Below are 115343 nucleotides of genomic sequence, written 5' to 3' on the forward strand. Positions count from 1 at the left end.
TCTCATATTGGTTCCATCCAAACTGATAGCTTGCAGATAACCAATCTGTAAAATCATATGCAGCATTCACAGTGCTGACCGTACGATCCATAACAGTATTAATTGTATTGTATTTCCATGACCATAAGGGGTTATCAACACCTCCAAACGCCATTAGATTACGTCCGTCGGCGGTTTCAAAAGGTAATCCTGCCATGTCTACATTTCGGGGAATCAACATTGCACGGGCAAATGAGCTAACTGATCCACCATAGTTACCCGCACCAAAAAAGGGACCATTTTGCACAGTCCTCGAATAAGTCAGTGTCCCTCCAACTACTAAATTATTATCAAGCTTCTGAGTTCCTCCAATACTAAAAGAAGTACGCTCAAATTCAGAATGAGGGATATACCCATCTTGATCAAGATGCGAAATAGTGGTACTGAAACTACCCTTATTGTTATAACTCATAATATTCACAGAATTATCAAATATCCCCCCTTTTCGAAACAAATCTTTTACATTGTTTGGATATGCCTGATAAGGAATTGTTGTTTCCCAGTCAGGGAATGCAGCTTTGTAATTTGGATACAATGGTATTGTTGCATAACCCTCTGATCCGAATGCAGGTCCCCACGATCCATTAGCATTAGAATATAGGAAATTGGACCCTTGTCCATAACTATTTTGATAATCAGGCAGAGATGCAATTGTTTCTGTTGTGTAGGAAGATGTCAAAGTTACTTCAAATCCTTTTTGAGAAGTTCTTATGCCCTTTCTTCCTGCTTTTGTGGTAATTAGCACAACACCATTAGCAGCACGGCTCCCATATAGAGCTGCAGCTGCAGCACCTTTTAGAACGTTCATACTTTCAATATCATTGGGATCCAATGTCGAAATTCCAGATCCGTATGCACCTGCAGTTGTTAATCTATTCCCAGTTGTTACTTCAGGATTACTGTAAGGAATCCCATCAACTACATACAACGGATCATTATTTCCCAGAAATGAAGAATTTCCTCTGATCAACACTTTAGTTGCACTACCTGCAGTTGCTGAAGAGGCACTTACTTGAACACCTGGAATCTTTCCTTCTAGAGAGCGAAACAAGTCTGGTTCAGCTTTTTGAATCGCATCATCTGGATCTACTACAGATTGTCCATACCCAGTTGCTCGAGGTGGGCGGGTAATACCCATTGCACCGACAACTATCACTTCTTGCAGCAATTCACTATCAGTAATCAAAATAACTCTTACATTTGCACTTACAGGCACTTCTTGTGTTTTATAACCCACATATGAAATTACCAGTGTCCCGTCTGCGGGTGCCGATAAACGGAAGTGTCCGTCAATATCGGTTACCGTTCCCTGTGTAGTTCCCTTAATCTGAATTGTGGCACCTATCACAGGATCTCCGGCTTCATCCACCACTGTCCCTCTCACTTGAGTTTGGGCAGCGACAATCCCTATTCCTATAAAGAACAGGGCCAAAAACATAGTTAGTTTTCTTTTCATAAACTCTACTTTTAAATTAAACACTTTCCTAATATCTTTTTATTATAAACTTTAATTTAATGAATGTGGTTTTAACTTAACATCCCTTGTTTTTCAGCTCTCAGCTGCACACACGTTTTATAATTTATATAATTTCGATTCCAATTAACATTTATATAGAAACTAATCTGTTCACAAATATATGTATATTATTTCAATTACATAATTTTTTCAACTTTTTTTTAAATAAACATCAAACTGAAACCGGACAGAGTGTTTAATTTACACTTCTCCGGGTTTTACTTAAAGAGTAAAAAAATGTCAGGTTTGATATTTAACATTTGCATATAGTATATAACCTTTTCAATCTAAATTTTTGCAAATTTACATCTTTAAACTACATTATCCAAGCAAAAGAGTGTTTTCGTGCTATTTTTATACTATTTTGTGACAATCTATATCAAAATAACAATGCAAACAGCAATTTTGGAACATATAGATAACTAGCAGAAAAAGCGGGCTTTTCCCCAGCCTGCTATTCACCTTAACTCCGCCTTACTTTTACAGCCTATGGTTCACTATATTTACTTTTTGCAGGAAGAGTATCCATAAACAGTTAACAAAAAAAGGGTGACCGACGGCCACCCCTAATATTTGTTTTATACTTAAGGAAGTAACTTATTTCTCTATTCCCAGTAACTCCACATCGAAAACAAGATTGGAGAATGGTTTGATGGTGCCACGGTCTTGTGCGCCATAAGCCAGATCGTAGGGAACATATAATCTCCACTTAGAACCGACAGGCATCAGCTTGAGGGCTTCGGTCCATCCGGGGATTACCTGGGTAACGCCGAATGTTGCAGGCTCTCCTCTGTCGACGCTGCTATCGAACACAACTCCATTGATCAGCGTACCATGATAATTAACCTTTACTCTATCGGTATCAGTTGGAACAGCTCCGGTTCCGGCACGAAGAATTTCATATTGCAATCCGCTGGGAAGCGTTACAACACCTTCTCTTTTGGCATTCTCTGCCAGAAATGCATCACCTGCAGCAATGCTGTCCTTGTACTGAACCTTCAACTCTTCCTCCTGCCGAGCCATTTCTCTGGCCTGAGCCTTTTCAACTTCTGAATTGACAAACACTCCTGCATCCATCTTTGAGATAGCAAGCTGTTCGTTTTTCAATGTACCAATAAGCCCTGACAACAGCTGATCTTTATTGATTTTCTTTGTTGAATCTTCGCCGAAAAGCATCTGGTTAAACTGTGGTATCATCTGCTGAGACACCTGAGAACCGATACTTAACCCTTGAATGTAAGCAGTTTTCTCTTCACCGCCACTCATTGCTTCACGAAAACCTTTGATAAACTGGTTTAACTTAGGTGCATTTACCTTGTTTAAAGAGTCGATCTTAGCGTTCATCTCTTTCTGTAATGTCTGCTTCTGCAAGGAGTCAGCTGCAGCAATTCTCATCTGGTAATCGTACTCAATACTTGATGCACTCTGAATAATACCCATCTGTTCCATGAACTGGATTAATCCGCCCTGATCGGCAAGATTTACACCGTAAGCGTAAGAAACACTGTCGATGCTGTTATTCAAAGATGCTTTCGGGGTTGATGCTGTATTGCAGGACATAAATAAGACACTGCCTAATGCCATAACGGCAATTGAAAATAAATTTTTCCCTTTCATTGTTCTTTTGATATTTAATATGTTGTTTATACTATTCCTAATAATTCCACATCGAAGATAAGTGTCGAGTTGGGTTCGATGGAGTTCCCGGCTCCCTGTTCTCCATATGCAAGATGAGAGGGAATAAATAATCTCCATTTAGAACCAACAGACATAAGCTGCAAAGCTTCTACCCAGCCTTTGATCACCTGGTTTACCCCGAATACTGCAGGTTGGCCTCTTTCGACAGAGCTGTCAAAAACCTTGCCGTTGATAAGTGTGCCATGATAATGACATTTTACCCTGTCGGTAGCTTTGGGCTTAGCCCCGTTCCCATTGGTAAGTACTTTGTACTGCAGCCCGCTGGAAAGAGTTATTACATTCTCCCTTTTCTTGTTTTCCTCCAGAAAAGCTTCTCCTTTCTTCAGATTACCAACAAGCATCTCATCTTCTTTTTTTCTGAAATAAGACTGTATTACCTCATTTGCTTCCTGAGGGCTCATAGAGAGGTTTGTGTTGTTCATGACATCTGTAAATGCCTTAACAAAAGAATCTACATCTAGTTCACGGAGCCCCGAGTTCATAAGGTTGGAAGCCATACTCATCCCCAGCGCGTAGCTTAATTTATTCATCAACTTTTTTCTTTTTTCGATTTTTAAACACAAAAGTACGATTTTAATATGAAATAATTTTGTTTTTAGGCATAAAAAACTAAATTTGAAGATAAAAGTGAAATCTTATGCGAAAAAAATTGATTGTATTAACAGGTGCAGGCATGAGTGCCGAAAGCGGAATAGCTACTTTCAGAGATTCAGGAGGACTGTGGGAACAGTATCCGGTGGAACAGGTAGCTACGCCTGAAGGGTTTGAAACAGACCCGGAATTGGTCTTGAACTTTTACAATATGCGACGCAGAGAACTGCTAAAAGCGGAACCAAACGGCGGTCACTATGGTTTGGCAGCCCTTGAGAAAGATTTTGATGTACATATTATTACCCAAAACATCGACAATCTGCATGAAAGAGCAGGAAGTAAAAAGGTGCTTCATCTGCACGGGGAACTGATGAAAGTACGATCTACCGGCGATGAATCGCTGATATATGATATTGAACCGGGGAAATGCGACATTCACCTGGGTGACAAGTGCGAAAAAGGATTCCAGCTGCGCCCGCATATTGTTTGGTTTGGAGAAGCGGTTCCTATGATACAGGAAGCGGAACTGTTGTGCCGACAGGCAGATATATTCGTAATTATTGGAACATCAATGAATGTTTATCCGGCAGCGGGATTGCTTGACTACGTTAAAAGAAACATACCGGTTTACCTGATTGATCCGAAAGATGTGCAAACAAGGCGCTATGATATTCATCATATTCAAAAAGGGGCATCGGAAGGGGTAGAGGAGTTAAAACAGCTGCTTCTTGACTAACCTGAAGAAAAGGAATTAAAATAAACCGGAGACCATTTGTTTTTCATTTTAACTTACCGGAAATATCACGGATTGAAAACGCTTTTCGATAGTCCTGTTTTTTTTGTAATTTCGCTGTTTGAAAAACCTATCAAGGAGAAAAATTAGTGGGAAAGAAAATTGCAGAAACACCAATGATGAAACAGTACATCGAGATAAAGGAACAGCATCCCGATGCTATTCTGCTGTTTCGCGTTGGAGATTTTTATGAGACATTCTCTGATGATGCAATATCAGCATCGGAGATATTGGGTATCACGCTCACGAGAAGGGCAAATGGTGCAGCACAGTTTGTTGAGCTGGCAGGATTTCCGCACCACGCACTCGATACCTATCTGCCTAAATTGGTGCGCGCCGGGAAACGCGTTGCAATATGTGATCAGTTGGAGGACCCGAAGCTGACAAAAAAACTGGTAAAACGGGGTATTACAGAACTGGTTACTCCAGGTGTATCAATAAGTGACACGATTCTGAACCACAAGGAAAATAATTTCTTGTGCGCACTTCATATTGCCAAAAACAACCTGTTCGGAATTGCTTTTCTAGATATCTCTACTGGCGAATTTCTTACATCTGAAGGTACCCGAGACGATATCGACAAATTGTTGTCAAACTTTACCCCAAAAGAGGTACTGATTGAAAGGGGTAACAAGAAAAAAATTGAAGAGGCGTTTGGCCCCAACTGGCTTATATTTGAACTGGACGACTGGATTTTCACAGAAGATGCTGCAAGGGAAAGGCTCCAGTCCCACTTTCAAACCAGAAACCTGAAGGGTTTCGGTGTGGAGAATCTCACTCAGGGCATTATTGCTTCGGGAGCTATAATGCAATACCTTGATATTACACAGCACACACAGATTGAACATATTAATACCCTGAACAGGATAGAGGAGGAACGTTTCGTGAGGCTGGACAAGTTCACGGTACGTAATCTTGAACTTATTTCACCGATGAATGAGGGAGGGAAAAGCCTTCTTGAGGTGCTGGACAAAACCATATCTCCCATGGGATCGCGACTGCTGAGGCGTTGGATTGTTTTTCCACTGAAAGATGTAAAACAGATTGAAGCGAGACTGAACGTGGTGGAGTATTTTTTCCGAGAACCGGAGCTGAAAAAGATTCTTGCTCAACAACTCTCACTTATTGGCGATCTGGAAAGAATAGTATCGAAAGCAGCGGTAGGCAGAATTACACCCCGCGAGGTGATACAACTTAAAGTGGCACTCACGGCTGTAGGGCCCATCAAAGAGGCATTTATGGCATCTGCCGACAACAGCCTGCGGGAAATGGGTGAAAAACTGGATCCTTGTCCCGATATCCGCGACCGAATTGAGAAAGAGATTGTTCCCGATCCGCCTGCACTGCTTAACAAGGGAGGGTATATAAGAAAAAACGTAAACAAAGAACTGGACGAACTCAGGGATATAGCCTATTCAGGGAAAGATTACCTGATGCAACTCCAGCAGCGCGAGAGTGAAAAGACAGGTATACCTTCACTGAAGGTGGCCTTCAACAACGTGTTCGGATATTACATTGAGGTGCGCAACACACACAAAGATAAGGTTCCTGCAGACTGGACCCGCAAACAGACACTGGTAAGCGCGGAAAGATATATAACTGAAGAATTGAAAGTCTATGAAGAGAAGATTCTGGGTGCGGAAGAGAAAATTATTTCACTCGAAAATCAAATCTATGCTTCACTGACGGAAAGCCTGATAGAGTATATTCCGGCTATCCAGGCAAACGCAGGTATTATTGCACGTGCCGACTGCCTGCTGTCATATGCAAATGTGGCACAGCAAAACCGCTATATGCGCCCTGAAATAAACGAAACAGACGTCATTGATATTAAAGAAGGGCGCCACCCTGTAATCGAAAGGCAGCTCCCACCGGACGAGCCATTTATTGCGAACGATGTATATCTGGACAGAGACTCACAACAGATTATTATTATTACTGGGCCTAATATGGCAGGGAAATCGGCCCTGCTGAGACAGACGGCACTTATAACGCTTATGGCACAAACTGGCAGTTTTGTTCCTGCTGAATCAGCGAAGATAGGGCTGGTAGATAAAATTTTTACACGTGTGGGCGCATCAGACAACATCTCACTGGGAGAATCAACATTCATGGTTGAGATGAACGAAGCCGCTAACATCCTTAACAACCTTTCGGACAGAAGCCTTATCCTGTTCGACGAGCTGGGGAGGGGTACAAGCACCTACGATGGGATATCTATTGCATGGGCCATAGTGGAATATATACACGAAAACCCAAAGGCACGGGCAAAAACACTTTTCGCCACGCATTACCACGAGCTTAACGAGATGGAGAAAACGTTTAAACGGATAAAAAACTACAATGTGGCCGTAAAAGAGATAGACAAGAAAGTGATCTTCCTAAGGAAGCTTGTTCCGGGAGGAAGCGAACACAGCTTTGGGATTCATGTCGCAAAAATGGCCGGAATGCCGCAAAGCATAACCAAACGTGCAGATGCTATCCTGGGTGAGATGGAGACGGCAAACAGAAAAGATGGCATAAAAAAACCGATCAACGACTTTATAAAAAAACGGGAAGGTTATCAGCTAAGCTTTTTCCAGCTTGACGACCCTATACTGAGCCAGGTACGTGATGAAATCATGAACTTAGACGTAAATAATTTAACGCCAATTGAAGCATTGAATAAGCTTAACGAGATAAAGAAGATTGTAAAGGGGAAGTGAGACAGGGATAAATTCAATAGCCACAAAACAAATCAACCGTTAATTTGTTATCATACTTACAAACCAAAACGAATAAAGATACAAATAGAATTGGTATTAATTTAAACATTAACTTATGAAACTAAGAAAACTATTTATAGCCGGGCTTTTGATTACGGCTTTTGCCACCACACTCAACGCTCAGAGTTATCAAACTGCATTTGGTGTCAGATTAGGATACGATAGTGGTTTATCACTGAAACACTTTATTGCACCGGCAAGTGCTGGTGAGTTTATTCTCTCGGCATCTCCCCGATATTTCCAGTTGACAGGATTATACGAATACCATCAACCGGTTCCTGATGCACCGGGACTGGATTGGTATGTGGGACTTGGTGCACATCTTGGGGGAATACACTATGACAAGGATCGTTACAGTAACTCATTTCTTATTGGAGCTGATCTGATTGGCGGGCTTGAATACAAATTCCCGGGTGCTCCATTCAATGTTTCACTCGACTGGAAACCGTCGTTTAACTTTACCAACGACTATAACGATTACTGGTTCAGCGGTTTCGCTCTAAGCCTGCGCTACATATTCAAATAAAATATGTAACGGTTATTGATAATCATCATAAAAACCGCTCTCAGCAGGGAGCGGTTTTTTTATTATGTTACACCTAAAATTCGTACTTTTGTGGTTATGTACAAAACCAAAAAGAATTCATATTCAGAGTTGCTTAATCAACTGAACGATGCGCAACGGGCAGCCGTAGAGTTTTGCGACGGACCGTCACTCGTGATAGCGGGTGCAGGATCCGGGAAAACACGTATGCTTACATATAAGATAGCCTATCTGCTTGAACAGGGCCTCCCTCCATACTACATACTTGCCCTCACATTTACCAATAAAGCCGCACGCGAAATGAAATCGCGTATCTCTGGACTGGTAGGCGAAAAAAGAGCACGCAGCCTCTGGATGGGCACCTTCCACTCAATCTTTTCGCGCATTTTGCGCAATGAGGCAGAAGCCATTGGATTCCAGTCGAATTTCACCATATTCGATTCATCTGACTCAAACAACCTGATAAGGCTTATCATAAAGGATATGGGCCTTGATGACAAAATATACAGGCCGGGGCCGGTACATGGACAGATATCGCGGGCCAAAAACAGCCTTATAACCCCTGCCATGTACGAAACCAACGCTGAGATAATGCAGTTCGACCGCAAGTCCGGGCGCCCAATGCTCTTTGAGATATACCAGCAGTACCAGAACAGGCTTAGAACGGGGAACAGCATGGATTTTGACGACTTGCTGATGTACACAAATATTTTATTCCGCGACCATAAGGATGTGCTGGAGAAATACCGCAATCAGTTTCAATATATTCTGGTGGATGAATATCAGGACACCAACTTTGCACAGCATCTTATTGTAAAACAGCTTGCCGATGTGCACCACAGAGTATGTGTGGTGGGTGATGATGCGCAGAGTATCTATTCGTTTCGAGGTGCAAAAATCGATAATATCCTGAATTTCAAATCCAACTTCCCTGAAACACGGACTTTTAAACTTGAACGGAACTACCGCTCTACACAAAATATAGTGAATGCAGCGAACAGCCTTATAAAAAAGAACACAGAACAGATTTACAAAGAGGTGTTCTCTGAAAACGAAAAGGGGGAGAAAATTGAAATCAAAAGTGCTTTTTCCGATTTCGAAGAGGGCCTCATTGTCTCAAACAAAATAGCCCGGAGGAGGCTTGAAGATCATGATGCTTTCAGTGATTTTGCCATTCTGTACCGTACAAACGCCCAGTCACGTATCTTTGAGGAGGCGTTGAGAAAGAACAATATACCTTACCGAATTTACGGCGGATTATCGTTCTATCAGCGTAAAGAGATAAAAGATGTAATCAGCTACTTCCGCCTAATTGTGAATCCCAATGACGAAGATGCTTTTCGTCGCGTCATCAAATATCCTTCACGGGGAATAGGCGATGTAACGCTTGGTAAGATCTCTTCGGCAGCACAACTTCATAACACTAGCCTTTGGAGCATAGTGGCTTCACCATTGGAGTATAATCTGGATGTGAACACTGGAACAGCAAAAAAACTGGCTGGTTTCCATCAACTTATCAGCGATTTTATCAATAAAAATGATGCGCTCAACGCTTATGAGCTGGCGCAGGAAGTGATTAAAGACAGCGGAATTGCTAAGGATGCATACGATGATATGACACCCGAGGGGATGAGCCGCATGCAAAATATTCAGGAACTGCTCAACGCAATAAACGAGTTTGTTACCTCCAGGCTGGAGGAGGGTGAGGAGAAAGTTCAGCTGGCCGATTTTCTTTCGGAAGTGTCACTTCTGACAGACCTGGATACAGACAAGGAAGCTGATAATGAAAAGGTGACCCTTATGACAGTCCATTCAGCGAAGGGGCTTGAATTTAATCATGTTTTCGTAGTGGGTATGGAGGAAGATCTGTTCCCTTCGGCAATGGCAAAATCAGAAATACGGGGGCTGGAAGAGGAGCGCCGCCTGTTTTACGTGGCAATTACCAGGGCAAAGAAAACATGTACCATCACCTACGCAAAAAGCAGGTTTAAAAACGGGGTTATCAACCAGGCTAAGGAGAGCAGGTTCCTGAATGATATTGACAGGTCGTTTATCTCCATGGAAAGTTCTGCTGCCTCCGGCGTTACACGTTCTGCACCATCGGATGATTTCTGGGGTACGATGCGTGAAGAACGGCTGGGACGAGAGAGCCGGTTTCAGAAAAAAAACGCTCCCGCTTCCCGGGTAACTTCTCAAAGAAAATTTGTCCCCGTGCATGACAGGCCTTCAAATATACCATTATCGGAAGAGGCTAAAGAGTTGGCTGTAGGCCATATAATTGAGCATGAAAGATTCGGCCGCGGCGTGGTTACATCTATCGAGATGAGTGGCAACGACCGACGTGCCTTTGTGGAGTTCGATTCTGCAGGGAGAAAACAGCTGTTGCTTAAATTCGCGAAATTTACCATTGTTGGGACCAAAAACAGCGATAAATAGCCATGGGCAGTAACTTCTCACTTACTTTGCCTTAATCATGTATTATCATATTAATAGCAAATAAGGCGAAATTGTTCACTGAAGTTGGAAATTTTGATTTTTACTTGACTTCTGCTCTATTAACTTATCGAAAATATTCACTATTTTGAGGAAAAAATAGTATTTTTGGGGTTCGATTCGAACGAACTGCATTTAAAGTTAGAAAATAATCATAAAATTCATTTCAATGACAAAAAGCGCTTTACAAATTGCACGGGCAAGCTATGAGCCCAAAATGCCTGAAGGATTAATGGACAATGTGACAATTGAAGAGGGTGCCGCTACTGATTCGGTAAACGATCAGAAAGAAATAGAGCAACTTTTCCCTCACACCTATGGAATGCCAATCGTAAAATTCATCAGGACAACCGGTAAACCGGGAATGGATGAACCGGTGAATGTCGGTGTAATTCTCTCGGGCGGACAGGCTCCGGGTGGACACAATGTGATTGCTGGACTTTTCGATGGAATAAAAAGATTGCATCCTGACAGTAAACTATATGGTTTTATTCTTGGTCCCGCAGGCCTGATAAACCACGAATATAAGGAACTTACATCCGGTATAATTGATGAGTACCGCAACACGGGAGGATTCGATATAATTGGTTCCGGACGTACTAAGCTGGAAACAGAAGAACAATTCGACAAGGGTTTAGAGATACTGAAAAAGCTGAATATAAAAGCATTGGTAATAATTGGAGGAGATGACTCAAACACAAACGCCTGTGTACTGGCAGAATACTATGAATCAATAAACGCAGGAGTACAGGTTATAGGATGCCCTAAAACCATTGATGGCGACCTCAAGAACGAACAGATTGAGACCTCTTTCGGATTCGATACGGCATGCAAAGTATATTCCGAATTGATTGGGAACATTCAACGCGATTGCAACTCGGCACGAAAATACTGGCACTTTATAAAGGTAATGGGCCGGTCTGCTTCGCATATTGCCCTGGAGTGCGCACTGCAAACACATCCAAATATATGCATCGTCTCGGAAGAGGTTGAATCAAAAAAGCAATCTCTGGATGATATAATTGACTATATTGCCGGGGTAATAGCAAAACGAGCCGAGGCAGGGTTGAATTTTGGGACTGTGGTAATTCCTGAAGGTTTGATAGAGTTTATACCGGCAATGAAGAAATTGATCAGGGAACTGAATGATTTCCTTGCTGATAACCAGGAAGAGTTTGATCTGGTTCGCCGCTCAGGAAAACGCGACTATATAATCAGCAAGCTGTCGCCTGAGAATGCAGAGATCTATGCCAGCCTGCCGGAAACGGTTGCACGCCAGCTTACACTTGATCGCGACCCTCACGGTAATGTGCAGGTTTCGCTGATAGAGACCGAGAAGCTTTTGGCTGAAATGGTGAAAAAACGCCTCGATATATGGAAAGGAGAGGGAAAATATAATGGCAAATTCGCGAGCATCACTCACTTCTTTGGGTATGAAGGACGTTGTGCAGCACCTTCTAACTATGATGCCGACTACTGTTATTCACTCGGGTACACGGCATCAATGCTTATTGCCGCAGGAAAGACCGGGTACATGTCATCAGTACGTAATACCACTGCTCCGGCCAGCGAATGGATAGCAGGCGGAATACCAATTACCATGATGATGAATATGGAACACCGCAACGGAGAATTAAAACCGGTTATTCAGAAAGCATTGGTTGATCTGGAAGGAGCGCCTTTCAAATACTTTAAAAGCCAGAGGGACAAGTGGGCTGAAGCTACCGACTATGTATATCCGGGCCCTATACAGTACTTCGGGCCTGCTGAAGTATGCGATCAACCGAGTAAGACAATGCAGCTGGAACAAACCGGCAAAATTGAGATACAGTAGTTACAGAACAGTAAATTAAATGGAATATTAAAAAAAGGGGCGTCTTGCATAAGACGCCCCTTTTTTATTGTCTGTTACGGAAGTGTGAATATAAAAATGGAATGAATCAGAAGAATTTGTGCCGATTATCTTCAACCCCCAGTTTTCTTTTCAACACTTCAAAAGACTGCATCTGAAGGCGATAAGCATTATTACTCATAATAATGTTTTTCTGTCCTTCGGCATTATATTCCTCAGTACCCTGGGTACGACCGGTAACCTTTGTTACGTAAACACCCATATTGCCTTCCATAGGGCCAATGATTTTATTAAGCGGCGCAAAAGCAGATACTGCATTCAGCACGGGCTCAAAACCCAATCCTGTAATATTGCGGGTATTGAAGTTTACAAAACGCACGGTGTCGGCACTTGAGTTCATCCCGGAGGCATAGTCATCTATTGATGAAAGGCTTTTTGACTGCAAGCCGGCAATAATCTTCTCGGCTTTCTTCTTGTTTACCAGCTGCATGCGGATACCTGAGGAGACCTCGGACAAAGGTGTTGTGCCGGCAGGGACCACCTGTTCAACCCGGGCTATGACCCTCAAATTGGTAAGATCGAACTTCTTAACAGTACCCTGTTTTTTTTCATTAGCTGCCCACGTAATAATCTGGCGAGAGCCAGGCAACTGAGCAAGCGAGTGATCGCTTGCAGAAACAGTGACATTAGGCATAACCATGTACCCTCTTTCAGAGGCCAGTTCATTGAATTTTTCTCCTACACCTGGTGTTGAGACAAACTGATTTAATTCGTTGTCAACATTGTTTGAGGTCTTCTCGCTTGCAGGGACAGGCATATTGATTATCGCAACCTTATATTTATTTACAGGACGGGTTTTCTCTTCAACCTGAACAATAAGCTGCTGCCCGGGAACCACTAGCTTTAACGGCTGGCCTACCGGAGAGTTAAAAACCGTTTTCACGAAATCAGAACCAAATGTTACAAGATCTATTTCTCTTGCCCAACCAACATCACCGCCATTGGAGGAAGGATTGAGGCTGTTTGCAACATCGGCAAAAGTATGCCCGTCGCGCAATAATCCGTATATGCTGTCTGTGAAGTTTGTCACAGCCGAATCCTGCCCTACAACGGATGCATCGGGTATAGCCATCATTCTGAGGTGAACAGAATCGGATGCTGTTGTCCTGTCTATCAGCTTATAAACCTGATAGGAATCTCCATCGCGTGCAGGCCCGAACATCTCGCCTATCTCTGCCGAACGTACAAATTCTATCTGATCAGGGGTTAGCATTATTTCGCTTACAAACACATCCCTGTAAGGGGTGTCTGAATAGTCGGCTACTATGGCAGCAGGGTTTGCACTGTTCTGTAATTCCGTGTAAGCTTTTTCAGACTCGGCCCCCACCTCTGCATAATCCTCCTCACTAGGAACAATCTCCTTAGTGAAGTAAGAGAGTTTAACAAGTGGAGTCTCAAGCCTGAACGATTTTTTATGCTTATCGTAAAATGCCTTTATATCGCTATCGGTAACTGTTACAGCCGAATCGGGAATAGTAAAGTAGCTCTGCATTACATACTCTATGTCTGCGTTTTGCTGTGAGAGTTCGAAAGAGGTCTTTGCCTCCATTTCGTTCACAATAACTACATTAGACAACAATGAAATGTACTTCTCCTCAAGCCGCTGTGTTCTTACCATCTCTTCTATGAAGAGCCACAATGATTTGTATCTGTTCACTAAAGCCTGCTCCTGAGGATTGGGGCTTGGCATGTTTATGGTATTTATAAAATCGACGAGTGCCTGACGACTGAATATTCCTGTTTGCGGATCAATGAAAAAAGGCAGCTGCTGCAATACAGGTGAAATAAATTCTCCGTGTACCAGGTCGTTGATCTCTTTTTTTGTAACTGTGAGACCTAATTTTTTTGTTTGATGAGCAAGAAGACGTTCACGGACCATTTGCTGATACACTGCCTCACGGATCTGGGAAGAGATATTCTCATCGAGTGATGTCTGACCGCTGACCATCTTTTGAAACTCCTCGAACTCCGTGATCTTATCGGCATATTTCTGTGTAGATATAACCTCTCCGTTAACCAGGAACGCCTTGTCGCGCACTTTTCCTAAAAAAGTCGATCCTGATGTGAACAGGTCTCCCAAAACAAACGCAAGAAGCGCAACGCCAATAACTATTACCAGAAGTGCACCTTTATCTCTGATCTTTTGTAAAGTAGCCATTTAACTATCTTTTATAACTTTTTAAACATTAAAAATACTGACTCAAATGAGGGCACGAAGTTAGTAAAAATAAAGCAGATAAAGATATTTTTTTTAAGAAATATGAGCATGAATCGCATTAAAATGTTATTTTGTCGTCTCTGTCGTTTACTGTTGTTAATCGCACTACCTCAATTTTACGTGCTGTAACTTTCAGTATTTTGAAAGTCAGTTTCCCAATGGTTATTGTCTCATAAGTCTTTGGAAAACGTTGAGTGTGATGCAGAAGATATCCTGCTATGGTTGAGTATTCGTCAGATTCCGGAATATCAAGGTTATACACATCGTTAAGGTGGTCGATCTCTACACGGCCCGATAAAATAAATTCGTTCTCTCCCTCCTGTTTCACGAATTTCGATTCCACATCGTATTCATCTTCAATATCCCCGAAAATCTCTTCCACCAGATCTTCCATGGTCACAATGCCCGATGTGCTGCCAAACTCATCCACTACCACTGCTATGCTTTTATGCTGTTGCATCAGATCGCTCATAAGCCGGTTTGCCGGCATGCTTTCGGGAACAAAGGAGATTGTAGCCACATTGTTTGTCCAGTCCTTAGGGTTATTAAAAATCTCCCACATGTGAATGTAACCTACAATATTGTCTATATCTTCTTTAAAGACAAGAATTCTGGAGATACCTGTCTCAATAAATTTTTCTTTCAGCGTATTCAGGTCTGTATCTAAGCTAACCCCCACGATATCTGCCCTCGGAATCATACAATCCCTTATTTTCATGGTAGAGAACTCAAGCGCGTTACGGAAAATTTTAACCTCGGAGTCAACATCTCTCTCTTTTCCCATATCGTCGATACTCTTCTTCAGATAGGTATCGAAGTCAACCCTGGTGAATGCTTTCTGATTCGATTCAGGCGGGCGGATGCCAAACAGTTTCAATACCAGTCGTGAAAGCAGTACGAAAAATGACGCGAATGGATACAATAGTATGTAAAAAATAAAAGCAGGAATAATAAGAAGGTTCACCCAAAAATTGGGGTTACTCCTGAACAGGATGCGTGGAATATATTCACCGGTAAGCAAAGTAATGATTGTTACACATATAATGACTAGCAACAGTCGTAACAGGGAGCTTTGCACTATGCCATCAAGCTTATGGTGAGAGATGAGGATTGTGAAATATACAAAAAACACCAGCGCGATCACCTTCCCTGTCATTAGCGATGTAAGGAACTTTCTCGGATGGCGGTAAATAGCATTAAGCAAGTAGTTGTAAAAGCCTGCAGATTGGTTTCCTACAGCATATCTAAGCTTGTCTGAGGAAGTGAATGCCTCTTCAATGCCTGAAAAGAACAGGGAAAGAATAATAAATGCAATCCACCACCCTATTAGCAAAGAATCCGGCATTTGTTATGTTTTTTATCTGTTTTTATCAACCTGTTGCACTTTGTCTGACAATACAGGTTCTACATCCGGTTCAATTAGTGCTCCGGACTCTAACGTGTCTGAGGGTGGGTTATCTGAAAACAGGAATATACCGTCGTGGGGACGGAATATTCGATATTCTGTCATCGACTGGTTAGATTCAAATCCATAGCCCTTTATCTCCTTTTCGCCACTCTTTATCTCAATATATGCATCTGAATAAACTTTAGCACTTTCTTTATCCCAGAAAAGTTCATCACTGTCGAATTGCTCTCCCTTCATGTTTTCAACATGGACGTTTTTCTTCAGCCTCCACATATCTTTGGTGCTGTAATACCATGCGGTATCTGCTTCTATCGTTGCCTCAATTTCAAAATCGGGTGCAAACTGCTCCAGATAGAGCCCTTCGGGGAAAAACCAGTAAGGTTCCTTTGCCTTGTCGAATACCATCCATACATCAGCAACCAGTTTATAACGGGTAATGCCGGAGTCGGAAATAAGTGTTGAGATAGTGTCAGTGACCATTGTGGGAACAAGCTCAGAGTTGTAATCAAATGCCACAAGATCTTCGTTCTTGTCTTTACAAGATATAAAATAAAGCGACATAACAACCACAATAAAGGTGGTTGTTATGAGCCGTTTGTATCTTATATTGTGTTGTTTATTCAACACTTTTCCTGTTTGTTTTCATTATTATCTCAACCGTACGGTTGTGGTTTCACCAATCCAACCAGGGATAAATATAGATTCACCAGCTTTTATTCCCATCATAAAGGCCGTCTCGGCATCCATGAAAGCAGCTGAATACCTGTTGATAAGGCTGTTTGCCTTAGAAGCTACGCTGGGATCAACAGCTCTCGCTTTTTGAAGCTTATCAACAGCAGCAAGATAAACCAAACCAGCTTTTTCAGGTTCGGAGAATATATTGTTAGCTGAGCTGGCATACAACTGAGCGATCAGAATATATGCTTCACCGTTGTTGGGATTATATTCCAACGCATCATATGCTGCTTGCCTTGCTTTGGCGAAATTTCTCTGGTTAGAAAATATACCGGCAAGCTGCATCATGTAATCGGAAGACTTATTTTTATCGGTCTCCATCCTGGCTGCATCCTCGTAATATTTCAAAGCAGTATCGTAATCTTTGTCCCTCAGGCTCTTGTTGGCAAGCCCTATGGCAGCACCAGCAGAAGGCTCAAGCTCGTACAAATACTCTGAAGTGGAAAAATAGAGATCGGTTTCAGAACAACCTACAGATCCCAGTGCATTAAGCACTTCGTTGAGGAACACTTTGTCTGTTTTGTTTGGCTCTACCTTATCGGCATAATATTCGGTGAGTGTCTTGCAGTCTCCCGCGCCACTACCCACAAATGCTTTAACTATTCCATCTTTAACCATTCCTAGATAATCGGCGTTAGCCTTATCATCAGCTGCATTTGCATCGGCAATAGCCTGATCAACGTATCCCATTACCATGAAATAGTCTTTTATGAAACGGTCTTTTTTCGAATTATCGTTCAGGTATTCGCTTAGAGAAGCCACCATATAGTATGAATATGCATCAAGGGGATACATTTTGCCTTTCATTTCACCTATTGCCTCTCCTAACCAATCGTAAACAACTCCCTGATCGGCCTTGGATCCCATCATCTCTAGATAGTCATATGTCTTGAATGCAAGGATGGTTCCTTTGGCATCTTCTTCTCCAAAGTATTTAATCCGTGTATCATAAATCTCCATAACCTTATCCAGATATTCTTTTTTCTTTGCTTCATTAGCCTCACTCTCGTAGAGAGACTTGAAAATGCGAGGGCCGTAGATGTAGATATTTTTACTCGACCCGGGGCATTTTTCATATACTGAAGCCCATGGCTTCAAAGCACCCTCATAGGCCTCAGCTTTGGCTGATGTTTGCATTAGGCTTAAATTCTGACGACAGTCAATACTATCCTGTCCGTGTCCGAAAGGTGCTTTTACAGGATCGTATCCTGCTTTCTGGGCGCCAGCGCCAACTATCGTTATGATAGCCACGAAACCAGATAATAATAATTTTTTCATATTACTTAATGTTTTAAATTGTTTCCTTCATTTCTCTGTTGAGGTTTTGACAAAATGTTAAAAGAAAAGTTTAATCATTTAGATACTTTTCTTCATTTTCAAGCTGATAGATTATTTAATTAAACTGCCGTTTAAAGAACCATAGCTCATTAATATTAACATTTATTGATATCTTAAACATATCCTGAGAGATCATAAAATCAGCATCTGGCTGCTGCCTTGTGTAGCCAAACCCAATGTTCAGCATTGAGGTGCGGCCGGACATATAGTCGAGAAAGGGCAATCCAACCCCCACATTTACACCATACTCGCTGAAGGTTCCCATACCTACATCTTTACCGCTAACAGGCTCGTTAATGTTGAAGTTGGTATAGGAATTTTCGTAAGAGACCCCTCCTCTAAAACGTATACGATGAAAAAAATTTGGGCTCATAGGATCTTTCACGTACTCCAGGCCGGCATTAAAACGGTATGAGTTGTTGAAACGGTCTTTTTCAGCCATATCATCTAGCAGATCAGGATATTTTGTATTTTTCCATAACTGGTAGGTTCCGTCAAGCCCAACCAATAGGTTCCCTCTTCTGTATGTAACACCTGCACCAAAAGTATGAGGCAACTGAAAGTTTGCTTTTCGCAACGTATCTGTGGCCAATACCTGAGAAGGTGATAACCAGGGATTCTGATAAGGATCTCCGGTATAAAGCATCTTGGAGGGATTAACATCGGCTTTTGTATTTATTTCGGGAGAATATACTGCCCCGAATGTCAATTCCCGCGACTTGCCTAACGGATAGGTGAACTGAATACCAAAATCATATTTCAAATCACGTATAGTGTACATATATTTTTTTTCGCTCACCAGTGCAGATGCAGATGTGGGGGTAACCACACTGCTGCGTGAAAAATTGCCAAACAGATAGGAAAAATTTGCCCCCACAGATAAATTTTGTATTGGCTCCCATGCAAACCCGCTGAAAACGCGACTTAACCCCCCAGATCCCCTGTAGGCTTCAATATAGTGTGAGTCGGGCAATGAACGTGATGCACCATATTCATATCCCATCTTTGAGTAGGGAAGAAGCCCTATGCCGGCACCAACATTTCGGAAAAGCGGAAACTGTATGGCTATATAATCAAGATTGCCATTATAGAAATCACGCCTGTTTGTACCGTCATCCATATGTGCCAAATGTCCCGATACCCCCATATCAAAGATAAATGTTAGTGAATCAATCTCTGAATAGGATGCAGGGTTGCCGGGGTTTACCTGTTGGCTTCTGCGCAACCCGTAACTGATTCCGCCCATAGCCTCGGAAGCGCCGAACGCCGGGTTAGACAGAAGTCCATACCCATATCTGCTATAGGGAGAATTGGAGCCCACATGTTGTGCAAAAACAACAGCGGCAACCGTAAGAAAAGCGATCAACAAAGAGAAACGTTTTTTCCTAATAATCATCTGTTTCGGTATATAAACCAGCTCTAAGCCGCCTTGTTTCATAAATGTTTTGAAAATACAAAGATGACATATTTTTACGATGTCACCAACAAAACTTCACAAACATCTTGTTAAAAAGATTAAAGTTTAATCTTTATAAACTATTCATTCCGGCCAATCTGCTTTTTTTAATAATCTATTATTTAATGTTGTTCTTGTAGCCATTGTACGAAACCACATCTTCCAGCGGCTTACGTTTTTTTGGCCTTAGAGGCTGCACGCTATACCCAACGGCTATATCTAACCACACCCTCCTGGATTCAGGAATTGACAATAGCCTTCTCATACCAGGTTCATCAAACCAGCCCAGTATGCAGGAGCCAAGCCCCTCGGCATGAGCAGCCAGAACAATATGGGCGGCAATTATGCCAAGATCCATCTGAGCGTAGTCTTTTTGCTTTACCCAGCCCCCGACTCCTGAAGATAAGTTCACCTTCTCCTCAACCAGCACAATATGAACAGGGGCCTGTTTTGTAAAATGATTCATGCCCAAAGAACGAGCTGAGGTAGCTTCGGCCACCCTGTTCTTCAATTCAAAATCATCTACAACTATAATATGCCATGGCTGGGCGTTACATGCTGAAGGGGCAAGACGAGCCACTTCAACTATCCGCTCTATTTTTTCTCTCTCCACCATTCGATCAGGGTCGAATGCACGATCGCTCTGGCGATTGGATACAAATTCAAGAAAATCCATATTATACGTTATCCGTTCACTAATGTCAAACTTTTTCGAACTTTTCCCGCAACCGCAAAAATAAACATATTTACTCTTTTCAGGTTAAAGAAAAAGTTCACTCCATAGTGTAGTGGAATCATGTTTACCTTTCTACTCACCCGGTATATCTAAATAGTTCAGTGCCACTATACGGCTTATATATTTACCTATTATATCAAATTCAAGGTTCACTACTGTTCCCTTTTGTATTTGGTGAAAATTGGTAAACTCATAAGTATAGGGTATTATTGCCACCTTAAAGCTGTTCTCCTCAGGGTCCACAACTGTTAGGCTAACCCCGTTTACTGTTACTGAGCCTTTGTCCACAGTCAAATACCCTTTCTTTGCCATATCCCTGTCAAACTTGTACTCAAAGGTGTAGTACCAGCTGCCATCTGCCTCCACAACATTCTTGCAAACAGCCGTTTGATCGACATGCCCTTGAACAATATGTCCATCAAGGCGTCCATTCATAGGCATACTGCGTTCAAGGTTCACCTTGCTTCCTATCTCCAGAAGGCCTAGATTCGACTTCTCCAGAGTCTCCCGGATGGCAGTCACCGTATATCTGTCGCCATCTATTTCAACCACGGTGAGGCACACTCCGTTATGCGACACGCTCTGATCTACTCTCAGCTCTCCGGTAAAGGAACATGTAAGGGTAATGTGCAGATTTCCTTTCTCCTTGCTAAGCGCTACAACTGTTGCGGCCTCTTCTACTATTCCTGAAAACATCTTAATATTGAATATTTGATAATTAACTGTAATTCACAAAACTATTTTTACCAGATAGAAGCACGCTCTTCGGCGGGCAGGTACATTGGGTCGGAGGGTTCAATACCGAATGCTTCGTACCATGCATCGATATGTGGTAGTGCTCCGTCAACACGCCATCGACCGAGGGAATGCGGGTCAATTTTTGTCAACCGCAAAATTTCGGCATCACGTATATTCCCTGCCCAGAGATTGGCATAACTAAGGAAAAACCGCTGAGAGGGCATAAAACCGTCAATAGTCTCTCCAGTCTGTGCCTGGGCAGTGCTTTGGAAAGCATGATGTGCAACTTGCAGCCCCCCATGGTCGGCAATATTTTCACCAAGCGTGAACTTGCCGTTGGCATGAACGGTATCAAGTACAACAATATTATCAAAATAATCGGTCAGCACTTTGGCTCTCTCCTCGAAACGTTGAGCATCCTCCGCTGTCCACCAGTCGGCCAGGTTTCCGTCTTTATCAAATTTCCGGCCCTGGTCGTCGAACCCATGCGTCATCTCATGCCCGATTACCACACCTATGCCACCGTAGTTTATAGCATCATCGCCATCAATATAAAAGAAAGGAGGCTGAAGTATTCCAGCGGGGAAGCAAATTTCATTTGACGTGGGGTTATAATATGCATTTACTGTCTGGGGCGACATATACCACCTTGTCCTGTCAACCGGTTTGCCCAAGTCGTCAATCATCTCGGCATATGCAAACTCAGAAGCCCGCACTATGTTCTGCCAGTAGGAGTCAGCTTTGATCTCGAGGGTGGAATAATCTTTCCACTTATCGGGATAGCCTATCTTAATAATGAACGTACCCAGCTTCTCCTGTGCTTTCACTTTAGTGACTTCGCTCATCCATTCAAGCTGATTGATACGTTCACTCAATGCCGTTTTAAGGTTATTTACCAGATTGAGCATTCGCTCCTTGGCTTCAGGAGGAAAATATTTCTTCACATAAAGCTGTCCCACAGCTTCTCCCATTGTCCCGTTAACGGCATCGATGCTCCTTCTCCAGCGAGAGCGAAGTTCCTGTCTCCCGCTCAAGGTTCTCCCGTAAAATTCGAAATTTGCATTCACGAAATCGTCACTCAGATATCCAGCTGCTGAATTGATTACCTTCCAGCTAAGGTAATCCTGCAAAACATCCACCGGCTCCCTTTCAATAATTGCGATGGATCTTTTAACTGGCTCTGTCTGCGACACGTTTAAGCTATCAATCCCTTCGGCTCCCACCTCTTTAAAATATAAATCCCATTCAAACGGAGCAATCGTTTTATTGAGTGATGCAACCGCTATTTTATGATAATTCAGTTCGGGCTGACGCCTCATCTCTTTTGTGATGTGAGCGCCGGCAAGTTCCGTTTCAATTTTCATAACGTTCTCAGCAGCCCTCAGGGCAGCATCTTCAGAATAGCCAGCATTACGGAATTGAGCATTTATAAGCTTGTTATACTCTTCGCGTATCATTTTGGAGTGGCTATCCTCTGACAGGTAGTAATCTCTATCACCCATGCTGATACCGGACTGGTAAATATGGGCGATATTCATCCCGCTATTTTTATCGTCGGGCCCTACTGAAAACCCGAAAAACGGATTCGAAGCAAAACGGCTGATTTTTGCCATCAGACGTATGATATCTTTTTTTCCCTTTGCAGCTGCTATTTCTTCAAGTTGTGGAATAATGGGAGTTGCGCCATCGCTGTTTAGCTTAACGCTGTCAAGACCCATCATATAGAGATCACCCACCTTCTGAGCGTTTGACCCGGCGGGATTATCAGTTTTTCCAAGCTCTTCTATCAGCGATTGTATCTGCACCTGATTCTCTTCGCGCAGCTTGTCGAACGAGCCGTAACGGGCATGTTCATCGGGAATGGGGTTGGCCTCCTGCCAGCCCCCGGTAGCATATTTATAAAAACTTTCGCCGTATAAGGCTGATGTATCGATATTTGAGAGGTCAAGCCCCCCCTGGGCATATGTCGTCTTTTTCTGAGTACAACCTGAGGTGATCATTGCTGACAATAGTATTGATGAAAATAAAACTCTCTTCATTTTAAACATGATTGATTTGTTTTGCAAATACAAAAGTACAAAAATATTCCGAAAGAATTTTCAATCAGCTGAACTTAGCCAGTTCTTTTTTAATTTGTTGAAGAGTTTTTTCACTCACAGGCACTAATGGCAGGCGAAGCCTGTTTTTTATCATACCTTTCAGATAAAGGAGACACTTTACTCCTGCAGGATTACCCTCAACGAACATAAGATGGAAAAGTGTATCAAAATCTTCATTCATCTTCCTGCGGATTTCTGATGCATCGCCTTCAAGAGCATTTTTTACCAGCCAGGCCATCTCTTTCGGGAAGGCGTTGCCGAATACCGAGATTACCCCTATTCCGCCAAGTTGTATCACATCGGTAGTAATGGCATCATCACCCGAAATAACGTAAAACCCCTCCGGTGCTCCGTCTATTATGGTTTTTATCTGTTCCAGGTTGCCCGATGCTTCTTTCACGGCTACAATATTTTTACAGTCACGCGCAATGCGTAGTGTTGTTTCGGCCGTCATGTTCACCCCGGTCCTCCCGGGCACATTATATAGTATGATAGGTACCGGAGAGGCTTTTGATAGAGCGCAATAGTGCTGATAAAGCCCTTCCTGAGTGGGCTTGTTGTAATAAGGTGTTACTGAAAGCACTCCACTTATTCCGTAGAAATCGCTACTCCTAAGCTCCTCTGTTAATTCGGCGGTATTGTTGCCCCCCACACCCATTACAACGGGAATCTTGCCATTTACCTTTTCAACAATGAACTTGACCACTTCCTCTCTCTCTTTTTTCGAGAGCGTAGGTGTTTCAGCTGTAGTCCCTAAAGCCACAATATAATCTGTACCATTCTCCAAATGGTATCTTATTAACCGCGAAAGCGCCTCAAAATCCACAGAGCCGTCTTCACAGAAGGGGGTAATAAGTGCTACTCCCAAACCTCTGAATGTTATTTTTGACATGAAATGATAGTTTTTTCCTGCAGTTTATTAACGGAATGCCCATTTTCCGGATAAATTGTTTCCGAAACACAAAGGTACATATTTTTAAAAAAAACAGGGCAACATCGTTCTAAAAAAACTTGACAAGAGAGATTTAGATCAAAAAAACATGTGCATTTAACATAAATTACATCTTCCCGGGTACAACTGATTAAAATAAGTGATATTTTTGAGTGATTTTTGACCGGCAGAAATACCCTTCAACAGTCGCGAGTCCCTTATAAACATTGTATTATAAATCGTCACAAGATGAGTTCAATAACAATTTACTGGCTTGCGTTTATAGCAATTTTTGCCGTTGTTTACGCTATCGACCTGTCCTTAACATCTCTTAAAGGTAGTACCTTAAGTTTAAGGTCTTCATTAAGCTGGACTGCCGTATGGGTATCCGTTGCACTGCTTTTCGGCCTGTCGCTCGCTTTACTTTTCCCACTGGATTCCGGAAGTGCTGTACGTACAGGGCCTGTAATGGCGTCAAAATTTATTGCTGGTTATTTCACTGAATACTCACTATCGGTAGATAATCTTTTTGTCTTTATCCTCATTTTTTCAATGATGGGGATTAAAGCGGACAATCAGCCTAAACTTCTGAAACTTGGCATCCTCATTTCAATTGCTTTGCGCGTACTGTTTATTATTGCCGGGATGGAACTGGTGGAAAAGTTCCACTGGTTAATCTACATTTTTGGGCTGCTGCTTATTTGGACAGCCTATAAAATGGCATTCTCCAAAGAGGAGGAGAGCGTGAATCCGGAGTCGAATATTCTCTATAAGAGTGCATCAAAGCTTTTTCCGGTCGATCCCAATGTCCATTCTCCGCATTTCTTTACAAGAAAAGATGATAAAATTCTGATTACAAACCTTTTTCTAACATTGCTAGTCATCGGGTCAACAGATATCCTTTTTGCTGTAGATTCCATTCCTGCCATTATTGGCGTAATAAAAGAGGGGTCAAACAGCATACTAACTCCCTCTGAAGAGAATTTTATTGCCATCTCCTCAAATCTTTTTGCCGTGATGGGCCTGGTCTCACTGTTCTTTGCCCTGAAAGGGGTTATGAGTATGTTCAGGTATTTGAAAACTGGCGTAAGCGTCATACTCCTTTTTATCGGAGCAAAAATGATTTCAAGCGCTTTTGGGGGAATAAGTAATTTTTTTGCTCAACATTCATGGTTCTCACTGATAGTCATAATTACCATATTGATTGCATCAATCCTGATGTCTATAATTATCACAGAAAAAAGCAGAAGCAGGGAAGCGGCAAAATACAGAAGCTGAAAACTGGCAAAAAAAGCCCCTCTCTGTCATGCGCCGTCTAAAATGTTGGGAGGAAATACAAATCTCTTTAATCACTCTGATAAATCCGGTAGCAAATTGATTCTGAAATTGAAAAAGGAGTGACCCGGATAATATAAAAAGAGAACAGAACTGCATGATAGTCAAAATTTATTCATTTTTAATGGTGCAAAATTGCTTGGTAAATGTTATCTTTGTAATAAAGTGAGATTTTATAAAACGTATGCAATTTACACCTGAAAAATATAGAATTCCCGATGTTCCCATGCAGCCGTTTATCGATACGGATGAAATTTGGGAGTATCTGAATAGTGCAGTGCCAACTCCTGAGAAGGTAAGAGAGATAATTGACAAATCGCTTTCCAAAAAAAGATTAAACCTGGAGGAGACGGCAACGCTAATCAATGCATCGGACCAAGAATCAATTCAACTAATCAAAGAGGGTGCCAGAGAACTGAAAAAGAGGATTTACGGCAACAGGATCGTACTTTTTGCCCCACTTTATGTAGGCAACAAGTGTTCCAACAACTGCACTTATTGCGGATTCAGGGCTTCAAACACTGAGCAGGTGCGTAAAACCCTTACCCATGAAGAGCTAATGAAGGAGATTGAAGCATTGGAGGATAGCGGCCAGAAGAGGTTGATACTGGTGTATGGAGAACATGCGCAGTACAGCCCTGAATTTATTGCCGACACCGTAAGAACAGCATACAGTGTGAAGAAAGGGAACGGGGAGATAAGAAGAGTAAACATTAATGCTGCTCCGTTAGACATAGAAGGGTTCCGTATTGTGAAAGAAGCGGGAATAGGGACTTTCCAGGTATTTCAGGAAACCTATCATAGAGAAGCTTACAAGACCTATCACCTGCGTGGGAAAAAAGCTAATTTTGATTACCGCCTTACATCTCTCGACAGGGCACAGGAAGCCGGGCTCGATGATGTGGGCATAGGAGCTCTGATAGGACTTTACGACTGGCGCTTTGAGGTGATGGGTCTGGTGCGACACACCAACCACCTTGAGGCTTGTTACAACGTGGGGCCGCATACCATATCGTTCCCGAGAATAAAAGATGCTTCGATGCTGCAGATGGGCAACCGCTATTTTGCCTCAGACGAAGATTTCGCCAGGTTAGTAGCTATCCTTCGCCTTGCCGTACCATATACCGGCATGATACTCACGGCACGTGAGCCGGCAGGGTTGCGTAACGAACTTATACAATACGGGGTGTCGCAGATAGATGGTGGAACAAAGATAGAGCTTGGCGGTTATTTGACTAAGGAGAAGGATCACGACCTTAACAGGGGACAGTTCCGTATCAACGACGACCGCTCACTAAACGAGATCATCGACGAACTTCTGCACCAGGAGATGCTGCCATCGTTCTGCACTGCCTGTTACCGGCTTGGAAGAACTGGCGAGCACTTTATGGAGTTTTCAGTACCGGGATTCATCAAACGGTTCTGTACTCCCAATGCTATTCTCACACTGGCTGAGTACCTTGTTGATTACGCGCCGGAGGAGACTTCTGAAAAGGGCTGGGAAGTGATTGAGAAGAATATGGGCAGCCTGAATGAAAAGGTGCAGGCAGAGGTGCGGGAAAGGATTGCAAAAATTAAAGAAGGGGAACGGGATTTGTATTTTTAAACTGCTATCCCGGGAAAAGGGCCTGATTAAAATACTGGATATTTATTCTGCAATTGTGATGGTTTTATTAGTCGCCATGACGAGCCTGATGAACATAGTGAATATTTATTCTTTGATAACTGCCTGGCCTGCCATGAGGAAACGATTGTAAAGATCAGTTCCGAATCAGAAAGAATAAGTATGAATAACCTCCATATTGGCATATTCGGACGAAGAAATACAGGAAAAAGTTCGCTGATAAATATGATCACCGGACAGGATATTTCTATTGTATCAAGTTTCCCGGGTACAACAACAGATCCGGTGAAAAAATCGGTGGAAATCCTGGATATTGGCCCTGCAATTCTGATAGACACCGCCGGAATAGATGACTTAGGGGAGATAGGATCAAAAAAGATACGGAAATCGCAGGAAGTTATACGAAGAGTTGATTGTGCTATTCTTCTTATTGCCGGTAATCAGTTTGGCGATTATGAAGTGCGGCTGATTGAACAGTTTAAAAGATATGATGTCCCTTACCTCATTGCCCACAACAAAAGCGATATAGACAAAATAGCCGCTATCACCAAGACAGCCATTAAACAGTACTCCAAAGCAGAAATTATCGACTTCAGCACTATCAACCCGGCAGATAAGAACAGACTCGTTTCCGCACTGAAAAGGATAGTACCTGAAATTGCCTTTCAGAAAAATTCGCTAATCGGCGACCTGGTACAACCAAAGGATGTGGTTTTGCTGATAACCCCCATTGACAGGGAAGCACCGGAAGGACGGATAATACTCCCGCAGAATCAAACCATCCGCGACGCACTTGATAACCGGTGTATCACAGTTGTATTGAAAGAGACCGAGCTCTCCGACTTTCTTAAAATTGGCATCACCCCTGCTTTGGCAATTACCGACAGTTCGGTGTTCGGTATTGTAGCAGAAATACTTCCGGAAAATATTCCATTGACCAGCTTCAGCATCCTTTTTTCCCGCCTTAAGGGTAACTTTGATGCATTCATCAAAGGGACGCCACACATCTCTAAGCTTGAAGAAGGAAACTCCGTCCTTATTCTGGAGAGTTGTACACACCAGACCAGCTGCGACGACATAGGACGTGTAAAAATACCTGGTATGCTGCAGCAGTTCACCGGGAAAAAGCTTAATTTTACAGTCGTTTCAGGCCTCTCGGAGGTTCCACGAAAGGTAAAAGACTTTTCACTTGTAATACAATGCGGCGGCTGTATGATTACACGAAAGCAGTTGCATAATCGGCTGAAACCATTTATTGAAGCAGGTATACCTGTTACAAACTATGGAATGACACTGGCTTATCTGAATGGCATTTTTAAAAGAGCGACGGTAGTTTTCGACAAAATAACGGCCGGCTGACAACTGTCATCATATGTTTGACATATTAAAAAAAAGTATCCTGTCGAAAGACGATATCGTAACACTTCTCTCCCTGCAGGATGAAGAGAAGCAGCAGCTGTTCAGCTATTCGGCTAAAATAAAACTGCAAAATGTAGGGAACAAGGTTTTTTTACGCGGATTGATAGAGCTCTCCAATATTTGCGAAAAGGATTGTTACTATTGTGGCATCAGACGGTCTAACAGCAATACGCACCGTTATATTCTCAGCCACGATGAAGTGATGAAGGCAGTTAAGAATGCCTATGAAAAAGGGTACGGTTCCGTGGCGATACAGTCAGGAGAAACATCTTCTAAAGCGTTTGTCAATAAAATTGACAAGATAGTGTCAGAGTCCAAAAGTGTAACCAACGGTGAGATAGGTATCACCCTTTCGTGTGGAGAACAATCAGAAGAGACCTACCGCCGCTGGTTCGAAAGTGGTGCCGACCGCTATCTGCTCCGGATTGAAGCATCCTCGGAAGAGCTTTACGGGAGATTACACCCCAACGATGAGATTCACAGTTACGGTAAAAGGATAAATGCACTGGAAGCACTGCGTAAGACTGGCTACCAGGTGGGCACAGGCGTTATGATAGGGCTGCCGTTTCAGACCGGAGAGCACCTGGCAAACGATCTGCTGTTCATGAAACAACACGATATAGATATGTGCGGCATGGGCCCTTATATTGAACACACCAATACTCCGCTGTACCAGTACAGGGCACAGCTTCCTCCGCTTGCCGAGAGGCTTGCACTGAGCCTTAAAATGGTATCATTGCTTCGCATACTGATGCCTGACATTAACATTGCTGCCACCACCGCACTGCAGGCTATTGAAAAGGGCGGACGCGAACAGGCTATCAGAGTGGGTGCCAACGTATTGATGCCTAACATTACTCCAAGACAGTACCGTAACGACTACTTCCTGTATGAGAACAAGCCCCTCTCTGCCAACAGCGACGAAGACGAGCTTTTTTTCCTGGAGCAACGCCTGCAGGCGACAGGACATGAGATAGGGTACTTTCTCCAGGGCAACTCTCTGCATTATAAGGGCCCGCCTCGATAGATACAACCCCGCGCGGTATCACTGTTATTAATACTCTCCTTTGATAGCCCTAATACCTCAGGGAGATACTTTCCAGAGCCTGATGATTGAAGTAATATATGCGCTACATTCACATATTTATGTGTTTTAGCTTCTGAGACTTTCTTACTTCCGAACCCCGTGTTCTGACTTAATGATGTAACAGCAATAAATTAATAGCTACTTTTTACCGTAATATAACCAATTTGTAATATATTTGTGTAATTTTGATTATCTAAATACTTTTCGATTATGCACGACTACCCAATTAACCAAGCCGGGTTCGCCACCAAAGCCATACACGGAGGCCGTCAGAAAAATCAATTCGGTTCCCTTTGCGATCCCATTTATCAAACATCGGCATTTACTTTTGAAACAGCAGAACAAGGAGGACGTCGTTTTACACTGGAAGAAGAAGGCTATATTTACAGTCGTTTAGGTAATCCTACCTGTACAGAGGCGGAAGAAAAAGTCCGGTTACTGGAAGGCGGTGAAGCATGTGTTTCTGCCGCTTCGGGGATGGGTGCTATCACATCGGCCATTTGGGCGTGTGTTGAACAGGGCGATCATATTATCGCCTCAAAAACGCTTTATGGATGCACTTTCGCCTATCTTAACCATGGAGTCAGCAGATACGGAATTGATGTATCGTTTGTGGATATTCGTGATCCGGGGAACATTGAATCGGCCATGCGTCCCAATACCAGGCTGGTTTATCTGGAAACGCCGGCAAATCCTACACTTTACATAGCAGATTTATCGTCAATTGCAGAAATAGTCCATCGGAAACCCGACTGTATTTTTATGGTCGATAACACTTTTTCCACTCCCTATATCACACGTCCTATAGAAAGGGGTGCTGATGTAGTTATTCATTCGGCAACAAAATACCTTAACGGACACGGCGATGTTATAGCAGGATTTGTTGTGGGAAAGAAAGAATATATTGACAGAGTGCGGTATGTAGGTATTAAGGACATGACAGGAGCCAGCCTGAGCCCTTTCGAAGCTTTTCTGATTGCACGCGGGCTCAAAACTCTGGAAATAAGAATGGAAAAACACTGCAGTAACGCACAAAAAGTGGCCGAGTTTCTAGAAAAGCACGCTTCTGTTGAAACTGTCTTGTTTCCCGGATTGGCATCGTTTCCTCAGTTTGCATTGGCAAAAAAACAAATGTTGCTGCCGGGGGCTATCATCTCTTTTGAAGTAAAAGGAGGGGTAGAGGCAGGAAAAAAACTTCTCAACAACCTGCAGCTTTTGTCTATTTCGGTAAGCTTGGGGGATGCCGAAACCCTTATTCAGCATCCCGCCAGCATGACCCACTCCTCCTATTCACCCAAAGAACGGTTTGCCGGCAACATAAGCGACGGGCTTATCCGCCTGTCTGTAGGATTGGAGAATTCAGAAGATATCATTGCCGACCTTGAACAGGGATTGAATAAATTAAAGTAGACTATTTTCTGTACTCATTCAAAATATTTTTTACGCCATCTGGAGATACACGCCCATACACTTTCTCTCCCACAAGCACTACAGGAGCCAGTCCGCACGCCCCCACGCATCGCAGGCAGTTGATGGAGAACTTGCCATCGGGAGTAGTCTCCCCTACCTTAATGTTCAGTACTTTCTTGAACTCCTCCAGTACCATCTCGGCACCTCTTACATAACATGCTGTCCCGGTACAGACCGATATTGGGTGTTCACCTTTAGGGATCATCGTGAAAAACGAATAAAAAGTCACCACACCATAAACATGAGCAACGGAGAGATGAAGGTTATGGGCAATCACATCCTGCACCTCTGCCGGCAGATAGCCGAACTCATGCTGTGTTTCATGCAGCACGTTTATAAGCTCTCCGGGATCGTTGCCGTATGAGTCACATATATTATTAATCTTCTCTATTTTCTCTCTGGAAAGGTTCACCTTTACCTCTATGCCGTCGGTACCTGCCACTTTTTCCATACAAGCGAATACTTCGGGCGATATACTAAATTTTTTATTCATATCTTCTCTGCTTTTTTACTTACTATTCGGACCATTTAAATGAATTGAAACCTCATTGCTTTTAGGAAAATACTCAGTATGCAGCAAACTGTGGGCTTTATGGCTCCCCGGTTCGCCCAGGAATTCACGGTAGAGCCTTATAATTGAAGGGTTCTCGTGCGACTTGCGGATGGTTTTGCGCTCATCCTCGGTGTAGATAGCGGCAGCACGTTTGGCAAGGATTCTGCTGTTACCATGATGATAAGGCTGTCCACCTCCGCCAATGCAGCCTCCGGGGCATGCCATAATCTCAATAGCATGATATTGCGAAGTTCCAGCTCTCACTTCATCCAGCAATTTGCGAGCGTTCCCCAACCCATGAGCTATTCCTATATTTAGCTTTAACCCGTCGAAATCTATGGTGGCAGACCGGATACCCTCTACTCCGCGCAGCTCGTGAAATTCAACCTCTTCAAGAGTTTTACCAGTATGCAGCTCGTATGCAGTACGACAAGCAGCTTCAATTACTCCACCGGTGTTACCGAAAATTACAGCTGCTCCTGACGACTCACCCAGCGGGTCATCGAAATCTTCATCGGGAAGATTCAGAAAATCGATGTTAGCCTGTTTTATAAATGCTGCCAGCTCTCTAGTAGAGATGGAAAAATCGACATCGGCATTACCGGCTACACTGAACTCATCGCGCTGACATTCATACTTCTTTGCCAGGCATGGCATAATGGATACCACTACCAGATCTTTCCTGTTGACTCCGATCTTGTCTGCAAACCATGATTTTGCTATCGCTCCGAACATCTGCTGTGGCGACTTTGAAGTAGATGGCACATCCAAAAGATCAGAAAAGTTGTGTTCAAAGAAGTTAACCCATCCAGGGCAGCACGACGTGAGTATAGGCAGACGGACAGAAGTGTCTCCGGCCAGATGGCCCTGAATGCGCTGCAGCAACTCCGTCCCCTCCTCCATAATGGTAAGGTCGGCACTAAAGTCGGTATCAAAAACATAGTCGAATCCCAGCTCCCGCAACGCCGCCACCATCCGACCAGTAACGAGCGTTCCCGCTTCCAGTCCGAACTCTTCTCCTAAAGCGGCGCGAACAGCTGGTGCTGTCTGTACTACAACAGTTTTGGCGGGATCATTCAAAGCTCTTATAATGTCGTTGGTGTGATCCACTTCGGTAAGAGCGCCTGTCGGGCATACCGATACACACTGTCCGCAATAGGTACATGGAGAGTCTTCAAGGTTCATCTCGAAAGCGGGTGCCACAACCGACATAAAGCCGCGGTTTACTGCTGCAAGAGCACCCACTGTCTGCACCTCGTTGCACATCATTTCACAGCGTCGGCACATAATACATTTATCTACATCACGTATTATTGAGGGTGAAGTATCCTTCCTGTAATGCGACTGCTCTCCTTCATACGGGAGGCTGCGTATTCCAAACTGTGTTGCAAGGCTCTGCAGTTCGCAATGGCCCGATTTAGCACATACCAGGCAGTCGAACGGGTGGTCTGAGATAATGAGTTTCAATACTGTTGTCCTGGCGTTAAGCACCCTGATACTGTGTGTATTTATCACCATGCCATCTTGAGCTTCGGTCATACACGATGGAGCAAGATTCCTGCGCCCCTCCACCTCCACAACACAAATACGGCATCCTCCGGGTTTATTTTCAATATCCAGGTCGCACAACTCAAAATGGCACAGTGTCGGAATTTCCACTCCCACCTGCTGTGCAGCCTTTAAGATGGTAGTCCCTTTTTCTACCCTTACTTTTTTCTTGTCTATAGTGAGTTCTATCATTATTTTTTTAGGTTTACGGAGCAATTGCCAGGACTATTTTAATATCTCCCTCAACTATTGCTCGATGTTATTGATAATTCCTGTTTAATTGGCCATTACACTAACCTTATAATCACTTTTCAGGCTGATTGCTTCAAACTGACATTTCTCCATGCAGGCGCCGCATTTAATACATATCTCCTGATTGATAACATGTGGCTCTTTCTTTTCTCCACTGATTGCATGTGTAGGACAAACCCGCTTACATGCCATACATCCGATACAATCTTCTTCAGAAATCACATAGTATAGGAGGTTACGACACTGGCCGGAACGGCATTTTTTATCATGCACATGCTCCTTGTACTCATCCATGAAGTTGTTGAGTGTTGAGAGTACCGGGTTGGGAGCAGTTTGTCCTAATCCGCACAACGAAGTATCTTTAATGACACTGCTTAAGTTTCTCAGCTTTTCTATATCTTCCTGTTTGCCTTTGCCATCGGTGATTCTTTCGAGGGCTTCATAAAGCCGTTTGTTGCCGATGCGGCAGGGTGCACATTTTCCGCAGGACTCTTCCACAATAAAACCCAGGTAGAACTTGGCTACCGATACCATGCAGTCATCCTCATCAAGCACAATCATGCCTCCTGAACCCATCATTGAGCCTGCAGCAGTAAGACTTTCATAATCTATCGGCGTATCAAGGTGCTTCTCTGTAAGGCATCCTCCTGAAGGCCCTCCTGTTTGCACCGCCTTGAATTTCTTGCCGTTTTTTATTCCGCCGCCAATCTCGTAAATAATCTCTCTAAGCGTAATACCCATTGGCACCTCAATCAATCCCACATTATTTATCTTTCCTGCAAGTGCAAACACTTTAGTCCCCTTCGACTTTTCGGTTCCGATTGAAGAGAACCATTCGGCCCCTCTTTGAATAATCACAGGTATATTGGCAAGAGTCTCCACATTGTTAACGTTCGTAGGTTTTCCCATATATCCGCTCTGTGCCGGAAATGGAGGTTTGTTGGACGGTTCACCCCTTTTCCCTTCCATAGAGTTTATGAGTGCTGTCTCTTCACCGCAGACGAAAGCACCTGCACCATATTTAAGGCTTATATCGAAGTTGAAGCCGGCATCGAAAATATTATCACCCAGCAATCCGTACTCCCTTGCCTGCGCTATTGCAATCTTCAGTCGTTTTATAGCCAGCGGATATTCTGCCCTTATATATATCAATCCTTTGGTTGCGCCTATGCAATAGCCGCAAATAATCATAGCTTCAAGTACAGAGTGGGGGTCACCCTCAAGGATGGAGCGATCCATGAAAGCCCCCGGATCGCCTTCATCGGCATTACAGACCACATACTTCTGATCGGCTTCGTTCCTGCTAGCAATCTCCCATTTCAGGCCTGTAGGGAATCCCGCACCGCCACGGCCACGCAATCCCGATTTCTTGATCACATCAATGGCCTCCTGCGGAGAGTAATCTGTAAGAACTTTACCTAATGCCTGGTATGCATCTCGGGCAATCGATTCATCAATATTCTCGGGATCGATGGTTCCACAGTTACGAAGCGCTATACGCAACTGCTTCTTATAGAAGCCCATATGTTTTGAATCGAGTATATGTTCCTCGGTCTCGGGATCTGTATAAAGCAGACGATTTACCTTTCGCCCCTTGATAACATGTTCATCAATAATCTCTTTTGCGTCAGAAGGCCTTACCTGGGTGTAGAACGTGTTATCTGGCAAGACTTTCACTATTGGCCCCTTTTCGCAAAAACCAAAACAGCCGGTACGGATAATCTGTACATCCTCTTTCAATTCTTTTCTCTCAACCTCATCGCGTAACATTTCGTAAACCAGGCTGCTTTCCGATGAATTGCATCCGGTCCCTGCGCATACGAGAAGGTGCATTTTGTATTGACTCATATTTAGTTGTATTTTAGATAGTATTATAATTTTGTGGTATTATACCGTCGACAAGTTCGCCATCTTTGATATAGCGTTCTATTATCTCGTCGGCTTTTTTAGGATTTACATATCCGAAAACCATCGGTTCTTTTCCCGGCATGGTTATTTCCACGGTAGGTTCGGCAAAGCAGTAACCCATGCATCCTGTCTGTGTTACTACCGCATCTATTCTTCTCTTATCGAGCTCTTCCACGAAGTACTCCATCACCTCTTTAGCTCCAGAGGCTATTCCGCATGTGGCCATAGCCACCTTCACCTGAACAATTGACTCGGGGTTCTCAGCCCTGTTCCTTAAGTCGAGGATGGATTTTACCTCTTCCTGTTTCTTTTTCAGGTCGGCAAGTGTTTTTATTCCATTCATATTATTCATATATTAATAGTTATAAGTTATTTATTGTAGCTGTTTCCACCCCCACTGCTACCTGCATAGAAAGCTATTCAAAGGCCTCATTTTGAATATCTCTTTCAGGTTTTCGTTTATAAACTCTTTTACTGCCGGCAACATCTGCGGGTATTGCAAATCTATCCCCTGCAACTTCATTTCATTGGAATCAATTTCAAATAGCTTCCCATCTACCTTATAGGCAAACCTAAAATGAATCCCCGGATTAGCTTTCAACAACAAAGCCAGATATCCCGCAATATCTCCCAGCGGTAGACAGTCGGGGTTATCAGTACGGTAAACCGCTTCAACTGTTGTCCCTTTACCCTCTTCAGATAGTACCTCCAGCGAACCTCCGGCCTGCTCGCAAGTCATTTTTAAAAAAGGGACGCCTAACCCAACTCTTCTGGTGGTTCGAGTAGAATAAAAAGGGTCGGCCAGTTTTTTCACTGCCTCTCCGCTCATTCCTATTCCATCATCTTCTACCCTGAATATTAGCCTGTTTCCTATACTATCCTCATTAAAAGATATACAGATTTTCTTCGCTTCCGCCCGAATGGAATTCTGTACTATATCCATCATATGCATCGCCATATCAACCATTAGTGCAATATATTTCAGATCCCTTATTCCGGTTTTCAGCAAAAAATGTTCTAAAACATTCCCAATCTGGCCTCTCCATATTGAAGCGATTATACACTGAAGCAATATCTTCCGGATAATGGGCATCGGAGTTTTGGAGGAACCGTTTACCTTTAAGACCCTGGTGTTTTTTTACAAACTCTTCCGGCGTTGTAGCTTTTGACACCTCAAGCGCATCATACTCAAGATCGAAAGGTATAAAACCCAGCTGACTGAACAGGCTGTTTTTCGGCCTGTCGATATGAGCCGGCACGAAAATTCCGTCCAGCCTGTGTACCTCTCCTGCCACGCCCTCTATCTCATCATCAATACTCATAAATAAAGAGCGCTCTTCTTCATACACTATCAGATCATTCTCATCTACAGCTACCTGGTATCCCATGCGGCGAGGATCGTTTTTCACATCGGTCATTCTCTCTTCCAGATAGTTCTGAAACTCCTCCAATGCCTGCAAATGAGGGAAATAACATAGGCAGTGGACCTCTTCCCTTGTGTTCACCTCACACCCGGGTATAACATAAACGCCTTCCCTGCTGCCAATTTCCACGCAAACACGTACATTCCGGGTGGTGTTGTGGTCGGTGATTGCTATCATATGCAGCCCCTTCGCCTTCGCCGTACGGATAATATTCCCCGGGCTCATATCAAGGCTGCCGCACGGTGACAAACAGGTGTGAATGTGCAAATCGGCATTGAAACAGTTCATTTAACTCCTCTCTTTTTCGCTTTATTCAACTTTGTTGTCAGTTGCGCGTCGCTCATGCCACGTGCTCAATCAACCTCCTTCAACCACTCATACAGTATTCCGGCAGTTTCAAAAGCAGGCATCCCGGATGTTAGTATAACTACCTCCTCAGCTTCGGCATGATCCAATACCTCCTGAGCAACAATCCGCTCATTGACCACTATTACTGCACTTAACTCTTTAAGCGAAGCAACCGCCACAATATTTTTATGTACCTGCGATGTAACCCAAAGCATTTTAGGTTGTGCTTTACCCATCACATCACTCAGCAAATCAGACACATAAGCCGACTGCACCGCTCTCTCTAACAGAGAGTTACCCGTAAGACATTCAAAATTCAGCTCTTCTGTAAGCTGTTTAAGATTCTTTTCCATGTGAATCTCTGTATTTATTGAGCCTGTTCCTGCCCCATATCTTTTCTATAACCACAAAGGCCTGATCAGGGCTCAGTTTGTAATTTTTCTCCATAACACGCTGCACAAAAACACAATGAGATATGCTCGCTTTGCCTCTTACAATATCTTCGGCCAGATTCCTGCAGCCCGGTGCACCGCAGGCACCGCAATCGAAACCGGGAAAGTAGGTCATAAGCCGCTCAATTCGCTGCAGCTTAATCAACGCCTTCTCCATATCTTCATCCAACAGCAGTCCATCGCGTGGATAAACCGGATCGACACTGGAAAGTGCATGAAGCACCTCCTTATACTCCATAAGTGGATTTCTCACAACTCCTTTGTCGGCCTTTTTCAGCTTTTGCAATCTTTTATGCCTATGTTCCAATCGTTCCACTGTAAGGAATCTGTTACCGGGACAAAGGATGCCCCCGGCACACCCCTGGTCACAGGCACGCATCTCTAGAAAATCTATTTCGGCGATATGTCCCGATTCCAGCTTTTCAAGAAACTCAATCACATTATCTATCCCGTCAATAGCCAAGCTTCTACCAGGAAAATATTTCTTTTCGGTCCCCGACAACGACCAGTTGACCGAATCGGGGCTCATATTTGCAAATTTTTTGTGTAACCCGGGATTTTTCTTTCCATGCAGTATTTTTGAAACCTTGTTATAGATCTCGGTCATATTTATTGTAGCATCGATAGGCGATTGCAGCTCACCTACGGGTGCACGGGCTGCAACAATTTTCGCAGCGCACGGGGTAATATAATATATGAACAATTTCCCCGGGTCCATACCCTCCCTCTCCTTCAATTTTCTGAGATAGAGAGCAACTACATCGTGAGGTGCTTTCAGCAACAAAATCAGCTCTGTAAGCGAAGGGTATTGAACCTGAATAAGGCGGACTATTGCAGGACAAAACGAACTGATAAGCGGATGAGGCAGTTCCTCTTTCGCAACAGATTCATAGGCTTCTTTCATGAAATCCACTGCCTGCTCCACCTCATATACCTCATCAAAGCCCAACTGTTTTACCGCATCAAGTACCTGTGTGGCCGAATATTCTGAAGGAAATTGGCCAATAAAGACAGAGGGCACCAGTGCAATCCGGTATCCGTCCCTCTCTATGGAAATGAAACCGTCATCCTTAGCGTAAATGGCCCGTTGAGGACAAACACGGTAACATTCGCCGCAGTCGATACATCTTTCCGGTTGAATGCGCGCATACCCCTCCACAATACGGATAGCCTGTGTAGAACAAACACGCATACAATGCGAGCAACCGATACATTTATTTGTATCAATCTGAATTGAATGTGTATAGTTCCTGTCTTTCATTTTGTACCTAAAAGTATCCGGATACTATTCCAATAAGCCGGCTAGCCGTTGAAAAAAACTTTTATCTCAAGCCTTGTTCCTGTCCCGGGTGTAGATGACAAATACATCTCATCACAGTTTCTTTTGATATTAGGCAGTCCCATCCCGGCTCCAAATCCCATTTGACGAACCTCATCAGTAGCAGTAGAAAAGCCCTCTTCCATCGCTTTGTCAATATCTTCAATTCCAGGCCCCTCATCCTCAACAACCACATCGATTCCCTCCGGTGTGATATCCACACTCATTATCCCTTTCCAAGCGTGTGCCACAACGTTTACTTCGGCTTCGTAGAGCGCCACGGCTATCCTTCGCACAATAATAGGCGATATATTGAACTGTTTAAGAGTTTTTTTCACCTCAGAGCTTGCCCGTCCTGCCGCGCTGAAATTTCCCCCCTCTATGTTGTAATGCATCTTCATAGGGAAACCGGTTTCAACCCATTTTGATAGAGTTTCCCTGAAATCTCAAAAACTGTTGAATCTGTTGCAACAATTGATATATTATGTTCCTTTGCCAAAGCCAACATTTCATCCGTAACCTGTTTGCCCCTGCCGAAAATTATGCAGGAAATATTGATGATCTCTGCAGTACGGATAGCTTGCACTGTGCACAAACCCGTAATAAGGATGGTGTTCTCCATCTGAAATCGCAATACATCACTCATCAAATCAGAAGCAAAAGCATTTGTGTAATTGTGAAGAGTGTTACAATCGAGTTGTATTGTTCCGTCGATAATCTCGTTTACCCTTTGTAAATTCATTTTTTATTTCAAACAATGTACGAAAAATAGCTTTCTTTGTGTTTTTATGATGTGTTACTTTGCAACAATTTGTATCATATTGTGGTTGTTTTATCAAATATGTCTTGACAAAGGTAACATTGCAGAGCTAAAAACACCTTTTCAACAATCTGAATATTAGGTAATTAAAATGTTTTTACTACTTTATACTACAAAGTAAACCATTTTTTTCAAATTAAAGAAATTTTTCGGTAATTAAATTCAATAATTTATCAAATTTTCCGTGATGCCGATATAAGCAAACAACCAGGCAGCTCTCTTGAAAATCAGTCTAAACAGACAATCACACAACCATTTAATAAATGCTTAACTAATCTTTCATACTCCTCCTGAGTCCTGCATAAACCACTCTGTTATTAAATGCTTAAGTCTGCTAACAAAGCCAAAATAAATTAAAAAATAATTATTTGAGTCTGCTCCAAAAAATCGGGAATATCAAAAATGGTTTTTTATAATGTATTGAATATTAATATCTGTTTTATCCGATTGTAATGAAAGAGACTTTCAGGAGGGGACTCATGCTGATAATCGGTATGTAAAACCGCTTAAACCGACCTTTTCACATAGTGCGTATGCAACAGATGATGCGATCTATCACTCATGGGGCACATGAGAAAATCCTCATAAATCCTTACAATTTCGGGGTTTTCATGAGATTTACGTATCGTTTTGTGTTCATCTTCAAAATAGATTGATTCAGCACGCTTTTCCCGTATTTCGGCATTGGTCGGTATAGGCTGGCCTCCTCCGCCCAGGCAGCCTCCCGGGCAGGTCATTACCTCGATAAATGCGTAAGGTGATGTGCCATTTTTTATCTGATCGAGCAACAAAGCAGCATTTTTCAGCGTGTTGCCAACAGCAACTTTCAAAGTTGTTCCGTTCATATCTATATCGGCTTCTCTTATCCCCTGTAATCCCCGGACCGACTTGAAATCTAAACTCTTCAGGTTTCTCCCGGTATAAAGCTCATAAGCAGTCCTTAACGCTGCTTCCATAACACCACCCGTGGATCCGAACAACACTGCCGCACCTGTCGATTCGCCCAGTGGGCTGTCGAACTCTTCATCCGGAAGCTGCGTGAATTCAATACCCGATTCACGAAACATACGAGCCAGTTCCCTTGTGGTTAGAGAATAATCTACATCAAAGAATCGTTCCTCCTCCGTAAGGCTCATTCTCTCTTTCCAGTATTGGAATGCACCATCCATTTCGGGCCTTCGGGCCTCATATTTCTTGGCGGTGCAGGGCATAACAGAAACTACAACTATATCTCTCGGGTCGGTACCTGTTTTTTCGGCGTAATAGGTTTTGGCTACCGCACCAAACATCTGTTGTGGAGATTTACATGTAGACAAATGTTCCAGCAGCTGTGGATAAAAATGTTCAATAAACTTTATCCATCCCGGTGAACAGGATGTTATCATTGGCAAGACGCCACCGTTTCTTATGCGTTGAAGCAACTCATTACCCTCTTCAACAATGGTAAGGTCTGCCGCAAAATCGGTATCAAAGACCCTCGAAAAACCAAGACGTCTCAACCCGGCAACCATCTGCCCCGTTACCAGGCTTCCATAAGGCATTCCCATGGCCTCCCCGATACCCACGCGTACGGCGGGTGCTGTTTGCACCAGTACCACTTTCCCCGGATCCTGCAATACAGCCCTCACGTCGCTGACATAGCTTTTTTCAGTGATAGCACCCGTAGGACATACTAATGAGCATTGGCCACAGTTTGTACATGCTACCAAGCCTAAGCCCCGGTCAAGAAAAGTTGATATCTTTGTCTTAAGCCCTCGCCCCACAAAATCTATAACCCTCACATTCTGCATGTTGCTGCAGACAGCCACACATCGTCCGCAAAGAATACACTTTTCCGGATCCCGCACCAACGATAAAGATGACTCGTCTTTAGCAAGGTGTTCTTTACGAGTTCGCTCAAATCGCCTTGTGTTGATTCCCAAAGTAAAGGTCAACTGCTGCAGTTCACAGTTTCCGTTTCGGCTGCAAACCAAACAATCCTGCGGATGGTTGGCCAGCAACAGTTCAACGTTCATTTTCCGAGCTTCCATAGCACGCGGGCTATCAGTCAATATCTCCATCCCTTCAGTGACTTTTGTGATACAGGAGCGCAACAAAGACTTCGCCCCTTTCACCTCAACTACGCACACGCCGCAGGAAGCGTTTTGTGATACATCTTTCAGATAACATAACGAAGGCACATGAATACCTACAGAGCTGCATGCCTGCCATATGGTACTACCATCGGCTACCTGAACTACCTGATTATTTATTCTTACTTCCATAGTATGCTTTTTTTCTATTGACATCTTACATCGCATCTGAGGCATCTCTCCACTTCATTACGTGCCTGTTCACCTGTAAACCCGAATGAAATCTCATTAAAATTGTTCACCCGGTCTCTTACAGAGAGCTTTCTGGCAACATTCCCGGTACACGGCCTGGGATTCACAGGCACTTTATCTCCATAGTCGAACTTGCGTGACAGAAGGTGAAATCTATCTTCGTTCATCAACACTCTGTCTATAGCAGCAGCAGCCATCTTTGCCATACCCATTGCTTCGGCGGCAGTAGCTGGGCCGCTGACAGCATCACCGCCAGCGTATATTTTAGGTTCGGAAGTTTGAAAACTAAACCGGTTGACGTTTATTCTGCCATCATTGCCCACCTCCAAAGAGTCCGCCAAACTCTCGGAACCAACCCGTTCACCGATTGCAAGTATAACCGAATCGCAGGGTATCTCTTCAAATATACCCGTAGCTACAGACATTCGTCTTCCTGACCGGTCGACACCTCCCGGTTTCATTCTTTCAATACGAAGTGCACACACCTGCCCTGATTGGCCGGTAATAATTTCTATAGGTGAAGAGAGAAAACAATAACCTATCTTTTCCTCTTCCGATTCCAGTATTTCAATGGCATTTGCAGGCATATCGTTCTTTTCCCGACGGTATACAATTGTTACATCTTTACCCAGTCGCAGGAGAGAGCGGGCAGCATCTAAAGCCACGTTTCCCGCACCGATGATCACAATATGCTGCCCGGCTTGTGGAATTTCACCCATTGCCATGCTTTTCAGTATTTCGGTCCCGGCAAATACCCCCTTCGCATTTACCCCCGGAATATTTATTTTAACATCTTTCCACGCTCCTATAGCTATAAAAACAGCGTCGAACTCTTTTTTCAACTCCTCAAGTGAGAGATTCTCTCCCAACCTCCGGTTCATTTTAAACTGAACACCCAGTTTTCTGACCACTTTTATCTCTTTTTGCAGCAGCTCTTTAGGTAAACGGTACTGCGGAATACCGTAGCGCAGTATTCCACCTGCCTCTGGCATGGCATCGTAAATAGTGACTTCATGGCCAAGTCGCACAAGATAAAATGCAGCTGTAAGACCTGCGGGGCCTGCGCCAATAATGGCAATCCTTTTCCTGGTAGATGGCAGTTTCTCTTTGGCCAGATTCCGGTATATCTCCCCCTCTTTACCTAGCTGGTATATGGTATCAGCAAGATAGCGGTGAATCTCGCCCTGTGAAACAGGCTGATCAAGCATCTCACGGCGGCATCGCATCTGACAGTGAAAGTGACATATCCTTCCTAAGGTGCCAGGCAGTGGATTATCTCGCAGTGTAAGTTCAAAAGCATCCTCCCACCTGCCCTCTTTTATAAGTTCTATATATCCAGGAATATTCATATGTAGGGGGCAGCTGTTTTCGCAAAGCGCCATAAACAACGATTCACATGTACCTGCATGGCAACGTTTTTCCCTTATATGCTCCTCATATTCATGCCTGAAGTATTTCAAAGTGGTCATTATGGGATTTGGGGCGGTCTGCCCGAGTGCGCAAAGTGATGAATCCTTTATAACACCACCAAGCAGCTCAAGCATAGCCAAATCCGCTTCAGTGCCATGTCCCGCCGTGATGCGGGTAAGAATGGCGAGAGCCTGAGCCAGCCCCTCCCTGCAGGGTGTACATTTTCCGCACGACTCCCCTGAATTGAATTCAAGGAAATAGCGTGCAACATCAACCATACAGTTGTCCTGATCCATCACAACCATGCCTCCCGAGCCCATTATAGCACCTATGCTGTTCAGCGATTCGTAATCTACGGGCGTAGAAAAATATTCCAGTGGTATGCAGCCTCCTGAAGGGCCTCCTATCTGTACTGCTTTCACTCTTTTGGTGGTGCCTGTCCCTTCTCCGATACTGAATACGAACTGCTCCAGACTGGAGCCTAACGGGAGCTCCACCAATCCGGTATTCTTCACCTTGCCGACCAGCGAAAATACTTTTGTACCTGTACTTTTCTCAGTCCCGATACCTCTGAACCAATCGCTTCCTTTCTCAATTATGACCGGCACATTACACCACGTCTCCACATTGTTTATGTTGGTCGGTTTCCCATACAGACCCTTTTCCGCAGGGTATGGAGGACGGGGCAACGGGCGTCCGGCGTTTCCTTCAATAGATGCAATCAACGCCGTCTCTTCACCGCAAACAAACGCTCCTGCGCCCTCAACGACGTCCATTCTGAAACTAAAGCCTGAATCAAGGATATTTTCACCTATCAGGCCAAGTTTCTCTGCCTGTTCAATAGCTTTTTTTAATCGTTTCACGGCGAGAGGGTATTCAGCTCTGACGTATGCAATGCCTCTATCGGCTCCCATTGCGTATGCACCAATAAGCATTCCTTCTATTAGCATGTGCGGGTCACTTTCAATTTCATTTCGGTTCATATAAGCACCCGGATCGCCTTCATCGGCATTACAGATAATATATTTACCGGCTGATTCCTGCTTTTGCATGATCGACCATTTTAACCCTGTAGGGAATCCGGCGCCCCCCCGTCCGCGAAGCTTCGATTTCACAACCTCGCTTATCACCTCTTCAGGTTCAATACCCGAGAGCACATTGGCAAGGGCGCTATATCCTCCTACTGCAATATAGTCGAGGATCTCCTCAGGGTCGATAAACCCTGCGTGGCGCAGCACCACCTTTACCTGTCCCTTGAAAAACGGGATCTCATCCCAATGAGGCACATCTTCGTATCCTCTTCCGAATTCCACCTTTGAAGTGAGAAAATCCCATAGGTCTATTCTGCACAAAAGCTTATTCCGGCAGATCTTATCACTCTTAATGCTTTCGATGATACGTTTTATATCCTTTTCGTGTACTTTGCAGTAGGCCAGCATCGGTTTACCCGGCTTGTATAGCATTACCAGCGGCTCTTGTGAACAGAAACCGAAACATCCCGTCTGTTTGAGCTTACAATCGGCACCTTCACTTTCTATCTGATTGATTAAATGACGATAAACAGTATCGGCTCCGTTGCCTATACCGCAGGTACCCATCCCTATCAGAATCATTGGTTCGAGAGGAAGAATTCTCTCCCTGTTTTGATCTTGCAATATTTTTATTTCATACGGTTTCATATGGCTTGCCTGTATTTGTCAGTTTTTCCCTTTTTACCCTTTTCAGGATTTTCAGCAACTTCTGAGAATTCACATTACTGTAAATAGCCCCATCCACCTCAACAACTGGCGATTGAGCGCACTGTCCAAAGCAAGCTACAGTTTTTACCGTAAACATATTGTCGGGAGTGGTGTATTTAGAGTCAGCACCATCCACATCTCTCCTGAAACCCAAAATGGCTGCTACATCATCCAAAAGTGCTTTCGACCCTTTAGTATGACAAGCTGTACCTCTACAGACAACAACAGAGTGTTTGCCCTGAGGCTTGAGATTGAAGTAGGAGTAAAATGTGGCTACACTATATACCTGCGTATAGGGTATATTCAATTTACTTGATATTTCAGCCAACGTTTCACCTGGAAGAAATTTCAGTTCGTTTTTCTCTTGTATCTCTTCCAGGGCAGAAAGCAACATGCCGGGTTTTCCCCGGTATTTTTCAATGATCTCATCGAGGGCTTTTCCGGAAACAGAAGTATTGGTAAGCGTTTCCATAAGACATATTTTTAAAATGTATAAACAATGAAACAGGCAGCAATATTGAATTGACGCTTACTGTGTTAATCCATATTGTTTCCTCCAGCAAATGTAATAAACACAATTGAATTAAAGAAATTTTTCTTTAATTATTTTCTGACAATTTCCACGAATCCCAAATAAGATATAACCACCATGAATATCTGCCGTTTCCTGCCAGCCTGAACTATGCTGCGGCGAGCATTTTTTTCGTTAAGTGATACACAGAATAGTAATTCGTTCGTATTATGTTGTCGCGAGAAAGAGTAGGAGATTGTACAAATATCCAAATTTTTAACAGAAACAAATTTGTGCAGATATTTATGTAGTTGCAATAAAAGATGTGTATTAGTGAATAATTTTGTACTTTTGTGAAAAATTTGGGCATTGCTGCACAAACCATTCAATCAGAACATGCAAAATTTAGAACTAAGCGAACAGGAAATCATACGCCGGCAGAGTCTGGATGAATTAAGACAGCTGGGAGTGGAACCTTATCCCGCCGCCTTGTATGATGTGAACGCCTATTCCACAGATATTAAAAATAAGTTCAGAGACGAAGACGTTCGCCGTCAGGTAAGTATCGCGGGGCGTATAATGACCCGCCGCATCATGGGTAAAGCATCTTTCATTGAACTGATGGACTCGAAAGGTCGTATCCAGGTGTATATAACCAGAGACGATATCTGCCCGGGAGAAAACAAGGACCTATACAATACCATATTCAAGAAACTCACCGACATAGGTGATATAGTGGGCATTACAGGATTTGTCTTCCGAACGCAGACCGGTGAGATCTCGGTACATGCTGAAACGTTCACGGTGTTATCGAAGTCTCTGAAGCCACTTCCCATTGTAAAAATGAAAGACGGTGTGGTATATGATAAGTTCTCCGATCCGGAGTTACGCTACCGTCAGAGATATGTTGACCTGCTGGTTAACGACAATGTAAAGGAGATATTCGTGAAACGGACTCTTCTGTTCGATGCTATGCGTGAGTTTTTCAATCAGCGGGGCTATCTGGAGGTTGACACTCCCGTACTGCAAAGCATCCCCGGCGGAGCAGCTGCACGGCCATTCACTACCCATATGAATGCACTCGATATAGATCTCTATCTCAGAATAGCCAATGAGTTGTATCTGAAAAGGCTTATCGTGGGAGGATTTGAGGGGGTGTACGAGTTCTCCAGAAACTTCCGCAACGAGGGCATGGACCGCACTCACAATCCTGAGTTCACCGCCATGGAAATATATGTCGCCTACAAGGACTATAAGTGGATGATGGAGTTTACAGAACAAATGCTGGAGAGTGTCACCCTTAAAGTGCTGGGGACCACCAAGGTGAATGTAGGTGATGCCGAAATTGATTTTAAAGCACCATATAAGCGTGTTACAATGATAGATGCCATCAGGGAGCATACCGGGATTGATATCAGCGGGATGGACGAGAACCAGCTCCGTGATGTATGCAAAAAACTTGGTGTGGAGCAGGATAAAACAATGGGAAAAGGCAAGCTGATCGATGAAATATTTGGCGAGAAAGCCGAAGGGAAGTATATTCAACCTACCTTCATCATCGATTATCCCATAGAGATGTCCCCTCTTTGTAAACGGCACAGGGAAAATCCCGAGTTGACCGAACGGTTTGAGTTGATGGTCAACGGGAAAGAGCTGGCAAATGCCTATACCGAATTGAACGACCCTATTGACCAGCGTGAACGGTTTGAAGAACAACTTCGATTATCTGAAAAGGGTGATGATGAGGCAATGTTCATCGATCAGGATTTTATTCGTGCACTGGAATATGGCATGCCACCTACATCGGGAATGGGTATAGGAATGGACAGGCTCACCATGTTGCTTACCGGACAGACTGCCATCCAGGAAGTGCTTCTATTCCCTATGATGCGTCCTGAAAAGACTGTCAAGAGAGACAGCTCCTCCATATTTACTGATCTCGGCATTCCTGAAGAGTGGGTGGCTGTGGTTCAAAAAGCAGGTTACCTTCAAGCTAAAAGCCTGAAAGAGGTCAATCCCAACAAGCTACACCAGGATTTATGCGGGATGAATAAAAAGTTCAAAATGGGATTAGATAATCCAACACCCGATGAGGTGAAAAGTTGGATAGCAAAAGCATCTGGACTTTAATGCCTGACATACTGAAAAAAAATACATCATGGATTCTATCGGCAAAATCTGCATCTTGGGAGGCGGTACTTGGGGAACAGCACTAGCCAAAATTGTATTGATGAACCAAAAGCAAATGAACTGGTTCATACGCCGTGACGATCAGATTGAAGGATTTTACAAGCTGGGACATAATCCCAATTACCTGACAAATGTAAAGTTCAATCTGGCGCATATTACATTCTACTCCAATTTCGAGAAGGCTATCAAAGATTCTGATACAATCATCATTGCAATCCCATCGCCCTACGTGAAACAATATTTTCGTAGGATATGGAACAGCACCTTCCGGGGTAAGTTTATGGTTTCGGCATTAAAAGGAATTATACCGAACGACAATATGGTGATGAGCGAATTCCTTGCTGATAATTATAAAATTCCATTTGAAAATATAGGAGTTCTTTCTGGCCCCTGTCACGCAGAAGAGGTTGCTCTGGAACGTTTGTCGTTTCTTACTGTAGCAAGCAAGGATGAGACTAAAGCAACACTGCTCTCCGAAGCCATCTCTTCAAGGATACTGAAAGCGCGAATATCTAATGATGTGGTCGGTATTGAGCTGGCTTCCGTACTGAAAAATATCTACGCCATTGCGGCCGGCATCTGCCAGGGACTTCTTTACGGCGATAATTTCCAGGCAGTACTTATGAGTAACTGTGCAAAGGAGATGTCGCGATTTCTCGACGGTGTTGTGCCCATTGAACGGAATATTACCGAGCAGCATTATCTGGGTGACATGCTTGTGACCGGCTACTCTCAATTCAGCCGGAACAGGACACTCGGCACAATGATAGGAAAAGGCTATTCAGTGAAAACGGCTCAGCTGGAGATGGAGATGATAGCAGAAGGCTATTACGGGGCTAAATGTATTTATGAACTGAATGACCGCTTTAAGATTGATATGCCTATTGCCAGGACAGTTTACCAGATCCTGTACGAGAAGCTCCAGCCCCAGGCAGCCATTAAAAAACTGATCGACTATTTCTGATTTTTTATTCAACAGCGTTATTGGTAGGAGTTCATCGGACAATTTCACGGGAGTTAATCGATTTAGTTCACTAACACTATAATCGTAATAACCAGAATTTGACGATACAGTTTACAATATTATTAAACAGATCTGTTATGGATATTATTCAATTAAACATTAAGCATGTGTCCAATTATCTTTCTGAAGAAGATATCCTGAAACATGCAAACCGTGCATCTGCCGCCAATCAGGCTCTTTATGACGGTTCACGGGAAGGAAGCGATTTTCTGGGATGGGTTACTCTCCCCACCTCCATTACTGACGAGGTGTTAAAAGAGATTGAAGATACAGCTGCCGTTCTGCGCAGCCATTGCGAAGCTGTTGTGGTAGTCGGCATAGGAGGGAGCTATTTGGGAGCCCGCGCAGTGATCGATGCTCTATCGTGCTCACTCGACTGGCTTTTGGAAAAAGAGAAGCGCAAAAGCCCGGTTATTCTATACGCGGGTAATAATATAAGTGAAGATTATCTGGCTGAGTTGATGACATGGCTTGATGATAAACAGTTCGGCATTATAAATATTTCCAAATCGGGGACTACCACCGAACCGGCAATCGCCTTCAGGCTTCTTAAGGATCTGCTGGAGAAAAAAGCAGGAAAGGAAGAAGCTAAAAAACGTATTGTTGCAATAACTGATGCGTCCAAAGGTGCACTGCGCACATTAGCCGATACTGAAGGATATAAAACTTTTGTCATTCCCGACAATGTGGGGGGGCGTTACTCTGTGCTGACCCCTGTGGGATTGCTGCCGATAGCCGTTGCAGGGATTAATATACGGGAACTTGTTGATGGTGCCACTGATATTGAGAATGCTACGGGGCCAGCCACCTCTTTCGACTTTAATCTTCCTGCCATTTACGCGGTTATACGTAATGAACTGTACAAACGGGGCAAAAAAATTGAGATCCTGGTGAACTATCATTCTAAACTGCATTTTCTCTCCGAATGGTGGAAACAGCTTTTCGGTGAAAGTGAAGGCAAGGAGAATCTGGGTATTTTCCCAGCTGCCGTGGATTTCACTACCGACCTGCACTCAATGGGACAATGGATTCAGGAAGGTGAACGTACTATATTCGAGACTGTGATTTCTATAAAAAAACCGAATTCAAAAGTGCTGATTCCTCACGACGACATCAACCTCGACGGGCTTAACTACCTGGAAGGAAAAGGGGTGGACGAAGTGAACAAAATGGCAGAACTGGGGACCCGTATTGCTCACGTGGACGGGGATGTTCCAAACTTGCTGATCGAGATACCCGAATTGAACGAAAAGTATATAGGACAACTTATCTACTTCTTTGAGAAAGCATGCGGCATAAGTGGTTATCTACTGGGTATCAACCCATTCAATCAGCCTGGAGTGGAAGCTTACAAAAAGAATATGTTCGCTCTGCTGGAGAAGCCGGGCTATGAAGCTGAAACCAAAGCAATAAAATCGAAACTATAATTCAATAACCCATTTGAAAACCGCCTGGCCGCATTCAAGCGGCCTCGCGGTTTTTTTATTTATTATGATTGAAAAAATTATAAAAGATTATCTTGAAAGCCATCATTACAGCAGGTTCGATATGAAAGCTGTAATCTTCGATATGGATGGAGTGTTATACGATTCCATGCCCGCGCACGATAAGTCGTGGCAGCAAACGATGGATGAGCTGAATCTAAGACACGAGCCTAATGAATTTTATCTTCATGAAGGAAGAATTGGGAAATCAACCATCGACATCATTTTTCAAAGGAACCTGCAGCGTGATGCAACAGAGGAGGAAGAGAAGAGAATTTACGCCCGTAAATCGGAACTGTTCCAACAATATAACAGCGGGGCAACCATGACGGGAGCAAAAGAGGTGCTCGAATATGTGAAAGCTGCAGGATTGCTGCCTATTCTGGTTACAGGTTCAGGACAGCCGGCCCTGTTAGGGCGTCTGGATACTCATTTTCCCGGTATCTTCTCTCGTAAGACAATGGTCACGGCATTCGATGTAGTTAACGGGAAACCTCATCCGGAGCCATTTCTCCTGGGACTGAAGAAAGGAGGCAACCTATCACCCAACCAGGCTATAGTCATAGAAAATGCTCCCTTAGGTATAGAAGCAGCCGTGAAAGCGGGGATTTTTACAATCGCTGTAAATACGGGGCCTCTACCCGACTCCGTGCTGACCGACGCAGGCGCTTCACTAGTCTTCGGCTCCATGCAAAAATTGCTTCAGGAGTTCCCGGGAATTCTTAATGCTGTAAATACAATATTTAATCAGGCTTGAGGAATCTATATCGATGAGTGCCTCTATAACAAGAATGTAAAATATTTAGACTAATATCTATCATTTTATTTATCTTTGTTGTAATAATAGATTAACTCAATGGAAGATAAAACAGAGTGACGTGCAATATTTGTCGAAGAAGAGGATAAGGATTAAACAACTTATGAAAAAGTAATTGTACATGCCATTCTAATTTAAATTAGTTAAATTATGAATATAAATGATTTCGGATTTATAAGGGTAGCGGCCGCATCACCAAAACTTAAAGTAGCGGACTGCGGTTACAACACAGCCGAAATAAAATCGGTGATAGAACGTGCCGGAAAGGAAAATGTGCAGATTCTCTGCTTCCCCGAACTCTGTATCACAGCCTACAGTTGTGGCGACCTCTTCTTTCAGACGGTATTGCAGCAGAAAGCACTTGAATCATTAAGCGATTTGACGCTTTTTATGAAAGAGAGGCCGTCGCTAGTCGTCATTGTCGGGCTCCCCATGAGGATAGGGAGCATGCTTTACAATGTTGCCGCGGTATTGTCGCAAGAAGGGGTGATAGGTATTATCCCAAAAACATTTATTCCCGACAAAAATGAATTTTACGAAAAGAGATGGTTTGCCCCGGCAGGAGATTTGCATCTTTCCTCAGTAAAAATTGATAATAAAAATATACCCCTAGCTTCTTCCGGGGTAGTTTTCAGGACTCCTTTCGCTGCTTTCGGGATAGAGATTTGCGAAGATTTATGGATGCCTGCCCCTCCCTCATCAAAATTATCTATGCAGGGGGCCGAGCTGATTTTCAATCTCTCAGCGAGCAACGAGCTGGTAGGTAAAAACAGATACCGGAAGTCGCTTGTACTGCAACAGTCGGCCAGATGTAATGCAGCATATATATATGCCTCAGCCACCTGGGGTGAATCTACCACCGACATGGTTTTTTCAGGCGCCTGCTTCATCACCGAAAACGGCACCATGCTGGCGGAGTCGAAACGGTTTTCTCCGGAGAGTGAACTGATTATCGCTGATATCGACATCGGGGCACTTCGGCACGACCGGATGAAAAACAGCAACTTCGCCATGTCAAACATAGATAGTGTCACCGAGATCGACTGTAATATATCCCCTGTTTTCCCGGGCAGGATGTATCGAGTTTTCAACCCGCATCCTTTTGTTCCCTCGGAAGAGAAGAGATATGAGAGCCTTTCAGAGGTTTTTAATATTCAAACACACGGGCTGGCGAAGCGGTTGCTTCATACGGGGATAAAAAAGGCAACCATCGGCGTTTCGGGTGGACTGGACTCAACACTCGCCTTGCTGGTTACCATCAAAACATTCGATATCCTGGGTCTGCCACGCGAGAATATTGTTGGTATCACTATGCCCGGATTCGGAACTACCGGCCGCACCTATGGCAACGCAATTGAACTGATGAGATCGACAGGTGTAACCGTAAAGGAAATCCCGGTCAAAGATGCGGTTACTCAGCATTTTCGTGATATAGGACAAGATATAGATGATCACGATGTGACATATGAAAACAGCCAGGCACGCGAACGGACACAAATATTGATGGATTATGCGAACAAGATAGGCGGATTGGTTGTAGGAACCGGGAACATGTCGGAGCTTGCACTCGGCTGGGCAACCTATAACGGTGATCACATGTCGATGTATGCTGTAAATGCAAGCGTACCGAAAACGCTCGTATCAACGCTTGTGGAATGGATCGTTGAAACAGGGATGGACGACCGGACAGGAAAAATCCTGCGGGACGTAATTGATACGCCATTCAGTCCCGAGCTGCTGCCGGCTGACAGTGAAGGCAAAATAGCACAGAAAACTGAACAGTTCGTGGGGCCTTATGAGCTGCATGACTTTTTCCTGCATCGCATCCTGCGTTACGGTGATTCACCCAAACGTATACTGTTTATGGCAAATCAGGCTTTTGCCACCAGTTACAGCTCAGAAGAAATATCTAAATGGCTGAAACTGTTCTTCAAGCGCTTTTTTTCCCAGCAGTTCAAACGCTCCTGCATGCCCGACGGCCCTAAAGTGGGCTCGGTGAATCTTTCACCCAGAGGAGACTGGCGCATGCCAAGCGATGCAGAAGCAAATACCTGGCTGGAAGAACTGGAAAACTAATATAATAGTAATGAAAGAGTTAGCAAAGTTATTCGGAGATCATACGGGAAGATACAATCCGGAAATAGAACCTCTCCCATCATCAGGATCTAACAGAAGATACTACCGCTTAAAACAGGGTGACGTTTCTCTAATTGGTGTTGCAGGGCAATCGAAAGAAGAGAACCGTGCGTTTATTGAATTATCGCGTCATTTTCGCAGGCAAAAGTTGAATACTCCCGAAGTACATGCTGTTTCCAATGATGAAATGTTCTACATTCAACAGGACTTGGGCGATGATATTCTGTTCGATGCCATTAAAGGGGGGAGGCTTACGGGTGTTTTCAGTCACGAAGAGAAGGAGCTGCTGCACAAAACAATCGCCATGCTTGCCGATTTTCAGGTCAAAGGAGCTCAGGGACTCGACTTCGATATTTGCTACCCCCTCCCAGAATTTAACCGCAGGTCGGTAATGTGGGATCTGAACTACTTCAAATATAACTTTTTGAAAACAACTGGCATGGATTTTCTGGAGGATCTGCTGGAGAACGATTTTGAAAAGCTTGCCGATACACTTCTCAAAAACGAAACAGATACCTTTATGTATCGTGATTTCCAGTCACGAAACGTGATGCTGGTGAATGGGAATCCATACTTTATCGATTTCCAGGGTGGTCGAAAAGGTCCTGTCTATTATGATGTTGCTTCATTCCTATGGCAGGCAAAAGCCAGTTTCCCGGATGAATTAAGAGATGAGCTTATCCAAACATATATTAAATCTCTGAACAAATACTTCCCGGTGAATGAAGCCGATTTCACGAAACAGCTACGTCAGTTTGTCCTTTTCCGCACATTGCAGGTGCTTGGAGCTTACGGATTCAGAGGATATTTCGAGAAAAAGCCCCATTTTATCCAGAGTGTACCGTTCGCTCTGAATAACCTGCGCGAACTTCTGAAAGAGGGATTTGATGAATATCCATATCTCTGTGGCATGTTGAATGAGATGGTTGACCTGAAACAGTTTGCCGATACTCAAAAACACGAACTGGAAGTGCGCATTTTCAGCTTCGCCTATAAAAAAGGGATACCGAACGATGTGTCGGGCAACGGCGGGGGATATGTGTTCGATTGCCGTGCCATTAACAACCCGGGCAAATACGAACGGTATAATAATGTAACCGGCCTTGATGAGCCTGTAATTAAATTTCTGGAAGAGGATGGTGAGATTGTAGACTTTCTAAACAATATTTACCCTATAGTGGACAGACACGTAAAGCGCTATATCGAACGGAGCTTCACCAGCCTGATGATATCCTTCGGCTGTACAGGCGGGCAACACCGTTCGGTTTACGCAGCGCAGCATATGGCGGAGCATATTGCTAAAACGTGGGGCATAAAAGTTTCACTTGTACATCGTGAACAGAACCTGGAGCAGGAGTTCAGAAAAAGATAAGATGGCGTATGAGAAGTGGGGACATTATCAAGGAATCAATTAACCGTTAAGAGAACTACGAGAGCAATACGATTTATAGGGAGTTGAAATTAACCAGTATTGTTGATATATTAACACCAATCAGAACGATTTTAATATGATTAAATCACAAAATTCAAACATCAAACTTCAAAAATAATGAAAGCAATGATTTTCGCTGCAGGGCTCGGAACACGGCTTAAGCCCCTGACGGACACCATGCCAAAAGCTTTGATCAGGGTCGGAGGGAAGCCACTGCTTCAGCATGTGATCGAGAAATTAAAAGGTTCCGGTTTCGATGAGATCATCATCAACATTCACCATTTTGCTGATCAAATAATCGATTTTGTGGAATCAAATGATTATTTTGATATCCGCATTGAATTTTCCGATGAACGTGATAGATTGCTCGATACAGGAGGAGGGGTCAAAAAAGCCTCCTGGTTTTTTGATGATCATAAGCCTTTTCTGATTCACAATGTTGACATCCTTTCCAATATAGATTTGCGAAGCCTCTACAAAATACATGAACTGAACAATTCAGAGGCCACCTTAGTGGTCAGCGATCGCCCCACATCACGTTATCTGCTCTTTGACGACAGCTTACAACTGAAAGGGTGGCTCAATAAAACTAACGGGGAGACGAAATCTCATTTTCCAGATATCAACCCGGATAATTACAATAAACTTGCTTTTTCGGGGATTCATATTCTTAATACCTCTATTCTCAGCTATATGCAACATTTTCCGGATAAATTCTCAATCATAGATTTCTACCTGTCGATATGCAGTAAGGTAAGAGTGGCCGGTTACACACCTGTAAACCTTAAGATGATAGACGTGGGCAAGCCGGGCTCCCCGGAAGAGGCTGAAAGCCTATTACTGTAATCCCAATGCTGCAATTAACTGTTTAGCACATCAAACAATGATGCGTCAATCGATTTGGATACCTGAATCAATATTGCAATGTAATTTCCAACACACTGTAAAATAATTGAGCTGTTTCTAACCAACAACCTGAACACTATATTTTATAGAGAATAACATTAAACTACCAATTCGTCGATTGGCTTCAGACCGATTGTCTATAATATCTAATTAAGTTTTGGCTTGTATATTTTAACATTAATCCTTATCAATCATTAAAGCTGCAGCCGTTAAACATTGTTAATTGTTGATTATATAATAAATTTATTTACTTATAATTTGCATATTAAATTATTTGTTATTTTATTTGTATGTATTTATACAATTTTTTGGTTTCATCCAACTCTCAACACCAATTATAATAATATAAATATGACTAATTTTAACAATACTTTTCGTTAATGCGGGGGCAAATTATTCGAAAATCCGCCCTTCTCCGTCTCAACCACCACAGGACAAGACGTCTTTGGATCTTAATAGAAAAAAACGGGGAAGTTACCTCTGGGATCACAAGGATCGCCCCTATGTATGAAACGAAAAAAGTCATTAATGCAACGAAAAACAGCCAGGGAGTAAAAAGTCTTCTAAGGAAGTTTCTCAAAGGCAGAAAAACAGATTTAATCGCTCTTTGCGCGTATCATCGGCAAAAAAATATTTCACAAAAAACGACATCATTTCAAAACTAATTAAACAGTAATAACTTAAAAAAAGAAGCAAATGGAAAGTAAAAAACGATCTCTAAAGGAGAAAAACAGATCCTTGCGATTTCTGTTTTTATCTCTCTACTTTTTCTCAGCTGTCATATCCTATGCACAGGTGACTGTGAAAGGAAAGGTTGTTGATGCGACAGGGGAAACCTTGATTGGCGTGAATGTAGTATTAAAAGATACACGTCAGGGAACCGTTACAGACATGGCCGGAGAGTTCACTATATCTGCACCCTCATCCAACAGCACCCTTGTCTTCTCTTACGTGGGTTTTAGAGAAATAGAGGTCCCGTTGAACGGAAGAAACTATCTTTCCGTCACCATGGAACAAGACATTGAGCTGCTGGACGAAATAATTGTTGTGGGCTACGGAACACAAAAGAGAACAAGCGTAACGGGTGCAGTTTCCACTTTATCCAATACCGAGCTCATAAAGGCTCCGGTTGTGGGGGTTACAAACGTGCTTGGTGCCAGAGTAGCCGGTGTAACCATGCTGCAACAGTCAGGACAACCTGGACAGGACGCAGCATCTCTGCTTGTAAGGGGAGAAGGCGCCACTTACATAGTGGACGGCGTGATAAGAAGCATCAATGAAATTGATCCCAATGAAATTGAGTCTATCTCGATTCTTAAGGATGCCACATCAGCCTCTGTATATGGTTTGAATGCAACCTCCGTAGTTATTGTCACAACCAAACGGGGAAAAGAAGGGAAACTGGGTATAGGATACAACGGTTCATACGGAGTTAGTCAAAATGCCAATCAGATCAAGTGGCTCGACGGGCCGGGATATGCCTACTGGTACAACATGGCTAGGGAAATGGATGGCGATGAGCCTGTATTTACTTCAGCTCAGGTTGAAAAAATGAAGTCCGGTATTGATGGATGGGGTAATACTAACTGGTACGATGAAGTATTCGGCATCGGGTCAACAATGAATCACAATGTAAGTGCAACAGGAGGCACCGAGAAAGTAAGATTCTTCTCAGCTATCAGTGCATTTCAGCAAAAAGGGAATGTGGATGAATTCAATTATACCCGTTATAACCTGAGGGCTAACATTGATGCAAAACTTACAAGCAACATCACAATGGTGATGAATGTTGCCGGACGCCTGGACGAACATAACAGACCCAGCTATTCAGCGAACCCCAATGATTGGCACAACATTCCCCAGCAGGCTGTGCGTGCACTTCCCTATCTGCCAATGAAAATAACAGACGAAGACGGGAAGGAGTACTATACCTCCACGCGTACCGCTTCATCGCCTGTTAGCCCCATTGCAGCAATCTATGAGTCTGGATACAGCAGGCCCAGAAACACAACCATCCAAACCAACTTTTCACTCAATTATGATGCACCTTGGATGGAGGGGCTCAGCATGAAGTTTATGGGAGCATATGACAGGTTTTTTCAGTTTAACAAGACGCTCACCATACCCTTTCAGACACTGATTGGAGCACTACCAAGCACTTCAACCGAGACGATCGGCTACGTGCCGTTTGAGAATAATTCGGGAAACACCACCCTAAGTGAAAGTGCACATAGTTCCACTAATATAGTAACACAATCCAGTTTCACATACGATAAAATGTTTGACAAACACAAAATCAACCTTTTCGGTCTTGCGGAAACCCGCAGTGGCTTCGGCAATACACTGGGAGCTACTGGATACGGCCTTGACTTCCTTGAACTCGATGAGTTGAGCAAAATAACAAATACAACCGGTAAGGGAGAAGAGAAGATACCGGTTATTTCGGGAGGAAGCAGCCAGTCACGGTTGATCGGTTTTGTGGGAAGGTTAAACTATGATTACGACAATCGTTATCTGTTAGAGGCCTCTATCCGTCGTGACGGAAGTTATCTTTTCAGCGGTATGGCAGGCTCTCAATGGGTGAATCTTCCTGCTTTGTCTGCCGGATGGAGAATGAACAACGAGGAGTGGTTTCATGCCGATTGGATAGACAATCTTAAAGTTAGGGGCGGTATTGGAAAAACAGCCACATCTGCCGTTAGTGCGTTTCAGTATCTCAACCTAATGACACTTGCCTCAAATTCACTTATACTGGGCAATCAGAGGCAGAGCATGATCTACTCAGGAACATTAGGCAATCCCTACCTAACCTGGGCAAAAGCGATCACCTACAACATAGGTACGGAATTTATGGCGTGGAAGGGACTACTTGGAGCAGAACTGGATGTATTCTACAAATATCAGTATGATCTGCTTGGCGGTGTGGGTGGCTCTTACCCTCCGTCAATGGGTGGATATTTTTTCAGTACAGACAACGTAAATAAGATCGATTACAGAGGTTTTGATTTTACCATATCTCATAACAACAAAATCGGAGATTTCAGGTATGGTGTTAAGTGGATTGGCACTCTGGCATATCGCAGATGGCTCTATTATGCCGGGGATTCTGAGAACACGCCCGATTACCGTAAATTAACGGGCAAAGAGGTGGGATCTCAACTCGGATTCATTGCTGAAGGATTATTCCAGTCGCAGGAAGAGATAGACAACTCGCCCACGATTGTAGGGTCAAAAGTTCTCCCCGGTTATATCAAGTATAAGGATAGAAATGGAGATGGCAAAATCTCATACGCACAGGATATGGGTTATGTCGGAAAGAGTCCCTATTCCAAATTCCAAACCTCACTCAACCTCAACGGAGAATGGAAAGGATTTGACTTCGACATCCTACTGCAATCGGGTCTCGGACGTACAGTAGCCCTGACGGGGGTATATACTTCAATTGGATCCGAAGGAATTATGGATAATACAGCCTTCACAAAGCTCTTCTACCACGGAGGAAACTCTCCTCAGTTCCTTCCTGAAAACTCATGGAGACCGGACAAGCAGAAAGCCGAATTTCCACGTCTCTCGCTGGTAACAGTAAGTACAAACAATGCATACTCTTCAACTTTCTGGTACAGAAATGGAAACTATCTCCGCTTAAAATCATTCCAGCTGGGATATACTATACCAAACTCAATCACCAGAAAAGCCGGAGTCGACAGGATCAGGCTGTTTATAGAAGGGTCCAATATACTCACATTCAGCGTATTGACCAAGTATAACATCGATCCAGAACAGCCAGGAGTTAACAATGGGTACTATCCACAGCAGAAAACCCTCTCTTTCGGGCTTAATTTCTCATTATAATCACTTTTAATCGACTGAAAATGAAAAAAATATTTAGGGAACTTCTATATATGGGCACAGCTGTCATTATATTAAGCAGCTGTTCGGAATGGCTAGACCTGACTCCAACGGATCAACTCACCGACAAAGTGGTATGGGAGAAAGAGTCTAGTGTTGACCTCTATGTGAACGGCTTCTATACTTATCTGAACCAGTATGGGCAGTTTGGTACAGCACAAGCTGCGGGGAACCTTACAGAAAGCTTAACCAGTACATTCAAGTATGGTTCTTATGCACTTGGACACAAAGCGGGACATGCTAACAATTATGTTTTTAATCCTTCAACAGTCACACCAGCCAGCTGTTTTTACAGCAATTGGGATGATGCCTACAACAAGATAAGGAGAATGAATGAGTTCCTCCATTCTATGAGACAATACGGTAACTTCTCTGAAGAGATCAACAAAAGATGGGAGGCACAGGTGCTTTTCTTCCGGGCATTTATCTACTTTCAGCTTGCTAAAAGGCACGATGGAGTAATTCTTTATACTTCTATTGAGGAAATGCAAAAGGACAAGGCACGCAGTTCAAATGAAGATACTTGGGATTTAATTGAATCGGATCTCGATTTTGCGATAGCGAACCTACCTGAATCATTGACTGGCTCCAATCAGGGGAGACTCACCAAATTCGCAGCACTGGCATTCAAATCCAGGGCTATGCTTTATGCAAAACGATGGCAATCTGCTTACGATGCAGCTGATGCGGTTGTGAAATCAAACAAGTTCGGTCTGGTGGATGATTATGCCCAATCATGGAAAGGGAGCAATGAGGAATCGATCCTTGAGTTCAGATATGACGAACTGGGACCTAACCATACATTCGACAAAGACTATGTGCCTCTGAGCGACGGTTACGAGTTTGGCGGGCTAGGCACTCCTACACAGGAGATGGTGGAAAGCTATGAGAAAGCAGACGGCACCAAAATGAGCTGGACTGCTTACTATACAAAGAATGCGACCCGGCCTCCCTACGAAGAACTTGAGCCCCGTTTTAAAGCAACTATAATCTATCCGGGAAGTACATGGAAAGGCAATGTAATGCAGAACTCGGTAAACGGCACCAATGGTACCTTTATGGCATACAGGGCACAGCCTTATACATATGGCCATACTACTACCGGCTACTTCTTGAGAAAGCTGATGGATGAGAATTTGATCGACGTGAAGGGCAAGCCCAGCAAACAGACATGGGTGGAGATTCGTTATTCAGAGGTGCTTCTGAATTTAGCCGAAGCAGCCTTCAGACTTAATAAGATAAATGAAGCCAGAAGTGCAATGAATGAAGTCCGCGAAAGAGTTAATCTGCCTGCAAAAAACTCTTCAGGCAATGAATGGTTCAATGACTACAGAAACGAAAGAAAAGTAGAACTGGCTTATGAAGGACATCTATTCTGGGATATGAGAAGATGGGAACTGGCACATATAGAATATAACAACTATCGTTGCCACGGCTTTAAAATAACAGGTGACAATTATGAATACATTGATGTGGATTATCAGGACAGAAAGTTCTCCGCGAAAAACTATATACTCCCTATCCCTGACGAAGAGTTGGCAAACAATTCATTGATTGAGCAATACGACAGTTGGAAATAATTAAATTAATAATCGTATGAAGAAATATATATATACAACCCTTACGTTACTCTGTTCAGCATTTTTCTTGCTGAACGGATGCCAGCAGGTAGAAGACCTGACACCTTCTGTGTCGCGCTATGGAATTAACAGTCTGAATGCATCCTTTTATGGTGACGAAAGTTCTGAAAACAGCTTCACAAGCGAAATAAATTACGAGACCGGCGTTATTACAATTGTATTTCCGTACAACTACCCCAGAACATCCGAGAATGTACTTACAACGGATGACCTGAAAAAGGTGAGAGTGACGGCAAACCTGGATGATAATGTAACTATCTCCCCATCCCTTCTTTATATGGATCTGACTAAAGAAAACTTTATTACGGTTACCGACCAGTCAAAAACAAAAAAAGATTATAAGATTGTAGCAGAGATCCGTAAAAGCGCCGAGGCTAAGATTACCGACTTCAACCTCGATGCACTAGGCATTTCTGGCATTATCGATGAGCTAAACAAGACTATTTCCCTCATCTCTATTGAACCGATCGGCGAGGTATTGGCTAAGCTAAGCATTTCTCACGGCGCAACCATCAGCCCTGATCCCAGAACAACTGCTCTGAACTATGACAACGAAGTAACTCTTACCGTTACTGCACAGAATGGGTCGGACAAAGCGATCTATACCATTCGAAAAGATGTTCCAAACAAAGTGGAACTGGGTATGCGCAACGGCAGTGACAAGGTACTCTGGTCAAAGAAACTGCAGACCGATCTGGGTATTTCAGCGCTGAATGTAACAACCAGTCTTGCCGTTACGAAAGATTATGTTATTGTGAATACAAGAAATGAACCTGGCATGATACTGGATCGCAAGACGGGTACGAAGGTAGGCACAATGCCCAATATGCAATCCATTATCGGAGGCCTTACCAACTTCTTTGCCACAGCAGATGACGGAAACAATATCCTGATATGCAATCTTGCGCCAAATGCAGGCACCTACAAGGTGTGGAGAATCAACGGTGTGAACGGTACTCCCGAGCTCTACATTGACTGGGCTGCGAGCGGAAGCACTGCCATTGGGCGAAAACTCTCAATAAAAGGGAGTCTCGACGGGGATGCAATCATCACTGCAGCAATTATGGGTGACGCCAAATCATTTGCCCGCTGGCAGGTTAAAGGAGGAGTGCTTCAGTCGCAGATACCCGAGATAGTAGCTATACCCGAAATAGGAGGAGCCTGGTGGAACAACGCCGACGTTGTAGCTACCAACCCTTCAGACCCCATAGGTGACTATTTTGTTTCTTACTATGCATTACCTAGAAGATTCGCATGGATAGACGGTAAAACCAACACTTTCAGGGCGCTCGGACCAGAGATAAGCGGAAACTGGGTACAAAATGCAGCCGACTACACCGTGTTCAACGGAAATCCTTATGCTGCAAGCAACTCGGTAAACTCTTTCACCTGGGGTAGTGACGACAAGATCTATCTGTTTGATGCAAGTTCAACCACCACATTCACCGAACCCATTTGGACCTCTCCAATCGGCACATACGGCGGTAAAGACAACGGAGGACAAAATGGAAACGGCACCGGAGATGTAATTTTGAAAGCTTCAACCGACGGATATTACATGTATCTCTACTTCATGTTCACCAACGGATGTGTAGTATGTGTACAATATGATTGTATTGACATGTAAGATAAGGTTCAGATAAACCGTATAATTGAGTTGTCTGAATTTTGAGCCTGATTAAAAAGAAAATTTGTGTTACCTTTGGTACCAGTTTTATTTTAGTCACCGCAAAATTCAGACAACTTTTTCCAACAACCCCAGTCATATGATCAGCAACCCGGTGGGGGCTAGCTGCAAGATATCAAATAAACATTTCATTAATTATGAGAATACTAAAATTACCCGCATACAGATTCTTTATAGCTATCATCCTTGCCCCGCTGCTGCTCCTTTCCGCAGCCTGTGGACGAGATGAAGCTCCAGATACGGATTATGAATTTCCCGATCCACCCAAAAACAATATAAATAAGCCCCGTTATATATGGATAGATGCAGCAGCCAACTTCCGTGACTTTGCCAATAGCAGGGAGAATATTGTTCGTGATTTAAAACTGGCCAAAGATGCCGGTTTTACGGATATTGTCGTGGACATCCGTCCAACATCGGGCGATATACTTTATAAATCGTCCGTTCAGGGTGCGGCACAGGTACAATGGCTGGGGGCATGGGTGAACGGTGTGTATTCAAAAGTAGAACGAACCGCAACCTGGGACTATCTGCAGGCATTCATCGATGAAGGGCATAAGCTGAACTTAAAGGTTCACGCAGGATTCAATACAATGGCGGGGGGGCACAGCAGCGGGTTAGGCAGCCAGGGGCTCCTCTACAGAGATTCGTCAAAGAAAGATTGGGCAACCTCCGAAAATCTCTCCACCGGCATCACAAATACTATGGATGCAGGAGGAGGAACAAAATTCTTCAATCCGGCAAATGATGATGTACAGAATTATTTATGTGATCTGCTTAAAGACCTTGCCAAATATAATCTGGATGGCATCATCCTCGACAGGGGAAGATTCGACGGAGTACAGTCCGATTTCTCCGATCTCACCAGAAAAAAGTTTGAGGCATATCTGGGAAATGTAAAGCTGGCAAATTTCCCTGGCGATATTCTCCCTCCCGGGACAACTATGCAACAAGTCATCGCCATGAGCACCTATCCCCCCTACTTCACCAAATGGCTCGAATTCAGAGCGAAGGTAATCTATGACTTTATGTCTAAAGCACGCGGTACTGTAAAATCAGTGAATCCGGATATGAAGTTTGGCATCTATGTCGGGGGGTGGTATTCTACTTACTATGAGGTTGGCGTCAACTGGGCCAGTCCGAAATACAACCCAAGCCTGACCTACAAGTGGGCTACCCCTCAATATATGAATTACGGGTGTGCCGGATTGATGGACCAGATCCTAATAGGCGCCTATGCCTCTCCACTAAGAGTATATGGATCTTCTGAATGGACGATGCAGGGTTTTTCGAAGCTGGCAAAGGACAAAATTAAAGATAGCTGCCCCATGGTTGCCGCCGGTCCCGATGTAGGCAACTGGGACAGCAACAATCAGGCGACCCAGGAGCAGGAAAACCAAGCAATTGTCAACTCCGTAAAAGCCTGTATGGATGAATGCGACGGTTATTTCCTGTTTGATATGATTCATTTAAAAATGGCCAATCAGTGGCAATACGCAAAAGAGGGTATAAATAAAGCCATAGGCAGTAAATAAACCATCTATTACCGAAATGCGGACAGAGGTCATCGTAATATTAAAGATATCAATATACTATAAAAAAATGAACAGCATATTTAAGATATTTCTAACCCTTTTGATCACAACTTTTTTTTTATGTTGCAACACAGACAAGAAATCCCAACCGGCAGATATTTTACCGAAACTCATTTGGATTGATGCAACAGCTAATATTGAGCGATTCAATAACAAAGACACTATTGACTATTATCTGGAAAAAGTAAAAGGACTAGGTTTTACAGATATTGTGGTTGATGTTCGGCCCATTTCGGGACACGTACTTTATGACAGCCAATATGCCCCGAAGCTCACGGAATGGAAAGGAAAAGAGATCCATTACGATTTTGATTACCTGGAATACTACATTGAGAAAGCTCACAGCCTCGGGCTGAAGGTGCAGGCATCTCTCAACACCTTTGTGGCAGGCCACAACTATATGGATTCCGGCCCGATCTATGAGGAAGGGAAATCAGAATGGGCATCTATTATTTACACACCGGATGAAGAGGTGAAGCTGATCCCTATAACAGAGGAGAAAAACAAATATTCAGCCATGGTAAATCCTGTGAATGAGGAATTTCAAAGCTATATCCTGAATATCTTCAGAGAGATCGTGGAAAAATACCCGGAACTGGACGGTATCATTCTCGACAGGGTGCGATACGACGGCTTCACCGCAGATTTTTCGGAATTGTCACGTAAGAAATTTGAAAACTATCTGGGAAAAAACATGGATCGCTTCCCCGACGATATCTACCGATGGAAGAAAAACGAAAACGGCGGGCTCTACCCCGAACGCGGCAAGTATTTCCTGCAATGGATCGAATGGCGTACATCTGTCATCTATGACTTCATGTCAAAAGCCAGGAAGGTCATCAAATCCGCCAATCCAAATATCTCTTTCGGGACCTATACAGGCGCCTGGTACCCCTCTTACTTTGAAGTGGGAGTTAACTTTGCAAGCAGGAATTACGATCCTTCGGCCGATTACGACTGGGCCACTCCCGCCTACAAGAACTACGGTTACGCCGAACTGCTGGATCTGTTTACCGTAGGCAACTACTACACTACCATTACCATTGAAGATTACCTGAAAGAAAACCCCGAAATCAAAAACGAGACTGATATGTGGGCACAACATGGAACATGGTACTGCGTGGAAGGATCGAACCAGCACCTGAAATCAATCCTCGATGGGAATAAGTTTTATGGAGGGATTCTGGCAGACCAGTTCTACGATAATCCCGAAGGACTCGCTGCATCAATCAGGATGAACCTGGAAACTTCTGACGGATTAATGATCTTCGATATCGTGCATATCATTGAAAATGATATGTGGAAATATGTAGAAAAAGGGATGCGTGAAGTAGGTGCAATATAAGCCCGAAATAGATTAAATCGCTTTAAAAATTGGAAGTATGCTCAGGAAGAGGAGATGAATGTACCACAGTTTTTCAAACGGATTGAGAAAGATAAAAAATAGAGAGATGATTTTTCTGAAGAAAAATCCGCACAATGACGAGAAGCACCTTATTCTGGTTCATTCAGATCCGCAATTCCACAAAGAAGAAAACTTCCAGAACTACGCTAAAGTGATTGAGGATATTGCACAACTAAAAAAATTACCCCGACAGGGACATTCTGGGTGTCGATTTCGGGGATCTGGTGGGAGACAAACCGGAACTCTATCCTCTTTATATTGAACATCTGAACCGTACGGGAATACCTTTTTACCGAATGCCGGGCAACCATGAACTGCAGTTTGGGGGACGTACCCCGGAAACCATCAGTGTGCAAACAATAAATATCTCCGTCCTGCTCGACATGCTAAAGCCTTATAACACCCATCCGCTAACGGTACATATGCATTACACGAATTCACTATACTTATGATGATTATTTTTAACTATATATTGCAATATCTAAGAAAATATCAAAAATAAATAATGTTAATTAGTCGGCACTTAATAAATTATTTTATTTTTATGTTTGCATATCAGCTTTTTTTATCTTTATTTTGTGGATTATTCTAAATCATTTTTGATTATTAATATTTTTTGCTCGCTCCGCGTTACTATAAGAGACAATCAAAAATGAGTATATTTAACATACTAAAGAAACGTGAAAGGGTGCTTTCCTTGTTTACGAAGGATCGCATAAGTGCTGGAAAACGATGGAAATCATCAATGAGAAAATACGAAAGACCCAACTGATAATTTTTTTAACAAAAAGTATCCTATGACAATCTATTCACGAAGAAAATTTTTAAAAACAGCTGCGGCAGGCGCCGCCGGGCTGACTATCGTACCTAACAGCATATTAGGTAAATCATTCGGGCATATGGCTCCCAGCGACAAGCTCAACATCGCGGGCGTTGGCGTTGGCGGGATGGGACGCCGCAACCTGGCCAACATGAAGACGGAGAACATCGTTGCCCTTTGCGACGTGGACTGGAAATATGCCGCAAAGACATTCGGCGATTATCCCAAGGCCAGGCAGTTTAAAGACTGGCGGGAGATGTTCGACAAAATGGGTAACACCATAGATGCAATCATGGTGGCAACGCCCGATCACACACACGCGGGAGTGGCTGCTCACGCCATCACTTCAGGGAAACACACCTACGTGCAAAAACCGCTGACACACAGCGTGTATGAATCCAGGCTGCTTACCAGGCTGGCAAAAAAGCACAAGGTTGCCACCCAGATGGGTAACCAGGGCAACTCGTTCGACTGGTGCCGGCAAGTGGCAGAGTGGGTCGAGTCGGGCGTCATTGGCGACGTCTACGAGGCTCACTGCTGGACAGACCGCCCAATATGGCCGCAAGGGCTGGCCGAACCAAAGGGGGGTGTTCCCGTTCCTGCGACCCTCGACTGGGATTTGTTCATCGGGCCGGCCGCAAAACGGCCTTACGACCCGGCATACACGCCATGGAACTGGCGCGGTTTCTGGGATTTCGGTACAGGCGCCCTGGGTGATATGGCCTGTCACATCATGGACCCGCTATACTGGGCATTGGATTTGAAGTATCCAGTTAGCGTTGAGGCCAGCTCAACACTCTCAAACCTTTATTCACCGCCACAGGCTCAAAAAAGTCACTTATAAGTTCCCGGCACGGCCACCTAAGGGAAAAGTAGAAATGCCCGAATTAACTGTTTACTGGTACGATGGCGGGTTGGTTCCCGACCGTCCGGAAGAATTGAAAGATGGCGAAATGATGGGGGATGAAAACGGAGGTATCATCTTAGTGGGAACAAAGGGGAAAATAATGACAGGATGTTACGGTATGAATCCGACGCTCCTGCCCACATCCCTGATGGCAGACTTTAAACAGCCCGAGCCCACTATTCCCAGGGTCAAGGGGGGAAACGGAAATATTTGGGCTACCGATGCCCACGAACAGGACTGGATAAGGGCATGCAAGGAGCCCGCCAATAGCAGGAGGGAGTCTTCGTCCAACTTCCAGTTCTCGGGACCTTTCAACGAGATGGTAGTGATGGGTGTCCTGGCAACCAGGCTCTCCGGATTACACGGGTTGCACCGGGAATTAAAGTGGGACGGTGAAAATATGAAGTTCACAAACATTTCCCCTACGGACAAGATAAAGATTGTAACGGTGGATGAGTACGCGGTGATAGACGGGGATCCGAAGTTCGACCGCCGGTTTGCCGAATTCAACGCCCTGGAGATGGCAAACGAGTGGATAAGGCATACATACCAAAACGGCTTCACGCTGCCACTGATGCCTGAAATTTAAATCCGGACCAATTCAAGGGGAGGGGGCTGAAAACCCGGCCCCCTGTTTTACTTTGAAAATAAAAATAATCGTATGAAACGGGCATGTGAATCGTTTCCACTCAAGAACATGATAACATGCGAGCTACATACATCATAAAAGAAAAATAAAATAATCACATGAAAATCAATAGACTACTGTTTCTTCTTTTCACTTGCGGGCTGCTGGCCTGCACCGGTTCAATGAAAACAAAAGCGCAACCCGAAACAAAAGCCGAAAAACAGGGATGGAAACTATCAATGCAATCCTATACCTTTCATCTGTTTTCGGTAACGGAATCACTCGACAAGACGAAAGAACTGGGATTGCATTATATTGAGATCTATCCCGGGCAAAAGATGGGAGAGGGCTTCGGGGACGCCGTTTTCGGTTATAACCTGACAACCGTTGAGCAAAACCGGCTGAAAGAGCTGGCAAAGGAGAAAGGGGTGAAAATTGTATCTTCGGGGGTATGGACACCCGCACGCGACGAATGGGAAAAGGTGTTCGAGTTCGCAAAAGGCATGGAGATGGAGTTTATCAGTGCCGAGCCGGCGCGTGAGGACTGGGATATAGTGGAGAGCCTGGCAAAAAAGCAGGGGATAAAGGTAGCCTGCCACAACCATCCAAACGAGGCTTCATACTGGAAGCCGGAAATACTGCTGGAGTACATCGGGCAAAGGGATGGATTGCTGGGATCGAGCGCCGATGTTGGCCACTTCAAGCGAATGGGGATTGAGCCGGTACCTGCTTTACGGGAACTGCAGGGGAGGCTTGTTGCCATGCATTTCAAAGATATAGCCCCACAAGGTGCAGAGGGCACGCTTGAAGATGTTGTCTGGGGAACCGGAATCCTGAACGTGAAAGCAATGATGGAGGAGCTCAAACGACAAAATTTCATGGGATACTTCACCATAGAGTACGAGGCTAACTGGGAAAATAACCTGCCCGAGATAAAAGAATCGATTGATTATTTTAATGAAATAGCCGAAGAGATATTATAAATTTAAGTTTCGCAAGATTTTATGTTTAGCACTAACTCTCGACTCCCGCTGCTTTTGCGACCCATCTGCCGCTTGCTTGCCAAAAGAAAAGAACTTGCTTCGCTTCAAACAGCTTTTCTTTTAACGCCAGTCTACGCGGGATGTGTCCCCGCAAAGCAGCTGAATATCTCGTTGTCAGTGCACAAGACCTAATAACTGATGCTTGCGAAAGTTGAATTATAAGGTATTTGCTAAACAATATTACCGATTGTGGTAGTTGTTAAAATAAAACGGCACAGCCATTATCTGTTTTTCGAGATTTCCAGAATATACTCTTAAAATAGATAACAAGGCTATTTTTATTATATGATATGCAGATGATCACCGTTTCAATGTAATCCAACCGAACAAAAAGGTGAAAAAAATCCCGTAAAAAAAACGAAATAAAGAAAATGGGAAAACTTCTATTAAAAAAGAGTTAACAATGAGAATAAAAGAGATATATTCCAGATTCTGGTTCCCCGAATTCGTTGTACAAAACCAGCTTGCCAGCGTAGAAGCAGCAATGCTGATTGACCAAATTTTAAATCCGTTTGAGAAAGAAGTAGATATAAAGGGAAACTACATAAACTAAAACCGGATTATTGACCTGAACTGTTGGATTCTATCAACAAATAAAGGAAATACTAAACATAAAATAATATCCAAAAGTTAAAGCATATCTATTACTAATATTGATACCTACAAGCCTCTTATTTTATTAATTTATTTCTTATCAAGTACTAGGTTAATTAAATATTTTTTATTTCCTTTGTATTGATATTAAAATATGTATTATTCCATAATGGATATCATTACACTCTTCAATGAATATTAATAAAAACAAAATGATTGATTTTAACACCCTTTCTATTCAATACAGGGATGAATTACTTGAAAATGTGATTCCTTTCTGGCTTAACCACTCCCAGGACAAGGACTATGGCGGATATTTCTCGTGCCTGGACCGGCAGGGAAACGTATATGATACCGATAAGTTCATATGGCTGCAGGGGCGACAGGTATGGATGTTCTCAATGCTATACAACAGTGTGGAAAAACGAAGGGAGTGGCTTGATTGCGCCATTCAGGGCGGAGAGTTCTTGAGAAAATTCGGTCACGACGGCAACCTGAACTGGTATTTCTCCCTCACCCGTGAAGGGAAACCCATCATTGAACCATATAACATTTTCTCTTACACCTTTGCTGCAATGGCTTTCGGGCAACTGAGCAAGGCAACGGGAAACGAAGAGTATGCAGAGATCGCAAAAAAAACATTCGATATAATACTTTCAAAAAGAAGCAATCCAAAAGGGAAATGGAACAAAGCATTTCCCGGAACGCGAAACTTGAAATCGTTCTCACTGCCGATGATACTCTGCAACCTTTCACTCGAGATTGAGCACCTGTTAGACAATGAGTTCCTGAAAAAAACCATAGATGAGTGCATTCACGAGGTGATGGAGGTGTTTTTACGACACGAACTGGACGGTTTGATCGTGGAAAATGTCAACGAGGATGGATCACTTTCCGATACTTTCGACGGGCGACTGATGAACCCGGGACATGCCATCGAGGCTATGTGGTTTATCATGGACCTGGGTAAAAGGATGAACAGACCGGAACTTATCGAAAAAGCAGTTGAGACAACCCTTAAAACAGTCGAATACGGATGGGATAAAGAACATGGGGGTATATTCTATTTTATGGACCGTAAAGGATTTCCTACACAGCAGCTGGAGTGGGATCAGAAACTGTGGTGGGTACATGTGGAGACTTTGATTTCTCTGCTGAAGGGATACCAACTGACCGGTTCGGGAGAGTGCCTTGACTGGTTCGCCAAGGTACACGATTACACATGGAGCCACTTTAAGGATCCACGGTCCCCGGAATGGTGGGGATACCTGAACAGACAGGGAGAGGTGCTGCTGGACCTGAAAGGCGGAAAATGGAAAGGGTGTTTCCACGTCCCAAGAGGACTGTACCAATGCTGGAAAATAATGGAAAGCATCAATACCTCAAGAATAAACAACTCGTTTGATTTTGCCCGGAATGTTCTGGATAACCGATAAAAAAATATTATTAAGCGATGACAAAAATTAAGGGAATATCTACTGCCTCAATGCTGCTGGTTATGGCTCTATCAACCCTGGCAGTATGTTCGAGCGGGGACAGAATCAGCCACGAAGAAGAACTGATCTTTAAAGAAAAACGTCCTCCTCTTGAGTTAACGCATTATAACGAAGTTCCGAAGCATCTTGTCCTAATTTACGACGGCGGTGTGCACCGTAGTATCCGGTGGGACTCGGAGCATTTTGCACCCTATGTCTCCTCCGAGGTAAACGGAGAGGCAAACTGGCTATTCGACGGCTTTTTATTTCTGGAAATTAAGGACGGACAGGGACGGGGTTTTGCTTCCGGTTATGAAAAGCTGCCTGCAAGAAAAATTGAATGGGAAAATCTCCTTCACAATTATTTCAGAGATGGCAATGCTATTCATGCATTGAATAAACAGATCGGAAGTATACGAAAAGAAGGCAGCAACGAGGAATTCACAAAAAGAAAAGTTGTGTTAAGCCTACCCGAGCCTATCCCCGGACAAGTTGACTGGGGCATGCTGGATGGACGTTCTCTCCTTTTTTCAAATAAAAAGGACAGGCTGGATGCATGTAAATGGTATATCAACTATGCCGAGAAGCTTTTTCAAAATGCAAATTTTGAGAATGTAGAGCTTGTCGGATTCTACTGGCTGGCAGAGGAAGCCACAAACAGCAGAGATCTTGCTAGGGATGTGGCAAGCTATATCTACAGCAAGAAATATGATTTTTATTGGATACCCTACTTCAACTCCGACGGATATTCAGAGTGGAAAAATCTGGGTTTCAATGTAGTATATTATCAGCCCAACTATTTCTTCAACGAAAATACGCCATACGAAAGACTGCAGGAAGCCTGCAACAGAGCTCAAAAATTCCAAATGAACCTGGAGGTCGAATTCGATGATAGAGCACTGAAGAACAACAAAGACTGGGGTTATCGCCTGAGGGATTATTTGGATGTTTTTGAACGGAACGGTGCTTTCGACTCGTTAAAAGTTGCTTACTATCAGGGAGGCGATGCCTTTTACCGGCTATCACAATCAAAAGAGCAGAGCGATATGGAACTACATAAAAGGCTTGTTAAAATCATAACAAAATAATAAAAAAACACAGAGATGAATCCTACAAGAGAAAAGAAATATTTGAAAAAAATATTTCCATCGCCTCGACTGGATCGGCCAACAACTACAAAAATTATCGGATAAAACCCTTTAACTTTTAAAAAGGGATATCATGTAACCAAAGAAAAAGTATCGGAAACAACTGGATTACAGGAAAGGTATAACGAGCATTTTCAATAACAACTACAGTGAAAGACTAAACATTATGACAAAACAACATTTTCACTATCTCTTTTACCTCATATTTATGCGTTTTGTAACAGAACAAAGCGTGGCCAAACATCTTTCAATACAAAAAGTGCTGGGTAAAGACAGTACTGGCACCAAAAAAAGGAGACACAACCGGGAAAAGAATGCAGTTATACCATAGCAATCTCAAGAATGAAAAATTTATAATAAAAGACAACAAATTCAGGATAATTATCATACAAAAAGAAAAACAAATTGATTGTTAAATTAAAAACAAGATGAATTTTATGAAAAGGATGAAAAAATTACTTCTTCAGAAGAAATGTAAAAAAACGTTATCCGTTTTGAGCTTATTCATACTTCTGATCTGCAGTACGAACACGTACGCGCAAAATATAGTCAGAGGTACCGTGGAAGATTCAAAAGGCGAGAGCCTGATTGGTGTGAACGTAATGGTTAAAGGTACCCGTCAAGGTACGGTTACTGACGGAAAGGGTGAATTTCAACTTACAGTTAATGATTCAAAGGCAGTAGTTGAATTTTCTTATGTTGGATTCAAAACCCAGGAAGTTCCTCTTAACGGCAGAAACTTTCTGAATATAAAACTACTGGAAGATACAGAGCTTCTGGAAGAGGTTGTTGTGGTTGGTTATGGAACACAAAAAAAGATGCATGTAACTGGTTCTTTAGCGCAAGTAGAAGCCAAGGATATTATAAGTGCACCATCCGGTAACCTGACAAACGCTTTAGTCGGAAAACTCCCGGGGTTAGTAGCGACACAGAAGTCAGGACAACCCGGATCTGACGGTTCCAGGTTGCTTATCCGCGGTGTCTCGACCTTGGGTGATGCTGCCCCTATGATCATTGTGGACGACGTGCAACGTTCATTTACCAATCTAGATCCGAACGAAATTGAAAGCATTACTATTTTGAAAGATGCTTCTGCCGCAGCAGTATATGGAATGCAGGGAGCAGGAGGAGTGATTTTAGTAAAAACGAAAAGAGGAAGCCTGCAAAAACCGCAAATTACTTATACCGGAAAAGTTTCATATAACCAGAACACTAATTATCCTAAATTTTTAAATGGTCCCGACTTCATTAAATACTATAATAAAGCGAGGGAAATGGACGGATTGGAGCCGCTCTTTTCCGAAGAGGTATATAATAAAGTATTGAATGGAGATCCTGAAGGCAAATACGCAAATACCAATTGGTTTGACGAATTAATGAAAGACGGCGCCTCTTCAACTCATCATAATATTTCTGTGAACGGAGGTAACGAAACAGCAAAATACTTCATCTCACTGGGATATTTCGATCAGGGAGGTATTGTAGATAAGTTTGCATTTAAGCGATATAACCTGCGTTCAAATATTGATGTGAACTTAAATAATAATTTCAAATTAGGGCTTGACCTGGGTGCTAGACAGGAAGATCGGAAATCAGGCTATTATTCGGTATCGAATCAGTCTTGGAATAACCCCATCAACCTGGCGCAACGCATGATGCCTATTACTCCAACAGAATACGGCGGCCTGCCTGTGGCGGCCAACATTGATGAATCGGCAAAATTCAATCCCATGGCGTTTAACAGCCTGACCGGATACAGTAATTCCATAATGAACATACTGATATCTTCACTCACTTTATCGTGGGATGTGCCTTTTATAAATGGGCTAACTGTAAAACTTAAAACCTCTTACGACAAAGATTATACCACAGCTAAATCGTGGAGGGAACAATTCCTTATGAACAGCTACAATGCAAAGACAGAAGAATATGAAATCGTGGAGTCCAATCATGGTGAACCTAAAGAGTCTGTCCTGAGAAATAGTAGTTCACAAGCTCAACGACTTACAGTACAACCATCCATCAGCTATAATAAGACTTTCGACAAACACAACATTTCAGCATTACTCTTATATGAGCAATCATCTTACGAATCTGAAAATTTAGCGGCAACCGTTCAGGGGTTTGACCTGAAAACATTACATGAACTTAATTTTGGGAAAGATATATTAAACGGCAAAAAAGGAGATGCTATAGGCGGGGGAAGTTATAAATTTAACCGCGCCGGTTACGTGGGGCGCATAAACTATAACTATGACAACAAATATTTAGCGGAATTAGTTGCCCGTTACGATGGGTCTGTACGTTTCCCATCTGAAAATAGATGGGGTTTCTTTCCCGCCGCTTCTTTCGGTTGGAGAATATCTGAAGAACCGTTTTTCGCAAGGTATAAGGATAAAATCGAGAACTTTAAACTGAGGGCATCAACCGGGCTGTTGGGTAACGACCGTATTGGCGACTTCCAATACCTGAACTTAATGAACCCAAATCCTCCCACTCTTTATATTGGAGACAAAGAATATATCTCTATATATACAGCAGGTAACGTAAACAGAGAAATCACCTGGGAAAAAACTGCTACTTACAATGTTGGATTTGATTTCATGCTGAGCCGTGGCATATTCGGGATGGAATTTGACTGCTTTTACAAATTAACCAATGATATTTTGATTCCAAGTTTGGGCACCTATCCCTGGTCGTTGGGAGGAAACCACCCCAGCACCATTAACGGCGGGAAAGTGAGTAACAAAGGTTTTGAGGTAGTACTAACCCATCAAAACAAAGTGGCCGATTTTCAATACAATGTAAGAGGAAATATTGGCTGGTCGCGAAATAAAGTTTTAAGGATGAATGAAAGTCCCAATGTCCCAGATTATCAAAAACGTACCGGGCGCAAAATGGGAGAAAAAATGGGCTTCATTACCGATGGATTGTATCAGTCCGATGAAGCAATCATCGATAGCCCTACTTTGGCTCATTTAAGCAAAGATCAAATCCGTCCCGGAGATATTCGCTATGTAGATTTAAATAAAGATGGCAAAATAGACAAAGCGCAAGATTACACATTCATAGGAAATAGCAACCTGCCGGAATTGTTTTACGGACTAAGCCTGGGTGCTACATGGAGAAACTTCGACTTATCTGTTTTCTTCCAGGGAGCTGCCATTACCGATGTATTCCTTAGCGGTGTGTATGGAAATGGGCATGTGGACGCCACAATTTTTACACGCCCTTTCCATGGAAACGGAAACTCACCATACTTCCTGATTGAAAACAGCTGGACGCCAGAAAATACGAATTCTGAATTTACCCGGTTGTCAACTATAGCAGCCGAAAAAGGTAACTGCAACGGATGGGCATCAGATTGGTGGATACGCGACGGCAGTTATTTGAGATTGAAGAACGCTCAGTTGGCATATAATTTAAAAAATGACTTCATCCGCAATATAGGTATTAATAATATCCGCTTTATGCTGACCGGAGGGAATCTATTTACATGGTCAAAATTAACAAAATACAATATAGACCCTGAGACACCTGAGATTACAAACGGATATTATCCGCAACAACGAACTTATGAGTTTGGTATTAATCTAACTTTTTAACGAATAAGAAAATGAAAAAAGTAAAAGCTATAACAGGAATTATTTCCGCCGTTTTTATATTAATCGGATGCTCTGACTTCTTAGATCCGGAGCCTCGTGCTAAATATAGTGAAATGGATGCCTGGAAGTCTGTAGAAAACACCTATTTATATATTAATGGTTTTTATAAACCCATTTATGAATATGGCCCGTATGGTCAAAAATATGCGGATGTGAGCCTTCATGACGGATTCTCCGATATCCTTCGCTACAGCACAAATGTAATGGGGGGAAATGGAGGCGATGTAAACAAAGTGGTCTATTCCGGCAATATCAGCCCCTCGGGTAATATTTTAAGCGATTATCAATATGAATATAACCGTATTCGTCGCATCAATGAATTCCTGTACGGATTGGAGACATATGCAAAATATGATAAAGATGTGGTGAAGCTGATGCAGGCTCAAGCCCGTTTTTTCAGGGCTTATCTTCACTTCATGCTTGTCAGGAACCACGGGAGCATCGTCATCCGTGACTATATCGACGGGCCCAATGAGGCACTCAAGGCAAGAAGCCCGGAGAATGAATGTTGGGATTTTATTGAAAAAGATTTGGATTTTGCCGCCGAAAATCTGCCCGATGAATGGGACAAAAACAATTTCGGGCGCCTGACCAAAGGAGCCGTATATGGGTTCAAGTCAAGAGCAATGCTCTATGCCAAACGATGGGATAAAGCTGCAGAAGCAGCTCAAAAAGTAGTTGACAAAGAAGGGACACTCTATGGCCTGCTTCCCGATTATGCCGATGTCTTCAAACAAACCGACCTGTGTAAAGAAACAGTATTGGGATACAGGTTCCACGGACAACTCACCCATTCGATATTATTTGATAAGCTTTATAGCCCAAAAGGCGATTTTCCACCTAAAAATACTGATGTGAAATGTCTGGCGGTACCCACGCAAGAAATGGTGGATTCTTATTATATGGCAGACGGCAGTAAGTTCGACTGGGAGAACCCTGAACATAAAGCCGATCCTTACAAGAACAGGGAAGCGCGTTTCTATGCTTCAATTTTATACAACGGAGCTCCATGGAAAGGACGCACCATTGAAACTTTTGTAGGAGGTACAGACGGATTCAAAGAATTTGGAATAGACAATCATCCGAATACAACGACTACAGGGTATTATATTCGTAAGATGATAAACGAAAAGAGCGACAATATGGCACAAAAAGGCATAACTGCCTGGTCGGAAGTCAGGTATGCCGAAGTATTGCTCAATCAGGCCGAAGCGTTAAATGAAGCCGGAAAATCCGTTGAAGCGCTGGTTCCGTTGAATAAAGTGCGTCAAAGAGCTAAACTACCTAATGTAACCGAAACCAACCAGGCAAACCTTCGACAAATAATCAGAGAAGAACGTAAGATAGAGTTGGCATTCGAAGGACAACGCTATTGGGACTTGAGACGCTGGAGAATTGCACTTGAAGTATTAGGGAAAAAACGGATGCACGGTATGAAAATCACCAAAAATGCAGACGACACATTCAACTATGAGATAGTAGATTGCGATGGAAAAGATCGTTTTTTCGAGGAACGGTATTATCAATTTCCCATTCCATTGAATGAAATTCAGAACAACCCACTGTGTACACAAATTGATAAATGGTAATTAAAATGAAAAATACAATGAAGAATTTATATAAAATAGCGGGGATTTTAGGGTTACTCCTGATGTTCTCATGTGAAAGCGCAGATGTACTTGTCCCAACGCCCGGAAACGAAGTGACCGGCATCCGTATCATGTTGCCCGATGGCTCCAATACCGACTTCGCGGTTACCCCCGATGAAAATAATATCATTAAACTGGAGGTAGACGGAAGTTTGAAAACAGATCTTGCCAAAATACGCATGTCGGTAAGCATCCCCAACAACGCGACAGTTGAGTCATCAGTACCGCTTGGAGAATATATGGATTTCTCCAAACCGGTAAGTTTTGACGTAATCGGAGCTGATGGGGCAAAGCAAACCTACACGGTTCAATTGAGAGTGGTTCCCACAGCAATTGACGTGAAAGAGTTATGGAAGAAAACAGCAGCGGAGCTCAATTTCGTATCAAACAACAACGGGGCAATTGCTTTCAGCGGCAATTATCTGGTAGTCCATGAACGGACCAAATTCGATTATTACAACCTCCAAGATGGTACCAAAGCAGGCACTCTGTCATTCGAAGGTATCGATTGGAACACACTCACCCGTACGGTACCGTTATATATGGCCGGCGATGATGCAGGCAATATCGTCGCTTCTAATTTCTATATGACTCGCTGGATGCCCGCAGGCGGCACCAACACCATTCATATGTTCTGGTGGGAAGGCGTTACGGCAAAGCCCAAATTATTATTCTCTTATGATGTGGATATCGATAAACCCGGGAATATTGACGTAGGGAGGAAAATATATGTCAGGGGAGATATCTCCAAACATGCGTTCCTGTATATGGGAGTCTCCTTTCAAAACATGTTTTTACGCTGGGAAATTCAAAACGGGCAGGTTGTTTCCGAACAACCCGATAAAATTGAATATGATCCGGGATACCAGATGGGAATGCAACCCACCATCGTTCCCGTAGAATTCGGTAAAAACGCCAATTACTTTATTCCCAGATACGATAACGGAATAGGGAAAGTAGCGATTACCTATATGGACGGCACAACCAATAAGCCGATATATGCCTCTGAGCATCATATACAAAATGTCTTTCACCAATGGCTCACTAATGAAGATAGCGGGGTTGGCCATTCATTCGATTATGTAAACATGAATGGGGCAAAATATATCTTTCTTATCGAACAAGATTATTATTATTGGATGAGAGAGATCTTTCAGGTAAGGCCCATGATGAAAGACCCCTCTTCTGTTAAGAGCATTGTGAATCTGATTCATACCAGAAAGTGGAACGATTGGCTTTACTTTCCGTTGGATAGTTCATACGGAAAGAACGGAAATGTGACTGGTGACGTGACGATACGTGTGGCTCCTGATGGAAATTCATGTACGGTAGCCTTCTTATGCACCAACTCCGGAGTGATCGTTTGGAATGTTAATCTAGAATAAATTGGTTTCACATTACTGGAAGAGGAAACATTATGCTCCTCTTCCGGTATTTTTTCTCGATGAAAAAGATTATGGAAGCCTTTACGGGTGTTGAATTTCGAAAACAAACCGCAAGATGCGGAAGAGGCGGTTTATATCTGTTTGACAAAAGGAGACGGACTGATGTTCTTCGATATGATTTATCTGATCATGTATGACCAGAGGGGTGCCATTAAAAAAGGAATCGACAAGGCACTATCCAAAGATAAAAATTAAAAATACATGCAAAAAAAATCTTTAAATTCAATATTGTTTGCCGCCTTACTTTGCGTATGCCTTCCAACACGTACAGAAGCACAAACGTCTTACCCGGTAAAAGGGAAGGTAACCTGTGGGGAAAAAGGAGTAGCTAACGTGGTGGTTACAGACGGGCAAACCTGCGTACTGACCGATAAAGATGGATTGTTCTCTATGCCCTCACCCGATAGGAATGCTGAATTTGTATACATTACTACTCCGTCGGGGTATCTTACGCAAGATAGTTTAGGAATACCTCAATTTTATCAAAGGATCAACAGTGAAAAAAGTCAAACTTTTCATTTCACAATAAAGAAAAACCCCAAAAACGACCATCGTCATACCCTTCTGGTTCATTCTGACCCGCAATTCTTCAAAGAGGAAAACTTCGCATCATATACGAAGATTGTGGAGGATTGCAAACAGACAATAAACTCTAATAAGCAACACGATGTGTTCGGTATCGACTGCGGCGACCTTGTGGGCGACAGGCCTCAACTCTACTCCCGCTATATTGGGGAACTGAACAAAACTGGTATACCTTTTTATCGTGTATTGGGTAACCACGATGAGAATTATGGCGGTCGTTCCGATGAAACATCTACCCATACCTATAACAGCGTTTTCGGTCCCGCTTACTATTCTTTCAATCGCGGGAAAGTACATTATATAGTCCTTGATAATGTTTTTTACATTGGACGCGACTATTTCTACATTGGTTACATTACCGAAAAAATGTTCCAATGGTTGGAGCAGGATCTATCCCATGTACCCAAAGGTTCTACCGTTTTCGTTGCCATGCATATTCCCGCACAACTTTCCGAAACGCCACAACCGTTCTCGTACTCCAACGAAAACATGGGCGGACAAACCATAAACGCTTCCGCTTTATTTAAAATCCTCGAACCGTATAACGCGCACATTCTTACCGGACACATGCACTACAATAAAAACATTATCCATGCGCCCAATCTCTACGAACACAACACTGCCGCTATTTGCGGCACATGGTGGCAAGGCGATTATTGCTTGGACGGAACACCTCTCGGATACGGAGTATATGAAATAAACGGCGACAACGTACAATGGTACTTTAAAAGCGCCGGTCATCCGCAAGAGTATCAAATGCGCGCTTACGCCGTAGGAGAAAACACCAATTTTCCCGGCGATGTAACCGTAAACGTCTGGAATTGGGATAAAAACTGGAAAATAGAATGGACGGAAAACGGTCAAAACAGGGGCGAAATGACCCGATTCCAAGGCATTGACCCCGAAGTGGTAAAAATGTGTGCCGATAAAGACAAATTGGAATTCAAATGGATTTCGCCCATCATAAACGAACATATGTTCAGAGCCACTCCTGCGTCGAAAGGTTCAACAATAGAAATTATCGTTACAGACGCATTTGGGAAGAAATACAAAACAACCCTAAAATCCAACAATCCTAAAAATAAATGAATAAAAAAACAACTCTCTTTTTCCTGGTTTTATCGGGCTTTTTAACCGTAATTTACGGACAAAAAAAAGGAGAACATCCAAAAATTGATGTGCGGTCAAATCTCGAAGAAGGGATCTACAAAAAACAAGACAGCGTATTTTTTCTGATCACTCTCTCCAATATTTCAGAAAACGACAAATTGTTCTATGAGATTGGACCCGAAAAAATGCCTCCCCGTATAAAAGGCTCTTTACCTTCAATTCCAGGAACGTATAAAATATATGGAGATACGGAAATAACCTCTGGTTTTCTAAGATGTAAAGTTATTCTTTCGTCGGAAGGTGAAAAAACATACCAAACAGCAACAGCAGCGATAGAACCGGATCGTATTAAATCGACCACCCCTCGTCCTGCCGATTTTGACAAATTCTGGCAAACAAAAATAAAAGAAGTATTAACGAAACCGCTCAACAGTGAACTGGCACTTATTCCGGAATACTCAAATGATTCAATAGATGTATTTCAGGTAAAATATCAGATAAGTAAAAAAGATGGTCATTTTTACGGTGTCCTATGTCTGCCCAAAAAGAATGAAAAACTTCCTGCACTAATCAGATTTCCAGGTGCAGGGGTATATCCATCAAGACCCGAAATGGAAATGGCGCAACAGGGAATTATTACTTTAAGCGTTTATATCCACGATTATCCGGTTACTTTAGAAGAAAATTTCTATAACGAACTGAGTAAATCTGCCTTAAAAGAATATCAATATATTGGAATCGAAAATCGCAATGATTTTTATTACAATCGGGTAATTGCCGGATGTGTTAAAGCCGTGGAATTCATCTATTCTCTTCCGGAGTTTGATAAGGAAAGGCTTGCCGTTTGGGGTTCCAGCCAGGGTGGCGCACTCTCTATCATCACCGCTTCGCTGGAACGTAGAGTGAAACGATTAGCAGCCTTCTGCCCGGGAATGTGTGATTTTACAGGGTATCTCCATGGAAGACCAGGGGCTTGGCCCGATTTTTATAATAGCAGCGCCAATATAGGGAAACTCCAAAAAGAAAAAGTATATAAAAACGTATTACCTTATTATGACGTAGTTAATTTCGCCGAGAAAGTGAAAGTTCCCGGATTTTACTCATGGGGATTCAATGATCAAACTACTCCCCCTACTGCAATCTATGCTGCATATAACGGAATTAAAGCTCCCAAGGAAGTTTTTACAATCCCCCAAGGAGAACATAAAATATATCCTGAACAAATCGAAAAATTGAATAAATGGATTTTATCGTATTTTAATTTAGTTCATGAATAAGAAATAGTTCTAATCTTGTTCTAATCATGTAATTATATTAAGTAATAATTGTTATGTTTAATCCATATTAATAGGAATAGCCGTTTGAAAATCATTAAAAAATGAGATCAACAAGGATATGAGTACAAGAAGACAATTTTTAAAATCGTTAGGAACAACATTTGCTTTGGGATGTTTGTCGTCAGAATTACAGGCAACAATTTTAAGACATCCTTCTATAAAAGCCATTGAAGGTTCGTGGTTTGAGTTTCAACACCACAGCCTGATAGAAGGCAAATATTGGAATCCTGCTTTAGCCGCATTTACAGCAGAACAATGGGATAAAAAAATAAAAGAAATCGCCGACACCGGAATCCGGTATCTGGTGCTGTTGAATACGGCTATACGCGACAAAACGTTTTATCCTTCAAAACTTCTGCCTAAACACCAACTGGAATGTGAAGATCCGTTGGAAACGGTCCTTTCGGCTGCGGATAAATACAATATTAAGTTTTTCGTGAGTAACGGGTTCTATGGCGATTGGACTAAATCGGCTTTTCTTATGCAGGATAAGCAAGTGGAAAAACTCCGGTTACAAGCCATGAACGAAATTGCTGAAAAATACTCCCACCACAAAAGTTTCTACGGTTGGTATTATCCTAACGAAACAGGCATTAGAGGACATTACGATGATTTTTTTATCAACTATGTGAATGTTTCTTCACAAGAAGCGGTCAAGTTAATTCCCCACGCAAAAACACTTATTGCGCCATACGGAACACGAAATGTAACTCCCGATGAAAAATATGTACGCCAACTAGAACAACTCAATGTAGACTATATTGCCTATCAGGATGAAATAGGAGTGGAAAAAACAAACGTAGAAGAAAGCGCCGCCTTTTTCGAAAACTTACATAACCTCCATAAAAAAGCAGCCAGATCGAAACTGTGGGCAGATGTAGAAGTGTTCAGATTTGAAGGAAAAGTATATCAAAGTGCTTTACTTCCTGCTCCGGCAAAAAGAGTTATTGAACAAGTGAAAGCCATATCGCCGTATGTAGAGAAAATATTCATCTATCAGTACATCGGGTTGATGAATAAAGCGGAAAGTCCTGTTTTCGCTGGAGTTCCCGAATCTGTTTCCTTATATGAAGGTTTGATGAAAAACCATTTTTTGAAAAAATAAAATATAATTTTAATAAATACAGAAAATGAGACATATATTTTTTCGCATTGCCATTCTCTCTTTGCTGTTGCTTAACTGTTCAGACAAAAACAAAGAAAACGAATTTGACTTCAGGTACATTACCAAACTTGAGGTACTTTCACACAAAGCTCTTGATGTAAAAATTGACAACTTCAGGAAAACGATAGACTTGCTGTTTGAAAGTGGGCAAGACTTTTCGCAAGTGGAGATAAGACTGACGTTAGCGAATAATGTTGAGATGGTCGCTCCTCAAACGGCAACCGCCATATACGATCTAACCAATAAAACTGAAATCTCAGTTAAAAGAAACGGAGAAGTTACAACTTTCATTGTTAATCTGCGTTATAAATCAATTCCTTTTGTAATTTCTTCTAACAATTGGGAAAAAAAAGATAATTTTGGCAACCTTCCGGAATATCTGTCCATATATAAATATAAAAAAGATATTTCCGGAAAATTGGTACAGGCATACATCGCTGTAGCTGATGTGAGCGAAGGAAAAGCAAAATTTAAAATCCTGGGGGAAAAAAAAGGGTATCATACCCCTACACAGTTCTATGAAGCTAACTCTTTTCCCAAAGTGGTTCTTAACGGCGGATTTTTCTGGTCGGGAACTTCATTGGGACTGATCATAAAGAACGGGGAGACAGTGTCGAAAATAGAAACGGTTACAACAAGGAAATATAACGGGGTAGACACAAATTATTATCCCACCACAGGTGCATTCGGGATGGAGAGCGATGGTACATTCACTTCTCAGTGGGTATATCATTCGAATAACATTTTATATGCCTATCCTTCTCCTTCTCCCAATAAATCAGGTGAAAAGCCTATGCCCATACCTTCAGCAATTTTTCCTGAAGGTGCTGTGAAATGGCAACCTAAAGAAGCCATTAGTGCCGGCCCCCTATTAATAAAAGAGGGAGAGTACAAGAATTTATGGGAAAACGAACTGTTCGATGAGGCGAGTGGTGTAGGTCCCAATTACAATCATCCCCGCTCGGCAGTCGGATATCACCCGAACGGATACGTTGTACTCTTCGTATGCGAAGGACGAAATAAAACGCCTAATACACCGGGCATGACATTAAAGAATGTAGCAGATATTTTATTGGAATTAGGCTGTACAGAGGCAATCAATCTGGATGGCGGAGGCTCATCATGCATGTTAATAAATGGGAAGGAAACAATAATTCCCAGCGATGGTAAACAACGGACCATTACAAATATGGTAGCAATATATTGATATAGACATTTCAGAATTAAAAAACAATAAATAAAGAGAATTAAGATGGATAGAAGAAGTTTTATTACGTACGCTACTTTATTGGGAGGTTCTGCAGCATTAAAGGGTAATAATACTTTTATACCCTCCAAGAAACATATAAAAAAGTCCATTAATTCCAGATCACGTGAACTACACGCAGATGTCATCATCCTGGGTGGAGGAATGGGGGGGTGTGCTGCCGCTCTTGCCTGTTGCCGCAATGGACTGAGTGTGATCATGACCGAAGAGACCGACTGGATTGGTGGGCAAGTGTCCCAGCAGGGAGTCCCTCCCGACGAACACCAGTGGATCGAGACCCACGGCGCACCGCAATCGTATCGAGAGTTCAGAAATAAGGTACGCAACTACTACCGTCAGAATTATCCGCTTACGGAAGCGGCCCGCGGCCGGGTAAATCTCAATCCGGGTGATGGGAGCGTATCCAGGATATGTCATGAGCCAAGAGTTGCCGTGTCCGTCTTGACAGATATGCTTTCGCCGTTTCTTAGTACCGGAAAATTGCGGATTCTCCTTAACCATAAGGTATGGAGCAGCGAAGTCTACGGTGACCAGGTAATAAGTGTAGCAGTAAAGAGCATGGAAAAAGGTGACCGGACTATATTAACGGGTGATTCTTTCGTTGATGCAACTGAATGTGGAGATCTGCTCCCATTGACAAATACGGAATATATTACAGGTACAGAATCGAAACATGACACTAAAGAACTGCATGCACCCGAAAAGGCTGATCCGATGAACAACCAGGCATTTACCGTCTGCTTTGCAATGGATTATCAACCCGGAAGAGACAATGTACAGGATCCTCCAAAGGAGTATGATTTCTGGAGAAAATATGTTCCTGAATTGACTCCTCCCTGGTCGGGAAGGTTGCTCGATTTATCCTACTCTAATCCACGTACGCTGCAACCTCAGAAAGTGGGCTTCGACCCATCGGGGAAAAACCCGGAAGGTCTCTTCAACTTATGGAACTACCGTCGCATCATAAACCGACAAAACTTTGTTGAAGGCACATATGATGGAGATATCACCATTGTCAACTGGCCACAAAACGATTTTCTTTTGGGTAACCTGCTGGATGTGCCGGAAAAAACATTCAAAGAAAATGTTGAAAAGGCAAAACAGTTGAGCCACGCACTCTTCTACTGGTTGCAAACCGAGGTGCCCAGACCCGATGGCGGTAAAGGATGGCACGGCCTAAGGCTGCGAGGGGATATCATGGGCACCCATGACGGGATGGCAAAATATCCCTACATCCGGGAATCAAGACGCATCCGTGCCGAATTCACAGTTCTGGAAGAACACGTGGGAGCCGAAAACAGACGTTTGGTTGCCGGCGATATTAAAGGGATGCGTTCCGCAGAATTTTTCGACAGTGTGGGCATCGGTTTTTATGCCATCGACCTGCATCCCTCTACAGGTGGCATCAATTATATCGACATTCCGTCGCTTCCTTTCCAAATACCACTCGGCGCACTGCTACCCATACGTATGAACAACCTGCTCCCGGCCAACAAAAACATCGGCACCACTCATATCACCAACGGCTGTTACCGGTTGCACCCTGTGGAGTGGAGCATTGGAGAAGCGGTAGGCCAACTGATTGCTTTCGCAAAAAAGAAGGAGGTGCCTTTCAGAGCTGTAAGGGAACAGCGGGAGCTTTTGACGGATTTTCAACAAATGTTACATAAGCAGGGTGTGGAAACTGAATGGCCTTGACCCGTAAGGCAGCTTTTATAAACATTATTAACAACATACAGGAGATGAAAAAAACAAGCCATTTAATATTGATTCTGATTTTAGGACTAATCGCAATGAACATGAATGCAGAAGGTATGAAAAACAAAGAGAAAAGAGTAATTGTAATCTGTGCCCATCCCGATGATGCAGAATTGACAACGGGCGGTACCGGCATCCTTTTATCACGCTCAGGATATAAAGTTAAACTTGTCTCTCTTACAAATGGCAATAAGGGACATCATGAAGGCACGAAAAACGAGATAGCTATCCGCAGATACAATGAAACTCAGGAAGTAAAGAAGCGAATGAACTGTGAATACGAGATACTCAATAATGAAGATGGGGAACTGGAAGCAAATTTAAAAAACCGCATGGAGGTGATACGACTGATACGGGAGTGGAAAGCCGACATTGTGATCACTCATCCTTCGTATGACTATCATCCTGATCACCGGAACACCTCTTTACTGGTACAAGATGCCGCATTTTTGGTTAATGTCCCTAAAATATTACCAGAAGTCCCGGCATTAACCGAGAGTCCTTTATTTCTTTATACGAGAGGGCGTTATGCTGATCGTCAAAAGCCCAACCCCGATATCGTAGTAGATATCACACCGGTGGTAAGAGAGAAAGCATATATCATTGATGCTCATGCATCCCAAATATATGAATGGTTGCCCTGGATTAACCGGAGCAACAAGATCATTCCAGACACACAAGAAGAGAAAATTGAATATATCCTGAAAGAATATGTGCTGAAGCGGGGAGAGATAAAGGAAAAAGACAGACCTGTTGTTGAAAAATGGTATGGGAGCAAGGCAAAAGAAGTAAAAACAATCGAAGCATTTGAAATCTGCGAATTTGGCCGTAGTGTCGACGATCGGGAGATCAGGGAATTATTCCCAATGTTTCCCAAATAACAAAGGTTTTGTTAAATTTGACTTAATAGCCGTATAGCCTGATAATTATTCCGTTCTTTTAATCAGTCAGGTGCGAGAAGTCCGTTTAAAACAGTTGATTATTGAGTCTGCTCCGAAAACCCCAAAACCCGATTTCAGAAGGTCACAACTCGCTGGAAATCGATAGCATTCTTTGTTGGATTTTCAGCAAAAAAGACTTATCGGAGGGGACTCATTATTGAAATAGAAGAAGAAATATAAAAACAATATTCGCAACTTGATAAAAATAAGCAAAAAAAAGAGCAATAAGCTTTCAAGAAGATCGTTTTTTAAATCGTCAGGCATAACCACACATGAGGAAGGAATCCGGCACAATTAAAGAACGGGCCAAAAAATCCATCTGACAATAATGTAAATAATAAAAATAACCAGATGACAAAAGTAAATTTGTTTTTAGCATGTATCCTCTATTTAGTCACATCGCAAATACATGCGCAAACGGTATATTATGAGGCAGATCAGTTTCAGCTTATAGGAAAAATATCGGAAGAAACCGAGACACGATACGAACGACTCCCGGCCTACCTTAAAGAGAGGTGCCGCGCTCCGTTATGGAATTTGGGAAAAAACAGTTCCGGCCTAGCGTTACGTTTCAGGACAAACAGCAGTGCCATCTCTACGAGATGGGAAGTGGCGGGAGATAACCATATGAACCATATGACCGATACAGGTATCAAGGGGATCGATCTCTATGCTTGGGAAAAAAATCACTGGCAACCTGTGAAAGCAGGCCTTCCTACAGGGAAGACAAACGAACGGGTCATTATCTCGAATATGACGGCGCAGGAACGGGAATATATAATGTTTCTTCCTCTTTATGACGGAATTATTTCTCTCTCAATAGGCATAGACTCCACCGCCTATATTAAAAATCCGGCACTGCCCTACCCCGACACAACTCATCCCATTCTGGTTTACGGAACCAGCATCACTCAGGGAGGATGTGCTTCAAGGCCGGGAATGTCGTATACCAACATCCTTACCCGCAAATTAAACAGGGAGGTGATTAACTTGGGATTCAGCGGAAACGGTCAGCTCGATTATGAGATTGCTGAATTAATGGCAACTCGCCGGGATGCATCGATGTTTATACTAGACTTTATTCCCAATGTGAACGCTAAACAGCTGACTGAAAAAACAATGACTTTTTTCAACATATTGCGTAAAACCAATCCAAACACCCCGATCCTTTTCGTTGAAACAATCATTTTTCCTCATTCATTTTACGATAGAAAGACCTATGAAACAATCACGGAAAAGAACAGACTGTTAAAAGAAGAATACGAAAAGATTAAACGCAGTGGAGATAAAAACATATACTACCTGACAGGTGATGACCTGATAGGTAATAATGGCGAAGCAACCGTTGATGGTGTACATCTTACCGATACAGGCTTCGCACGAATGGCAGAAAAACTTTTTGGAGCAATATACTGTATAGAAAACAAATAACATATAATACAGACAACTATGCTGAACAACAGAAGAGATTTTATTAAAAAAGCAGCTCTTGCCAGCGCATCAGCAGCTGCTATTCCATTGTTGCCGAGTTGTAGCAACAGCAAAAAAAATATTATGCAGGATAATGGTTCAAATATATATAAGGACAGTGAACTGAAAAGCGAACTTATTGTCCCGAGAAACAACGGAATCAAAATTACAGGTACGTTTTTAGATGAAATTTCTCATGATATTCCTCACCAGAACTGGGGTGAAGCGGAATGGGATCTTGATTTCCAACACATGAAGGCAATAGGTATTGATACGGTAATCATGATTCGTTCGGGTTACAAGAAATTCATTACTTACCCTTCACAATATCTGCTTGGCAAAGGATGTTATATGCCTTCTGTTGACCTGCTGGATATGTATTTGAGACTCGCAGAGAAGTATGATATGAAATTTTACTTTGGATTGTATGATTCTGGCCATTACTGGGCTACTGGCGACATGTCGCACGAGATAGAAGACAACAAATACGTAATTGATGAGGTGTGGGAAAATTATGGCGAAAAATTTAAGAGTTTTGGGGGCTGGTATGTGAGTGGGGAGATAAGCCGCGCCACCAAGGGAGCTATCGGAGCATTTTATGCAATGGGTAAGCAGTGTAAAGATGTATCTGGCGGATTACCCACATTTATTTCACCTTGGATAGATGGGAAAAAAGCTGTGGCAGCAAGCGGAATTTCCCTATCCAAAAACGAAGCCGTATCCGTTCAGCAGCACGAAAAGGAATGGGATGAGATTTTCGCGGGAATCCACGAAGTAGTTGATGCTGTTGCATTCCAGGATGGACATATCGATTATGATGAACTGGATGCTTTTTTCACTGTGAACAAGAAGCTGGCCGATAAATATGGTATGAAATGTTGGACAAATGCCGAGACTTTCGACCGCGATATGCCCATCAAGTTCCTGCCTATAAAATTCGATAAATTGCGCATGAAGCTGGAGGCAGCTCAACGTTGCGGATACGACAAGGCCATTACCTTTGAGTTCTCTCACTTCATGAGTCCACAGTCTGCCTACACTCAGGCGGGTAACTTATACTGCAGATATAAAGAATACTTTAACTTGTAGACAAGATGAACAAGGTAAATAATTTAGGCTATGTGACGTTTCTGTCCGTTGTTGCTGCATTGGGTGGTTTTTTATTCGGTTACGATACGGCTGTAATATCCGGAACCGTTTCGCAGGTTTCCAGTCAGTTTTCGCTTACAACTCTGCAAAGTGGCTGGTATGTAGGCTGTGCTCTGGTTGGGTCGATTACAGGTGTACTCTTCGCCGGGACATTAAGTGACCGTTTGGGACGCAAAAAAACAATGCTGATTTCAGCTATACTTTTTACTGTTTCTGCAGCAGGATGTGCTGTCTCTGCCAATCTTGATCAGCTAGTTATTTATCGTATGATTGGCGGGGTAGGTATTGGTATTGTATCCGTAGTATGCCCTCTGTATATCTCGGAAGTTTCACCCGCATCGCACCGGGGACGTATGGTATCGCTCTACCAGCTTGCCGTTACAGTCGGGTTTCTTGGAGCTTATCTGATGAATTACTTTTTACTTGACCTGTCTGTAAATTTCTCCTCAAGCAACCCCCTTTTACTCAAAATATTTGGAACAGAAGTATGGCGAGGTATGCTGGGAGCTGAAACATTACCTGCCCTACTGTTCTTTATCATCATTTTCTTTATTCCGGAAAGCCCCCGATGGCTGATTGTAAAAGAACAGGAAAGCCGGGCATCCTCTATTTTTGCAAAAATATATAATGACTCATCTGTTATTTCGTTTCAGATAAACGAAACAAAGTCGATGCTGCAGTCGGAAGAAAAATCTGAATGGAAATTGCTTTTAAGCCCGGGTATCTTCCGTGCAGTAATTATAGGAGCCGCTATTGCTATCTTGGGGCAATTTATGGGAGTAAATGCCGTATTGTACTACGGACCGTCAATTTTCGAAGCCAGCGGGCTCTCCAGCGGAGATTCCCTGTTCTACCAGTCGCTTATTGGTCTGGTAAATATGGGCACCACCATATTGGCACTTTTAATCATAGACAGGATAGGCAGGAAAAAGCTGGTCTATATTGGTGTATCTGGTATGATTGTTTCTCTTTTGCTTATCGGAACCTACTTTTTAATGGGAGACACATGGAATCTATCAAGCATTTTCCTGTTAGTATGTTTTCTAATGTACATATTTTTCACAGCCGGATCCATTAGTGCTGTTATTTTCGTTTTTCTGTCGGAAATGTATCCTACCCGCATCCGTGGTACCGCCATGTCTATAGCGGGACTATCTCTCTGGATAGGCACCTATCTCATCGGGCAACTTACACCGTGGATGCTTGAGACCCTTACTCCCGCCGGAACCTTCTTCCTGTTCGGTATCATGTGTATCCCTTATATGTTGATCGTATGGAAGCTTATGCCGGAAACAGCCGGTAAATCACTGGAGGAGATCGAACGATTCTGGATGAAAGGTAAAAACTCAAGCAGCTCATCTTTATAACACTCTTCTTGAAAGACATGTGCCCGAAGAGATTAATACATCTAATTTTCTGCTATTTTCGCATCGAGAAATGAGTCTCCTCCAATAAGTCTTTTTTCTTGAAAATTTCACAAGATGATCATTGATTTTCAATAAGTTGCAAACCGATAAAATTGGGTTTTAAGGTTTTCGGAGAGGACTCAGAAATTAAATTAGAAAATTATGTTGTCAATTAGTCGGCCTTTAAAAAGTATTCAATCATCTATATTACAGCAAATAGTAGATACATCTATTGGTTTATTTTGCAAGTTTTCGTAATTAAACACTCCTATTCAAGAGCATTGAACATTTTTAGTTCATGCTCTTGAATTTTTAATTATTTTTGCAATTATCCTATCAACAACAATATGAAGAATGTAAATTTTTTTATACTCTTTTTCCTGATTTTTGGAATACGGATTTTTGCAGGCCCAGTCAAAGTAGCCTGTGTGGGGAACTCAGTGACATTTGGTGTGGGAATTGAGAACCAGGATGAAAAGTATCCGGCTCAACTACAAGCGATGCTGGGTAAAGAATATGAAGTAAAAAACTTTGGACACAGCGGCGCTTCATTGTTAAAGAACGGATTCAGGCCATATTGGATATTACCCGAGTTTGAAGAAGCGATTTCATATAAACCGGATATCGTTATCATTCATCTCGGGCTTAATGATACTGATCCGAGAAGCTGGCCAAAATTTCGCGATGAGTTCGTAAGAGATTATTCCAGCCTGATTGATACCTTTAAAACAATAAACCCCGGGGCAGAGGTGAAAATTTGCAGGTTAACACCCATCTTCACCGGGCACAAACGATTCAAGTCGAGTACCAGGGACTGGTTCTGGCAGGTACAGGATGCTCTTGAAACTGTTGCTGAGATCAATAATGTAGCACTTATTGACCTTCATACGCCGCTATACCGCCGTCCCGACCTACTGCCTGATGCAGTACATCCAACCGGTGAGGGTGCCGGTATTATTGCAAGAACAGTTTATGGTGCAATTACCCAAGAGTATGGCGGACTAAGGTTAGCTCCTCCATTCTCAAGCGGAATGGTGTTGCAACGTAAGCAACCAATCGTATTCTGGGGGACTGCCAATGGCGGGAGTGAGGTCGCGGTAAAATTCAACACATATAAAAAATCAGCCGTGACTGGCGCTGACGGAAAATGGGAGATTGAATTTCCAGCTTTGGAAGCAGGAGGTCCATATACGGCGGTTATAGAGAACGGAATATCAAAAATAATATTAAAAGATATACTTATCGGCGATGTGTGGCTTTGTTCCGGTCAATCAAACATGGAGTTCATTTTAAGTAAAGCAGCCACAGCATCTGAAGATATTCCTGGTGCCAACTTCCCGAAAATACGTCTGCTCAATATGCAACCTGTTGCCTATACCAATAATGAGGCATGGGAAGAGGAGACTCTGGAAAAAATTAACCGGTTACAATATTTTACTATGGGTGAATGGCAGCGATGTACACCGGAGACAGCCGGAAATTTCTCTGCTGTGGCATACCATTTTGGGAAAAAAATCCATCAGGAAACAGGTGTCCCGATGGGACTTATACTGAATGCTACAGGTGGCTCACCTGCTGAAGCATGGATAGACCGGCTAACACTTGAACGCCATCCCCGTTTGGTTGATATGTTTCAAAACTGGAACAATAACGATTATATAAACAGTTGGTGCCGGGAAAGAGCAACAAAGAACATAGAGTTATCCAAAAACAGCCTGCAGCGACATCCTTACCATCCAGCCTACCTTTACGAAGCCGGCATTTCAGAAATCACAAAATTAAATATAACCGGAGTTATCTGGTACCAGGGAGAATCGAACGAGCATAATGTGGAACTGCATGAAGTGATCTTCCCCACTCTCGTGAAAAGCTGGAGAAAGGCTTGGGATAGGGAGTTCCCTTTTTATTTCGTACAACTTTCCAGTACGGCAACCGGTAGAGAAACCTGGGGGCACCTTAGAGACAGTCAGCGCAGATTATCAGCCCTTGTCCCAAAAACCGGCATGGCTGTCTCTTCAGATCTGGGCGACAGTACCGACGTACATCCGCGTCAGAAAAAACAGATCGGGGAACGCCTTGCACGATGGGCTCTAAATCGAACATACGAGATAACGGATATTGTTCCATCCGGTCCGTTGTTTCGCGATCTCTTTTTCGATGGAGGAGAGGGCTGGCTCTTTTTCGAATATGCCGAAGGATTGCACACCTCTGACGGGGAGCCTCTTCGCTCGTTCGAGCTGGCTGAGTATCCGGGATTGTTTTATCCGGCAACTGCAGAGGTTATTGGGAATGTTGTCAGAGTTAGTTCAAAAATGGTGAGAAATCCCAAATACGTACGTTACGGATGGAGCTCCTTTTCCGATGGAAACCTTGTGAATGGTGAAGAATTACCAGCTTCAACCTTTTCAAATGAAAATTTAGCTGTAACCTTTGCCGAAATGATACCGTCACGCACAGAACACAACAATACAAATAACGATATGAAAATAACCTGGACAAAACTAACTACAAAAGGGTTGAATAATAACCTGGCAAAGGGGTTATCAGCTACATACGCTGCACTAATAGACAACAAGCTAGTGGTTGCCGGCGGGGCCAACTTCCCCGGAAAACCCGGATTTGAAGGCGGTTCGAAAGCATTTTACAATGAAATTATGCTGTACGATTCAACAAAAAATAAGTGGAAGCTTATAGGACACTTGCCCCATTCATCGGCTTACGGTGTATCCGTCCCCGTTTCGGACGGTGCATTGTGGATTGGCGGAAGCACCGCTTCGCAATCACTGAAGAGCGTTTATAGAATTTCCTTATCAGGGACTGGCACTATTGATCTGAAGCCGTTCCCGGGATTACCTGCCACCATGGATAACTTTGCCGGGTGCTCTATTGGAGACAAAGTCTTTATTGGGGGAGGAAACGTGAACGGGAAACCGTCAAATACTTTTTATTTCATGGATGCGAAGACCGATTCGGGATGGACGGTTTTACCCGATTATCCGGGCCTGCCCCGCGTTCAGCCTGTGATGGCAGCCGTTGAAGAAGAGGGGAAACCTTACGTCTACCTGTTCGGTGGTTTCTTTGGCGGGGATACCGAAAATAAACCGGCAATGGCAACCGATGTGCTTTGCTATGATGTCACAGCCGGGAAATGGGGAAAGGCTGGAGAGCAGATCGATCCGGGGACCGGAAAGCCATTTTCTCTCGGAGGTGCTGCAGCAATGCCGGTTGACAACAGGTATATACTTTGTTTGGGAGGCGTGAATCACGATCTATTTCTCTATGCCTTAGCTTCTCAACACAGCATAGCAATCAAAGCAGACTTAACAGCTGACGAGCGTAAACAGCAAAATTTTGAATTCTCGAAAAATTATATGACTCAACCCATAGAATACTACAAATTCAATCAGGAATGTCGTATATTTGACACGTTTACCGGTAAATGGAAGACAATTGACGTTACACCCAACACTGCCCGTGCGGGGGCAACACTCGTTTTCAGCGGAAAAGAGCTATACGCCGTACAAGGTGAACTGAAACCGGGCGTTCGTACACCAGTTACGATTAAAGGAGAGATTGACATATGAAGAACAGTAAAGCCTATCCGTGGATATTAGTCGGTTTGCTTTGGTTTGTAGCGCTGCTGAACTATCTCGACCGCCAAATGCTTTCCACCATGCAATCATCCATGCAGATGGATATTAAAGAGTTAGCTATAGCAGAAAACTTCGGCAGAATAATGGGGATATTCCTGCTTATTTACGGTTTGATGAGTCCGGTAGCCGGAATAATTGCCGACCGTATAAACCGCAAATGGCTGATTGTAGGGAGCTTGTTTGTGTGGTCAGCAGTAACGTACGGATTAGGCTACGCGCAAACTTTTCAGCAGGTGTATTGGCTCCGTGCGCTGATGGGCGTCAGCGAAGCGCTTTACCTGCCCACGGGATTGGCGATGATTGCCGATTTCCACTCGTCGAAGACAAGGTCGCTGGCAATCGGCATTCACATGTCGGGATTATATGCCGGGCAGGCGCTCGGCGGATTCGGTGCAACCATCGCGGCAAACTATTCATGGCACACGGTTTTCCATTGGTTCGGAATTGCCGGGATTGTATATGCCATGCTGCTTATTTTCCTGCTGCACGACAAAGAGGGACACGCGGGCACCAAGACAGCCAGGCTGAATGTGGATCCCCAAAAGGCAAGCATTAATAAAACGTCTGTTTTAAGCTCATTTGGGATTATCCTGGGCACTGTCTCTTTCTGGATAATGCTTTTCTACTTTATGGCTCCGAGTTTTCCCGGCTGGGCAACAAAAAACTGGCTCCCCACACTGTTTTCCGAAAACCTGGGAATTGAAATGGCTAAAGCCGGGCCCATGGCTACCATTTCCATCGCCATAGCCTCGTTTATCGGCGTGCTTATCGGAGGACCGCTATCCGACCGTTGGGTTCAGAAAAATATCCGCGGCCGCATATACACCAGTGTCATCGGACTCACACTAACCATCCCTTCTCTCATACTGCTGGGGTATGGACACACATATGCCGGACTGATTGGAGCAGCAATGCTTTTTGGCATTGGATACGGCATGTTCGACACAAACAATATGCCGATACTCTGCCAGATTATTCCTCAGAAATACCGTGCCACTGCTTATGGAATTATGAACATGATGGGTGTATTCGCGGGTTATGCCGTTACGCTGATACTGGGAAGCTCTACAGACGCGGGTAATCTGGGTGCCGACTTCAGCAAGTTATCTATTGTGGTGCTGGCAGCCATAATTTTGATGATACTTTTTGTGAAGCCGAAGCATGAGCTCACCTATCTGCACGATAAAGAAAAAACAGATTAATAATTTAAAACAAAAACGGGAATTATGAAATTTGAAAAAATCAAAGGTTTAGTTGTAGCGCCATTCACTCCATTCGACAGAAAGGGTGAAGTAGATTTAGGACCGATAGCTGACTATGCAACCATGTTGCAAAAGAATGGTTTGATAGGGGTGTTCATAAACGGGTCATCAGGCGAAGGCTATATGCTGACAGTGGAAGAACGGTTGAAACTGGCCGAAAAATGGATGTCTGTAGCACCTGACGGATTCAAAGTTATTGTGCACGTTGGAGCCACCTGCATAAAGGATAGCTACAGGATGGCACAACATGCGCAGGATATCGGGGCTTTCGGCGTTGGAGCCATGGCTTCCCCATTCCCGAAAGCGGGAAGGGTGGAAGAACTGGTGCAATATTGTGAAGAGATTGCAACAGGTGCACCCAACCTGCCATTTTACTTCTATCACATCCCGGCATTGAATGGTGTTTATCTTCCCATGCTGCCCTTTCTGAAAAAGGCTGAAGGACGCATTCCAAATCTGGCCGGCATTAAATATACCTTTGAGAGCCTTTATGAATACAACCAGTGTATGTTATATGAAAATGGGAAGTTTGATATGCTCCACGGGCAGGACGAGACCATACTTTCGGCGTTAGTAATGGGAGGTGCGCAAGGCGGCATCAGTGGGACTGGAAGTTATATTGGAAGTTCACTTGTTGGGGTGATCAACGAATACAACAAAGGTAATATCGAAAAAGCACGAGATCATCAGAATTTTGCACAGGAGGTTATAAATGTAATTGCACGGTACAGAGGAAATATTGTGGCCGGTAAACGAATCATGAAGCTGATTGGGCTGGACCTGGGCATCAACCGCACACCATTTCAGAATGTGACAGCCGAAGAGGAAACGATTATTAAAAAAGAGCTGGAATCGATAGTTTTTTTTAACAGGTGTAATAAATTTTAGGCAAGTTTCAAGTATACCCGTTATGCAGGATGTAATTTAAAATTAGTTGCATTTTCACTTGTTTTGAGATATAACAGGCATTAAAAGCAATTGCCTTGCAATTTCCGGTCCAGGCAGATTTTAAAAAATAAGAATTGAGTTTGCTCCGAAAATCCCCAAATCCGGTTTTAATAGTTTTCAACTCGCTGAATATCAATGTGGTTTTGGAATATTTTCATTAGAAAAGAGTTATAATAGGGGACTCAGAATTAGTAGGAGGCAAATGAAAATAACGGTTATGGTGAGCAGAAAATTATTTCAATTATTTTAAAATCAAAATCCATTTTTGCAAGCAGAGAGAAAAGCTTGTAAAAATTTTACAAAAATCCGTATGAGAACAATCAACCTGTTTTTGTATTTTATCTCATCATTGTTTGTAGTAATTTGCTCATGCAATTCACCAGATGAAATTATTGAAGAACCAAGACTTGAGATCAAAGAGTTGACCCAGAATTTCGAGACAAAATCTGAGAGCCGCTCAATTGAAGTTGTTACAAATATCTCGGGTTGGAGTGCAAAGTCGTCGGAACCACTTTGGTGTGCAGCTTCCAAAAGCTCAATAAATAATAATGTGCTTATTATAAGTGTTAAAGAAAACAGGGGAACAGCCTCCAGGGAATGCGCAGTAACTGTAACCGGCGATAAGCTTGAGAGGGTTGTCACAGTGAAGCAACTTGGCAATTCGCCGGCACTGGCTTTATCGCCCGATTCGCTGTACTTGCCTTACAAATCATCAACCCGAAACATAACCGTAACAAGTAACGTGGAAAAGATAGATATTGAGATTCAACCACAGGAGGTTAGTTGGGTGACATGTACTATAAACAGCGAAACAGCCAGAATCTATAATGTCAGCATAACGGAAAACAAGTCTCCGGCTGAAAGAACGGCAATGGTCATATTTAAGTCGGCAGATCCTATAGAACAAACCCTTGCTAGAGACACATTGCTTGTAACCCAAAAGCCGGCCCAGGGATCTGTAAGTGAAGTGGATGTGGCGAAAGATATAAAAATTATACCTTCCTCGGGTAAAGCCAACCAATATCAGCCTGGACAGAATATTGAAAACACCTATGATGGTGTCTTCGGAGGATCACCTTATCACTCTCCGTGGCTTGGAAAAACTTTTTTTCCGGTAATACTCGAATACTATTTCGACAATAAGCCCGACATAATTGATTACTTTATTTACCACACACGTTCCGGAAATGGCAACTTCGGGAGACTAAAACTATATGTAGCAACGCAAGATCAACAGGAATACCGTTTATATGGCGACTATGATTTCAAAGAAACCAGCAGCCCCTCAAAAATCACCTTTCCAGACGGATTGAAAAAACCCACAAAAATCAAATTTGAAGTCCTATCGGGATTGGGCGGTTATGCCAGTTGCGACGAGATGGAATTCTTTAAAATAAACACCGACAATCCATTATCGGGAAAATTGCTCACTGTTTTTACTGATATTTCGTGCTCCGCACTTAAAACGGGAGTAACAGACGCGCGGAAATAAACGCACTGCCTCTATTTTTCGGAAGCATTGCTACAAGCATGAAAAAGGAGACATATCCTCGTGATTTCCGAATAGCTAATTATCAACCGTATAGCATAACAGAGGAGTGGGCAGAAAAACTAATCATAAACAAGCGTGGGGTACTGGATAATTGTACTGGAATTTATGGCGAAGCAAACGAAGAAATAATAGTTTTAGTCGGAAAAACAAATGGTAACCAAATTCAACTTCGTTGTATTGGCGACGGAAATTTCAATGGCGACAATTACATGCTGAACGAAGGAATAAACAAAATCAGGCTACGTAATCGAGGATTGTTCTATATTATGTACAACGTGAGCAATATTCAATCGCCAATGGCTAAGCCAATTACCGTGCGCTTCCCGATGCAGTGCGGCAAGGTGAACGGATATTGGGACATAAATATACATAAAACCGACGAAAAATATAAAGAACTGCTGGCTGCCGCAACTTACCCCTATTTCGATGTAAAAGGTAATCATATGATGCTGAAATTTGTAACCGATAACGGATTTCGCAAATATGTTCCCAACAAAATCATTGCTACTGTTAATTTCTGGGACGAGATGGTGACATGGCAACAAAGCCTGATGGGCTGGGAAGGAATTTATCCCGAACAAATGAACAACAGGATGTATGCACGTTCCACACCAACAGGTTATATGTCGGCACAGGATTATCAGACAAATTTTGGAGAAGGTGCACTATATAAAATTCTAAATCCGGCAGTAATGCTTCAAAACGAAGACGACCCGTGGGGGCCGGCACACGAAATAGGTCACATGAACCAGGGAGCAATAAACTGGGCAGGGAATACCGAAACATCAAACAACCTCTTTTCAAATCTCATTCACCACAAAATGACCTCTTTCCCGACACGTGGCGAAACAATGGAACAAAACAATAAGGCACTCGTACTGGAGAAGCGTGTTTTCACAAACGTAGGTACTTACAGTGGTGAAGATATTGGACACGCTTCGTTGCGAATGAACTGGCAGCTATACTGCTATTTCCATTGGTTAGAAAATGATGTGCAATTTTTCCCGAAACTCTTCTCTATATCACGCGAATCAGGCCGACGCCCCATAGCTAACAATCCCGGATGGTCGCAACTAAACTATGTGCGTAATGCATGTGATGCAGCCAAGCTCGACTTAACCGATTTCTTCGGTTTCTGGGGATTTTTCCGTCCTGTCGATATAATAATAAATCAGTATTACGAGGCTCATCTTAAAGTCACACAGGAGATGGTGAATGAAACTATCACATATGTGAAATCTAAAAATTACCCCAAACCAAAACAGGTAATCCAATATATTGAAGATCGCGACGGAGCAAATTACGGAGATGTGGGCAAACTTAACAAACAGTACAAAAACAACACCAAAATCACAAAATCTGTTTCTTATTCTAAAACAGGTAATGCCATTACCATAAGCAATGGTGATGAAGCAGTTGGTTTTGAAGTGAAGGAGGGAGATGAATTGAAATTTTTCAGCAACAAGTATTCCTTCACCCTCCCAGCCGATTTATGGAATATCAACTGCAAAGTATATGCTGTACAGGCTGATGGTGTTAGAAAGCTGTTGAGCCCTTGATGATAGACTAATAATAACTCAACCCTTTTATTGCTGGTGTTTCAATAAATGGAATCCTCACGGTTATGAAGTAGAGTGATAATACGATTTACCACGGTAAAAAGAAGAAGGCCAAAAAAATCCCGCTGATATTAAAGCGAAACAGCATTTTAATATCAACGGGATAAAATTTTATAACGGTTTAGAATATTCTAAACGGGCAGGGGAATCTATTTTCCTTCAAATTCTTGTTGTTGCCGTTCTACCTCTTTCAGCTTATATTGCCTCAGTTCGGTTTCCAGCTCCGTCACTTTCCGTGAAAGATCTTCTGTGTCATTGTTTTTATCAACGTTCACTACACTTAACGAAACGCTTGCTGAAGCCCTGCCCTCTTCGCTGTATATCATACGATCTTTCGCTGGAACTGTTTCAAATATCAACTCTCCCGCTGCAGGCGTGTGGACACCTTCATCAATAACCGATGCCCTGACCTTTATTAATCCCGGTTTCAAAGTAGACCGGATAAGCACCGGGGCTGTTCCCCATTCCACTTTGCGCGGATTGGCCTCACTTTCAGGGCCGCCCAATATTTCTCCTTCGCCCTCAACCTCAAAACGGATTGATGAATTGTTCAACCTTTTCACATTACCCTCTGCATCGGTAACCGAAGCGACCACAGTCACAAAATCTGAACCGTTTGCTTCAGGAGCGACACCCTTGTTTTCAAGAGTAAGCACTATTTTAGCGGGCCGAAGAGCTGGTTTCTTCAAATACCGCGCAACCACTTTTCCATTGATCAACCCTTCAGCAATCATGTTGGCATCAGCCGCATTATTCTTTCGGTACAGTTCCTTCATATCCATAAAATCGAACACATCTTTGAACACCACCACCGGATGCGGCATTTTCATCCCCAAATCTGCAGGTTTCTGAACCAATGTGTCTTTTCCCAAGACAATCAATCGGACCTCATCGCAGTTTGTAAAAACGGTTACATCTTTTTCTGAAAAAGGAGTCATCTCATGAGCAATATATACCATCGGGAGATTTTTATCACTGACATCACGCTGGCTTGCGAACAGGTAATACGAATACTTTGGTTGTCGGAAAACATCAGCTATACCTCCGTAAAACGGATCGGGATGATAACCCCGCTGGTGATCGAACGAATGCCATAAAGCTCCTCCAACATGCTGGCGGGGTGCTTGATATAATGCTTCCCAACAGGTATACAAATAATCAGGATTGGAATAATGCTTTACCTGCACTAACTGAGCATGCTCGCCCCAGCCGCGACTCACCCGGCTCGGGGAATTGTGAGAATTCCAGTTGTCTACGCAGTCGCCCCACTCACGGTTGAAGAAACAGCGATCCTCCTTTTCGTAATCGAGTGACATCTTTTTAACATTTTCAGGCGTATTGTCGTACTTGTAATCCCAAAAGCCATACTGAAAAGGATGCGAATATATCACATCGAAATTCTCCTGCCCCCTGGCTTCCCAGTCGCACACTGTAAAAACTCCCTGCCCGGGGCATTCTTCATGTACAATATTGTGCACAATCCGGGCAAAATCGACTGGGTACCATGTTTCATTAAGAATAGGTTCCCACATCAGTACACAAGGGTGATTCCGGTCGCGGCGGACCATGTTTCGTATATCTTCGTAAATTCGTTCGGCAAAGATCGGTTTATCGTTCCAGAACTGCCAGCCTGGCGTGGCCACAATATAAAAGAGCCCGAGTGCATCGCATGCATCCATAAATGCAGGATCGACAGGGTAATGAGCTGCGCGTACAATATCACAGCCTGCCTCTTTCAGTATGCATGCATCGAGCCACTGCCCCAGGTTGGGGAGCGCATTACCCACATAGGCATGATCCTGGTGACGGTTTGCCCCTACCAGCTTGCCCTGATAGGGTTCGTTGTTAAGGTAGAATCCATCTTTTCCCCTGAAATCAATTATCCTGACCCCCACTTTTGTTGCAACGCCGTCTAAAGACTGCTTCTTTTTATTCAGGACCAGCACTTCAAGCTTGTAGAGATATGGATCATCCGGTGTCCATAACTTTGCTCCTTTTATCTTGATCTCCCTGCTGATGGTTGCCGAAGAGCCAGCACCAATTTCCAACGGAACGGAAGAGCGTGAAACAACCTCCCCCTCGGCACTCTTAAGAACCAGCTGAACAAGTACGTTTTCATCTATCTTAGCCTCATTCCGTATATCAGCTTGTACATTAATAACAGCTTCATTATCCGAGATAGAAGAAGTACGGGCAAAGAGCCCTCCACCAGCTACCTTGCGCGCGCGATTAGCATCACTCACGTAGATATGGTTGGTGGCAATAAGCCAGACATCGCGGTAAATTCCACCGAAGTACGAGAAATCGAGTACATCCTGAGCTTTGCCAGGAGGATAATCCGGATCGTTGCTGTTGTCTGCCCAAACGGCCAGAACATGTTTTTCACCGGCTTTCACTTTTCCTGTAAGCTCGACCGAGAACGGCAGGTAACCTCCAAAATGTTCCCCAAGTAGCTCGCCATCGAGCCATACCTTGCATTTACCCATCACGGCTTCGAAATAGAGGTTCAGAACTTTACCTTCAATTGACGGGTCTATGGTGAAATGTTTCCGGTACCAGGCTTCTCCCTGGTAGTTATTACAACCGCTAGCTTCGGTTGAAATCCACTCCAAGCCGTGCGGACAGTTCACCAATTCCCAGTCTGAATCATCAAAGCCGGGGAGCTCCGCCTGCGAAGCTTCTCCTTTGTAAAAGCGCCACCCTACATTAAAATTAAATATGTCACGCCCGCTATCTTTAACTTCAAAAAAACCAGCTTTTGAAAATTCCGGCATAACCGTAGTAGAAGCTTGCAAGTTCGGAAAAGAACAATACAGAATGGCAACAATTGCCAAATAAAACAGTTTTTCCTTCATTCCATAAATATTTAAAATTACTCAACAGGACCATAATTAATGCCGGCATTTTTCCAGCGTTCAAGAAAAGCGGGTAATGCCATGAGGAAGCGATAGTAATCTTTCTGATCATTATTCGTCCAGCCACACTCGGCATAAGCAGCTAAACGCGGGTACACCATCCTGTTCATGCTTTCCAAGGTTGGAATAAATTCGCCCCACATCTGACAACCCATTCCAAGTACTTTTTCTTCTAGCCCTTCCGGTAAGCCTTCAGGTATCGGATTAAAAGAATATGCTTTAGAAAGAGGAATGGATTTATAGTTGTAGTCGAGATAAGTGAAAGAGTGATTCGAGTTCACCACATCATATCCTTTAATTATGGTATTCAGTATCTTATCTATGTCTCCTTTCCAGAAATGCACAATAGCACCTTCAGCAAGCTTCTGCGACAACCCTTTGGTGTCTGCATCGGAATGGTAATCGTGAAGCCTATCTCCTGTAATTTCATTCCAGCCCATCATTCGCTTTTCTTTGGTTTTCAGCATTTCTGAAATATTATTGGTGAAAAACACCAGCAATTCGGCAGGTGTATTTAGTCCGTTTGCAGCCATATAGGTTTTCACCTGATCTGAAGCGTTCCACTGATCGTAACGCGGCTCATCACCTCCTATGTGTATTACCGGTGACGGGAATAGAGTTATTATTTCGTCAAACACATCGTTGAAGAATGCAAACACACGGGGATCGGCAACATTGTAGATATCATACTGAACGCCGAACTTGCAAGGCACATTGATTTCCAAACCGCTTGTGCCAAGCCAGGGATAAGAAGCAATAGCAGCACTTGAGTGACCTGGCATCTCAATCTCAGGCACAATCATAATATTACGATCGGCAGCAAAAGCAACTATCTCCCGGATCTCATCCTGGGTATAGTAACCGCTGTGTGGCTTCCCGTCGTAACGGTTGCTGTGAAAATGATCCACCTCGGTTGAATCCCTGGTTGAACCTACTTCGGTCAGGAGAGGATATTTCTTTATTTCGATTCGCCAGCCCTGGTCGTCAACCAGATGCCAGTGAAAGATATTCATTTTCAGCAAAGCCATTTCATCCAATAGTTGTTTTACTACCTCTTTTCCCTTAAAATGGCGAGCCTCATCGAGCATGAAAGATCTCCATGCAAAGGCAGGGTAATCTTCTATTACTCCACGTTGCACAGTGAAGCCTTTCTCGTTTTTCCGAATAATCTGTCGTAATGACTGTATACCGTTAAAAACACCCTGGGGACTATCAGAAGTGATACTGATGCTATTTTTACCTGTTTCTAAACGGTATCCTTCCGGTTTTTCTGACTTAAAAGCCAAATCTATACGAAGCACGATATCAGCAATCTTCTCTCTGAGGACTGTTTCCATTTTAATCCCGTTCCCGGAGGCAAGGTAGCAGTTCAGCAATTCCGCCTCTTTTTCCAGTCCCGGAGAGAAAAAAAGTTTAACTTTTTCTCCCAGTTTCAACTCACCGGAACCATAACTTACAGATTGGGGCCGGGGGATGATTTGATACTCCACAGGAAGAACCTGACTAAAAACAAACAATGGGAACAGCGTTACAACCAACAATAATTCTCTTAGATTCATAATATAAAATTTATATCTATTTAGTTTAGGCTTTTGATGTTTTGATCTTTGGATCTTTGGATCTTACTCGGATATTCATTACGTTTACTTTTAATAGAAAAATAGCGACATACGGGAAAAGGATACATCGCTATTTTTTGTGTAGATAGATAATGTTATTTTATTATGGCTGTTAATCGAACATTTTTCTGAACTTATCGAAAACTTTTTTCCTTGCCGTTTTTGAAGGGATAAAGTTTTCTGATTTTTCCATCTCTTCCAACCACTTGCGTTCCTTGTCACTCAGGTTCTCAGGAACGTAAACATTAACATTAACAAGCTCATCACCTCTGCCAAAGCCATTTACCGAAGGCAGTCCCTTGTTACGTAACCTTAACACCTTGCCTGGTTGTGTCCCAGGTTCAATTTTCACCTTGGCCACTCCATCTATAGTCGGTACCTCAACTGTTCCTCCAAGAGTAGCAGTGGGGAAGCTCAGGTAAAGATTATAAATCACATCGTTCTCATCACGTATAAGGTTAGGGTCCTCCTCCTCTTCCACAACAATAAGTAGATCCCCATTTACTCCCCCTCGCCGTGCTGCATTGCCTTTTCCAGACAATGAAAGTTGCATGCCTTCGGCTACGCCTGCAGGTATCCTTATGGGTATTATCTCCTCGTCACGCACTATACCCTCACCATTACAATAGGTGCATTTTTTAACAATAGTCTTCCCTTCACCGTTACAGGTGGGACAGGTTGAGGTGGTCTGCATCTGGCCAAGGATAGTGTTTGCCACACGCGTTATCACGCCTGCTCCGTTGCAGGTTGAACATGTAGAGTACGAGCTACCGCTTTCGGAACCGTTCCCTCCGCAATGTGAACACGACACATATTTTTTTACTTTTATCTTCTTTTCAACACCGTTAAGGATCTCCTTAAGATTAAGCTTCACCTTCACACGCAGGTCGGAGCCCCTGTTAACCCTTCTTCCTCGTTGTGAACTCCCGAAACCGCCAAAACCGCCAAAACCGCCAAAATGGCCTCCGAATATATCACCAAATTGAGAGAATATATCATCCATAGACATACCTCCTCCGGTAAAACCGCCGGAAGCAGCACTACCTACACCCGCGTGTCCAAACTGATCGTAACGGGCACGCTTGTTCTCATCGCTAAGCACTTCATAAGCCTCTGCCGCCTCTTTAAATTTTTCTTCCGCCTCCTTATTCCCCGGGTTTTTGTCCGGGTGATATTGAATGGCTTTCTTGCGATAGGCTTTTTTTATCTCGTCAGCCGAGGCTGACTTAGGTACTCCCAGTATTTCGTAATAATCTCTTTTAACTGCCATTTTATTCTCCCACAATTACTTTTGGAAAGCGAATGATCTTGTCGTTCAACTCATACCCCTTCTGTATGCAATCAATCACAATACCTTTCTGTGACTCCTCCTCTGCAGGAATGGTGGTTACAGCTTCAAAGCGGTCTGCATCAAAAGGTTGTCCGACAGACTCAATCTCTTTCACCCCATGTTGCTTGAGGAAGTTTATAAATTTCGTATAGATAAGGTCAATACCCTGGAGCATGGCATCTTTGTCTTCAGCTGCATGTAGTGATGAAAGCGCACGTTCAAAATCATCAACAAGAGAGATAATATCAAGCAGAACTCTCTCTCCGCCATTTCTAATCAGTTCTGCCTTCTCTTTTAGTGTGCGCTTGCGAAAATTATCAAATTCGGCATGTAACCGGAGGTAATTGTCATTCAGCTCATCATACTTCTGTCGTGACTCTTCAAGCTCTTTTTGAAAATCGGTCTTTTCCTCTGTCAAATTGTCTGTTTTTTCCTCGATTACATTTTCTTCAAGGCTATCTTTATGATCTTTAGCCATCTCTTCGTTCATCTTTTCATTCATCTCTTTTTCCCTTTCTCCGGGATCTGTATAGTTGTTATTGTTTTCAGTCATATTGCTTTCAATTCATTTACCCATCAACTTACACTGCAAATAGTTTGCCAAAAAAAATCAATAAAAACCGGGTGTGCTGTCTCAGAGAAATATTTCACACCACTCATCGAATACTTCTACCTGATGCCGCCCATGCCTGCCCAGGCTTTGTCTTATCTTTTTTAAAGGCTTCTCCTTTCCCAGTTGAGACTTTGAATAAAATTTATCAGCAAAACAAATTATCTTTTCCTCCAAGCTTTTAGGCCGCATATCTCTATGAGGAACAGGCAATTTACGATTTATGATTGTCTCCAGGCTAAGCCCTGTGCCGGTGTGGCGCTCACACACCAGCCCATGTCTGGGGAAACCTTCTAATGTCAGCAAATCACGTCCCAAATAACCGTGGCAAATATAGGGAAAGCTGCCTTCGCATGCAATATGGGGAGCATGGGTTTTGAAAATCCCAATATCATGAAGCATCCCGGCCTCCTCAATGAATCTGGTATCCACTGCCAATTCCGGATGCGCCTGAACGATAGAGAGGGCCTTGTTTGTCACATCTGAACAATGCGACATATATATATCATAGAGCTTTGTTCCTTCTTTGTAATATTTATCTATTATCGTCTGAGTGTCCATAAAAAACGGCGGGACTATTGGGTGTTGAACTTTACATTCACAAAAGTAATACAAAATCTCCGAACTGAAAACTTGCATTACTGAATTCCAAGTCATCTATAATCAATAGAAAGATGATAGTAAAAGTACTTTTGAGAAACACTTCTCAGATGTGTTTCATTTTAAGTTAATATTGGGGTTATGTACTGACCTTCATTGGTAAAATATTAAAGACAGCTTAGGTATGCGCATCAGGCATTAGATTACGTACCGATATTAAAGAATGCAAAATAAAAAAGCAATAAAAAATATAAAAAAACAAATAAAACAGACCATATGCAAAAAAACAATATCTTTGTTAGTTTACAGCAGAAGAACATATGTGTCATGTAAAAAATAATTTGCTCAAGTGGTTTGGATTAGTCTTGTTTACATTATATGTAGGCGGCGCCTCCTTATTCACTCATACCCACGTTATTAACTACATAACGTACACTCACTCGCATCCATATAAATTTGGTAAGCAGGCACAACATGACCATACTGAAAAAGAACTTCAACTACTTGATCTGATACACCAGACTTCTACCACCACAGACATAATACCGGAGGTGATTTTTGCGGGGAACTATCTCACGGGAGCCCTGTTTCATCCGGAATCTTACAAATACACACACCTAATCAGGCTTGCTGCCCCGAAGCAGTTGAGGGCCCCTCCAGCATTAGAAATATTTCCACGGTAATTGTGATTTCTGCAGAAAAGGCCACTGTAAACTCTCGGACAACTTCTTTTTAAGAAGAAAGGTTGCCCAAAGTGGTATGTACTGCTGAAATTACCCTGTCATGACTTTTTTACATTAAAAAAACTTGCAGCATATCTAAGTCAGACATATTTATCAAACAAAAAAATTCAATAATTCGGCGGTTCTCAAAGAGCCACTGATAACGACCTTGTTACATGGCGGTTAATTAAAAATCTGCCGAATTATTATCTTTTAATACAAATAAAAAAATGAAGAATATTATAACGCTACTTCTATGCCTCATTACAATTTCAGTCTATGCACAGGCAGATGAAGGGGTACCGAACCAAACTGATGCGCATATTTTCGGGCATGTACTTGATAAAAAAACGCAGGAACACCTTCCTTTCGTGACCATAAGAATAAAAGGAACTATGATAGCCATCACAACTGATGCTACGGGGCATTATTTTTTACGAAATTTACCCACAGGCAATTTTACAATGGAGATCTCAATGATGGGATACAAAACAATAACAAAAGAGGTGTCGATCCGGGCAAATACTTCACTAGAGATAGACTTTGAGATGGAAGAGGAGAGCATCCCGCTCAACGCCGTAGTGGTGTCGGCCAACCGGAACGAAACCAACCGGATGCTGGCCCCCTCGTTGGTGAGCGTGGTGGATGTAAAGATGCTGGAAGCCACCAACTCGAAAAACCTGGCGCAGGCACTGAATTTCCAGCCCGGCTTACGCGTGGAAGACAATTGCCAGAACTGTGGTTTATCACAGGTGAGGATCAATGGACTTGAGGGGGCTTACTCGCAGATACTCATTAACTCCCGCCCCATTTACGGTGCATTGACAGGTGTTTACGGGCTGGAACAGATTCCCTCCAACATGATCGACCGGATTGAAGTAATCCGCGGGGGAGGGTCAGCGCTGTTCGGTTCGTCAGCCATCGGCGGCGTTATCAACGTGATAACGAAAGAATCTTCCCGCAACAGCGGGGATGTCACCCACACGTTTTCGTCCATCAACGGGAAAGCTTCAGAGAACAATACGATGTTCAACGCGTCACTGATAAACGACACTCGCAATGCCGGAATTATGGTATACGGACAACACCGCAAAAGAGAAGGATTCGACATGGATAAAGACGGTTTCACCGAGTTGCCCATGCTCATAAACAGGGCATTGGGATTCCGCTCGTTCCTGAAAACAGGGCTATACTCCAAACTTTCCATAGAGTACCACAACATGCATGAGTTCCGCCGCGGAGGCGACAGCCTCAAACAGCAACCGTTCCAGTCTAAAATCACCGAACAACTGGAACACTATATCAACGGAGGAGGCATCAATTATGTGCAAAATTCGGCAGATATGAAAAACAGGTTCAACCTCTACGCTTCGGCTCAGCACACACTTCGCAAAAGCTATTATGGCGGGGGCGACCCGGTGGAGGTAATACCCGGACCAAACCAAGACCAGGAAGTGATCGACAACCTGAACAACCGATTGGGCTCGTTCGGGCGCTCCACCGAATTGATCCATCATCTGGGCGGACAATATACCCGGATGATCGACAAATTCCTGTTTATGCCTGCCGAACTGACTGCCGGAGCCGAGTATCTGAACAACACGCTGACCGACATAAGCGGATACCGCACCCGCGATGTGGATCAAAAAACCCATACCACGAGCGGTTTTCTACAAAATGAATGGAAAGACGACAGGTGGAGCATTCTTCTGGGCGGCCGCCTCGACAAGCACTCGCTGGTAAAATCGGCTATTTTCAGTCCAAGGGCAAACATCCGTTATAACCCGAACGGGAAAGTCAACTTCCGCCTGTCGTACAGCGAAGGGTTCCGCGCGCCGCAGTATTTCGATGAAGACCTGCACGTGGACATTGCCGGCGGCGAACACATCGTCCGTGTCCTTTCGGAAGACCTGCAAGAAGAGCGTTCGCGCAGCGTGAGCGGCTCGATCGACTTTTACCATACCGTGGGCAGCCTGCAGTTAAACGCACTGGCGGAAGGTTTTTTCACGCACTTGAAAAATAAGATTACCGCCATCGACGACCCCAACGTGGAGGGGCAAAAACTGGTGGTAAATGCCAAAGGTGAAAACGCGAAAGTATACGGCATAAACCTGGAAGGAAGAATGGCATACGGCCGCCTGTTAGATCTACAACTGGGGGTAACGTTTCAGAAAAGCTTGTTCGACCAGGCCCAGGAACCGATAGAAGGTGTGGGCGGGTATCGCGAGTTCATGCGCACTCCCGATACTTACGGGTATTTCGTCGCCACGTGGAAACCGGCGACCCGCTTTTCAGCAACGCTCTCGGGAAACTATACCAGGCGGATGTACGTGCCCCACGTGAAAGGGGAAGGCGACCCTGCCAAAGACCGGTTTGCATCGGAAAATAAAATCGAAAGGGTAAATTCTTTTTTTGAGTTGCATACAAAATTGTCTTACGACATTCCCGTCCTCGGGTATTCCACGCTGCAATTGAACGCGGGAGTGCAGAACATTTTCAATGCCTATCAAAAAGATTTCGATACCGGTGCAGGAAGGGCATCCGATTATATCTACGGTCCGGGATCACCAAGGTCCTTTTTCGCAGGATTAAAAATGACGCTGTAAGATTAAACCAGCATTGAAAATGGAAGTAGGAGGAAAACAAATATATTTTCCTCCTACTTCCATTTTATGGCCTCTCAAACCATCGTACATAGATTTCTCTTATACTACGGTTCATTAAATATTCCATTTAGACCTGTATATGAGGCAAACTCAAATATTCAGCCGTCCGGGACTTATTTTTTATTATGATAAGGCTTTTCCATAATTTCAAACCAATCTCTGCTACAAAGGAACAATATATTTTTTCATCGCATCATCCTGAAGTGATCTTGGCACTGCCGCCTTCACTTCACCTATAATGATATTAATCAACCTCTCCCGCAGAAATTCTTTCCTTGTAATAAGGCTTATCTCCCGCACAGGTGTACTGTTTCTGAAAGATCGCACGTTCTTTTTCTGTGTTTCGCTCAAATTTGCAATAGCCATTTCAGGGATAACTGTAAGCCCTTCATTCTGATCCACAATATTGATGAGGGTATCTATGCTTCCAGCTTCATAGGAAAAGATGGAATGATTGCCGCCACGCCTTTTTTTTAGGTGGCACAGATGCAGAATTTGTGTTCTGAAGCAATGCACCTCATCAAGCAGCCAGAGTCTTGAAGCCGTAAGATCACCTTCATCAAGAACAGTCTTTGAATATAACGATTTTTCAAATGGAGATACATAAGCAAAGAATCTTTCGTAGTACATAGGGTGCTCCGTAATAGCAGGATCTTTCAGCGGGGTGGCCAAAATACCTCCATCCAACGAATCATTGGAAAGGCCTTTAAGTATCTGATCCGTTGTTAGTTCAGAAATTACTATACGTATATCAAATCTGTTTTCAGAATGGACCTGCATTAGCCTAGGCAGGAGATATGGCGATACAGTGGGAATTATTCCTAACCTGAAGACACCTTTCACAATACCTCTTTCTTCCTGAATAATCTCCTTTATCTGATTTACTTGAGCTACAGCAACTCGAGCCTGATTGATAACCTTCTCCCCAATCTCAGTCGGCTGTACCGGAAGTTGTGAACGATCGAATATCTTCACGCCAAGCTCTTCTTCCAGTTTCTGTATCATCATACTGAGTGTTGGCTGAGTTACAAAAGAAGCCTCTGCTGCTTTTGAAAAGTGGCGGTGATTATCTACCGCGATAATATATTCTAATTGTTGTATATTCATGACTTAGTTGTATCAGTTACTTTCAAAACATTTGGCATACCGGTCCACAGGCAAATGTATATTAATTACTCAGTGGTGTTCGTTACCGGTCATTTGTAACTTGAGAAGTACTTCATAAACTGTACCCGCTCATATAGTGACGGGCTGCTGATATTGGCGTAGTTCAGTTTGCCTTTAAAATCATCAATAGTTGTAAAGTTTCTTTGATTCATCCACTCTTCCATGCAGGTGAGCATGTTCTCTATCACGTTTAATCCCTGTTCGTAAAGAACGCTGCAGAGTTGTATCCCTCCTGCCCCTGCCAAAATACCCTTGATGGCATCTTCCCATGAGTGCACACCGTACGAACATGCAATATCCAATTCATGTACGCGTCCGGAAACAATTGCAGTCCATCTCAGAGTATCACTGAAATCGGAAGGATTACTAAATACAGGACCAGATGTGATTTCCATTTTTTTAACATCTATATCAAGCTGATAGAAACGGTTAAAAAGTACAATTCCTTTTGCTCCAAGCGATTTGAGCTTGCCTGCCAAACCAGGTAAATTGCTGATATTTTTGGCCATCTTTATCACTACCGGAATCCTGATCACTTTCTTCAACTCTTTGACAATATTCACATAAGAATCTTCCAGATAAGTATCACCAAATTCACCGGCGTTGATGACAAAAACATTTAGCTCCAGTGCATCAGCACCTGCATCCTGAATGGTTTTGGCAAACTCTGTCCATCGTGACAGCTTGTAACAATTAATACTGGCAATTACCGGCACATTACACTCAGACTTGGCAGAACGTATAAGATCCAGATACTTATCCATGTGGTTCATCTCCACATAAGCATTGATATAATCTGCAGCCTCAGGATAATCGGTTATCTGGGCAAGTTTCTCGGAATGGCTCTCTATCTGCTCTTCAAACAGCGACTTCAACACAATGGCACCTATTCCAGCACTCTCGAGTTCTTTAATCTTCTTCAGTGAATTTGTAAGCCCACTGCTGGCAGCTATCAGAGGATTCTTAAGATGCAATCCCGCAAAAGTTGTTTCTAAATTGACCATGTACTCAACGGATGTTTTTCAAAAATTTACTAATAAACAAAATTAGGTATTTTTATCGATAAAATCGATATGCTGTACGGGAAATTAATTTTAGGCGGCATCAAAGTAACGCCGGGGCACCCTTCACACCTAACGTTCTCCAAAAATGAGGGTACCCAGTCGTATCATCGTACTGCCCTCTTCAATGGCAATCGGGTAATCGCCCGACATCCCCATCGACAGTTCATTAAACTCCGGATCATTTGAAAAATAACCGGCTTTAATCTCTTCAAAAAGTGATTTCAACTGCTGAAATTCCCTGCGAATCTGATCTTTGTCGTCAGTATATGTAGCCATCCCCATAAGTCCTTTAAGACGAACATGAGTACACTCTTTCCATTTACCATTCGCCAGAAACTGCCGACATTCACCGGGTGAAAAGCCCGATTTGGTCTCCTCTTCGGCAATATGGATCTGAAGCAGACATGGAATAACACGGTTATTAAGAGCTCCCTGCTTCTCAATCTCAAGCATCAGCCGTTCACTGTCTAAGCTGTGAATAAGCGAGATAAAGGGGGCAATCTGTTTTACTTTGTTGCGTTGCAGGTTGCCGATAAAATGCCACTCAATATCACGCGGCAGCTGCTCTTGTTTTACAACCAGTTCCTGCACACGGCTCTCGCCGAAGGCCCTCTGTCCTTCATCGTAAGCTTCCCGGACAGTACTGGCGGAATGAAATTTTGAAACCGCCACTATCTTCACTTCCGGCATAATTGCCTTTCGCAATTCATTTATATGGGTTTTAATACTCATTCCAACTTCTCTTTTTGGGGTCCGGCGGAATAGGGAAAAACATCAACAATTGCTGTCTCCGCGACCGATGCGATATCGTAATCAATCATTGTCTTTTTCATTTCCGTCTCCACTATATCAACGGTTTCTCTCAGCGTAGAAGCCTGCACCAGCATGTTGACAGCTGTTTTTTTCTCCGATCCGCTTTTCTCGTCGAGCGTAATGAAATACAACTTCGCCTTGTAGTAGCGGTCACCCGTTTCATTGAAGAACGAGTCGGTATACTTCACTCGTTTGATATCTGAGACAGAAAACTCTCCCGAAATAAAAGGCTTCATCTCTTCAATTATTCTCGCCTCCGCTTCAGTAAACGATAAAGCATCTACTAAATAGGGTTCTGTTACTGTTTTTTGCATGCCGGTTTCCAGCATTTTGTCGTATTTTATCTTACACTCAAACCAATTGTACATATTCTAATAAATTGTTTTATAACCTAATATGCGGGAAGGTACACCTAATACTTCTCCAACTTTATTTTACAAAGGTAGACTTTTTTTCATATCTATGTGTTATCCACTTTGATTTATGAGATGATTAATATAAAACATCTACCATTTTCTTCTCGCAAAAAATAGGTATTTTTACAGATTAAAATGATGAGTCCACTTTAATAAGTCGTTTTTTGAAAATATGATATTTGATTTTCAAGTGATTATGATGTCAATCATCTAATTAGAGACTTTCTCAAGCAGACTCAATAATGGATATATACAATGATTGGAACCCTTGTAAATACAGTTGCCGTGCTGGGAGGCGGAATTATTGGACTTTTGCTGAAGAAACGGATGCCAGCTGTGGCAGACAATCCTGTCACACCGAAAAGGTCGGTGAGAGTGGACTGATGAAAAAGTGCCGCACCTCTTGAGGGTTTGGTATACACACCCGCTAAATCGATCCGGTCATTGGCTTAGGATATTTTAAAGGTGCTTTGGCTGTAAAAGCATCGCAAATGGCCCTCAACACCGCTATGATAGGCATGCAGGTAAGGCAAAACCTTTACGGAGCCGAATCGGGTGATTTCAGCGAAGACGGGAACGACTACGGTATCGTAGTGCAATATGCACCGGAACATCAGAATGAAGTGAACAAACTGAAAGAGATGCAGGTCTCCAACCTGTTGGGACAACAAATTCCCCTGTCTGCCATAGCCGACATCGTAGAAAGCCTGGGGCCGCTGGAGATCCAGCGTCAATCGCAGCAACGATATGTTAAAACCACCGCCGACCTTAACGGTGTTTCGCTGGGTGAAGCTACCAATCCGTTTACGTTGGTGGGGGTCATTCTGGCGTCCTTCGTAACGGGAATAACCTTGAGCGTCACCACCTTCATCGGGTTGATCATGCTTGTAGGTATTGTGGTAAACAACGGTATCGTGCTCGTGGACTACATCAACATGTTGCGCAAGCGTAATTATCCGTTGCGCGATGCCGTAATGGAAGCCGGGCGTTCACGGTTGCGCCCCATTTAAACACGGCAGTTTGGCCGGGTACAATTCCTCTGTATTTA

84 protein-coding genes and 1 pseudogene (1 of these 85 running past the window's edge) are annotated in these 115343 nt (G+C 43.2%); 51 read left to right on the plus strand and 34 right to left on the minus strand.

Annotated elements, in window-relative coordinates; all coding sequences use genetic code 11:
- The 3 genes from KDN43_RS01930 to KDN43_RS01940 all read right to left on the minus strand — a co-directional run.
- Positions 1-1495, minus strand: partial view of a SusC/RagA family TonB-linked outer membrane protein gene (locus KDN43_RS01930; protein ID WP_238868018.1) — the beginning only. Its footprint begins 1676 nt before the window's first position; only the first 1495 of its 3171 coding nucleotides appear in the window; the start codon lies at positions 1493-1495; its stop codon lies beyond the left edge, outside the window.
- 657 nt (positions 1496-2152) lie between these two features.
- Positions 2153-3172, minus strand: coding sequence for an FKBP-type peptidyl-prolyl cis-trans isomerase (locus tag KDN43_RS01935; protein ID WP_238868019.1), 1020 nt, complete (start codon positions 3170-3172; stop codon positions 2153-2155).
- Between the two features lie 26 nt (positions 3173-3198).
- Positions 3199-3783: an FKBP-type peptidyl-prolyl cis-trans isomerase gene (locus KDN43_RS01940; protein ID WP_238868020.1), complete on the minus strand. Its 585-nt coding sequence runs from the start codon at positions 3781-3783 to the stop codon at positions 3199-3201.
- Between the two features lie 107 nt (positions 3784-3890).
- Here KDN43_RS01940 and KDN43_RS01945 point away from each other — a divergent pair, with 107 nt between their 5' ends.
- From KDN43_RS01945 to KDN43_RS01965, 5 genes are all read left to right on the plus strand, one after another.
- On the plus strand, positions 3891-4580 hold the full coding sequence (locus KDN43_RS01945) for an SIR2 family NAD-dependent protein deacylase (protein WP_238868021.1): 690 nt from the start codon (positions 3891-3893) through the stop codon (positions 4578-4580).
- 173 nt (positions 4581-4753) lie between these two features.
- Positions 4754-7342 (plus strand): DNA mismatch repair protein MutS, encoded by a 2589-nt coding sequence (gene mutS / locus KDN43_RS01950; RefSeq protein WP_238869522.1) that lies wholly within the window; start codon positions 4754-4756, stop codon positions 7340-7342.
- Positions 7343-7457: 115 nt separating this feature from the next.
- A complete protein-coding gene (locus tag KDN43_RS01955) occupies positions 7458-7928 on the plus strand; it encodes a hypothetical protein (protein ID WP_238868022.1) in 471 nt (156 codons plus the stop codon).
- 96 nt (positions 7929-8024) lie between these two features.
- Positions 8025-10382 carry an ATP-dependent helicase gene (locus KDN43_RS01960; RefSeq protein WP_238868023.1) on the plus strand — a complete coding sequence of 786 codons (2358 nt, stop codon included), beginning with the start codon at positions 8025-8027 and terminating at the stop codon, positions 10380-10382.
- Positions 10383-10608: 226 nt separating this feature from the next.
- Positions 10609-12273: a diphosphate--fructose-6-phosphate 1-phosphotransferase gene (locus tag KDN43_RS01965; protein WP_238868024.1), complete on the plus strand. Its 1665-nt coding sequence runs from the start codon at positions 10609-10611 to the stop codon at positions 12271-12273.
- Between the two features lie 106 nt (positions 12274-12379).
- On the opposite strand, the gene KDN43_RS01970 is transcribed toward KDN43_RS01965, so the two are convergent.
- From KDN43_RS01970 to dapA, 9 genes are all read right to left on the minus strand, one after another.
- Positions 12380-14509, minus strand: a complete 2130-nt coding sequence (locus KDN43_RS01970; RefSeq protein ID WP_238868025.1) for a peptidylprolyl isomerase — start codon at positions 14507-14509, stop codon at positions 12380-12382.
- Positions 14510-14627: 118 nt separating this feature from the next.
- A complete protein-coding gene (locus KDN43_RS01975; protein WP_238868026.1) occupies positions 14628-15914 on the minus strand; it encodes a hemolysin family protein in 1287 nt (428 codons plus the stop codon).
- A gap of 12 nt (positions 15915-15926) precedes the next feature.
- The gene (gene lptC, locus KDN43_RS01980; protein WP_238868027.1) at positions 15927-16604 is read right to left on the minus strand and encodes an LPS export ABC transporter periplasmic protein LptC; all 678 of its coding nucleotides are present in this window, start codon (positions 16602-16604) and stop codon (positions 15927-15929) included.
- 21 nt (positions 16605-16625) lie between these two features.
- Positions 16626-17990, minus strand: coding sequence for a tetratricopeptide repeat protein (locus KDN43_RS01985; RefSeq protein ID WP_238868028.1), 1365 nt, complete (start codon positions 17988-17990; stop codon positions 16626-16628).
- A 115-nt stretch (positions 17991-18105) separates the two neighbouring features.
- Positions 18106-19488 carry a hypothetical protein gene (locus tag KDN43_RS01990; protein ID WP_238868029.1) on the minus strand — a complete coding sequence of 461 codons (1383 nt, stop codon included), beginning with the start codon at positions 19486-19488 and terminating at the stop codon, positions 18106-18108.
- A 136-nt stretch (positions 19489-19624) separates the two neighbouring features.
- On the minus strand, positions 19625-20182 hold the full coding sequence (locus tag KDN43_RS01995; RefSeq protein WP_238868030.1) for a nitroreductase family protein: 558 nt from the start codon (positions 20180-20182) through the stop codon (positions 19625-19627).
- Between the two features lie 132 nt (positions 20183-20314).
- The gene (locus KDN43_RS02000; protein WP_238868031.1) at positions 20315-20938 is read right to left on the minus strand and encodes a riboflavin synthase; all 624 of its coding nucleotides are present in this window, start codon (positions 20936-20938) and stop codon (positions 20315-20317) included.
- Positions 20939-20985: 47 nt separating this feature from the next.
- On the minus strand, positions 20986-23019 hold the full coding sequence (locus KDN43_RS02005) for a M13 family metallopeptidase (RefSeq protein WP_238868032.1): 2034 nt from the start codon (positions 23017-23019) through the stop codon (positions 20986-20988).
- 64 nt (positions 23020-23083) lie between these two features.
- Entirely contained in the window at positions 23084-23971 is an 888-nt protein-coding gene (dapA, locus tag KDN43_RS02010; RefSeq protein WP_238868033.1) for a 4-hydroxy-tetrahydrodipicolinate synthase, read from the minus strand.
- A gap of 288 nt (positions 23972-24259) precedes the next feature.
- On the opposite strand from dapA, the gene KDN43_RS02015 reads away from it, so the two are divergent.
- From KDN43_RS02015 to megL, 5 genes are all read left to right on the plus strand, one after another.
- Entirely contained in the window at positions 24260-25288 is a 1029-nt protein-coding gene (locus KDN43_RS02015) for a TerC/Alx family metal homeostasis membrane protein (protein ID WP_238868034.1), read from the plus strand.
- 241 nt (positions 25289-25529) lie between these two features.
- Positions 25530-26951: a [FeFe] hydrogenase H-cluster radical SAM maturase HydG gene (gene hydG / locus KDN43_RS02020; RefSeq protein ID WP_238868035.1), complete on the plus strand. Its 1422-nt coding sequence runs from the start codon at positions 25530-25532 to the stop codon at positions 26949-26951.
- A gap of 180 nt (positions 26952-27131) precedes the next feature.
- Entirely contained in the window at positions 27132-28328 is a 1197-nt protein-coding gene (hydF, locus tag KDN43_RS02025) for a [FeFe] hydrogenase H-cluster maturation GTPase HydF (protein ID WP_238868036.1), read from the plus strand.
- Between the two features lie 13 nt (positions 28329-28341).
- Positions 28342-29415: a [FeFe] hydrogenase H-cluster radical SAM maturase HydE gene (gene hydE / locus KDN43_RS02030; RefSeq protein ID WP_238868037.1), complete on the plus strand. Its 1074-nt coding sequence runs from the start codon at positions 28342-28344 to the stop codon at positions 29413-29415.
- 270 nt (positions 29416-29685) lie between these two features.
- The gene (gene megL / locus KDN43_RS02035) at positions 29686-30885 is read left to right on the plus strand and encodes a methionine gamma-lyase (protein WP_238868038.1); all 1200 of its coding nucleotides are present in this window, start codon (positions 29686-29688) and stop codon (positions 30883-30885) included.
- 1 nt (position 30886) lies between these two features.
- Here megL and nuoE read toward each other — a convergent pair whose 3' ends face one another.
- From nuoE to KDN43_RS02100, 13 genes are all read right to left on the minus strand, one after another.
- A complete protein-coding gene (gene nuoE / locus KDN43_RS02040; protein ID WP_407681776.1) occupies positions 30887-31438 on the minus strand; it encodes an NADH-quinone oxidoreductase subunit NuoE in 552 nt (183 codons plus the stop codon).
- A 15-nt stretch (positions 31439-31453) separates the two neighbouring features.
- Positions 31454-33238, minus strand: coding sequence for an NADH-dependent [FeFe] hydrogenase, group A6 (locus tag KDN43_RS02045; protein ID WP_238868039.1), 1785 nt, complete (start codon positions 33236-33238; stop codon positions 31454-31456).
- An 84-nt stretch (positions 33239-33322) separates the two neighbouring features.
- The gene (gene nuoF, locus KDN43_RS02050; RefSeq protein WP_238868040.1) at positions 33323-35146 is read right to left on the minus strand and encodes an NADH-quinone oxidoreductase subunit NuoF; all 1824 of its coding nucleotides are present in this window, start codon (positions 35144-35146) and stop codon (positions 33323-33325) included.
- A gap of 13 nt (positions 35147-35159) precedes the next feature.
- Complete coding sequence (locus KDN43_RS02055) at positions 35160-35549, minus strand: (2Fe-2S) ferredoxin domain-containing protein (protein ID WP_238869524.1); 390 nt, start codon at positions 35547-35549, stop codon at positions 35160-35162.
- 57 nt (positions 35550-35606) lie between these two features.
- Positions 35607-36152 (minus strand): ATP-binding protein, encoded by a 546-nt coding sequence (locus KDN43_RS02060; protein ID WP_238868041.1) that lies wholly within the window; start codon positions 36150-36152, stop codon positions 35607-35609.
- A gap of 13 nt (positions 36153-36165) precedes the next feature.
- Positions 36166-36918: a PHP domain-containing protein gene (locus KDN43_RS02065; protein ID WP_238868042.1), complete on the minus strand. Its 753-nt coding sequence runs from the start codon at positions 36916-36918 to the stop codon at positions 36166-36168.
- Positions 36919-36983: 65 nt separating this feature from the next.
- A complete protein-coding gene (locus KDN43_RS02070; RefSeq protein WP_238868043.1) occupies positions 36984-37331 on the minus strand; it encodes a serine kinase in 348 nt (115 codons plus the stop codon).
- The gene (locus tag KDN43_RS02075; protein WP_238868044.1) at positions 37315-38691 is read right to left on the minus strand and encodes a [Fe-Fe] hydrogenase large subunit C-terminal domain-containing protein; all 1377 of its coding nucleotides are present in this window, start codon (positions 38689-38691) and stop codon (positions 37315-37317) included. The genes KDN43_RS02070 and KDN43_RS02075 overlap by 17 nt, the downstream gene beginning before the upstream one ends.
- Positions 38692-38732: 41 nt before the next feature.
- Positions 38733-39149: an ATP-binding protein gene (locus tag KDN43_RS02080; RefSeq protein ID WP_238868045.1), complete on the minus strand. Its 417-nt coding sequence runs from the start codon at positions 39147-39149 to the stop codon at positions 38733-38735.
- On the minus strand, positions 39146-39490 hold the full coding sequence (locus KDN43_RS02085; RefSeq protein ID WP_238868046.1) for a transcriptional regulator: 345 nt from the start codon (positions 39488-39490) through the stop codon (positions 39146-39148). Before KDN43_RS02085 ends, KDN43_RS02080 begins: the two co-directional genes overlap by 4 nt.
- Before the next feature lie 584 nt (positions 39491-40074).
- Positions 40075-41832, minus strand: a complete 1758-nt coding sequence (locus KDN43_RS02090; RefSeq protein ID WP_238868047.1) for an NADH-dependent [FeFe] hydrogenase, group A6 — start codon at positions 41830-41832, stop codon at positions 40075-40077.
- A 14-nt stretch (positions 41833-41846) separates the two neighbouring features.
- Positions 41847-44981 carry an FAD-dependent oxidoreductase gene (locus KDN43_RS02095; RefSeq protein ID WP_238868048.1) on the minus strand — a complete coding sequence of 1045 codons (3135 nt, stop codon included), beginning with the start codon at positions 44979-44981 and terminating at the stop codon, positions 41847-41849.
- A complete protein-coding gene (locus KDN43_RS02100) occupies positions 44968-45513 on the minus strand; it encodes an NADH-quinone oxidoreductase subunit NuoE family protein (protein WP_238868049.1) in 546 nt (181 codons plus the stop codon). The genes KDN43_RS02095 and KDN43_RS02100 overlap by 14 nt, the downstream gene beginning before the upstream one ends.
- A 435-nt stretch (positions 45514-45948) precedes the next feature.
- On the opposite strand from KDN43_RS02100, the gene lysS reads away from it, so the two are divergent.
- From lysS to KDN43_RS02285, 37 genes and pseudogenes are all read left to right on the plus strand, one after another.
- A complete protein-coding gene (gene lysS, locus KDN43_RS02105; RefSeq protein WP_238868050.1) occupies positions 45949-47682 on the plus strand; it encodes a lysine--tRNA ligase in 1734 nt (577 codons plus the stop codon).
- Positions 47683-47710: 28 nt separating this feature from the next.
- Positions 47711-48706: an NAD(P)H-dependent glycerol-3-phosphate dehydrogenase gene (locus tag KDN43_RS02110; RefSeq protein ID WP_238868051.1), complete on the plus strand. Its 996-nt coding sequence runs from the start codon at positions 47711-47713 to the stop codon at positions 48704-48706.
- Between the two features lie 143 nt (positions 48707-48849).
- The gene (locus KDN43_RS02115; protein ID WP_238869526.1) at positions 48850-50193 is read left to right on the plus strand and encodes a glucose-6-phosphate isomerase; all 1344 of its coding nucleotides are present in this window, start codon (positions 48850-48852) and stop codon (positions 50191-50193) included.
- Positions 50194-50257: 64 nt separating this feature from the next.
- Complete coding sequence (locus tag KDN43_RS02120; protein ID WP_238868052.1) at positions 50258-51007, plus strand: HAD family hydrolase; 750 nt, start codon at positions 50258-50260, stop codon at positions 51005-51007.
- Between the two features lie 210 nt (positions 51008-51217).
- A complete protein-coding gene (locus KDN43_RS02125) occupies positions 51218-53143 on the plus strand; it encodes an NAD(+) synthase (protein ID WP_238868053.1) in 1926 nt (641 codons plus the stop codon).
- A 4-nt stretch (positions 53144-53147) separates the two neighbouring features.
- Positions 53148-54575: a RapZ C-terminal domain-containing protein gene (locus KDN43_RS02130; protein WP_238869527.1), complete on the plus strand. Its 1428-nt coding sequence runs from the start codon at positions 53148-53150 to the stop codon at positions 54573-54575.
- 177 nt (positions 54576-54752) lie between these two features.
- Entirely contained in the window at positions 54753-55481 is a 729-nt protein-coding gene (locus KDN43_RS02135) for a nucleotidyltransferase family protein (protein WP_238868054.1), read from the plus strand.
- A gap of 756 nt (positions 55482-56237) precedes the next feature.
- Positions 56238-59393, plus strand: coding sequence for a SusC/RagA family TonB-linked outer membrane protein (locus KDN43_RS02140; protein ID WP_238868055.1), 3156 nt, complete (start codon positions 56238-56240; stop codon positions 59391-59393).
- A gap of 20 nt (positions 59394-59413) precedes the next feature.
- The gene (locus KDN43_RS02145) at positions 59414-61030 is read left to right on the plus strand and encodes a RagB/SusD family nutrient uptake outer membrane protein (RefSeq protein WP_238868056.1); all 1617 of its coding nucleotides are present in this window, start codon (positions 59414-59416) and stop codon (positions 61028-61030) included.
- A 16-nt stretch (positions 61031-61046) separates the two neighbouring features.
- Positions 61047-62717: a DUF5018 domain-containing protein gene (locus KDN43_RS02150; protein ID WP_238868057.1), complete on the plus strand. Its 1671-nt coding sequence runs from the start codon at positions 61047-61049 to the stop codon at positions 62715-62717.
- 197 nt (positions 62718-62914) lie between these two features.
- On the plus strand, positions 62915-64312 hold the full coding sequence (locus KDN43_RS02155) for an alpha amylase family protein (protein ID WP_238868058.1): 1398 nt from the start codon (positions 62915-62917) through the stop codon (positions 64310-64312).
- A gap of 67 nt (positions 64313-64379) precedes the next feature.
- Positions 64380-65717 carry an alpha amylase family protein gene (locus tag KDN43_RS02160; RefSeq protein ID WP_238868059.1) on the plus strand — a complete coding sequence of 446 codons (1338 nt, stop codon included), beginning with the start codon at positions 64380-64382 and terminating at the stop codon, positions 65715-65717.
- 284 nt (positions 65718-66001) lie between these two features.
- Positions 66002-66229 (plus strand): hypothetical protein, encoded by a 228-nt coding sequence (locus KDN43_RS02165; RefSeq protein WP_238868060.1) that lies wholly within the window; start codon positions 66002-66004, stop codon positions 66227-66229.
- A gap of 345 nt (positions 66230-66574) precedes the next feature.
- Positions 66575-68093 (plus strand): annotated as a pseudogene (locus tag KDN43_RS02170) (Gfo/Idh/MocA family protein).
- Between the two features lie 158 nt (positions 68094-68251).
- Positions 68252-69115 carry a sugar phosphate isomerase/epimerase family protein gene (locus KDN43_RS02175; protein WP_238868061.1) on the plus strand — a complete coding sequence of 288 codons (864 nt, stop codon included), beginning with the start codon at positions 68252-68254 and terminating at the stop codon, positions 69113-69115.
- A 463-nt stretch (positions 69116-69578) separates the two neighbouring features.
- Positions 69579-69728 carry a hypothetical protein gene (locus tag KDN43_RS02180; RefSeq protein ID WP_238868062.1) on the plus strand — a complete coding sequence of 50 codons (150 nt, stop codon included), beginning with the start codon at positions 69579-69581 and terminating at the stop codon, positions 69726-69728.
- Between the two features lie 253 nt (positions 69729-69981).
- Positions 69982-71205, plus strand: coding sequence for an AGE family epimerase/isomerase (locus KDN43_RS02185; protein WP_238868063.1), 1224 nt, complete (start codon positions 69982-69984; stop codon positions 71203-71205).
- A gap of 17 nt (positions 71206-71222) precedes the next feature.
- Entirely contained in the window at positions 71223-72332 is a 1110-nt protein-coding gene (locus KDN43_RS02190) for a DUF4855 domain-containing protein (RefSeq protein WP_238868064.1), read from the plus strand.
- 226 nt (positions 72333-72558) lie between these two features.
- A complete protein-coding gene (locus KDN43_RS02195; RefSeq protein WP_238868065.1) occupies positions 72559-72723 on the plus strand; it encodes a hypothetical protein in 165 nt (54 codons plus the stop codon).
- A 163-nt stretch (positions 72724-72886) separates the two neighbouring features.
- Positions 72887-75997 carry a SusC/RagA family TonB-linked outer membrane protein gene (locus tag KDN43_RS02200; RefSeq protein WP_238868066.1) on the plus strand — a complete coding sequence of 1037 codons (3111 nt, stop codon included), beginning with the start codon at positions 72887-72889 and terminating at the stop codon, positions 75995-75997.
- A gap of 11 nt (positions 75998-76008) precedes the next feature.
- Positions 76009-77646: a RagB/SusD family nutrient uptake outer membrane protein gene (locus KDN43_RS02205; RefSeq protein ID WP_238868067.1), complete on the plus strand. Its 1638-nt coding sequence runs from the start codon at positions 76009-76011 to the stop codon at positions 77644-77646.
- 17 nt (positions 77647-77663) lie between these two features.
- On the plus strand, positions 77664-79091 hold the full coding sequence (locus KDN43_RS02210; protein ID WP_238868068.1) for a DUF5018 domain-containing protein: 1428 nt from the start codon (positions 77664-77666) through the stop codon (positions 79089-79091).
- Positions 79092-79178: 87 nt separating this feature from the next.
- The gene (locus KDN43_RS02215) at positions 79179-79346 is read left to right on the plus strand and encodes an alpha-amylase family protein (RefSeq protein ID WP_238868069.1); all 168 of its coding nucleotides are present in this window, start codon (positions 79179-79181) and stop codon (positions 79344-79346) included.
- A 6-nt stretch (positions 79347-79352) separates the two neighbouring features.
- The gene (locus tag KDN43_RS02220) at positions 79353-80825 is read left to right on the plus strand and encodes a calcineurin-like phosphoesterase C-terminal domain-containing protein (RefSeq protein WP_238868070.1); all 1473 of its coding nucleotides are present in this window, start codon (positions 79353-79355) and stop codon (positions 80823-80825) included.
- Positions 80822-82123, plus strand: a complete 1302-nt coding sequence (locus KDN43_RS02225; protein WP_238868071.1) for an acetylxylan esterase — start codon at positions 80822-80824, stop codon at positions 82121-82123. Before KDN43_RS02220 ends, KDN43_RS02225 begins: the two co-directional genes overlap by 4 nt.
- 118 nt (positions 82124-82241) lie before the next feature.
- On the plus strand, positions 82242-83288 hold the full coding sequence (locus KDN43_RS02230; protein ID WP_238868072.1) for a DUF4434 domain-containing protein: 1047 nt from the start codon (positions 82242-82244) through the stop codon (positions 83286-83288).
- A gap of 25 nt (positions 83289-83313) precedes the next feature.
- Entirely contained in the window at positions 83314-84555 is a 1242-nt protein-coding gene (locus tag KDN43_RS02235; protein WP_238868073.1) for a phosphodiester glycosidase family protein, read from the plus strand.
- 45 nt (positions 84556-84600) lie between these two features.
- Positions 84601-86313: an FAD-dependent oxidoreductase gene (locus tag KDN43_RS02240; RefSeq protein ID WP_238868074.1), complete on the plus strand. Its 1713-nt coding sequence runs from the start codon at positions 84601-84603 to the stop codon at positions 86311-86313.
- 44 nt (positions 86314-86357) lie between these two features.
- Positions 86358-87254, plus strand: a complete 897-nt coding sequence (locus tag KDN43_RS02245) for a PIG-L deacetylase family protein (protein ID WP_238868075.1) — start codon at positions 86358-86360, stop codon at positions 87252-87254.
- A gap of 411 nt (positions 87255-87665) precedes the next feature.
- The gene (locus KDN43_RS02250) at positions 87666-88745 is read left to right on the plus strand and encodes an SGNH/GDSL hydrolase family protein (RefSeq protein WP_238868076.1); all 1080 of its coding nucleotides are present in this window, start codon (positions 87666-87668) and stop codon (positions 88743-88745) included.
- A gap of 18 nt (positions 88746-88763) precedes the next feature.
- The gene (locus KDN43_RS02255; protein ID WP_238868077.1) at positions 88764-89873 is read left to right on the plus strand and encodes a DUF4434 domain-containing protein; all 1110 of its coding nucleotides are present in this window, start codon (positions 88764-88766) and stop codon (positions 89871-89873) included.
- 5 nt (positions 89874-89878) lie between these two features.
- Complete coding sequence (locus KDN43_RS02260) at positions 89879-91300, plus strand: sugar porter family MFS transporter (protein WP_238868078.1); 1422 nt, start codon at positions 89879-89881, stop codon at positions 91298-91300.
- 386 nt (positions 91301-91686) lie between these two features.
- Positions 91687-94923: a cyclically-permuted mutarotase family protein gene (locus KDN43_RS02265; protein ID WP_238868079.1), complete on the plus strand. Its 3237-nt coding sequence runs from the start codon at positions 91687-91689 to the stop codon at positions 94921-94923.
- The gene (locus KDN43_RS02270) at positions 94920-96194 is read left to right on the plus strand and encodes an MFS transporter (protein ID WP_238868080.1); all 1275 of its coding nucleotides are present in this window, start codon (positions 94920-94922) and stop codon (positions 96192-96194) included. Before KDN43_RS02265 ends, KDN43_RS02270 begins: the two co-directional genes overlap by 4 nt.
- A gap of 24 nt (positions 96195-96218) precedes the next feature.
- A complete protein-coding gene (locus KDN43_RS02275; RefSeq protein WP_238868081.1) occupies positions 96219-97142 on the plus strand; it encodes a dihydrodipicolinate synthase family protein in 924 nt (307 codons plus the stop codon).
- Between the two features lie 370 nt (positions 97143-97512).
- Positions 97513-98694, plus strand: coding sequence for a BACON domain-containing protein (locus KDN43_RS02280; RefSeq protein ID WP_238868082.1), 1182 nt, complete (start codon positions 97513-97515; stop codon positions 98692-98694).
- A gap of 38 nt (positions 98695-98732) precedes the next feature.
- Positions 98733-100313: a M60 family metallopeptidase gene (locus tag KDN43_RS02285; RefSeq protein WP_238868083.1), complete on the plus strand. Its 1581-nt coding sequence runs from the start codon at positions 98733-98735 to the stop codon at positions 100311-100313.
- A 209-nt stretch (positions 100314-100522) separates the two neighbouring features.
- On the opposite strand, the gene KDN43_RS02290 is transcribed toward KDN43_RS02285, so the two are convergent.
- The 5 genes from KDN43_RS02290 to KDN43_RS02310 form a co-directional block, all read right to left on the minus strand.
- Positions 100523-103147, minus strand: a complete 2625-nt coding sequence (locus KDN43_RS02290; protein WP_407681801.1) for a glycoside hydrolase family 2 protein — start codon at positions 103145-103147, stop codon at positions 100523-100525.
- Between the two features lie 98 nt (positions 103148-103245).
- On the minus strand, positions 103246-104847 hold the full coding sequence (locus KDN43_RS02295; RefSeq protein ID WP_238868085.1) for a beta-N-acetylhexosaminidase: 1602 nt from the start codon (positions 104845-104847) through the stop codon (positions 103246-103248).
- 172 nt (positions 104848-105019) lie between these two features.
- Positions 105020-106177 carry a molecular chaperone DnaJ gene (gene dnaJ / locus KDN43_RS02300; RefSeq protein WP_238868086.1) on the minus strand — a complete coding sequence of 386 codons (1158 nt, stop codon included), beginning with the start codon at positions 106175-106177 and terminating at the stop codon, positions 105020-105022.
- Position 106178: 1 nt separating this feature from the next.
- Entirely contained in the window at positions 106179-106790 is a 612-nt protein-coding gene (locus KDN43_RS02305; protein WP_238868087.1) for a nucleotide exchange factor GrpE, read from the minus strand.
- A gap of 81 nt (positions 106791-106871) precedes the next feature.
- Positions 106872-107408 carry an HD domain-containing protein gene (locus tag KDN43_RS02310; RefSeq protein ID WP_238868088.1) on the minus strand — a complete coding sequence of 179 codons (537 nt, stop codon included), beginning with the start codon at positions 107406-107408 and terminating at the stop codon, positions 106872-106874.
- Positions 107409-107767: 359 nt separating this feature from the next.
- Here KDN43_RS02310 and KDN43_RS02315 point away from each other — a divergent pair, with 359 nt between their 5' ends.
- Both KDN43_RS02315 and KDN43_RS02320 read left to right on the plus strand, forming a co-directional pair.
- Positions 107768-108130 (plus strand): hypothetical protein, encoded by a 363-nt coding sequence (locus tag KDN43_RS02315; protein ID WP_238868089.1) that lies wholly within the window; start codon positions 107768-107770, stop codon positions 108128-108130.
- 269 nt (positions 108131-108399) lie between these two features.
- Positions 108400-110775 carry a TonB-dependent receptor gene (locus KDN43_RS02320; RefSeq protein WP_238868090.1) on the plus strand — a complete coding sequence of 792 codons (2376 nt, stop codon included), beginning with the start codon at positions 108400-108402 and terminating at the stop codon, positions 110773-110775.
- 222 nt (positions 110776-110997) lie between these two features.
- Here the strand turns inward: KDN43_RS02320 and KDN43_RS02325 are convergent, their stop codons facing one another.
- The 4 genes from KDN43_RS02325 to KDN43_RS02340 form a co-directional block, all read right to left on the minus strand.
- Positions 110998-111942 (minus strand): hydrogen peroxide-inducible genes activator, encoded by a 945-nt coding sequence (locus KDN43_RS02325; protein WP_238868091.1) that lies wholly within the window; start codon positions 111940-111942, stop codon positions 110998-111000.
- Positions 111943-112031: 89 nt separating this feature from the next.
- The gene (locus KDN43_RS02330; protein WP_238868092.1) at positions 112032-113006 is read right to left on the minus strand and encodes a dihydroorotate dehydrogenase-like protein; all 975 of its coding nucleotides are present in this window, start codon (positions 113004-113006) and stop codon (positions 112032-112034) included.
- Between the two features lie 129 nt (positions 113007-113135).
- A complete protein-coding gene (locus tag KDN43_RS02335) occupies positions 113136-113798 on the minus strand; it encodes a YggS family pyridoxal phosphate-dependent enzyme (RefSeq protein WP_238868093.1) in 663 nt (220 codons plus the stop codon).
- Complete coding sequence (locus KDN43_RS02340) at positions 113795-114247, minus strand: DUF4494 domain-containing protein (protein ID WP_238868094.1); 453 nt, start codon at positions 114245-114247, stop codon at positions 113795-113797. Before KDN43_RS02340 ends, KDN43_RS02335 begins: the two co-directional genes overlap by 4 nt.
- Positions 114248-114550: 303 nt before the next feature.
- Between KDN43_RS02340 and KDN43_RS16385 the strand changes: the two genes are divergently transcribed.
- Both KDN43_RS16385 and KDN43_RS02345 read left to right on the plus strand, forming a co-directional pair.
- Complete coding sequence (locus KDN43_RS16385; RefSeq protein WP_256448718.1) at positions 114551-114679, plus strand: DUF554 family protein; 129 nt, start codon at positions 114551-114553, stop codon at positions 114677-114679.
- Positions 114680-114786: 107 nt separating this feature from the next.
- Positions 114787-115305 carry an efflux RND transporter permease subunit gene (locus KDN43_RS02345; RefSeq protein WP_238868095.1) on the plus strand — a complete coding sequence of 173 codons (519 nt, stop codon included), beginning with the start codon at positions 114787-114789 and terminating at the stop codon, positions 115303-115305.
- Positions 115306-115343: the final 38 nt, after the last annotated feature.

This window comes from Proteiniphilum propionicum, assembly GCF_022267555.1.
GTDB classification, from domain to species: Bacteria; Bacteroidota; Bacteroidia; order Bacteroidales; family Dysgonomonadaceae; genus Proteiniphilum; species Proteiniphilum propionicum.

What these genes read in the sequence shown, in the direction of transcription:
- KDN43_RS02065 (WP_238868042.1), bottom strand. Translation starts at nt 36,918, where the DNA reads ATGAACTGTTTCAATGCCGATTTGCACATTCACACCTGTTTGTCACCG.
- KDN43_RS02340 (WP_238868094.1), bottom strand. Translation starts at nt 114,247, where the DNA reads ATGTACAATTGGTTTGAGTGTAAGATAAAATACGACAAAATGCTGGAA.
- KDN43_RS02055 (WP_238869524.1), bottom strand. Translation starts at nt 35,549, where the DNA reads ATGAATGGAATAAAAACACTTGCCGACCTGAAAAAGAAACAGGAAGAG.
- KDN43_RS02210 (WP_238868068.1), top strand. Translation starts at nt 77,664, where the DNA reads ATGAAGAATTTATATAAAATAGCGGGGATTTTAGGGTTACTCCTGATG.
- KDN43_RS02155 (WP_238868058.1), top strand. Translation starts at nt 62,915, where the DNA reads ATGAGAATACTAAAATTACCCGCATACAGATTCTTTATAGCTATCATC.
- KDN43_RS01940 (WP_238868020.1), bottom strand. Translation starts at nt 3,783, where the DNA reads ATGAATAAATTAAGCTACGCGCTGGGGATGAGTATGGCTTCCAACCTT.
- KDN43_RS02150 (WP_238868057.1), top strand. Translation starts at nt 61,047, where the DNA reads ATGAAGAAATATATATATACAACCCTTACGTTACTCTGTTCAGCATTT.
- dapA (WP_238868033.1), bottom strand. Translation starts at nt 23,971, where the DNA reads ATGTCAAAAATAACATTCAGAGGTTTGGGAGTAGCACTTATTACCCCC.
- KDN43_RS02080 (WP_238868045.1), bottom strand. Translation starts at nt 39,149, where the DNA reads ATGAAGATGCATTACAACATAGAGGGGGGAAATTTCAGCGCGGCAGGA.
- KDN43_RS02185 (WP_238868063.1), top strand. Translation starts at nt 69,982, where the DNA reads ATGATTGATTTTAACACCCTTTCTATTCAATACAGGGATGAATTACTT.
- KDN43_RS02195 (WP_238868065.1), top strand. Translation starts at nt 72,559, where the DNA reads ATGACAAAACAACATTTTCACTATCTCTTTTACCTCATATTTATGCGT.
- KDN43_RS02270 (WP_238868080.1), top strand. Translation starts at nt 94,920, where the DNA reads ATGAAGAACAGTAAAGCCTATCCGTGGATATTAGTCGGTTTGCTTTGG.
- KDN43_RS02290 (WP_407681801.1), bottom strand. Translation starts at nt 103,147, where the DNA reads ATGCCGGAATTTTCAAAAGCTGGTTTTTTTGAAGTTAAAGATAGCGGG.
- KDN43_RS02135 (WP_238868054.1), top strand. Translation starts at nt 54,753, where the DNA reads ATGAAAGCAATGATTTTCGCTGCAGGGCTCGGAACACGGCTTAAGCCC.
- KDN43_RS02275 (WP_238868081.1), top strand. Translation starts at nt 96,219, where the DNA reads ATGAAATTTGAAAAAATCAAAGGTTTAGTTGTAGCGCCATTCACTCCA.
- KDN43_RS02145 (WP_238868056.1), top strand. Translation starts at nt 59,414, where the DNA reads ATGAAAAAAATATTTAGGGAACTTCTATATATGGGCACAGCTGTCATT.
- dnaJ (WP_238868086.1), bottom strand. Translation starts at nt 106,177, where the DNA reads ATGGCAGTTAAAAGAGATTATTACGAAATACTGGGAGTACCTAAGTCA.
- KDN43_RS02125 (WP_238868053.1), top strand. Translation starts at nt 51,218, where the DNA reads ATGAATATAAATGATTTCGGATTTATAAGGGTAGCGGCCGCATCACCA.
- KDN43_RS16385 (WP_256448718.1), top strand. Translation starts at nt 114,551, where the DNA reads ATGATTGGAACCCTTGTAAATACAGTTGCCGTGCTGGGAGGCGGAATT.
- KDN43_RS01975 (WP_238868026.1), bottom strand. Translation starts at nt 15,914, where the DNA reads ATGCCGGATTCTTTGCTAATAGGGTGGTGGATTGCATTTATTATTCTT.
- KDN43_RS02235 (WP_238868073.1), top strand. Translation starts at nt 83,314, where the DNA reads ATGAGACATATATTTTTTCGCATTGCCATTCTCTCTTTGCTGTTGCTT.
- KDN43_RS02015 (WP_238868034.1), top strand. Translation starts at nt 24,260, where the DNA reads ATGAGTTCAATAACAATTTACTGGCTTGCGTTTATAGCAATTTTTGCC.
- KDN43_RS02045 (WP_238868039.1), bottom strand. Translation starts at nt 33,238, where the DNA reads ATGATAGAACTCACTATAGACAAGAAAAAAGTAAGGGTAGAAAAAGGG.
- KDN43_RS02250 (WP_238868076.1), top strand. Translation starts at nt 87,666, where the DNA reads ATGACAAAAGTAAATTTGTTTTTAGCATGTATCCTCTATTTAGTCACA.
- KDN43_RS02265 (WP_238868079.1), top strand. Translation starts at nt 91,687, where the DNA reads ATGAAGAATGTAAATTTTTTTATACTCTTTTTCCTGATTTTTGGAATA.
- megL (WP_238868038.1), top strand. Translation starts at nt 29,686, where the DNA reads ATGCACGACTACCCAATTAACCAAGCCGGGTTCGCCACCAAAGCCATA.
- KDN43_RS02190 (WP_238868064.1), top strand. Translation starts at nt 71,223, where the DNA reads ATGACAAAAATTAAGGGAATATCTACTGCCTCAATGCTGCTGGTTATG.
- KDN43_RS01990 (WP_238868029.1), bottom strand. Translation starts at nt 19,488, where the DNA reads ATGAAACAAGGCGGCTTAGAGCTGGTTTATATACCGAAACAGATGATT.
- KDN43_RS02285 (WP_238868083.1), top strand. Translation starts at nt 98,733, where the DNA reads ATGAAAAAGGAGACATATCCTCGTGATTTCCGAATAGCTAATTATCAA.
- nuoF (WP_238868040.1), bottom strand. Translation starts at nt 35,146, where the DNA reads ATGAGTCAATACAAAATGCACCTTCTCGTATGCGCAGGGACCGGATGC.
- KDN43_RS02240 (WP_238868074.1), top strand. Translation starts at nt 84,601, where the DNA reads ATGGATAGAAGAAGTTTTATTACGTACGCTACTTTATTGGGAGGTTCT.
- KDN43_RS02100 (WP_238868049.1), bottom strand. Translation starts at nt 45,513, where the DNA reads ATGGAAACGCTTACCAATACTTCTGTTTCCGGAAAAGCCCTCGATGAG.
- KDN43_RS01995 (WP_238868030.1), bottom strand. Translation starts at nt 20,182, where the DNA reads ATGGATTTTCTTGAATTTGTATCCAATCGCCAGAGCGATCGTGCATTC.
- KDN43_RS02175 (WP_238868061.1), top strand. Translation starts at nt 68,252, where the DNA reads ATGAAAATCAATAGACTACTGTTTCTTCTTTTCACTTGCGGGCTGCTG.
- KDN43_RS02225 (WP_238868071.1), top strand. Translation starts at nt 80,822, where the DNA reads ATGAATAAAAAAACAACTCTCTTTTTCCTGGTTTTATCGGGCTTTTTA.
- KDN43_RS02310 (WP_238868088.1), bottom strand. Translation starts at nt 107,408, where the DNA reads ATGGACACTCAGACGATAATAGATAAATATTACAAAGAAGGAACAAAG.
- lysS (WP_238868050.1), top strand. Translation starts at nt 45,949, where the DNA reads ATGCAAAATTTAGAACTAAGCGAACAGGAAATCATACGCCGGCAGAGT.
- KDN43_RS02335 (WP_238868093.1), bottom strand. Translation starts at nt 113,798, where the DNA reads ATGAGTATTAAAACCCATATAAATGAATTGCGAAAGGCAATTATGCCG.
- hydE (WP_238868037.1), top strand. Translation starts at nt 28,342, where the DNA reads ATGTTTGACATATTAAAAAAAAGTATCCTGTCGAAAGACGATATCGTA.
- KDN43_RS02345 (WP_238868095.1), top strand. Translation starts at nt 114,787, where the DNA reads ATGGCCCTCAACACCGCTATGATAGGCATGCAGGTAAGGCAAAACCTT.
- KDN43_RS02085 (WP_238868046.1), bottom strand. Translation starts at nt 39,490, where the DNA reads ATGAATTTACAAAGGGTAAACGAGATTATCGACGGAACAATACAACTC.
- KDN43_RS02295 (WP_238868085.1), bottom strand. Translation starts at nt 104,847, where the DNA reads ATGAATCTAAGAGAATTATTGTTGGTTGTAACGCTGTTCCCATTGTTT.
- KDN43_RS01960 (WP_238868023.1), top strand. Translation starts at nt 8,025, where the DNA reads ATGTACAAAACCAAAAAGAATTCATATTCAGAGTTGCTTAATCAACTG.
- KDN43_RS02205 (WP_238868067.1), top strand. Translation starts at nt 76,009, where the DNA reads ATGAAAAAAGTAAAAGCTATAACAGGAATTATTTCCGCCGTTTTTATA.
- KDN43_RS02320 (WP_238868090.1), top strand. Translation starts at nt 108,400, where the DNA reads ATGAAGAATATTATAACGCTACTTCTATGCCTCATTACAATTTCAGTC.
- KDN43_RS02325 (WP_238868091.1), bottom strand. Translation starts at nt 111,942, where the DNA reads ATGAATATACAACAATTAGAATATATTATCGCGGTAGATAATCACCGC.
- KDN43_RS01985 (WP_238868028.1), bottom strand. Translation starts at nt 17,990, where the DNA reads ATGAAAAAATTATTATTATCTGGTTTCGTGGCTATCATAACGATAGTT.
- KDN43_RS02110 (WP_238868051.1), top strand. Translation starts at nt 47,711, where the DNA reads ATGGATTCTATCGGCAAAATCTGCATCTTGGGAGGCGGTACTTGGGGA.
- KDN43_RS02255 (WP_238868077.1), top strand. Translation starts at nt 88,764, where the DNA reads ATGCTGAACAACAGAAGAGATTTTATTAAAAAAGCAGCTCTTGCCAGC.
- KDN43_RS01935 (WP_238868019.1), bottom strand. Translation starts at nt 3,172, where the DNA reads ATGAAAGGGAAAAATTTATTTTCAATTGCCGTTATGGCATTAGGCAGT.
- KDN43_RS02305 (WP_238868087.1), bottom strand. Translation starts at nt 106,790, where the DNA reads ATGACTGAAAACAATAACAACTATACAGATCCCGGAGAAAGGGAAAAA.
- KDN43_RS01955 (WP_238868022.1), top strand. Translation starts at nt 7,458, where the DNA reads ATGAAACTAAGAAAACTATTTATAGCCGGGCTTTTGATTACGGCTTTT.
- KDN43_RS02330 (WP_238868092.1), bottom strand. Translation starts at nt 113,006, where the DNA reads ATGGTCAATTTAGAAACAACTTTTGCGGGATTGCATCTTAAGAATCCT.
- KDN43_RS01965 (WP_238868024.1), top strand. Translation starts at nt 10,609, where the DNA reads ATGACAAAAAGCGCTTTACAAATTGCACGGGCAAGCTATGAGCCCAAA.
- KDN43_RS02315 (WP_238868089.1), top strand. Translation starts at nt 107,768, where the DNA reads ATGTGTCATGTAAAAAATAATTTGCTCAAGTGGTTTGGATTAGTCTTG.
- KDN43_RS02095 (WP_238868048.1), bottom strand. Translation starts at nt 44,981, where the DNA reads ATGAAACCGTATGAAATAAAAATATTGCAAGATCAAAACAGGGAGAGA.
- KDN43_RS02000 (WP_238868031.1), bottom strand. Translation starts at nt 20,938, where the DNA reads ATGTTTTCAGGAATAGTAGAAGAGGCCGCAACAGTTGTAGCGCTTAGC.
- mutS (WP_238869522.1), top strand. Translation starts at nt 4,754, where the DNA reads ATGATGAAACAGTACATCGAGATAAAGGAACAGCATCCCGATGCTATT.
- KDN43_RS02220 (WP_238868070.1), top strand. Translation starts at nt 79,353, where the DNA reads ATGCAAAAAAAATCTTTAAATTCAATATTGTTTGCCGCCTTACTTTGC.
- KDN43_RS01970 (WP_238868025.1), bottom strand. Translation starts at nt 14,509, where the DNA reads ATGGCTACTTTACAAAAGATCAGAGATAAAGGTGCACTTCTGGTAATA.
- KDN43_RS02005 (WP_238868032.1), bottom strand. Translation starts at nt 23,019, where the DNA reads ATGAAGAGAGTTTTATTTTCATCAATACTATTGTCAGCAATGATCACC.
- KDN43_RS02260 (WP_238868078.1), top strand. Translation starts at nt 89,879, where the DNA reads ATGAACAAGGTAAATAATTTAGGCTATGTGACGTTTCTGTCCGTTGTT.
- nuoE (WP_407681776.1), bottom strand. Translation starts at nt 31,438, where the DNA reads ATGAATAAAAAATTTAGTATATCGCCCGAAGTATTCGCTTGTATGGAA.
- KDN43_RS02090 (WP_238868047.1), bottom strand. Translation starts at nt 41,832, where the DNA reads ATGGAAGTAAGAATAAATAATCAGGTAGTTCAGGTAGCCGATGGTAGT.
- KDN43_RS02180 (WP_238868062.1), top strand. Translation starts at nt 69,579, where the DNA reads ATGAGAATAAAAGAGATATATTCCAGATTCTGGTTCCCCGAATTCGTT.
- KDN43_RS02070 (WP_238868043.1), bottom strand. Translation starts at nt 37,331, where the DNA reads ATGGAAAAGAATCTTAAACAGCTTACAGAAGAGCTGAATTTTGAATGT.
- KDN43_RS02140 (WP_238868055.1), top strand. Translation starts at nt 56,238, where the DNA reads ATGGAAAGTAAAAAACGATCTCTAAAGGAGAAAAACAGATCCTTGCGA.
- KDN43_RS02160 (WP_238868059.1), top strand. Translation starts at nt 64,380, where the DNA reads ATGAACAGCATATTTAAGATATTTCTAACCCTTTTGATCACAACTTTT.
- KDN43_RS02245 (WP_238868075.1), top strand. Translation starts at nt 86,358, where the DNA reads ATGAAAAAAACAAGCCATTTAATATTGATTCTGATTTTAGGACTAATC.
- KDN43_RS02075 (WP_238868044.1), bottom strand. Translation starts at nt 38,691, where the DNA reads ATGAAAGACAGGAACTATACACATTCAATTCAGATTGATACAAATAAA.
- KDN43_RS01945 (WP_238868021.1), top strand. Translation starts at nt 3,891, where the DNA reads ATGCGAAAAAAATTGATTGTATTAACAGGTGCAGGCATGAGTGCCGAA.
- hydG (WP_238868035.1), top strand. Translation starts at nt 25,530, where the DNA reads ATGCAATTTACACCTGAAAAATATAGAATTCCCGATGTTCCCATGCAG.
- KDN43_RS02120 (WP_238868052.1), top strand. Translation starts at nt 50,258, where the DNA reads ATGATTGAAAAAATTATAAAAGATTATCTTGAAAGCCATCATTACAGC.
- KDN43_RS02230 (WP_238868072.1), top strand. Translation starts at nt 82,242, where the DNA reads ATGAGTACAAGAAGACAATTTTTAAAATCGTTAGGAACAACATTTGCT.
- KDN43_RS02060 (WP_238868041.1), bottom strand. Translation starts at nt 36,152, where the DNA reads ATGATGGATATAGTACAGAATTCCATTCGGGCGGAAGCGAAGAAAATC.
- KDN43_RS02280 (WP_238868082.1), top strand. Translation starts at nt 97,513, where the DNA reads ATGAGAACAATCAACCTGTTTTTGTATTTTATCTCATCATTGTTTGTA.
- hydF (WP_238868036.1), top strand. Translation starts at nt 27,132, where the DNA reads ATGAATAACCTCCATATTGGCATATTCGGACGAAGAAATACAGGAAAA.